Source organism: Streptomyces sp. LX-29, assembly GCF_029541745.1.
Classification (GTDB): domain Bacteria; phylum Actinomycetota; class Actinomycetes; order Streptomycetales; family Streptomycetaceae; genus Streptomyces.
On the sequence record NZ_CP089746.1, the window covers coordinates 4192572 to 4302784 of the forward strand.

The 110213-nt window shown below is 72.8% G+C and carries 107 protein-coding genes, 1 tRNA gene, 1 pseudogene and 1 riboswitch (2 of these 110 cut by a window edge); of the genes and pseudogenes, 59 read left to right on the plus strand and 50 right to left on the minus strand.

Annotated features, from left to right (window positions below):
- The 5 genes from LRS74_RS18065 to LRS74_RS18085 form a co-directional block, all read right to left on the minus strand.
- Positions 1-162 carry the beginning of an RNHCP domain-containing protein gene (locus LRS74_RS18065; protein WP_277741961.1) on the minus strand. Its footprint begins 249 nt before the window's first position, so only the first 162 of its 411 coding nucleotides appear in the window; the start codon lies at positions 160-162; its stop codon lies off the left edge, out of view.
- Positions 162-539, minus strand: coding sequence for an RNHCP domain-containing protein (locus tag LRS74_RS18070; RefSeq protein WP_277741962.1), 378 nt, complete (start codon positions 537-539; stop codon positions 162-164). Before LRS74_RS18070 ends, LRS74_RS18065 begins: the two co-directional genes overlap by 1 nt.
- A 250-nt stretch (positions 540-789) precedes the next feature.
- Positions 790-2037 carry a GNAT family N-acetyltransferase gene (locus LRS74_RS18075; protein WP_277741963.1) on the minus strand — a complete coding sequence of 416 codons (1248 nt, stop codon included), beginning with the start codon at positions 2035-2037 and terminating at the stop codon, positions 790-792.
- Positions 2038-2093: 56 nt separating this feature from the next.
- Positions 2094-3059, minus strand: coding sequence for an asparaginase (locus LRS74_RS18080; RefSeq protein WP_277741964.1), 966 nt, complete (start codon positions 3057-3059; stop codon positions 2094-2096).
- Between the two features lie 104 nt (positions 3060-3163).
- The gene (locus LRS74_RS18085) at positions 3164-3670 is read right to left on the minus strand and encodes a hypothetical protein (RefSeq protein WP_277741965.1); all 507 of its coding nucleotides are present in this window, start codon (positions 3668-3670) and stop codon (positions 3164-3166) included.
- A gap of 142 nt (positions 3671-3812) precedes the next feature.
- Here LRS74_RS18085 and dtd point away from each other — a divergent pair, with 142 nt between their 5' ends.
- Positions 3813-4238: a D-aminoacyl-tRNA deacylase gene (gene dtd / locus LRS74_RS18090; protein WP_277741966.1), complete on the plus strand. Its 426-nt coding sequence runs from the start codon at positions 3813-3815 to the stop codon at positions 4236-4238.
- A gap of 19 nt (positions 4239-4257) precedes the next feature.
- Here the strand turns inward: dtd and LRS74_RS18095 are convergent, their stop codons facing one another.
- The 6 genes from LRS74_RS18095 to LRS74_RS18120 form a co-directional block, all read right to left on the minus strand.
- The gene (locus LRS74_RS18095; RefSeq protein WP_277741967.1) at positions 4258-5223 is read right to left on the minus strand and encodes a glycine cleavage T C-terminal barrel domain-containing protein; all 966 of its coding nucleotides are present in this window, start codon (positions 5221-5223) and stop codon (positions 4258-4260) included.
- 10 nt (positions 5224-5233) lie between these two features.
- Positions 5234-5692 (minus strand): Fur family transcriptional regulator, encoded by a 459-nt coding sequence (locus LRS74_RS18100; protein ID WP_144386933.1) that lies wholly within the window; start codon positions 5690-5692, stop codon positions 5234-5236.
- A 19-nt stretch (positions 5693-5711) separates the two neighbouring features.
- Positions 5712-6752 (minus strand): ABC transporter substrate-binding protein, encoded by a 1041-nt coding sequence (locus tag LRS74_RS18105; RefSeq protein WP_277741968.1) that lies wholly within the window; start codon positions 6750-6752, stop codon positions 5712-5714.
- A gap of 70 nt (positions 6753-6822) precedes the next feature.
- A complete protein-coding gene (locus tag LRS74_RS18110) occupies positions 6823-7596 on the minus strand; it encodes an ABC transporter ATP-binding protein (RefSeq protein WP_277741969.1) in 774 nt (257 codons plus the stop codon).
- Between the two features lie 124 nt (positions 7597-7720).
- Positions 7721-8791: an iron ABC transporter permease gene (locus LRS74_RS18115; protein WP_277741970.1), complete on the minus strand. Its 1071-nt coding sequence runs from the start codon at positions 8789-8791 to the stop codon at positions 7721-7723.
- A gap of 184 nt (positions 8792-8975) precedes the next feature.
- A riboswitch (cobalamin riboswitch) is annotated at positions 8976-9054 on the minus strand.
- 30 nt (positions 9055-9084) lie between these two features.
- On the minus strand, positions 9085-9657 hold the full coding sequence (locus LRS74_RS18120) for an FABP family protein (protein WP_277741971.1): 573 nt from the start codon (positions 9655-9657) through the stop codon (positions 9085-9087).
- 270 nt (positions 9658-9927) lie between these two features.
- Between LRS74_RS18120 and LRS74_RS18125 the strand changes: the two genes are divergently transcribed.
- The gene (locus LRS74_RS18125; RefSeq protein ID WP_277741972.1) at positions 9928-10293 is read left to right on the plus strand and encodes a DsrE family protein; all 366 of its coding nucleotides are present in this window, start codon (positions 9928-9930) and stop codon (positions 10291-10293) included.
- 84 nt (positions 10294-10377) lie between these two features.
- Here LRS74_RS18125 and LRS74_RS18130 read toward each other — a convergent pair.
- The 7 genes and pseudogenes from LRS74_RS18130 to LRS74_RS18160 all read right to left on the minus strand — a co-directional run.
- Positions 10378-10644: pseudogene (locus LRS74_RS18130) on the minus strand (DUF3099 domain-containing protein); the annotation flags it as partial.
- Between the two features lie 35 nt (positions 10645-10679).
- Positions 10680-12392: a D-alanyl-D-alanine carboxypeptidase/D-alanyl-D-alanine-endopeptidase gene (gene dacB / locus LRS74_RS18135; RefSeq protein ID WP_277741973.1), complete on the minus strand. Its 1713-nt coding sequence runs from the start codon at positions 12390-12392 to the stop codon at positions 10680-10682.
- 268 nt (positions 12393-12660) lie between these two features.
- Positions 12661-12948, minus strand: a complete 288-nt coding sequence (locus tag LRS74_RS18140) for a DUF1416 domain-containing protein (RefSeq protein ID WP_144386939.1) — start codon at positions 12946-12948, stop codon at positions 12661-12663.
- Positions 12949-13033: 85 nt separating this feature from the next.
- On the minus strand, positions 13034-13873 hold the full coding sequence (locus LRS74_RS18145; RefSeq protein ID WP_277741974.1) for a sulfurtransferase: 840 nt from the start codon (positions 13871-13873) through the stop codon (positions 13034-13036).
- A gap of 681 nt (positions 13874-14554) precedes the next feature.
- Positions 14555-15367, minus strand: coding sequence for a DUF2993 domain-containing protein (locus LRS74_RS18150; protein ID WP_277741975.1), 813 nt, complete (start codon positions 15365-15367; stop codon positions 14555-14557).
- 46 nt (positions 15368-15413) lie between these two features.
- Positions 15414-16610, minus strand: a complete 1197-nt coding sequence (locus tag LRS74_RS18155) for a hypothetical protein (RefSeq protein ID WP_277741976.1) — start codon at positions 16608-16610, stop codon at positions 15414-15416.
- Between the two features lie 9 nt (positions 16611-16619).
- Entirely contained in the window at positions 16620-16880 is a 261-nt protein-coding gene (locus LRS74_RS18160) for a MoaD/ThiS family protein (RefSeq protein ID WP_277744810.1), read from the minus strand.
- 166 nt (positions 16881-17046) lie between these two features.
- On the opposite strand from LRS74_RS18160, the gene LRS74_RS18165 reads away from it, so the two are divergent.
- Complete coding sequence (locus LRS74_RS18165) at positions 17047-18786, plus strand: ABC transporter ATP-binding protein (RefSeq protein WP_277741977.1); 1740 nt, start codon at positions 17047-17049, stop codon at positions 18784-18786.
- A complete protein-coding gene (locus tag LRS74_RS18170) occupies positions 18783-20762 on the plus strand; it encodes an ABC transporter ATP-binding protein (protein WP_277741978.1) in 1980 nt (659 codons plus the stop codon). Before LRS74_RS18165 ends, LRS74_RS18170 begins: the two co-directional genes overlap by 4 nt.
- Positions 20763-20815: 53 nt before the next feature.
- Here the strand turns inward: LRS74_RS18170 and LRS74_RS18175 are convergent, their stop codons facing one another.
- Both LRS74_RS18175 and LRS74_RS18180 read right to left on the minus strand, forming a co-directional pair.
- Entirely contained in the window at positions 20816-22630 is a 1815-nt protein-coding gene (locus LRS74_RS18175; RefSeq protein ID WP_277741979.1) for a glycoside hydrolase family 15 protein, read from the minus strand.
- A gap of 165 nt (positions 22631-22795) precedes the next feature.
- Positions 22796-23734, minus strand: coding sequence for an alpha/beta fold hydrolase (locus LRS74_RS18180; RefSeq protein WP_277741980.1), 939 nt, complete (start codon positions 23732-23734; stop codon positions 22796-22798).
- Positions 23735-23976: 242 nt separating this feature from the next.
- On the opposite strand from LRS74_RS18180, the gene LRS74_RS18185 reads away from it, so the two are divergent.
- The 5 genes from LRS74_RS18185 to LRS74_RS18205 all read left to right on the plus strand — a co-directional run bounded on the left by LRS74_RS18185 (position 23977) and on the right by LRS74_RS18205 (position 30101).
- Entirely contained in the window at positions 23977-24780 is an 804-nt protein-coding gene (locus LRS74_RS18185) for a response regulator transcription factor (protein WP_277741981.1), read from the plus strand.
- Positions 24781-24803: 23 nt separating this feature from the next.
- Complete coding sequence (locus LRS74_RS18190) at positions 24804-25826, plus strand: LacI family DNA-binding transcriptional regulator (protein WP_277741982.1); 1023 nt, start codon at positions 24804-24806, stop codon at positions 25824-25826.
- Positions 25827-25961: 135 nt separating this feature from the next.
- A complete protein-coding gene (locus LRS74_RS18195) occupies positions 25962-27068 on the plus strand; it encodes a trypsin-like peptidase domain-containing protein (protein ID WP_277741983.1) in 1107 nt (368 codons plus the stop codon).
- Positions 27069-27819: 751 nt separating this feature from the next.
- Positions 27820-28563 (plus strand): response regulator transcription factor, encoded by a 744-nt coding sequence (locus LRS74_RS18200; protein ID WP_277741984.1) that lies wholly within the window; start codon positions 27820-27822, stop codon positions 28561-28563.
- Positions 28560-30101, plus strand: a complete 1542-nt coding sequence (locus LRS74_RS18205) for a HAMP domain-containing sensor histidine kinase (RefSeq protein ID WP_277741985.1) — start codon at positions 28560-28562, stop codon at positions 30099-30101. Before LRS74_RS18200 ends, LRS74_RS18205 begins: the two co-directional genes overlap by 4 nt.
- 87 nt (positions 30102-30188) lie before the next feature.
- On the opposite strand, the gene LRS74_RS18210 is transcribed toward LRS74_RS18205, so the two are convergent.
- Positions 30189-31448 (minus strand): DUF2993 domain-containing protein, encoded by a 1260-nt coding sequence (locus tag LRS74_RS18210; protein WP_277741986.1) that lies wholly within the window; start codon positions 31446-31448, stop codon positions 30189-30191.
- 599 nt (positions 31449-32047) lie between these two features.
- Here LRS74_RS18210 and LRS74_RS18215 point away from each other — a divergent pair.
- Positions 32048-33001 (plus strand): hypothetical protein, encoded by a 954-nt coding sequence (locus tag LRS74_RS18215; protein ID WP_277741987.1) that lies wholly within the window; start codon positions 32048-32050, stop codon positions 32999-33001.
- An 84-nt stretch (positions 33002-33085) separates the two neighbouring features.
- Here the strand turns inward: LRS74_RS18215 and LRS74_RS18220 are convergent, their stop codons facing one another.
- Positions 33086-34918 carry a bifunctional metallophosphatase/5'-nucleotidase gene (locus LRS74_RS18220; protein ID WP_277744811.1) on the minus strand — a complete coding sequence of 611 codons (1833 nt, stop codon included), beginning with the start codon at positions 34916-34918 and terminating at the stop codon, positions 33086-33088.
- 160 nt (positions 34919-35078) lie between these two features.
- On the opposite strand from LRS74_RS18220, the gene mshD reads away from it, so the two are divergent.
- From mshD to LRS74_RS18240, 4 genes are all read left to right on the plus strand, one after another.
- Positions 35079-36035 (plus strand): mycothiol synthase, encoded by a 957-nt coding sequence (gene mshD / locus LRS74_RS18225; RefSeq protein ID WP_277744812.1) that lies wholly within the window; start codon positions 35079-35081, stop codon positions 36033-36035.
- A gap of 410 nt (positions 36036-36445) precedes the next feature.
- Positions 36446-38896, plus strand: coding sequence for an RNA degradosome polyphosphate kinase (locus LRS74_RS18230; RefSeq protein WP_277741988.1), 2451 nt, complete (start codon positions 36446-36448; stop codon positions 38894-38896).
- Positions 38897-38981: 85 nt separating this feature from the next.
- Positions 38982-40652, plus strand: coding sequence for a CHAD domain-containing protein (locus LRS74_RS18235; protein ID WP_347178140.1), 1671 nt, complete (start codon positions 38982-38984; stop codon positions 40650-40652).
- Between the two features lie 165 nt (positions 40653-40817).
- Positions 40818-41261 carry an NUDIX hydrolase gene (locus LRS74_RS18240; RefSeq protein ID WP_277741989.1) on the plus strand — a complete coding sequence of 148 codons (444 nt, stop codon included), beginning with the start codon at positions 40818-40820 and terminating at the stop codon, positions 41259-41261.
- 8 nt (positions 41262-41269) lie between these two features.
- Here the strand turns inward: LRS74_RS18240 and LRS74_RS18245 are convergent, their stop codons facing one another.
- Together LRS74_RS18245 and LRS74_RS18250 are read right to left on the minus strand one after the other, a co-directional pair.
- Positions 41270-41467 carry a type II toxin-antitoxin system VapB family antitoxin gene (locus LRS74_RS18245; RefSeq protein ID WP_277741990.1) on the minus strand — a complete coding sequence of 66 codons (198 nt, stop codon included), beginning with the start codon at positions 41465-41467 and terminating at the stop codon, positions 41270-41272.
- 48 nt (positions 41468-41515) lie between these two features.
- Positions 41516-42541: an aldo/keto reductase gene (locus LRS74_RS18250; RefSeq protein WP_277741991.1), complete on the minus strand. Its 1026-nt coding sequence runs from the start codon at positions 42539-42541 to the stop codon at positions 41516-41518.
- A gap of 142 nt (positions 42542-42683) precedes the next feature.
- On the opposite strand from LRS74_RS18250, the gene LRS74_RS18255 reads away from it, so the two are divergent.
- Positions 42684-43547, plus strand: a complete 864-nt coding sequence (locus LRS74_RS18255; protein ID WP_277741992.1) for a helix-turn-helix domain-containing protein — start codon at positions 42684-42686, stop codon at positions 43545-43547.
- Between the two features lie 284 nt (positions 43548-43831).
- On the opposite strand, the gene LRS74_RS18260 is transcribed toward LRS74_RS18255, so the two are convergent.
- The gene (locus LRS74_RS18260) at positions 43832-44653 is read right to left on the minus strand and encodes a class I SAM-dependent methyltransferase (protein WP_277741993.1); all 822 of its coding nucleotides are present in this window, start codon (positions 44651-44653) and stop codon (positions 43832-43834) included.
- Between the two features lie 112 nt (positions 44654-44765).
- Between LRS74_RS18260 and LRS74_RS18265 the strand changes: the two genes are divergently transcribed.
- Positions 44766-45056 (plus strand): DUF6087 family protein, encoded by a 291-nt coding sequence (locus tag LRS74_RS18265; RefSeq protein ID WP_277741994.1) that lies wholly within the window; start codon positions 44766-44768, stop codon positions 45054-45056.
- Positions 45057-45371: 315 nt separating this feature from the next.
- The gene (locus tag LRS74_RS18270) at positions 45372-45761 is read left to right on the plus strand and encodes a hypothetical protein (protein WP_277741995.1); all 390 of its coding nucleotides are present in this window, start codon (positions 45372-45374) and stop codon (positions 45759-45761) included.
- Between the two features lie 302 nt (positions 45762-46063).
- On the opposite strand, the gene LRS74_RS18275 is transcribed toward LRS74_RS18270, so the two are convergent.
- Positions 46064-46288: a hypothetical protein gene (locus tag LRS74_RS18275; protein WP_277741996.1), complete on the minus strand. Its 225-nt coding sequence runs from the start codon at positions 46286-46288 to the stop codon at positions 46064-46066.
- A gap of 153 nt (positions 46289-46441) precedes the next feature.
- Between LRS74_RS18275 and LRS74_RS18280 the strand changes: the two genes are divergently transcribed.
- Entirely contained in the window at positions 46442-47788 is a 1347-nt protein-coding gene (locus LRS74_RS18280) for a helix-turn-helix domain-containing protein (RefSeq protein ID WP_277744814.1), read from the plus strand.
- Here the strand turns inward: LRS74_RS18280 and LRS74_RS18285 are convergent.
- Complete coding sequence (locus tag LRS74_RS18285) at positions 47777-48493, minus strand: haloacid dehalogenase-like hydrolase (protein WP_277741997.1); 717 nt, start codon at positions 48491-48493, stop codon at positions 47777-47779. The two genes, LRS74_RS18280 and LRS74_RS18285, sit on opposite strands and share 12 nt — an antisense overlap.
- A gap of 218 nt (positions 48494-48711) precedes the next feature.
- Between LRS74_RS18285 and LRS74_RS18290 the strand changes: the two genes are divergently transcribed.
- The 4 genes from LRS74_RS18290 to LRS74_RS18305 all read left to right on the plus strand — a co-directional run bounded on the left by LRS74_RS18290 (position 48712) and on the right by LRS74_RS18305 (position 51277).
- Positions 48712-48924 carry a hypothetical protein gene (locus LRS74_RS18290; protein WP_277741998.1) on the plus strand — a complete coding sequence of 71 codons (213 nt, stop codon included), beginning with the start codon at positions 48712-48714 and terminating at the stop codon, positions 48922-48924.
- A gap of 12 nt (positions 48925-48936) precedes the next feature.
- Complete coding sequence (locus tag LRS74_RS18295) at positions 48937-49515, plus strand: HD domain-containing protein (protein WP_277741999.1); 579 nt, start codon at positions 48937-48939, stop codon at positions 49513-49515.
- 165 nt (positions 49516-49680) lie between these two features.
- Positions 49681-50139 carry a PPC domain-containing DNA-binding protein gene (locus LRS74_RS18300; protein ID WP_277742000.1) on the plus strand — a complete coding sequence of 153 codons (459 nt, stop codon included), beginning with the start codon at positions 49681-49683 and terminating at the stop codon, positions 50137-50139.
- Positions 50140-50464: 325 nt separating this feature from the next.
- Positions 50465-51277 carry a hypothetical protein gene (locus LRS74_RS18305; RefSeq protein ID WP_277742001.1) on the plus strand — a complete coding sequence of 271 codons (813 nt, stop codon included), beginning with the start codon at positions 50465-50467 and terminating at the stop codon, positions 51275-51277.
- Here LRS74_RS18305 and LRS74_RS18310 read toward each other — a convergent pair.
- Positions 51274-52107: an NAD(P)H-binding protein gene (locus LRS74_RS18310; RefSeq protein ID WP_277742002.1), complete on the minus strand. Its 834-nt coding sequence runs from the start codon at positions 52105-52107 to the stop codon at positions 51274-51276. The genes LRS74_RS18305 and LRS74_RS18310 overlap by 4 nt on opposite strands.
- Before the next feature lie 90 nt (positions 52108-52197).
- Between LRS74_RS18310 and LRS74_RS18315 the strand changes: the two genes are divergently transcribed.
- The 3 genes from LRS74_RS18315 to LRS74_RS18325 all read left to right on the plus strand — a co-directional run bounded on the left by LRS74_RS18315 (position 52198) and on the right by LRS74_RS18325 (position 55707).
- Positions 52198-53127, plus strand: coding sequence for an AraC family transcriptional regulator (locus LRS74_RS18315; protein WP_277742003.1), 930 nt, complete (start codon positions 52198-52200; stop codon positions 53125-53127).
- 587 nt (positions 53128-53714) lie between these two features.
- Positions 53715-55127 (plus strand): D-inositol-3-phosphate glycosyltransferase, encoded by a 1413-nt coding sequence (gene mshA / locus LRS74_RS18320; protein ID WP_277742004.1) that lies wholly within the window; start codon positions 53715-53717, stop codon positions 55125-55127.
- A complete protein-coding gene (locus LRS74_RS18325) occupies positions 55120-55707 on the plus strand; it encodes a YbjN domain-containing protein (RefSeq protein ID WP_277742005.1) in 588 nt (195 codons plus the stop codon). Before mshA ends, LRS74_RS18325 begins: the two co-directional genes overlap by 8 nt.
- A 142-nt stretch (positions 55708-55849) precedes the next feature.
- Here the strand turns inward: LRS74_RS18325 and LRS74_RS18330 are convergent, their stop codons facing one another.
- Entirely contained in the window at positions 55850-57169 is a 1320-nt protein-coding gene (locus LRS74_RS18330) for an MFS transporter (protein ID WP_277742006.1), read from the minus strand.
- A 107-nt stretch (positions 57170-57276) separates the two neighbouring features.
- Between LRS74_RS18330 and LRS74_RS18335 the strand changes: the two genes are divergently transcribed.
- Positions 57277-58038: a phosphoglyceromutase gene (locus tag LRS74_RS18335; protein ID WP_277742007.1), complete on the plus strand. Its 762-nt coding sequence runs from the start codon at positions 57277-57279 to the stop codon at positions 58036-58038.
- Positions 58039-58136: 98 nt separating this feature from the next.
- On the opposite strand, the gene LRS74_RS18340 is transcribed toward LRS74_RS18335, so the two are convergent.
- Positions 58137-58532 (minus strand): hypothetical protein, encoded by a 396-nt coding sequence (locus LRS74_RS18340; RefSeq protein ID WP_277742008.1) that lies wholly within the window; start codon positions 58530-58532, stop codon positions 58137-58139.
- Positions 58533-58723: 191 nt separating this feature from the next.
- Between LRS74_RS18340 and LRS74_RS18345 the strand changes: the two genes are divergently transcribed.
- A complete protein-coding gene (locus LRS74_RS18345) occupies positions 58724-59080 on the plus strand; it encodes a carboxymuconolactone decarboxylase family protein (RefSeq protein ID WP_277742009.1) in 357 nt (118 codons plus the stop codon).
- 378 nt (positions 59081-59458) lie between these two features.
- Here the strand turns inward: LRS74_RS18345 and phoU are convergent, their stop codons facing one another.
- Positions 59459-60136 carry a phosphate signaling complex protein PhoU gene (gene phoU, locus LRS74_RS18350; protein WP_144386967.1) on the minus strand — a complete coding sequence of 226 codons (678 nt, stop codon included), beginning with the start codon at positions 60134-60136 and terminating at the stop codon, positions 59459-59461.
- Between the two features lie 299 nt (positions 60137-60435).
- Here phoU and LRS74_RS18355 point away from each other — a divergent pair, with 299 nt between their 5' ends.
- Both LRS74_RS18355 and LRS74_RS18360 read left to right on the plus strand, forming a co-directional pair.
- Positions 60436-61782 (plus strand): ATP-binding protein, encoded by a 1347-nt coding sequence (locus LRS74_RS18355; RefSeq protein WP_277742010.1) that lies wholly within the window; start codon positions 60436-60438, stop codon positions 61780-61782.
- A complete protein-coding gene (locus tag LRS74_RS18360) occupies positions 61779-62459 on the plus strand; it encodes a response regulator transcription factor (RefSeq protein ID WP_144386969.1) in 681 nt (226 codons plus the stop codon). The genes LRS74_RS18355 and LRS74_RS18360 overlap by 4 nt, the downstream gene beginning before the upstream one ends.
- 177 nt (positions 62460-62636) lie before the next feature.
- On the opposite strand, the gene LRS74_RS18365 is transcribed toward LRS74_RS18360, so the two are convergent.
- Entirely contained in the window at positions 62637-63383 is a 747-nt protein-coding gene (locus tag LRS74_RS18365) for a DUF461 domain-containing protein (protein WP_277742011.1), read from the minus strand.
- A gap of 524 nt (positions 63384-63907) precedes the next feature.
- Here LRS74_RS18365 and LRS74_RS18370 point away from each other — a divergent pair.
- From LRS74_RS18370 to LRS74_RS18400, 7 genes are all read left to right on the plus strand, one after another.
- Entirely contained in the window at positions 63908-64390 is a 483-nt protein-coding gene (locus LRS74_RS18370; protein ID WP_009716930.1) for a CarD family transcriptional regulator, read from the plus strand.
- A 365-nt stretch (positions 64391-64755) separates the two neighbouring features.
- A complete protein-coding gene (gene ispD / locus LRS74_RS18375) occupies positions 64756-65532 on the plus strand; it encodes a 2-C-methyl-D-erythritol 4-phosphate cytidylyltransferase (protein WP_277742012.1) in 777 nt (258 codons plus the stop codon).
- Positions 65519-66058 carry a 2-C-methyl-D-erythritol 2,4-cyclodiphosphate synthase gene (gene ispF, locus LRS74_RS18380; protein ID WP_277742013.1) on the plus strand — a complete coding sequence of 180 codons (540 nt, stop codon included), beginning with the start codon at positions 65519-65521 and terminating at the stop codon, positions 66056-66058. The genes ispD and ispF overlap by 14 nt, the downstream gene beginning before the upstream one ends.
- A gap of 296 nt (positions 66059-66354) precedes the next feature.
- Positions 66355-66762, plus strand: coding sequence for a PPOX class F420-dependent oxidoreductase (locus LRS74_RS18385; protein ID WP_277742014.1), 408 nt, complete (start codon positions 66355-66357; stop codon positions 66760-66762).
- Between the two features lie 100 nt (positions 66763-66862).
- Positions 66863-68263 (plus strand): cysteine--tRNA ligase, encoded by a 1401-nt coding sequence (gene cysS, locus LRS74_RS18390; RefSeq protein WP_277742015.1) that lies wholly within the window; start codon positions 66863-66865, stop codon positions 68261-68263.
- Positions 68264-68372: 109 nt separating this feature from the next.
- Positions 68373-69326: a 23S rRNA (guanosine(2251)-2'-O)-methyltransferase RlmB gene (gene rlmB / locus LRS74_RS18395; RefSeq protein ID WP_277742016.1), complete on the plus strand. Its 954-nt coding sequence runs from the start codon at positions 68373-68375 to the stop codon at positions 69324-69326.
- A gap of 1344 nt (positions 69327-70670) precedes the next feature.
- Positions 70671-72341, plus strand: coding sequence for a DoxX family protein (locus tag LRS74_RS18400; protein WP_277742017.1), 1671 nt, complete (start codon positions 70671-70673; stop codon positions 72339-72341).
- A gap of 143 nt (positions 72342-72484) precedes the next feature.
- Here LRS74_RS18400 and LRS74_RS18405 read toward each other — a convergent pair whose 3' ends face one another.
- The 3 genes from LRS74_RS18405 to ugpC all read right to left on the minus strand — a co-directional run bounded on the left by LRS74_RS18405 (position 72485) and on the right by ugpC (position 75222).
- Positions 72485-73249, minus strand: a complete 765-nt coding sequence (locus LRS74_RS18405; protein WP_144386424.1) for a nucleotidyltransferase family protein — start codon at positions 73247-73249, stop codon at positions 72485-72487.
- Positions 73250-73393: 144 nt separating this feature from the next.
- Complete coding sequence (locus LRS74_RS18410) at positions 73394-73810, minus strand: hypothetical protein (protein WP_277742019.1); 417 nt, start codon at positions 73808-73810, stop codon at positions 73394-73396.
- 284 nt (positions 73811-74094) lie between these two features.
- Entirely contained in the window at positions 74095-75222 is a 1128-nt protein-coding gene (ugpC, locus tag LRS74_RS18415) for a sn-glycerol-3-phosphate ABC transporter ATP-binding protein UgpC (RefSeq protein WP_277742020.1), read from the minus strand.
- 182 nt (positions 75223-75404) lie between these two features.
- Here ugpC and LRS74_RS18420 point away from each other — a divergent pair.
- From LRS74_RS18420 to LRS74_RS18455, 8 genes are all read left to right on the plus strand, one after another.
- Positions 75405-75477 (plus strand) — tRNA-Thr (locus LRS74_RS18420).
- A 751-nt stretch (positions 75478-76228) separates the two neighbouring features.
- Positions 76229-77095, plus strand: coding sequence for a hypothetical protein (locus LRS74_RS18425; RefSeq protein ID WP_277742021.1), 867 nt, complete (start codon positions 76229-76231; stop codon positions 77093-77095).
- 40 nt (positions 77096-77135) lie between these two features.
- Positions 77136-78002 (plus strand): LuxR family transcriptional regulator, encoded by an 867-nt coding sequence (locus tag LRS74_RS18430; RefSeq protein WP_277742022.1) that lies wholly within the window; start codon positions 77136-77138, stop codon positions 78000-78002.
- A 190-nt stretch (positions 78003-78192) separates the two neighbouring features.
- Positions 78193-78927, plus strand: coding sequence for an IclR family transcriptional regulator C-terminal domain-containing protein (locus LRS74_RS18435; RefSeq protein WP_277742023.1), 735 nt, complete (start codon positions 78193-78195; stop codon positions 78925-78927).
- Positions 78928-79317: 390 nt separating this feature from the next.
- Positions 79318-80100: a LuxR C-terminal-related transcriptional regulator gene (locus LRS74_RS18440; protein WP_277742024.1), complete on the plus strand. Its 783-nt coding sequence runs from the start codon at positions 79318-79320 to the stop codon at positions 80098-80100.
- Positions 80101-80148: 48 nt separating this feature from the next.
- Positions 80149-81066, plus strand: a complete 918-nt coding sequence (locus tag LRS74_RS18445; RefSeq protein WP_277742025.1) for a LuxR family transcriptional regulator — start codon at positions 80149-80151, stop codon at positions 81064-81066.
- An 89-nt stretch (positions 81067-81155) separates the two neighbouring features.
- The gene (locus LRS74_RS18450) at positions 81156-83399 is read left to right on the plus strand and encodes an MMPL family transporter (protein ID WP_277742026.1); all 2244 of its coding nucleotides are present in this window, start codon (positions 81156-81158) and stop codon (positions 83397-83399) included.
- A gap of 158 nt (positions 83400-83557) precedes the next feature.
- Positions 83558-83809 carry an acyl carrier protein gene (locus tag LRS74_RS18455; protein WP_144386431.1) on the plus strand — a complete coding sequence of 84 codons (252 nt, stop codon included), beginning with the start codon at positions 83558-83560 and terminating at the stop codon, positions 83807-83809.
- Between the two features lie 120 nt (positions 83810-83929).
- Here LRS74_RS18455 and LRS74_RS18460 read toward each other — a convergent pair whose 3' ends face one another.
- The 5 genes from LRS74_RS18460 to LRS74_RS18480 are packed head-to-tail and all read right to left on the minus strand — an operon-like array spanning position 83930 to position 87807.
- Complete coding sequence (locus tag LRS74_RS18460; RefSeq protein ID WP_277742027.1) at positions 83930-84355, minus strand: DUF3995 domain-containing protein; 426 nt, start codon at positions 84353-84355, stop codon at positions 83930-83932.
- Between the two features lie 40 nt (positions 84356-84395).
- Positions 84396-85343, minus strand: coding sequence for a hypothetical protein (locus tag LRS74_RS18465; RefSeq protein ID WP_277742028.1), 948 nt, complete (start codon positions 85341-85343; stop codon positions 84396-84398).
- A gap of 5 nt (positions 85344-85348) precedes the next feature.
- Entirely contained in the window at positions 85349-85594 is a 246-nt protein-coding gene (locus LRS74_RS18470; protein WP_144386433.1) for an acyl carrier protein, read from the minus strand.
- Positions 85595-85600: 6 nt separating this feature from the next.
- Complete coding sequence (locus LRS74_RS18475; RefSeq protein ID WP_277742029.1) at positions 85601-86650, minus strand: beta-ketoacyl synthase N-terminal-like domain-containing protein; 1050 nt, start codon at positions 86648-86650, stop codon at positions 85601-85603.
- Positions 86647-87807, minus strand: coding sequence for a beta-ketoacyl synthase N-terminal-like domain-containing protein (locus LRS74_RS18480; protein ID WP_277742030.1), 1161 nt, complete (start codon positions 87805-87807; stop codon positions 86647-86649). The genes LRS74_RS18475 and LRS74_RS18480 overlap by 4 nt, the downstream gene beginning before the upstream one ends.
- A 338-nt stretch (positions 87808-88145) precedes the next feature.
- Here LRS74_RS18480 and LRS74_RS33630 point away from each other — a divergent pair, with 338 nt between their 5' ends.
- The 6 genes from LRS74_RS33630 to LRS74_RS18515 are packed head-to-tail and all read left to right on the plus strand — an operon-like array spanning position 88146 to position 93822.
- Positions 88146-90512 (plus strand): aminotransferase class I/II-fold pyridoxal phosphate-dependent enzyme, encoded by a 2367-nt coding sequence (locus LRS74_RS33630; RefSeq protein WP_347178141.1) that lies wholly within the window; start codon positions 88146-88148, stop codon positions 90510-90512.
- A complete protein-coding gene (locus LRS74_RS18495; protein ID WP_277742031.1) occupies positions 90505-90843 on the plus strand; it encodes a DsrE family protein in 339 nt (112 codons plus the stop codon). Before LRS74_RS33630 ends, LRS74_RS18495 begins: the two co-directional genes overlap by 8 nt.
- Before the next feature lies 1 nt (position 90844).
- Positions 90845-91249, plus strand: a complete 405-nt coding sequence (locus tag LRS74_RS18500) for a hypothetical protein (RefSeq protein ID WP_144386437.1) — start codon at positions 90845-90847, stop codon at positions 91247-91249.
- Positions 91249-91626, plus strand: a complete 378-nt coding sequence (locus LRS74_RS18505) for a hypothetical protein (protein ID WP_277742032.1) — start codon at positions 91249-91251, stop codon at positions 91624-91626. Before LRS74_RS18500 ends, LRS74_RS18505 begins: the two co-directional genes overlap by 1 nt.
- A gap of 31 nt (positions 91627-91657) precedes the next feature.
- On the plus strand, positions 91658-92848 hold the full coding sequence (locus LRS74_RS18510) for a beta-ketoacyl-[acyl-carrier-protein] synthase family protein (RefSeq protein ID WP_277742033.1): 1191 nt from the start codon (positions 91658-91660) through the stop codon (positions 92846-92848).
- On the plus strand, positions 92845-93822 hold the full coding sequence (locus tag LRS74_RS18515) for a beta-ketoacyl synthase N-terminal-like domain-containing protein (protein ID WP_277742034.1): 978 nt from the start codon (positions 92845-92847) through the stop codon (positions 93820-93822). Before LRS74_RS18510 ends, LRS74_RS18515 begins: the two co-directional genes overlap by 4 nt.
- Positions 93823-93831: 9 nt before the next feature.
- Here the strand turns inward: LRS74_RS18515 and LRS74_RS18520 are convergent, their stop codons facing one another.
- Positions 93832-94281 (minus strand): DUF3515 domain-containing protein, encoded by a 450-nt coding sequence (locus LRS74_RS18520; protein WP_277742035.1) that lies wholly within the window; start codon positions 94279-94281, stop codon positions 93832-93834.
- 342 nt (positions 94282-94623) lie between these two features.
- Here LRS74_RS18520 and LRS74_RS18525 point away from each other — a divergent pair, with 342 nt between their 5' ends.
- Together LRS74_RS18525 and LRS74_RS18530 are read left to right on the plus strand one after the other, a co-directional pair.
- On the plus strand, positions 94624-95109 hold the full coding sequence (locus tag LRS74_RS18525; protein WP_277742036.1) for a hypothetical protein: 486 nt from the start codon (positions 94624-94626) through the stop codon (positions 95107-95109).
- Positions 95110-95420: 311 nt separating this feature from the next.
- Complete coding sequence (locus LRS74_RS18530) at positions 95421-95726, plus strand: cupin domain-containing protein (RefSeq protein WP_277742037.1); 306 nt, start codon at positions 95421-95423, stop codon at positions 95724-95726.
- A 94-nt stretch (positions 95727-95820) separates the two neighbouring features.
- Here LRS74_RS18530 and LRS74_RS18535 read toward each other — a convergent pair whose 3' ends face one another.
- Positions 95821-96540 (minus strand): hypothetical protein, encoded by a 720-nt coding sequence (locus LRS74_RS18535; RefSeq protein ID WP_277742038.1) that lies wholly within the window; start codon positions 96538-96540, stop codon positions 95821-95823.
- Positions 96541-96724: 184 nt separating this feature from the next.
- On the opposite strand from LRS74_RS18535, the gene LRS74_RS18540 reads away from it, so the two are divergent.
- Positions 96725-97828, plus strand: a complete 1104-nt coding sequence (locus tag LRS74_RS18540) for an aminopeptidase P family protein (RefSeq protein WP_277742039.1) — start codon at positions 96725-96727, stop codon at positions 97826-97828.
- A gap of 125 nt (positions 97829-97953) precedes the next feature.
- Here LRS74_RS18540 and LRS74_RS18545 read toward each other — a convergent pair whose 3' ends face one another.
- The 3 genes from LRS74_RS18545 to LRS74_RS18555 all read right to left on the minus strand — a co-directional run bounded on the left by LRS74_RS18545 (position 97954) and on the right by LRS74_RS18555 (position 101289).
- Positions 97954-98952, minus strand: a complete 999-nt coding sequence (locus tag LRS74_RS18545) for a zinc-binding dehydrogenase (RefSeq protein ID WP_277742040.1) — start codon at positions 98950-98952, stop codon at positions 97954-97956.
- 65 nt (positions 98953-99017) lie between these two features.
- Complete coding sequence (locus tag LRS74_RS18550) at positions 99018-99980, minus strand: LLM class flavin-dependent oxidoreductase (RefSeq protein WP_277742041.1); 963 nt, start codon at positions 99978-99980, stop codon at positions 99018-99020.
- Between the two features lie 61 nt (positions 99981-100041).
- On the minus strand, positions 100042-101289 hold the full coding sequence (locus tag LRS74_RS18555; RefSeq protein ID WP_277742042.1) for an FAD-dependent oxidoreductase: 1248 nt from the start codon (positions 101287-101289) through the stop codon (positions 100042-100044).
- A gap of 186 nt (positions 101290-101475) precedes the next feature.
- Between LRS74_RS18555 and LRS74_RS18560 the strand changes: the two genes are divergently transcribed.
- Complete coding sequence (locus tag LRS74_RS18560; protein ID WP_347178198.1) at positions 101476-102135, plus strand: pentapeptide repeat-containing protein; 660 nt, start codon at positions 101476-101478, stop codon at positions 102133-102135.
- 44 nt (positions 102136-102179) lie between these two features.
- On the opposite strand, the gene LRS74_RS18565 is transcribed toward LRS74_RS18560, so the two are convergent.
- On the minus strand, positions 102180-102677 hold the full coding sequence (locus tag LRS74_RS18565; protein WP_144386450.1) for a hypothetical protein: 498 nt from the start codon (positions 102675-102677) through the stop codon (positions 102180-102182).
- 207 nt (positions 102678-102884) lie between these two features.
- Here LRS74_RS18565 and LRS74_RS18570 point away from each other — a divergent pair, with 207 nt between their 5' ends.
- A complete protein-coding gene (locus LRS74_RS18570) occupies positions 102885-103805 on the plus strand; it encodes a zinc-binding dehydrogenase (RefSeq protein ID WP_277742044.1) in 921 nt (306 codons plus the stop codon).
- Between the two features lie 59 nt (positions 103806-103864).
- Here the strand turns inward: LRS74_RS18570 and LRS74_RS18575 are convergent, their stop codons facing one another.
- Together LRS74_RS18575 and LRS74_RS18580 are read right to left on the minus strand one after the other, a co-directional pair.
- The gene (locus tag LRS74_RS18575; RefSeq protein ID WP_277742045.1) at positions 103865-104950 is read right to left on the minus strand and encodes an S-(hydroxymethyl)mycothiol dehydrogenase; all 1086 of its coding nucleotides are present in this window, start codon (positions 104948-104950) and stop codon (positions 103865-103867) included.
- 139 nt (positions 104951-105089) lie between these two features.
- On the minus strand, positions 105090-106721 hold the full coding sequence (locus LRS74_RS18580) for a M4 family metallopeptidase (RefSeq protein WP_277742046.1): 1632 nt from the start codon (positions 106719-106721) through the stop codon (positions 105090-105092).
- Positions 106722-107154: 433 nt separating this feature from the next.
- Between LRS74_RS18580 and LRS74_RS18585 the strand changes: the two genes are divergently transcribed.
- Both LRS74_RS18585 and LRS74_RS18590 read left to right on the plus strand, forming a co-directional pair.
- The gene (locus LRS74_RS18585) at positions 107155-107379 is read left to right on the plus strand and encodes a hypothetical protein (RefSeq protein WP_277742047.1); all 225 of its coding nucleotides are present in this window, start codon (positions 107155-107157) and stop codon (positions 107377-107379) included.
- Positions 107380-107453: 74 nt separating this feature from the next.
- Positions 107454-107708, plus strand: a complete 255-nt coding sequence (locus tag LRS74_RS18590; protein WP_144386455.1) for a hypothetical protein — start codon at positions 107454-107456, stop codon at positions 107706-107708.
- Positions 107709-107778: 70 nt separating this feature from the next.
- On the opposite strand, the gene LRS74_RS18595 is transcribed toward LRS74_RS18590, so the two are convergent.
- Complete coding sequence (locus LRS74_RS18595; RefSeq protein WP_277742048.1) at positions 107779-108354, minus strand: TerD family protein; 576 nt, start codon at positions 108352-108354, stop codon at positions 107779-107781.
- Between the two features lie 195 nt (positions 108355-108549).
- Between LRS74_RS18595 and arfB the strand changes: the two genes are divergently transcribed.
- Entirely contained in the window at positions 108550-108978 is a 429-nt protein-coding gene (gene arfB, locus LRS74_RS18600; protein ID WP_277742049.1) for an alternative ribosome rescue aminoacyl-tRNA hydrolase ArfB, read from the plus strand.
- A gap of 211 nt (positions 108979-109189) precedes the next feature.
- Positions 109190-110062 carry a hypothetical protein gene (locus tag LRS74_RS18605; RefSeq protein WP_277742050.1) on the plus strand — a complete coding sequence of 291 codons (873 nt, stop codon included), beginning with the start codon at positions 109190-109192 and terminating at the stop codon, positions 110060-110062.
- A gap of 124 nt (positions 110063-110186) precedes the next feature.
- Here the strand turns inward: LRS74_RS18605 and LRS74_RS18610 are convergent, their stop codons facing one another.
- Positions 110187-110213, minus strand: partial view of a flavin reductase family protein gene (locus tag LRS74_RS18610; protein WP_277742051.1) — the end only. It continues 510 nt past the right edge of the window; only the last 27 of its 537 coding nucleotides appear in the window; the start codon falls outside the window, past its right edge; the stop codon is at positions 110187-110189.

Here is a 110213-nt window from a genome sequence, read left to right on the forward strand (position 1 = left end):
GCAGTGCGGACAGTGGTTGCGGTGCGCGGTGCCGGGCGCGACGAGCGGCACGTCGAGCCGGCAGCCCACACAGCGGAACGCGTCCCCGCGCTCCCCGCCCGGGCCGTGCAGCACGTCCTTTCGGCGCTGAGGCCGCCGCGGCCGCGGCGTGCGCCGGGGCATCACAGGTCCCCGAAGGCTTCGAGCGGGAACGGCGGTTGGGCCAGCGGCCGCACCGCCATGCGCATCAGGATGAGCTGGTTGTCGTCGCCGGAGACGGGGTTGGACGTCAGCTCCTCGCAGCGCGTGCAGCGGTGGATGATCATCCAGTCGCCGTTGCGCAGCACCGCGATGGAGATCGGTGTCATCCGGGAGCGGCAGTCGGAGGGGCCGCCCTCGACCCGGTCCAGGACGTGCTGGGAGTGCAGACAGCTCGGGCAGTGGTTGCGGCGGCTGCCGTCGGGGGCGAGCGTCGCCACGGTCAGGCCGCAACGGACGCAGGTGAAGGTGTCGGTCCGCAGATGGGAACCGGGCGTGGTCTTCGGGTTGTTTCTGGACACCCGGGGTACTCCTCGCTGAATTCGCAAACAGACGTTTCAGGGCAGGAGTGGCCGAGCGGTCTCGGTGGCGGAATCGTCGATTCAGCGAGGCGCGCTCGGCGCGTGCCGGGTCATAGATCACGTCTCTCTAGGGCGGACACGCCCAGGTTCGCGGAGGGGACGTCCGCACCGTAGCAGCGCGGGCGCGGACGTCACCAACGGGTTTTCGGGGTCGGGTTCCTGCCGTTCGGCGGCTCGGGCGTACGGCGGTTCAGAAGACGTCCGGGCACCACGGCCGGCGCGGGGCGCGCAGCAGCAGGTCGGCCCGCGCGGCCGTGCCGGCCCGCTCCTCGGCCACCCGTCCCAGGGCCGCCAGCCGCACCGCCGACTCGTCGCCCAGCCACAGCGTGCCCAGGTCGGCGATGTCCAGGGCGAGATCGGCGGACCGGGTGGTGGGCACGCAGCTCGCCCCGTCCGGGCCCGCCTCCAGCAGATAGCGGCCGCCGGCCAGCCCCGCCCGGTCGGTCAGCTCCAGCACCAGCGTGTCCGCGCAAGGGTAGCCACGGGCCTCCAGCAGGCGGGGCACGTCCAGCGGTCGCAGCCACAGGAAGTCCGCGTGCGCGACCACCGTGGCCGCCCGCGGGTCCGGCAGCAGCAGCGGCAGCAGGTCGTCGGGGGCGCGCAGCCCGGTCCTGACACGGGTGACCCAGTCGACCGACATCACGTAGTGCCACAGCGCGCGCTCGGCGGCCGGGGAGGCGGCGAGCAACTGCACCACGGTGGCGGTGTCGTGCGGGCGCTTCGCCTCCCAGCGGTCGTCGGAGACGTACGCCAGCAGCCCGTCGACCGAGCCCTCGGGGGAGCGGTAGACGGCGTAGAACGGCTCCTTCCAGCCGCTGTCGGGGTAGCCGAGCTCGCCGGTCTGGATCAGCCACCAGCGCTCCGACCGCTCGATGAAGCCGGGCCGGGTGGCGCGCAGCCGGTCGTGCAGGGCGGGGCCCAGGGTGCGCACCGTCGCGGCGTCGACCAGGTCGATCCGGGCGCCGTCGACGGGGCCGGCGTGCCGCGGGTCCAGGCCGGAGCGGGCCACGTCGATCTCCCACTCGGTGACCCAGGCGGCCGGGCCGAAGCCGAACCGCCCGTAGATCGGGTACTCGGAGGCGATCAGCGAGGCGGCGGCGTCCCCGCGCTCCCGGGCAGCCCGCAGCTCGCGCTCCATCATCCGGCCGAGCAGGCCCCGGCGGCGGTGTGTGGGCGAGACCGTGACATTGCTGATGCCGCTGGTCGGCACGGCCGCCCCGCCGACCGCGGTCAGCTCCAGGGCGAAGCTGCGGAACGTGGCCACGCAGCGGTCGGACTCGCTGTCGAACGCCCCCTGCGTACGGTCGAGATCGATGCCCGGGCGCCGGAACTCCAGCTCCTCCTTGGTGACCTTGGGCGGTTGGAGGAAGCCGATGTGCAACGCGCGTGTCCAGTCGGCGAGATCGGAGTCGCCGATGGTCCGTATGTCGAGGCCCATGTCCTCAACGCTAGGTGCCGTCGGGCCCTGCCCGCATGTGGTTTAGGCGGCCGCCGTCAGAACGCCGCGCGGATCTCGCCCACGCGCTCGCCGCCGCCCAGCAGCGGGGCGTCACCGATGCGGGCGAGGACCGGGGAGGAGACGCCGAGCTGGGCCAGGGCGCGGGCCAGGACGGGGCCCAGGGCGCGGGTCGCGCCGTCGTCGACCTTGAACGCGAGGGCCCGGCCGTCGGGGAGGGCCACGGCCTGGACCGCCTCGGCGCCCATCTTGGCGAGGGTGCCGGGCAGCTCGCGCATCAGCCAGGTGTCGGGGCGGCGGGTGCCGGCGACGTACTCGGGGTGCGCCCGCATCGCGTCGGCCACCCGGCGCTCGGGGGTGCCCGGGTCGGCGAGCACGAAGGAGCGGAAGGCGCGGGCCAGCCCGGTGAGGCTCAGCGCCATCAGCGGGGCGCCGCAGCCGTCGGTGCCCACATGGGTCACCGGCTCGCCGCCGGCCGCCTCCACGACCTCCTGGATCAGCTGCTGCAGCGGGTGGGCGGGGTCGAGGTAGCTCTGCCGCGGCCAGCCGGCCACGGCGCAGGCGGCGAGCATGGCCGCGTGCTTGCCGGAGCAGTTCATGGTCAGCGGGTCCCGGACCCGGCCCGCCGCCAGGTAGCTCTCCGCCTCGACCGGGTCCAGCGGCAGGTCGGGCGGGGTCTGCAGGGCGGTGGCGGGGAGCTCGAACTCGGCCAGCATCTTCTCCACCAGCTCCAGGTGGAACGGTTCTCCGGAGTGGCTCGCGGCGGCCAGCGCCAGCCGCTCCCCGGACAGCTCGAGACCGGCCCGCAGCACCGCGGCCGCCTGCATCGGCTTGTTGGCGGAGCGCGGGAAGACCGGCGCGTCCGGGTCGCCCAGCGCCAGCTCGACGCCGCCGTCGGCCGCCAGCACCACCAGCGACCCGCGGTGGTGGCCCTCGACGAAGCCGGAGCGTACGACCTCGGCGAGGACCGGGCGTATGGCGGTGGCGGTGCTGGAGGAGGTCATCGTCGGCCTTCCGGGGGTGGTGCGCGACCTGCCCCCGGGGCCGCCGAGCGGAGTGGGAGGCCCCGCCCTCCGTGCGGAGCCGCGCGCCGCGCGGGGCCGACGGGTCAGGCGAGCAGGTCGTCTACTTGTGCTTCTCCTTCACGGTACCTGCGCGCGATCTCGGCACTGCAACCGTCCGCCGTGTGCTGGAGCTCCTGGCGCCGCCGCGACACCTGCTGCTCGTAGGTCATCAGCCGCCCCATCGCGCCGTGCAACTCCTCGTCGGTGCGGGCGCGCAGGTCGGAGAGCCCGACCTCGGCGAGCATCGCCTCGGCCAGCCGCCGGTACTCCTCGGTGCGCGGGGTGCCGAGCGTCACATGGCGCGCGGAGGTCCGCTGCCGCGAGGGCTCGTCCGCCAGGATCTCCGGCAGCCGGTCCAGCACCGGCTGCGCCGGGACCGAGGCCACCGAGCGATGGCCCAGCTCCGCGCGGAGGATGTCGATCCGGCCCTGGAGCAGCCGGCGCACATAGCTGAGGTCGGCCTCCTCCCGCTGGGAGCCGCGCCGCAGCTTGCGCAGCTCGGCCAGGTGCAGGCCGTCCAGGCGCTGCTCGTCGTCGGTTGTCGTACTCATGGCTCTCCGTCCCCTCGCCACGCGCCCCGGCCGCGTGGCCCCGTCACGCACTGGCAGCACGCATCGTGCCACTCTGCGTCAGGGGCGCGCATAGGCATGCGCGGAGGCGGTGCCCTGTGGGGCGCAGGGCATGATGGTGCCCATGCGTGCTGTGGTACAGAGAGTGGACGGGGCGAGCGTCGTCGTCGACGGCGAGACGGTCGGCGAGATCGCTGGTCAGGGGCTGTGCGTGCTGGTGGGGGTGACCCACGGGGACACCCGGGAGAAGGCCGCCCAACTGGCCCGCAAACTGTGGACGGTACGCATTCTGGAGGACGAGAAGTCATGCTCGGACATCTCCGCCCCGCTGTTGGTCATCAGCCAGTTCACCCTCTACGGCGACGCCCGTAAGGGCCGGCGCCCCACCTGGAACGCGGCCGCGCCCGGCGAGGTCGCCGAGCCGCTCGTCGACGAGGTGGTGGCCCAGTTGCGGGCCCTGGGAGCGCAGGTGGAGACGGGCCGCTTCGGAGCGTCCATGCGGGTCTCGCTCACGAACAACGGCCCGTTCACCGTGCTGATCGAGGTGTAGTACAGGCGGCGTAGCCGGGCTACGGCTCTACGACGACCTCCTGGGCCGCCGCCGTGGTGTCCACGATCAGCGGGGCGTCCACCGGGACGTTCCGCTTCACCAGCGCCAGCGCGATCGGGCCCAGTTCGTGGTGGCGAGCCGAGGTGGTGACGAAGCCGAGCTGGCGGCCCTCCTCGCCGTCGGCGGCCAGCCGCACCGGCGCGCCGTGCCCCGGCAGCTTCACCTCGCTGCCGTCCAGGTGCAGAAAGACCAGCCGGCGCGGCGGCTTGCCCAGGTTCTGCACCCGCGCGACCGTCTCCTGACCGCGGTAGCAGCCCTTCTGGAGGTGGACGGCCGTGCCGATCCAACCCAGCTCGTGCGGGATGGTGCGGTGGTCGGTCTCCATGCCCAGCCGCGGCCGGTGCGCCTCCACGCGCAGCGCCTCGTACGCCAGCATGCCGGCGGCCGGGCCGTGGGCCGCGGCGAAGGACTCCAGCTCCGCGCGCGGCAGGAAGAGATCGCGGCCGTGGGCGGTCTCGCGCACCACCGCGTCCGGCGGGGCGGTGGCGATGGAGCCGGCCGGCAGGTGCACCACGGCATAGGCGTCGGTGCGGTCGGCGATCTCCACCCGGTAGAAGAACTTCATGCTCTCCAGGTAGGCGATCAGCGCGTCCTGGGTGTCGGGCTCCACATGGGCCCAGGTCGTCTCGCCGTCGTCGACCAGGTAGAGGGCGTGCTCGATGTGGCCGTGCGCGGAGAGGACCAGCGCCTCGGTGGCCTGGCCCGGGGGGAGTTCGCTGACGTGCTGGGTGAGCAGCAGATGCAGCCAGCTCAGCCGGTCGGCACCGGTGACCGTGACCACCCCGCGGTGCGAGAGGTCCACGAAGCCGGTGCCGTCGGCGAGCGCGCGCTGCTCACGGAACAGGTCGCCGTAGTGCGCGGCGACACCTTCGTCGGGGCCCTCGCCGGGGACGGCGCCGGGCAGCGACAGCAAAGGGCTCTTCATGCAGCACAGCCTACGACTTGGCGTCCGGGCCCCGCCCTGGCCGCCGGCCGCTCTTGGCGGCGCAGTCGGCGCACCGGCCGTAGATCGCGAAGTGCTTGAGATCGGTCTCGAAGCCGAAGGTGTCGCGCAGCTGGGAGGCGAACTCCTCGGTCACCGAAAGATCGGCTTCGATCACGTCCGTGCAGTCCCGGCACACCAGGTGGATGTGGTGGTGCCGGTCGGCCAGGTGGTACGTGGGCGCGCCGGGGCCGAGGTGGGCGTGGCTGACCAGCCCCAGTTCCTGGAGCAGCTCCAGGGTGCGGTAGACCGTGGAGATGTTGATCCCGCTGGCGGTGCGGCGCACCTCGGTGAGGATGTCGTCGGGGGTGGCGTGTCCGAGGCGCTCGACGGCCTCCAACACGAGCTGGCGCTGCGGGGTCAGGCGGTATCCGCGCTCCCGCAGATCGGACTTCCAGTCGGTACTCGCCACCCGCCCAGTGTAGGCAGGCTCAGCCCCCGTGTTCGCGGTTCGCCTCCCGCACGCCCTTGAGATAGTCGGCCAGGGTGGCGATGGCGGCCGGGTTGCGGGGGCTCTCCACCAGGTCGACGTAGTCCAGGACGAAGATCCGGTCGTTCCTGACCGCCGACACGTTCCGCAGCGGCGGGTAGCTCTTGAGGAACTTCCTCTTCTGCTCGGCGGTGGTGTCGCCGTAGTCGTTGATCACGATGACCTCGGGGTCCCGCTCGACCACGCTCTCCCAGCCGACCGTGGTCCAGGAGTCCTCGAGGTCCTTCATGACGTGGTCGCCGCCGGCCCTGGTGATGATGTCGTGCGGCCCCGCGTAGCGGCCGGAGGTGAACGGCTTGTCCTCGCCGGCGTCGTACAGGAAGACGGTGGGACGGTCGCCGTCCGCCGGAAGGTCCGCCTGGGCGTCGGCGACCTGCTTCCTGAACTTCGCGATCAGCGCGGTGGCCCGGTCCTCCACATGGAAGATCTTCCCGAGGTTGTCCAGGTCGGTGTAGAGCGCCTCCAGCGGTGACATCACGCCGCGCGCCTTGCCGTCGCCGCCGTTACGGCAGGACTCGGTGAGGACGTAGGAGTCGACGCCGACCTTCTTCAGGGCCGCGGGGGTGAAACCGTTGCCCTCGCCGAAGCCGTAGTTCCAGCCGGCGAAGACCATGTCGGCCCTGGCGTCCAGGACCAGCTCCCGGTTGATCTCCTTGTCGGAGAGCCGCTCGACCTTGTCGTAGCCGCCCTTCCAGGGGATGTCCTCCAGGTCGCCGCGGTCGTCACCCATCACATAGCCGGCCATGTGGTCCTCCAGACCGAGCGCGAACATGATCTCGGTGATGCCGACGTCGTTGGTGACCACCCGCTCGGGGACCCGGTCGTAGGTGACCTTCCTGCCGCAGTTCTCGACGGTGACGGGGCGGTCCTTCGCGGAGTCCTCGGCGGACGGCTTGTCGTCCGCCACGTCGGCGCCGCACCCGGTCACGGCGAGCGCGAGGGCGAGCGTCAGGGCGGCGGGCAGGGCGTGGCGCGGGGTCATGGGGTCCTCGTCTGGGGGCGCGGAGGGGCGGTGGGCACGGGCGGGGTGTGACTCGGCGGGGGCGGGGCGGTCAGCCCGCGGGCAGCCGGTCGAAGAGCAGCTGCACGGCCCCGGACTCCGGGTGCGGCACGCGGTGCGCGCGCACCCCGAAGACCTCGGCGAGCAGCTCGGGCGTGAGCACGTCGTGCGGGGCGCCGGAGGCGACGATCCGGCCGCGCGCGATGACGTACAGCAGGTCGCAGTGGACGGCGGCCAGGTTGAGGTCGTGCAGCGCGGTGAGCACGGTCAGCCGGCTGTCCCGCACCAGCGCCAGCACCTCCAGCTGCTGGGCGATGTCCAGGTGGTTGGTCGGCTCGTCCAGCACCAGCACCCGCGGCTGCTGGGCGAGCGCGCGGGCGATCAGCACCCGCTGCCTCTCGCCGCCGGAGAGGGTGAGGAAGCCGCGGCCGGCCAGGTGGTCGGCGGCGACCCGACGCAGCGCCGCGGCGCACGCCTCCCGGTCGGCGGCGGTGGTCCGGCCGGCGCCGCTCTGGTGCGGCAGCCGGCCCATGGCGACCACCTCGGCCACCGTGAAGTCGAACTCGCTGCTCGACTCCTGCGGCAGCGCGGCCAGCCGCCGGGCGCTCTCCCGGGGGCTCATCGCCCACAGGTCCTCCCCGTCCAGCCGCACCGTCCCGGCGGCCGGCCGCAGCGCCCGGTAGACGCAGCGCAGCAGGGTGGACTTGCCGCTCCCGTTCGGCCCGACCAGTCCCACCAGCTGCCCGCTGCCGGCCCGCAGCGCCACGTCCCGGACCAGCCGCGCTCCGGCGATCTCGACGCCGAGCCCGTCGATGTCGACCTGCATCAGGCACCTCCATGGGGGTGGGGGACGGCGGGGGAGGGCCCCGACCGGGGGGTGGCGGGCGCCGCCCGGCGGAGGACCCCCGGCGCGACGGGCGGGGCGGTGGCGGATGGCGGGGCGAGGCGCATCACGCACCTCCGAAGGTGTAGCCGCGGCGGCGCATCAGCAGCACGAAGCACGGCACGCCCAGTACGGCGGTGATGACCCCGAGCGGGAGTTCGACCGGGGCCAGCAGCACCCGGGAGAGGATGTCGACCCACACCAGCAGCACCGCGCCGAGCAGCGGGGCCACGGCCAGCAGCCGGCGGTGGTCGGCGCCGACGAGCATCCGGGCGATGTGCGGGACCATCAGCCCGACGAACCCGATCGCTCCGCTGACGGCCACCACGGCCCCGGTGACGGCGGCGGTCACCAGGAACAGCTCGGCGCGCAGCCGGCGGCCGTCCACCCCCAGCGCCGCCGCCGTCTCATCGCCCATGGCCAGCGCGTTGAGCCGGCGGGCGGAGTAGCCCAGATGGGCCAGTCCGGCCAGCACGGCGACGGCGGCGATCGGCACCGAGGCCCAACTGGCGCCGCTCAGGCTGCCCATCAGCCACATCAGCGCGGAGCGGGCCGCCTCTCCGCGGTTGGCGGTGAAGACCATGAGGGTGGTGATGGCCGAGAAGCAGTAGTACATGGCGGAGCCGGTGAGCACCAGGCGCAGCGGGGTCAGCCCGTGCGGCGAGCGGGCCACCGCGTACACCAGCGCCATCGCGGCCAGCGCGGAGACGAAGGAGGAGGCGGAGAGCGCCCAGAGGCCGAGCCCCGAGAAGGCCCCGAACAGCAGCACCGCGTTGGCGCCCACGGCGGCCCCGGAGGAGATGCCCAGCACGAACGGGTCGGCGAGCGCGTTGCGGACCATGGCCTGCACGGCCACCCCGATGGCCGCGAGCCCGGCCCCGACCACGGCGGCCAGCACCGCCCGCGGGAAGCGCAGCTCCCAGACGATGGTGTACGCGGCCACCTCGTCCCGCCCGATGGTGGCCCCGGTCAGACCGGCGCGCAGGTAACGCAGCACCTCGGCCCAGGACAGCCCCGCCGCGCCCAGTCCGACGCCGCAGACGAGGGAGATCAGCAGAGCGAGGGAGAGGCCGGCCACGAGGGGCGGTAACGGCAGCCGTCGCGCCGGCGCGCCGTCGTCGGAGCCCTCGCCCGCCACCGGCGCTTCCGTCGATATCGGGCTCGGGCTGGTGCTCGGGGGTGTCACCGTGGTGCCGTCGCTTTCGCCTCGGGCCGCGTCCCGTACGTGCCGAGGAGCGGCCCGGGTGCGCTGTCCTCGCGTACGGCGCGCCGGCGTCGTCCCCTCGCAGTCCACGGCGAGTTGTCAGGAGCAACGCCACCACGGGTGATCGGGCTCGCGGCGCCCACGGGGGGTGCCGCCTACCGTTGCGGGTCAGCGCCGGACTCGGACCGGACTTCCCCCGTGGTGGCGGTGGGTGGATCGGTTGTGCGTCAGCGGAAGAAGGCGATGCCGTCGTCCGGCAGGTCGCCGAGGTTGCGGGCCATCTCCGCGACCTCCTCGGGGGTGACGACCTTCTTCAGGTGCGCCGACATGTACGGCCGCAGCGGCACCTCGGGGGTGGCCTTCTCGCCCACCCACATCAGGTCGCTCTTGACGTAGCCGTACAGCCGCTTGCCGCCGGAGTACGGGCCGGAGGCCGCGGTGCGCGCGACGGCGTCGGTGACCAGGTCGATCTGCGGCTTCTTGTCGGCCAGCTCGCCGTACCAGACCTCGACCACGCCCTGGTCGCGGATCATCACGATCTCGACCTTGCGGTCCTTGTCGATGCGCCAGTACCCGGACTCGGTCTCCAGCGGGCGGACCTTGTTGCCCTCGGCGTCGAGCACCCAGCTGTGCGAGACGTACTCCAGGAAGTCCCGGCCGTCGTGGGTGAAGGTCACCTCCTGGCCGAAGTTGCACTTCTCGGAGCCGGGGAAGTCGGCGACGCCGACGCCCTGCCAGTTGCCGAGGAGGAAGGCGAGGGGTACGAGGTCCGGGTGGAGGTCGGACGGGATCTCGATCATGAACTCAGGCGATCTGTGAGTCGGGGTGGGCGGCGGGCTGCGGCGGGGTCAGCGCTGGCCCTGGTAGAGCTTCTTCCAGGTCAGGCCGACGAAGCCGAGTGTGGCCAAGGCGACCAGGACCATCAGGGCGGTGAAGACTGCCTCAAGCACGAGCGTGCTCCTCGGGGGATGAGGTGTTACGGACCGTGCCCAAGTCTAGTCGGCGCCGGTCTCGCGACACCGTGAGGTGCGCCCCGTCGGCGCGCGCCCCGCGCGCACTACAGTGCGGATATGGCGAAGAAGCTGGTGATCAAGGTGACGGCGGGGGCCGACGCGCCCGAGCGGTGCTCCCAGGCGTTCACGGTGGCGGCGGTCGCCGTGGCCAGTGGCGTCGAGGTCTCGCTCTGGCTGACCGGGGAGTCCTCGTGGTTCGCGCTGCCGGGGCGGGCGGCGGAGTTCGAGCTGCCGCACGCGGCGCCGCTGCCGGAGCTGATCGACGGGATCCTGGCGGGCGGCGGCAGGATCACGCTCTGTACGCAGTGCGCGGCCCGGCGCGGCATCGAGGAGAAGGACCTCATCGAGGGCGCGCGGATCGCCGGGGCGCAGGTCTTCGTCAGCGAGATCATGCCGGACGGGGTGCGGTCGCTCGTCTACTGACGGCGGCCGGCCCGCGGTCGGTCCGCGGTCGTTCCGCGCCGTAGGTTCACGCGGGTGGCCCAGCCGCCGGCTCAGGCAGGTGGCTCAGCGCGGCTCGCGGCGGTCCAGCTCGCGCCACCACTCGTCCGACTGCCGGTCCCCGGTCTCGTCCCACCACCGGTCGTCCGGCCCCCTGCGGTTGGCCACGATCGCGGCCAGCGGCGGGATGACCATGGCCACCACGCACATGCCGACGGCGACCGGGACCGACCACAGCCGTACCACGGCCCAGGCCGTGATGAAGAGCGTCAGACACGCGCCCATCATGAAGAAGTAGGCGCGCCGCCGTCGCGCGTACATGCCTTCAGCGTACGACCGCGAGCGCGTTCTGTAACGCTCCGCGGCGGCTACGTCCCCTGACCGGCGTCCTCCCGGGGCTGACCGGTCTCCTCCTGGGGCTGGCCGGCGTCCTCCTGGAGATAGGCGGCGATCATGGCCAGGTCGTTGGCGATGTCCAGTACACCGGAGATGTCGGCGGTCGGCGTGGCGGCGCCGTTCACCCCCGCGTAGAAGACGTCGTAGTGGCCGTCGCCGGTCTCCAGGTAGCCGGCGATGGTCTCGGCGCCGACCGCCAGCCGGTCGTTCAGCGCGTCGTAGCCGGCGACCGTGCCGGTCTTGGCGAAGACCTTGCCGCGGGCGGGGCAGTCGCGGCAGGAGTCGGCGAGGGTGCCGTCGACGCCGAGGATCGGCAGCGCCTCCCGGAAGCGGGTGGCCTCGTCCGTGCGGAGCCAGTACTCCAGCAACTGCGCCTCGGCCAGCGGGGTGGCCCGGTCCACCGGGTCGCCGCCCCGGCCGTCCAGCAGCTGGATCTGGGTCGGGTCCACGCCCGCCCCTTCCAGGAAGCGGGCCAGCACCGGGAAGCCGGCCATGCAGTCGTGGCTGCCGGTGCTCACCGCCATCAGGCAGATCGCCAGGTTGGCGCCCAGGTTGTGGCTGACCTTGAGGATCAGCTTGGCGTACTCGGCGTACGGCGGCGAGGTGTACGCGGCCACCCGCGGATCGCCCCGGTAGTCGGCGGGCAGCCGGTCGGCCGGGTTGGGGCCGTCCGCGTCCGCCGTCACCGTCACCCCGGCCCGGCCCAACGCCTCGATCAGCGCGGTGCGGCCGAAGGCCGCCGGGTCGGCGATGTCGGAGATCCGCAGCACCGGGTCGGAGTCGGCGGCGATGGTGCCGGAGAGCTGGATCCGGGTGCCGTCGTCGGAGGCGGTCACGGTGATGTTCGTGGGCTCGCCGGCCGCGACCGTACGGACCGAGGAGGTGACCTGGTACGGCGCGACCCGCGGCCGCCAGTCCAGCCGGGCCGGGTCGCCGGGGCTCGCCCCGGGCGTGGTCAGCAGATCGATGACGTTGTCGTTGATGATCAGCGGGGTGGGGACCGGGTCGAACACCGGCTCCCGTTCGAAGAGCCGATCATCGATGATCACATCGCCCTCGACACGGGTGATGCCGGCGTCCCGCACCTGCCGCGCGATCTCGTCGAGGCCCGCCAGCGGGTTCTCCGGGGTGAGCGTGGCGCCGGGGATGTCGTTGGCGTACGTGTGGTCGACGTCGGTGAAGGCGACGGTGCCGTCCGGGCGGGTCCGCCCGCCCATCGTGAGGTCCCCCTGGGCGACCAGGTCCAGGTTCCCCTCCAGGGTGGAGCCGCGCCGGGTGCCGACGGCGTGCACCGGGGTGACGAAGCGGTGGTCGCCGCCGAGGGTGTGCCAGGCCCCGGAGACGCTGAAGAGCTTGGCCGTGGAGCCCGGGAGGAAGAAGCGGTCGGCGAGCTCGGAGTGGAGCACCTCGCCGGTTTCCGGGCGCTTCTGGTAGAGCCCCCAGAGGGCGTGCCGGTACGCGGGCTTCCGCATGATCTCGGTGATCCGCGGGTCGAGGGGGCGCACCGCGGGGACCTCGTCCGAGAGCGGGTCCGCGGTCGCGGTCGCAGTCGCGGCCGGGGTCGGGGTCGGAACCTGGGCCTGGACCTGGGCCGCGGCCTGGGCGACGCCCGGCGTCAGGGCCGTGAACAGCAGGGCGCAGCACGCGGTGAGGAGTCGGCACCGCCGGGACCTGGGTCTTCTCACTGTTGGCACGGTCACCAACGTAAGGAAAAGTGGCCTGGGTCACATGGAGGCGTGCCGATCATATGGCTGACGAGTCGCCTCCTGCCCGGCTCGCCGCCCCGGCGTGCCTTCGGCCCGGTGCGCCCCGTGTGTCGTTCTCCGCCCGCGTGTGCTCCGTCGTGCGGGAACGGCGGCATGTCTGAGCGACGGCATGCCGAGGGCCGCACCCCGCTGCGAGCTGTCCAACCCCAGGGGTGCGGCCCTCGTGTCCGTCGAGCCGGGACCAGGCTCAGACGGCGATCGCGACCTCCGCCAGGCCGCCCTGCTGGGCGACGACGGTGCGGTCCGCCGTGGCGCCCGGGACCAGTGCGCGCACGGTCCAGGTGCCCTCGGCGGCGTAGAAGCGGAACTGTCCGGTCGCGGAGGTGGGGACCTCCGCGGTGAACTCGCCGGTGCTGTCCAGGAGGCGGACGTAGCCGGCCACGGGCTCGCCGTCGCGGGTCACCGATCCCTGGATCGTGGTCTCACCGGGCTTGATGGTCGAGGCGTCGGGGCCGCCGGCCTGTGCTCCACACATGTGACGTTCCTTTGGTTCGCTGTTCTCGCGGGAGAGAGGAGAGGGGGGCGGGGGAGGGGGGGGAGGTGGAGGAGAGGGGGAGCGATCAGGCGTTGGCGCCGAGCTCGATCGGCACGCCGACCAGCGAGCCGTACTCGGTCCAGGAGCCGTCGTAGTTCTTGACGTTGGACTGGCCGAGCAGCTCGTGCAGCACAAACCAGGTGTGCGCGGAGCGCTCGCCGATGCGGCAGTAGGCGATGGTGTCCTTCGACAGGTCGACGCCCTCGCCCTCGTAGAGCGCCTTGAGCTGCTCGTCGGACTTGAAGGTGCCGTCGTCGTTGGCCGACTTGGACCACGGGATGTTGCGGGCGGTGGGCACGTGGCCCGGGCGCTGCGACTGCTCCTGCGGCAGGTGGGCCGGGGCCAGCAGCTTGCCGGAGAACTCGTCGGGGGAGCGCACGTCGACCAGGTTCAGCGAGCCGATCGCGGCGACCACGTCGTCGCGGAAGGCGCGGATCGAGGAGTCCTGGGGCTGGGCCGTGTACGCGGTCGCCGCCCGCTCGGGGACCTCGGCGACCAGGTCGCGGGAGTCCAGCTCCCACTTCTTGCGGCCGCCGTCGAGAAGCCTGACGTCCTGGTGCCCGTAGAGCTTGAAGTACCAATAGGCGTACGCCGCGAACCAGTTGTTGTTGCCGCCGTAGAGGACGACCGTGTCGTCGTTGGCGATGCCCTTGGCGGACAGCAGCTTCTCGAAGCCGGCCTGGTCCACGAAGTCGCGGCGCACCGGGTCCTGGAGGTCCTTCTTCCAGTCGATGCGGATGGCGTTCTTGATGTGGTTCTTGTCGTAGGCCGAGGTGTCCTCGTCGACCTCCACGATGACCGTCTTCGGGTCGTCGATGCGGTCCTGGACCCAGTCGGCGTCCACCAGGACGTCACTGCGGCTCATGTTCTCTCCTCCGGGGCAGTTGCGGCGGTACGGGCGGTACGGTCCCTGCGAGCGGGCCTTGCGGTACGGGCCTTGTGCGGGCCCTGCGGTACGGGGCCTTGTCGGTCCTGCGGTACGGGGCCTTGCGGTACGCGACGGTATGGCGACGGCGACGATTCGGCCGGGCGCCCTGCGCGAGCGATATGCGGGGAGGCCCTGAGCGGGCGAGGGGCGGCGGGTGCGGCTGAAGCGCACGGCCCCGTCAGACGGTGCGACAGAGCATGGCGGCGACGCGGCACAGATCGACTGCCCGCCGCTTCGTGAGATCCGCCTGTCGCTTCATAGGGCCGATCGTAGGGACGGATCGGCGGGCATGTCACCGGTGTGTCAAATGGTGAGATGCGATCGTCCGCTGTGCGGGATGGTTCGTACGGCGCCGTGCGGTGGGCCGGCTGCGCCAGCCTCGGAGGCGTTATCTGTGGTGCCGGGCCGGGGCTCCAGGGCGGAGGTCCGGGACCGCATATGTACGGGCGACGACCCCGTGCCGCGGTGGCACCCCCTCGTTGCCCACACATATGCGACAGCGTCCCGGACTTCTCCGCCCCTGCACCCCCGGCCGCTCCCGCCGGCGCCCGGCCGCGGGAGTGTGTCCGGATTTCGAGACGGGTGTTCGACTGCTGGGCTGTGTCGGGAGATCTGCGTCTAACCGGCCAGGTTGACGTCGTTGCCCGTCACCGTGATGTCCATGCCGTCCGGAGTGATCTTCGCGTCGCTGAGCTGCAGGCCCGCGGGCATGTCGTTGATCGTGCGCTCCCAGTCGGTGCGCTTGCGGACCTTCTCCTCCCAGCCGGGCAGGCTGCTGCCGGGGATCTTGTCGGCCCGCACCCGGATGGTGTTGCCGTCCGCGACGACGATGGTGCCGCGCGCGCTGACGTTCAGGCCCAGCAGGGAGCCGGTGATCTTGACCTGGTTGCGGTCCGCCGCGCTCTTCCCGGCGTAGGAGACCTTGATGCCCGGGCCGGCGGCCGCGGACAGGTCCGCGTAGCTGATGTGCGCCTTGCCGGAGGCGCGGTCCGCGGTGGCGGAGGAGAAGTCGCTGGAGACGCGCACCTGGTGCAGGGTCGCGGACAGCTCGGTCACCTTGACCTGCCGCCCGTCGCTGGTGCTGGAGGTCATGCCGTCCAGGCTCACCTCGACCTCGTCCAGCTCCTTGCCGGCGACCTGGGTGAGGAAGGGGAAGCCCTTGATGGAGACCTCGGGGGTGATGTCCAGACCCTGCTTGGACTTGATCTTCTCGGCGGCCTCGGACTCGGCGAAGTCCACGGCGAGACGGTCGGCGGCCGTGAAGAGGCCGCCGAGGACCACCAGGACGACCGCGGTGATCTTCAGTCCGCGGCCGCGTTTGCGCCGCCGGGGCGGGGCCGGGGGCACCGGCGGCGGGCCGGCCGGGGCCGGTGCCCCGGGCCGGCCGTCCGCCGCATAGGTCATCTCCGCGTCCGCCATGTCGTCCCCCAAGATCTCGATCAGGCCGTTCCGTGGCTGTCGAGCCTAACGGGAACACCTAAGCGATAGCGCGACCGATGAAGTAGACGGCGGGCGCGGCGGCGGCCAGCGGCAGCGCGACACCGGCCGTCATGTGGACGAAGCGCGACGGGTAGTCGTAGGCCGCCACGCGCAGCCCGATCAGCGCGCACACCCCGGCGGCCAGCGCCAGCGCGGCGGCCTCGGTCGCGCCGGTGTCGGTCAGCTGCCCGGCGCCCACACCGGCGCCGGCCGCCGCGAGCAGGGCCACGACGACCGAGACGGCCGTCGGCAGAGGCAGCGCGCGGGCGAGTGCCGCGACGGCCACGGCGGCCGCGCCCACGACGACCGCGTCGGAGGACTCGGCGGCGGTGGCCAGATAGCCGGAGGCCAGCACGGCGAGCGCGGTGGAGACGGTGGTGGTGGTGAGGCTGTACATCCGCTCGTCCGGGGTGCTGCGGTTGCGCAGCTGAAGGATGATCACCAGCAGCAGCCAGACGCCCAGCGTGCCGAGGACGACGGTCGGGGCGTCCTCCTTGCCGGTGGCCAGCAGCCCGGCGTCGGCGGCCAGTCCGCCGGCGAAGGCCAGCGCGATGCCCTGGCGCGCGGGCCACATGCCGTTGAGCCGGAACCAGCCGGCCGCGGTGACCGCCTGGAGCAGCGCCACGACCACGGCGACCGCCGCCCGCGGCAGCGGCGCGGTGGCCGCCAGCAGCCCGGCGAGGGCGGCGGTCAGCAGCGCCGGGGTCATCCCCGGGTCGATGATCTGCGCGCGCCCCTCGGCGCGGGCCCGCTCGGCCGCGGTCATCGGCTTCGGCGCGGCAGCCGGCTCCGGGGCCGGAAGCGGGGGCTCCGGCGCGGCCGTCGGGGCCGGGTGGCCCGGTGTGGCGTACGCGGCGGCGTCGGCGGGCTGCTGCGGGAGGTAGGCGGTGTCCGCTCCCACCGGAGCGGTGTACGGCTCCTGGTAGCCGGCGTGGCCCTGCGCGTCCGGCGGATAGGCGTACGGGTCCTGCTGCCCGTAGGGCGCCTGCGGATGGAGGTACGCCTGCTGCTCGCCGTAGCCGTTCCAGTCGGTGGCGGGCTGCTGTCCGTGCGGGTCGTACCCGGCGTAGGCGTCCTGCTGGCCGTACGACTGCTGGGGCTGCCCGTACGGGTACGGCTGCCCGTAGGCGTCATAGCCCCCGTACGGCTGCCGCTGGTCGTAGGCGTGCTGTGGATCGTGTGGCTGATTGCTCATCGCTCGGGGTCATCCTCCTGCGAACGGCGGGAGCACCTCGACCGTGCCGCCCTCGGCCAATGGGACCGTCGTGTGGTCGCGCGTGCCGACGGGGGACCCGTCGACCAGGAACGAACAGCGCTGGAGCACCCGGGCGAAGTCCGGTCGCTCGCTGTGCGCCCGCCGGGCCGCGTCGAGGGCCTCGGCGAGGGTGCCCGCCGTGTACGGCTCCTCGGCGGTGCCGGCCGCCGCCTTCGCGGCCGCCCAGTAGCGGATCGTGCCGGCGGGCACGGGCGGCCCGGCCGGGTGCCCGGCCCTGTCCCCGGTCGCCATCGCGACCCCCTTTCGCGTCCGTCCGCCCGGCGCGCCGCGGCGGTTAACGCCCTCCATGATGACGGGTGGAACGCCACAGCAAATCCAGGCGCCGGGCCGGTCGCTGTCCGCTTAGGGTTTCGATGTGCTGCTCCGACTCATACGGGCCCATCTCAAGCCCTACATCCGTCCCATCACACTTATCGTCTTTTTACAGCTCGTCGCGACGCTCGCCACGCTGTATCTGCCGACGCTGAACGCGGACATCATCGACGACGGCGTGGTCAAGGGGGATACCGGATACATCCTGCGGCTCGGTGGCGTCATGATCGGCGTGACGCTGGTGCAGGTGGTGTGCTCCATCGGCGGGGTCTACTACGGCGCGCGCACCTCCATGGCGCTCGGCCGTGACATCCGGGCGGCCGTCTTCGACCGGGTGCAGTCCTTCTCCGCCCGCGAACTGGGTCGCTTCGGGGCGCCCTCGTTGATCACCCGCACCACCAACGACGTGCAGCAGGTCCAGATGCTGGTGCTGATGGCGTTCACGCTGATGGTCGCGGCGCCGATCATGTGCGTGGGCGGCATCGCCCTGGCGCTCCAGCAGGACGTGCCGCTCTCCGGGCTGCTGCTGCTGATCGTGCCGGTGCTGGGCCTCATCACCGGGGTCGTCCTGCTCCGGATGCGGCCGCTGTTCCGCGGTGTCCAGTCCCGGATCGACACCGTCAACCGGGTGCTGCGCGAGCAGATCACCGGCATCCGGGTGATCCGCGCCTTCGTGCGGGACGACCACGAGCGCCGGCGCTTCACGGTGGCCAACGAGGGCCTGCTGGACGTCTCGCTGCGGGCCGGCCGGCTGATGGCGCTGATGTTCCCGGCCGTGATGCTGGTGGTGAACCTCTCCAGCGTGGCCGTGGTCTGGTTCGGCGGGCACCGCATCGACGACGGCGAGATGCAGATCGGTGCGCTGACCGCGTTCCTGGCCTATCTGATGCAGATCCTGATGTCCGTGATGATGGCCACCTTCATGTTCATGATGGTGCCCCGCGCGGAGGTGTGCGCGGAACGCGTCCAGGAGGTGCTCACCACCGAGAGCAGCGTGGCACCCCCGCGCGTCCCGGTGACCGTCCCGGCCGCGCGTCGCCGCGGGCTGCTGGAGCTGACCGGGGTGGAGTTCCGCTACCCGGGCGCCGAGGAGCCGGTGCTGCGGGACGTCTCGCTGATCGCCCGGCCGGGTGAGACCACGGCCGTCATCGGCTCCACCGGCAGCGGCAAGTCCACGTTGCTGGGGCTGGTGCCGCGGCTGTTCGACGCCACCGCCGGCCGGGTGCGGGTGGACGGCGTGGACGTCACCGAGCTGGACCCGGTGGTGCTCACCGAGACCGTCGGCCTGGTCCCGCAGAAGCCGTACCTGTTCAGCGGGACGGTCGCCTCGAACCTGCGCTACGGGAACCCCGACGCGACGGACGAGGAGCTGTGGCGGGCGCTGGAGGTGGCCCAGGCGCGGGAGTTCGTCGAGCAACTGCCGGAGGGGCTCGCGGCCCCGATCGCCCAGGGCGGCGGCAATGTCTCCGGCGGTCAGCGGCAGCGGCTGGCGATCGCCCGGGCGCTGGTGCGCCGACCGGCGATCTACCTCTTCGACGACTCCTTCTCGGCGCTCGACTACGCCACCGACGCCCGGCTGCGGCTGGCGCTGGCCGCGGAGACGAGCGAGGCCACGGTCGTCATCGTCGCCCAGCGGGTCTCCACCATCCGCAACGCGGACCGCATCGTGGTGCTGGACGAGGGCCGCGTCGTCGGCACCGGCACCCACCCCGAGTTGATGGAGTCCAACCCCACCTACCGGGAGATCGTGCTCTCCCAGCTCACCGAGCGGGAGGCCGCATGAGCGCGTCGACGACCAAGGGCGGGCAGCCCGGCGGCTCGATCCCGCGCCGGGGGCCCGCGCCGGCCTCCGGCATGGCGCGCTTCATGGGCGGCCAGCCCACGGAGCGCTCGATGGACTTCCGGGGCTCCGGCCGCCGGCTGCTGGCGACCATGCGCCCCGAGCGGGGCATCTCCCTGGTCGCCCTGGCGCTGGGCGTGGTGAGCATCGCGCTGTCGGTCCTCGGCCCGAAGATCCTCGGCCATGCCACCGACCTGATCTTCGCGGGCATCGTCGGTCGCTCGCTGCCCGAGGGGGTCAGCAAGGCGGAGGCGGTGCGGCGGCTGCGGGACAGCGGCGAGGGCACGCTGGCCGACATGGTCGCCTCCATGCCGGTCGTCCCCGGCCAGGGCATCGACTTCGACGCGGTCGGGGTGGTGCTGGGCTGGGTGGTGCTGATCTATCTCGGCGCCTCGGTGTTCGGCCTGGTGCAGGCCCGTATCTACACCGTCGTGGTGCAGCGTGCCGTCTTCCGGCTGCGCGAGCAGGTGGAGGAGAAGCTGTCCCGGCTGCCGCTGTCGTACTTCGACAAGCAGCCGCGCGGCGAGGTGCTCTCGCGGGCGACCAACGACATCGACAACATCCAGCAGACGCTGCAGCAGACGCTCAGCCAGGCCGTCGCCTCGCTGCTGACCATCGTCGGCGTGCTGGCGATGATGTTCTGGATCTCGCCGCTGCTGGCGCTGGTGGCCCTGGTGACGGTGCCGCTGTCGGTGGTGGTCGCGGCCCGCGTCGGCAAGCGGGCGCAGCCCCAGTTCGTGGCGCAGTGGAAGACCACCGGCACGCTCAACGCCCACGTCGAGGAGATGTACACCGGCCACGCGCTGGTGAAGGTCTTCGGGCGCCAGAAGGAGTCGGCCCAGATCTTCCGCGAGCAGAACGAGAAGCTGTACGAGGCCGGCTTCAAGGCCCAGTTCATATCCGGGATCATCCAGCCCGCGATGATGTTCATCGGCAACCTGAACTATGTGCTGGTGGCGGTGGTCGGCGGGCTGCGGGTGGCCAGCGGCTCCCTGTCGATCGGCGACGTCCAGGCGTTCGTCCAGTACTCGCGCCAGTTCAGCCAGCCGCTCACCCAGGTGGCCAGCATGGCCAACCTGATCCAGTCCGGCGTCGCCTCCGCCGAGCGGGTCTTCGAGCTGTTGGACGCCGAGGAGCAGCGCCCGGACGCGGTCGGCGCGCCCCGGCCGGAGCGGGTCACCGGACGCGTCTCGTTCGAGAAGGTCTCCTTCCGCTACCAGCCGGACAAGCCGCTGATCGAGGACCTGTCGCTGGCGGTCCACCCCGGGCAGACGGTCGCCATCGTCGGTCCCACCGGCGCCGGCAAGACCACCCTGGTCAATCTGCTGATGCGGTTCTACGAGGTCAGCGGCGGGCGGATCACCCTGGACGGGGTGGACATCGCCGCCATGTCGCGCGAGGAGCTGCGCTCCCACATCGGGATGGTGCTCCAGGACACCTGGCTGTTCGGCGGCACCATCGCCGAGAACATCGCCTACGGGGCGGAGGGCGCCGGCATGGACGAGATCGTCTGGGCGGCCAAGGCCACGCATGTGGACCGGTTCGTACGGACGCTCCCGGACGGCTACGACACGGTGCTGGACGACGAGGGGGCCAACCTCAGCGTCGGCGAGAAGCAGCTGATCACCATCGCCCGGGCGTTCCTGGCCGAGCCGGCCATCCTCATCCTGGACGAGGCCACCAGCTCGGTCGACACCCGCACCGAGGTGCTGATCCAGCACGCCATGGCCTCGCTGCGCACCGGCCGCACCAGCTTCGTCATCGCCCACCGGCTCTCCACCATCCGCGACGCCGACGTCATCCTCGTGATGGAGTCGGGCCGCATCGTCGAGCAGGGCTCCCACCAGGAGCTGGTCGCCGCGGGCGGGGCGTACGCCCGGCTGTACGAGGCGCAGTTCGCTGAGCCGTTGGCGGAGTGAGCCCGTCGCCGGGGTCCGGGAGCCGTGCCCGGACCCCGGCGGCCGCCCCCCGCTCAGCCCAGCGCGCGGTCGAGGTTGAAGGCCGCGCTGATGAGGGCGAGATGGGTGAACGCCTGGGGGAAGTTGCCCTGCTGTTCGCCGGTGCGGCCGATCTCCTCCGCGTAGAGCCCCAGGTGGTTGGCGTAGGTGAGCATCTTCTCGAAGGCCAGCCGGGCCTCGTCCAGCCGTCCGGCCCGGGTCAGCGCCTCCACGTACCAGAACGAGCAGATGGAGAAGGTGCCCTCCTCGCCGCGCAGGCCGTCCGGGCTGGCCTCCGGGTCGTAGCGGTAGACCAGCGAGTCGGAGACCAGGTCCTTGCCGAGGGTGTCCAGCGTGGAGAGCCACTTGGGGTCGGTGGGGGAGACGAACTTCGCCAGCGGCATCATCAGGACCGAGGCGTCCAGCACCGTGGAGTCGTCCAGGGTCTGGGTGAACGCGCCGCGCTCGGCGGACCAGCCGCGCGCCATGATCTGCCGGTAGATCTCGTCCCGGACCCCGCCCCAGTAGGTCAGATCGGCGGGGAGCCCGCGGTGCCGGGCCATCCGGACGGCGCGCTCGATGGCCACCCAGCACATCAGCCGGGAGTAGAGGAAGTTCTTGCGGCCGCCGCGGGTCTCCCACACCCCCTCGTCGGGCTGGTCCCAGTGTGCGCAGACCCAGTCGACCAGCGCGCTGACGGTGTCCCAGTCGTCGCTGGAGACGGGCTGACCCCACTTGTCGTAGAGGTACAGGGAGTCGATGAGCGCCCCGTAGATGTCCAGTTGGAGCTGGTCGGCGGCGCCGTTGCCGACCCGCACCGGGCGGGAGCCGAGGTGGCCCGCCAGATGGTCCAGGGTGCGCTCGGGGAGGTCGCGGCGGCCGTCGATGCCGTACATGATCTGGAGCGGACCGGTGGAGTCGGCCTCCTCGAAGTGGATCCGCTCGCGGAGGAAGCGCATGAACGCCTCGGCCTCGCGGGTGAAGCCGAGCCGCAGCAGCGCGTAGACGCAGAACGCGGCGTCCCGCACCCAGACGTAGCGGTAGTCCCAGTTCCGCTCGCCGCCGGGCTGCTCGGGCAGGCTGGTGGTGGGCGCCGCCACCATGGCGCCGGTCGGCGCGTAGCTGAGCAGCTTCAGAGTCAGCGCGGAGCGGTGCACCATCTCCCGCCACCGGCCGCGGTAGCGGGACGCCGCCAGCCAGCCGCGCCAGTAGCGCACGGTCGCGTCGAACTGGCGTTGCGCCTCGGTCAGCGCGCACTCCCGGTGGGTGAGGTGGGAGGTGCCGCCGACCCGGTCCAGTGCGAAGACCGCCTGCTCCCCCTCGTGCAGCTTGAACGTGGCCCACACGTCCTGGCCCTGCCGCTCCAGCGGGACGCTCGCGTTCAGGTCCAGGGTCAGCGAGGGGGACTCGAAGAGGGCGTCGTGGTAGCGGGTGCGCACCGTGTGCGGTTCGGCGCCGTAGCCGAACCGCGGCGCGATCCGGGCCTGGAACGGCAGCGACCCGCGGACGCAGAGCACCCGCCGGATCAGCCGGTGCCGGTCGGCCTCCATCGAGTCGTCCATGACCGGCATGAAGTCCTGCACCTCGCCCACCCCGTCCTCCGCGAAGAACCGGGTGATCAGCACATTGGTGTCGGGGAAGTAGAACTGCTTGGTCCGGGTGGGGATGTCCGGCGCCAGCTCGAACCGGCCGCCCCGCTCCGGATCGAGGATCCCGCCGAAGACGCTGGGCGCGTCGAAGCGGGGACAGCAGTACCAGTCGATGGTGCCGTCCGTCGCGACCAGCGCGGCGCTGCGCAGGTCGCCGATGAGGCCGTGGTCCGCGATGGGGAGAGACCGGGCAGAGGTCATGATCCGCCTCCAAGCCGCGTCTGCGCTCATTCCAGGCTAGCGGCGGCGGGGCGGAGCCGCCGGGGCCGATACGGGCGTATGCGGCGGCTCGGGCGTACGTGCCGGCTCGGACATGGGCGGCGGGGCTCGGGCGTGGGTTTGCCGGCTCGGGCGTACCCGGCGGCCTCAGTCGGGGACGGCGGCCGTCCGCACGGCCCATGCCGCGATCCGGTCCAGCAGCGCGGCGTCGGCGGCGGCCTCGGCGTGGCCGAAGCCGGGTTCGAGCCACAGCTCGGCCGCTCCCGGCGCGGCCGCCGCGGCGAGCATGCGGGGGTGGTCGAGCGGGAAGTAGGCGTCGCGGTCGCCGTGCACGATGAGCAGCGGGGTGGGCGCGATGAGGGGGACCGCCGCGACGGGGGACAGCGGCACCGGGTCCCAGCGCCGGGCGGCGACGCGGGTGCCCAGCCCGTACCGCGAGACCAGCCGGCCGGTCGGGCCGGATACCACCCAGTGCAGCCGCCGCATAGGCGCGGTGCCGCGGTAGTACCAGCGGGACGGGGCGCTCACCGCGACCACCGCGTCGGAGTGCGCGTCCGTGCGCCCCTCGTGCTCCGCCCCGTGCCCCAGGTCGCGCGCCGGCCCGGGGGCCGGCCGTGCGCCCCCGGTTCCGTCCCCGTTCCTGTGCAGCGCGGCGTGTCGGAGGACCACCGAGCCGCCCATCGAGAAGCCGACCGTGGCCACCCGCCGGTGGCCCAACTGCCGGGCCCAGCGGACCGCCGCCGCCAGGTCGAGGACCTCCAGATCGCCGATGGTGGAGCGCCCGCCGGACCGGCCGTGCCCCCGGAAGGAGAACGTGATCACGGCCGCACGCTGGCCGAACGTCTCCGCGGCGCGGCGCAGCGCGGGGCGCTCCAGGGCCCCGGTGAAGCCGTGCGCGACGACGATGACCGGCTCGGCGGACGGGTCGCCGGCCGTCCCGGGCGCTGTCGCGCGCGGCGCGTACGCCGCCTCGATCGAGACCCCGTCGGCCGTCAGCAGGGTGACGCGCCGGGGGACGGAGGTGTTCCGCCGAGTGACCGGGGGAACACGGCGGCGTTCCGTTCCGGCCTCTGCTCCAGGTGCCATGTGGGCTATTCTGCTGGGAAGAGGACTCGGGCAACGCAGCCCCCGGGTCCTTTTGTGCTTTCAGGCGCGTTTCGCGCGTTTGAGCGCACGCGTGCTCCAGGGCGCGGAGCGCGACCGTACGAAGCAGTGCCGCATAGCCTCGCAGGGACCGAGGAAGGAACTGACGTGATGGGTGAGCCAGGCGTGCAGGACCGGATGAGCGTGCAGGACCGTGCGACCGCGACCGGGGAGGGTGGCGGCCGATGAGCTCGCTCCTGCTCCTGACCAACGCACTGCAACCCTCCACCGAGGTGCTCCCCGCGCTCGGTCTGCTCCTGCACAGCGTGCGGGTCGCGCCGGCGGAGGGTCCGGCGCTGGTGGACACCCCCGGTGCCGATGTGATCCTCGTCGACGGCCGCCGTGACCTCCCCCAGGTGCGCAGCCTGTGCCAGCTGCTGCGCTCCACCGGCCCCGGCTGCCCGCTGATGCTGGTGGTCACCGAGGGCGGGCTGGCCGCGGTCACCGCCGACTGGGGCATCGACGACGTGCTGCTGGACACCGCGGGCCCGGCCGAGGTCGAGGCCCGGCTGCGGCTGGCCATGGGCCGCCAGCAGATCGGCTCCGACGACTCCCCGATGGAGATCCGCACCGGTGATCTCTCGGTGGACGAGGCGACCTACAGCGCCAAGCTCAAGGGCCGGGTGCTGGACCTCACCTTCAAGGAGTTCGAGCTGCTGAAGTACCTGGCACAGCACCCCGGACGGGTCTTCACCCGCGCCCAGCTGCTCCAGGAGGTCTGGGGCTACGACTACTTCGGAGGCACCCGGACGGTGGACGTGCACGTACGGCGGCTGCGCGCCAAGCTCGGCCCCGAGCACGAGTCGCTGATCGGGACCGTGCGGAACGTCGGCTATCGCTTCGTGATCCCGGAGAAGGCCGAGCGGGTCGCCGAGGAGGCCAAGGCCCAGGCCGCGACGAGGGGCGGCGCGGCCCGGAGCGAGGCGGAGCCGGACCGGTCGGCCGGGCAGGGGACGAGGGCCGCCGTCGGACGAACGGCCAAGCCTTAGCTGGACCCGCGTAGACTGCGCCCGTGGCCAAGGTGACGCGGGACGATGTGGCAAGGCTGGCGGGGACCTCGACCGCTGTCGTCAGCTACGTCATCAACAATGGACCGAGGCCGGTCGCCCCGGCCACGCGGGAGCGTGTGCTCGCCGCGATCAAGGAGCTGGGGTACCGGCCGGACCGGGTGGCGCAGGCGATGGCCAGCCGCCGGACCGACCTCATAGGACTGATCGTCCCCGACGCCCGGCAGCCGTTCTTCGCCGAGATGGCGCACGCCGTGGAACGGGCGGCCGCCGAGCGCGGCAAGATGGTGCTCGTCGGCAACTCCGACTACCTCGACGAGCGCGAGGTGCACTACCTGCGCGCCTTCCTGGGCATGCGGGTCTCCGGGCTGATCCTGATCAGCCAGGGCCCCAGCGAGCACGCCGCCGCCGAGATCGACGCCTGGGACGCGCGCGTGGTGCTGCTGCACCGCCGTCCCGAGGCGATCGAGGACGTCGCGGTGGTCACGGACGACGTGGGCGGCGCCCACCTGGCCACCCGGCACCTGCTGGAGCACGGCCATCCGTACGTCGCCTGCCTCGGCGGTCTGGAGACCACCCCGACCGTCGGCGACCCGGTCACCGACCACGTCGAGGGCTGGCGGAGGGCCATGCGGGAGGCCGGGCAGCCGGTGGACGGACGCCTCTTCGAGGCCCCGTACAACCGCTACGACGCCTACAAGGTCGCGCTGGAGCTGCTCGCCGGCCCGGACCGGCCGCCGGCGATCATCTGCGCCACCGACGACCAGGCGATCGGCGTGCTGCGCGCCGCGCGGGAGCTGCGCCTCGACGTGCCCGGGGATCTGGCCGTCGCCGGCTTCGACGACGTGAAGGAGGCGGCGCTCACCGATCCGCCGCTGACCACGGTCGCCTCCGACCGGGAGGCGATGGCGCGGGCCGCGGTCGACCTGGTGCTGGACGACGGGCTGCGGGTGACCGGCTCGCGGCGGGAGCGGCTGAAGCAGTTCCCGTCCGCCCTGGTGGTGCGGCGCTCCTGCGGCTGTAGCTGACGCCGGCCGGGCGCGGGCCGCGTGGCGGTCCGGCGGCGCGGCACCCCGGAGCCTTATGTCGGGCTTACGGACTTCTGTCCCTGTTCTCAGCGGGCACTCAGAGAATTCTCATGGTCGCTGAGCACAGTCGTCGGCATGACGGACGACAGCATCGGCCGCGGTGGCGGCCACCTACCCGGGGACCCGCAGCGACAGCCGTACGCTCCGCCGGTCCCGCCCGCCACGCCCCCGTACACGCCGTACGCGCCGTATGGTCCGCACGGGCCGCGGGCCCCGCGGCCGGTGACCACGGCCACCGGGGTGACCGTGTGGCCGGGCGGCGGAACCCATGACAGCGCGGCGGACGGCCGCGGCGGTCGGCGCGGCGACCGCCGCCGGCCCGGCCGTCGGTCCGGGTCCCTGATCGCCGCCGTCGCCCTCGTGGCCGCGGCGCTCGGCGGCGGCACGGCGGCGCTGGTCGGCAACGCCACCCACCGTTCCGACGACTCCACGGCCACCCCCGTCGTCAACGCCAACGCGTCCGAGGGCGGCGTCTCGGCGGTCGCCAAGGCGGTCGGGCCGAGCATCGTGGAGATCAGCGCGACCTCGCGCGGCGCCGCCCGGTCCACCGGCTCGGGCGTGGTCATCACCGCCGACGGCGAGATCATCACCAACAACCACGTCATCGCGGGCGCCGACACGGTGACGGTGCGGTTCAGCGACGGCAGCCAGAAGGACGCGCGGGTCGTCGGCACCGACCCCGACAAGGACCTGGCCCTGATCGAGGTCTCGGGCGCCAGCGGCCTCAAGCCCGCGGTGCTCGGCGACTCCGACGCCGTCCAGGTCGGCGACCAGGTGGTGGCCATCGGTTCCCCCGAGGGTCTGACGGGCACCGTGACCAGCGGCATCGTCTCCGCCCTCGACCGGGAGGTCACCGTCTCCAAGGAGCAGGACCGGAGCCAGGGCGGCGGCACCGGCGACGGCTGGCCTTTCGAGTTCGGCGGCGATCGGTACAACGGCGACGTCGGCGAGTCCAAGACCACCTACAAGGCCATCCAGACCGACGCCTCGCTCAACCCCGGCAACTCGGGCGGCGCCCTGATCAACATGAAGGGCCAGATCGTCGGCATCAACTCGGCGATGTACGCGCCCGGCTCCGCGGCGGGCTCCCCCGGCGCCGGCAGCGTCGGCCTCGGCTTCTCCATCCCCGTCAACACGGTCAAGGCCGACCTGGACACCCTGCGGTCCGGCGCTGCCGACTGACCCCCACGGCGGGGCGGGCGGCCTCCGGCCGTGGGACCGGGTGGTGCGTGCCCCCGGCGGTCGGCGGTGGGCCGGCCGGCCAGGTCCGAGCGCGGAGCCTGCGACCCGCGCGGCGGGCTCGGGACGCGGGGCTCACACGGCCTGGGGTCTCCGGCCGGCCGGGTGCGGTGCGTGGCACACGTCTCGGTGGCCGGCGCGCGCGGTGGTCGGGGCTTGCGCCGGTGCGCAGGGGGAGGGTGTCGCGGGCCGGGAGGCGGGAGTGCCCTTGCCAGGGCGAGCACCGGGGTCGGTGGCCGGGCGGAAGGCGTGGCGGCCCGCGAAGGCCCGCACGGCGGGCTGGGACACGGGCGGGTGGGGGGCGAGTCGGTCTGCGGGGGCGGCTTTCGGCCGTCGAGGCGGGTGGTGCGCGCCCCAGGCGGTCGGCGGCGGGCCGGGCGGCGGGCGCGAGCGCGGGGCCTGCGACGCGCGGCGGGCTGGGACGCCGGGTGGGTTGGGTCTGAGCCGGGGCTGGAGCGCGGCGGTGGGGTGTGGGCGTGCGAGGCTGGCTGGGTCTGTACCGAGGGGCCGGGGCCGGGCAGCCACTGGTCCGTGCGCCGGCCCCGGGGGCCAGGTGGCTGCCGGCCGGGGCGGGCCGTCCCCCGCCGTCCCGTAGTCGTCCCCCGCCGCCGTCCCCGGCTTGAAACCCCGCCGCGTCCCCGCGCTTGAACCCCCCGCCCCCGCCCTCGTTTCCCAGGAACTCGAAAGGTGACCGATGAGCCTCGCCGAGCAGGGTGAGCAGCCCGCCCGCATCCTGATCGTCGACGACGAACCCGCGGTCCGCGAGGCGCTGCGGCGCAGTCTGGCGTTCGAGGGCTATCGCGCCGAGACGGCCGTGGACGGGTTGGACGCGCTGGACAAGGTGGCCTCCTTCGAACCCGAGCTGATCGTGCTCGACGTGCTCATGCCCCGCATGGACGGACTCACCGCGGCCCGCAGGCTCCGCGCCTCCGGGGTGACCGTGCCGATCCTGATGCTGACCGCGCGCGACACCGTCGGCGACCGGGTCACCGGCCTGGACGCCGGCGCCGACGACTACCTCGTCAAACCCTTCGAGCTGGACGAACTCCTGGCCCGGCTGCGCGCGCTGCTGCGGCGCAGCTCCTACGCGGCCGCCGCGGCCGTCGCCGACGCCGCGGCCGACCGGCGGCTCTCCTTCGCCGATCTACGGATGGACCCCGCCACCCGCGAGGTGACGCGCGGTGCCCGCCGGGTGGACCTGACCCGCACCGAGTTCATGCTGCTGGAGATGTTCCTGGCGCACCCCCGCCAGGTGCTCACCCGGGAGCAGATCCTCAAGACGGTGTGGGGCTTCGACTTCGAACCCACCTCCAACTCCCTGGACGTGTACGTGATGTACCTGCGCCGCAAGACGGAGTCCGGTGGCGAGCCGCGGCTGGTGCACACGGTGCGCGGGGTCGGCTACGTGCTGCGCTCCGAGGAGGGCGCGACCCCGTGATCCGTCGATCCCGCCGACTCCGCCGGCTCCCGCTGCGCTCGCGGCTGGCGCTGCTGACGGCCGTCGCGGTGGCCGTCGCGGTGGCGGCCTCGGCGCTGGCGTGCTGGGTGGTCACCCGGGACCAGCTGACCGACCAGCTCGACTCCTCGCTGCGCGATGTGCAGGTCGACAGCCTCACGGTGGGGCGGATCCTCAGCACCTGCCCGGGCCCGGGTGAGGAGGACGGCCGGTCCGACCAGCCCGACCAGACGCCGCCGCCCACCCCCGGCTCGTACGCCGTGCAGCTGGTGCTGGCCGACGGCACCCGATGTCCCAACCCCGGCACCTCGCGCCTGGCGGTGGCCGACGAGGACGTGGCGGTGGCCCTGGGGCGGCAGGAGGACGCGTTGCACGACACCCGGGCCGAGGACGGCACGCGGCTGCGCGTGTACACCTACCCGTTCGACCGCGCGGGCGTGGCCGTCTCCGTGGCCCGCCCGCTGACCGAGGTCCGGGACTCCCTCGACACGCTGGCGCTCGTCCTGGCCGTCGTCGCCGGGGTCGGGGTGCTGGGGGCCGCCACGGCCGGACTCGCGGTGGCGCGCGCCGGGCTCAGACCGGTCGACCGGCTGACCGACGCCGTGGAGCACGTGGCCCGTACCGAGGACCTGGCGGTGCGCATCCCGGCGGAGGGCGATGACGAGATCGCCCGGCTGTCGCGGTCCTTCAACGCCATGACGGCCGCGCTGGCCACCTCCCGCGACCGCCAGCAGCAGCTGATCGCGGACGCGGGGCACGAGTTGCGCACCCCGTTGACCTCGCTGCGCACCAACATCGAGCTGCTGGTGCGCAGCGAGGAGACCGGCCGGGCGCTGCCGTCGGAGGACCGCAGGGAGCTGCTGGCCAGCGTCACCGCCCAGATGACCGAGCTGGCCGCGCTCATCGGCGACCTCCAGGAGCTGGCCCGCCCGGACACCGCCCCCGGCAGCGGCCCGCCGCGGGTCGTGGCGGTGCACGAGGTGGCGCGGGCGGCGCTGGCCCGCGCCCGGCTGCGGGTGCGCGGCGGAGCCGGCGTGACCATCGACGCCGCGCTGGACGACCCCTGGTACGTACGGGCCGAACCGGACGCCCTGGAGCGGGTGCTGGTCAACCTGCTGGACAACGCCGTGAAGTTCAGCCCCGAGGGTGGCCTGGTGAAGGTCGCGCTCAAGGACGGTGAGTTCACCGTGCGCGACCACGGTCCCGGGATCCCACCCGATGAACTCCCGCACGTCTTCGAGCGTTTCTGGCGCTCACCCTCCGCCCGCAGCCTCCCCGGTTCCGGGCTCGGCCTGTCCATCGTGGCCCGCGCCGTCCGGGCGGCGGGCGGCGAGATCGCCCTGCTGCCCGCCCCGGGCGGCGGCACCGTGGCCCGGCTGCGCCTTCCGGGCGCGGCGAGCCCGCCGCCGGACGCCGTGCCCGCGCCGCCGGACGGTGAGCGTGACGCGCGCGGCTCACGCGGTGCGGGCGGTGCGGGCGGTGCGCATGGTGCGGACGGCGGCGAGGTGGCCGGAGGTTAGCCCCGCGCGCCGGGGGTCAGCCCGAGGGGCCGGGGCCGCGGGTCCCGGACCGCGGGTCGGGTCTGCGGGTCCGGGTCGCGGGTCGGGTCAGTCCCTGCCGCGTCCCCGGCCGAAGTCCAGGTGGCGGCCGCCGAGCTCGGCCCGGATGCCGTCCCGTTCCACGGTGACATGGCGCAGCCACAGCTCGTCGGCCTGTTCGGGCAGCCGGAAGGAGAGCGCCAGCTGCTTCGACAGCTCCGGCGGCCTGAGTCGGGTCAGGGCGGTGGCCACGTCCGGGTCGATGCCGAGCCGGCGCAGCAGCCAGGGGTGGTCGGCGAGGGTGTCCACCAGGTTGACGCCGGTCAGCCGCTTGACGAAGCGGGGCGAGCCGGTGATCTCGTGCAGCCGGGCGTCGCTGTGCTGTGCCTCCCGCGCGGCGCCGTCCGGCACGCCCAGTCGCCGAGCCAGCGCGGGCACCGACAGCATGGCCTTCGCCTTGGTCGCGTCGCGGCCGATCCGCTCGGCGGCCGGTCGGTGCAGGAACAGCCCGGCGGGCCGGTCGGGCCGGTAGGTGGCGACGCCGGGGAGGTCCAGGCGTACGCCGCTGACGTCGGTGGAGATGCCCCGGGTGCCCTCGCGCCGGATCCGGGCCTCGGCCCGCAGCTGGAACTCCTGCCCCGCCACCGGGAGTTTCCCGGAGGCGCGCACCCGGTCGTGTCCGAGTTCGCTGAACCGCACCTGCGAGGCGCCGAGTTCGCGGTTGAGGTCGTCGAAGGAGAGGAGCACCTCGCCCTTCAGGCTGCCCACGACGGCCCCGTCGATGGCGTCGGGCAGCGAGCCGGTGAGCCGGATGTCGCGAGCGCTGGCCCGCACGGTCGCCAGGGACACCCGGTTCGCCGCGACGTCCGGAACGGCGATGTCCACCTGCTCCAGCCGCTGGTCCAACACCTGGGTGAGGAACGGGAAGCCGCGGATCGTCACCTCCGGCGCGGTGGCCAGCCCCAGCTGCTGCTGGACCCGCTGCGCCGCCTGCCGCTCCGCGTACATCGCGGCACAGCGGTCGGCGAGCACGAGCACCAGCGTGCCGACGGCCAACCCGATGGTCACCTTGAGCAGCAGAGGCAGGGCGCGCAGGGCGGCGCGGATGGTCCGGAAGGGGCGTCGGCGTCGGCGCCGCCTGACCCGCCGGTGGTCCGGCGGCGACCAGGAGTCGTCCTCCTCGTCGTCGGCCTTGAGCCCGAGCCCCAGCGGGTCGTCGGGGTCGTACGGGTCGGCCAACTCGGCGAGTTCGTCGTACGGGTTGCGGGGGCGCTGTTCCGAGTCGAAGGCGTACGACGGTGAAGAAGGTATGCGTGTGGGGGATCGCATCGGTCCATCCCACCACGGGCTCCCGCGCCACACGCAAGCGGAACCGGCGGTACGTGGCGTAGCCCACGCCGGAATCCACGCGGCGCGGGGCGGAGTGCGCACCTCCGGTGTGCGGAGCGTGTGCCTCCTGTGTGCGGGCCTCTCCGGCGGGGTCGAACGGCGTGCCGACACGCGCGCGGGGAGCTCATCCCGCGGCCCCTGGTGCGTTCGGGGCCGGCTCGGGCCGGGCCCCGGAGGGTGGGCCCGGCAGACGGCGCCCGCGCCGGCCGGCGGCGCCCGTCGAGCGTGCCGGGTTCCGTGAGCCGGAGTGCCTGTACGCCGGACGGGCCCCTGCCAGTCGGCTCGGCCACCACCGATCGGCACGGGCAGGTCCCGTCGATGAGGCGGCCCTACCCGGCGGCCGGTCCGGGTGTCCTGGTGCCCCGGCGGGCGGTCCCGGTGTCCCGGTGGCTGGTTCGGGGTGTCCCGGCTGCCCGTCCCCGGGGCCCGGCCGGATGGCCCACCCGCTGTAGGCCGTCGGGCGGAAATCGCCCCCGCCGTGGCGGAGCTCCGCTTCCGGCCTCACGGCCGTGCGGGGTGGCCCCGCTTACCGTCGCGACATGATGATCAGACAGAGGCTGGTCGTCGCGGTCGCGTTCCTCGTGTGTCTGGGCGTCGTCCCGATGGCCGCGCACGCGTATCCCCCGGCCGCGATGGACCACGGCTGGCAGTCCGTGGGGGAGCAGGGCGCCACGCACGGGATCAGCGGGGTCGCGGTGGTCGGGCGCGATGGGGAGGCCACCGAGGCGCTCGTCGTACGGGACAACAGTCAGCCGGGCGAGGGGCGGGTGGCTACGGTGCGGCTGCGGCCCGGCGCCGACCCCGAGGTCCGGGAGCTGCACTGGAAGGGCACGCCCCCGGGCGACCTGGAGGCGCTGGACGCGGTGCCGGGACGGCCGCACCACTACATCGCGCTGGCCGGCGGCGGCACCGGTTACCACCTGCGGGTGGTGCGGGACACCCTCACGGTGCTGGGCTCCTTCACCGTCCCCGGCGCGGAGCGGGGCGACGACGACTACCAGGGCTTCGCGCTCTTCCCGCACGGGGAGCGGCTGGTGGCCGTGTGGGCCGACCGGGGGGACGACACGCGCCCGGCGACGGTGCGCGCCGCCACCTTCGACCCGGGCCGGCTGGCCCTCGGCACCCCCACCGCGGTGGCCTGGCGGGTGCCCCGGCCGGGCGCGGACGTGCGGCATGTCAGCGACCTCAAGGTCTCGCCGTCCGGCGCGCTGATGGTGGTCTCCACGTCGGGCGTCGGCGAGGAGGGGCCGTTCGACTCGGTCGTCTACGACGCCGGACGGCTCTCCGTCGACGGTGCCGGAACCGTCTCGCTGACGATGCGCACGGCCCCCGTGGAGCTCGGCGGCTTCCCCGGACACAAGGTCGAGGCGCTCGGCTGTCTGCCCCGGACCGGGGAGTCGAGCCAGGCCGGACAGCTCGGGCAGGCGCTGTTGGGCGCCGACGACGAGCGGGCCGGCGGGGCGCTGCGGTTCGCCGGGGTCTGTCTGCAGTGAGCGCGGGGAGGACGGCCGGCGGCCGGGCGGCGGCGGCCCGCCGTCGCGGGGCGCCGCCGTCCGGACCGCCGGCCGGTTCGGGTGTTACTCGACGACCGTGATCCGGTCCGCCGCCGGCGGCGCCAGTGGGGACTGGGCGGTGGAGTGGGCGCCCAGGTAGGTGTTGAGGGCTTCCAGGTCGGCCAGGCCGACCACCTTGTTCCCGCCCTCCTTGAAGACCGGGAAGCCGTCGCCGCCGCCCGCGAGGAACTGGTTCATCGCGACGCGGTAGGTCTTGGCCGGGTCGATCGGCTCACCGTTCAGCTTCACCGAGTCGGTCACGATCCGGTCCGCGCCGGACTTCGTCATGTCCAGGGTGTAGGTGAAGCCCTTGGAGACCTGGAGGATCTTCGGGGCCTCCGCGTTGGGGCCGCTGACCTGCTGGCGCAGCGCGGTCAGCAGCTGAGCGCCGGTGAGGTCGATGACGTTCATCATGTTGGCGAAGGGCTGCACGGTGAAGGACTCGCCGTAGGTCACCACGCCGTCGCCCTCCTTCCCCGCCGCCTTGTAGACGAGGTCGGAGCGGATGCCGCCGGGGTTCATCAGGGCGAGCTGGGCGCCGCCCTTGTCGGCCGGGGCGAGCGCCTCCAGCTGGGCGTCGGTGATCAGGTCGCCCAGCGGGGTCTCCAGGGTGGTCGCGCCGCGGCCCGGGATGTCGGCGGAGATGTAGCCCATCGGCCGGCCGGCGATGGGCGCGGCCAGCGCGTTCCAGCGCTCGATGAGCGCGGTCATGTCGGGGGCCTTGGGCTGCTCCCGGTGGACCACGTGGTTGGCCGACTTCACCCGGGTGCGGACGATGTCGCCGGTGCGGCGGTCGTAGGTGAGCGTGGTCTCCGTGTAGAGCTTCCCGAAGGACGCCGCGGAGGTGACGGTGCGCGGGGTGCCGGACGGGTCCGGGATGGTGCACGCGTACGCCTGGTGGGTGTGGCCGGTGACCAGGGCGTCGACCTTCGGCGTCACGTTCTTGGCGATGTCGACGATGGGACCGGAGACGCCGGCGCCGCCGCTCGGGCTGTCGCAGTCGTAGTTGTACGCGCCGGAGGCGGGCATGCCGCCCTCGTGGATGAGCGCGACGATCGACTTCACGCCCTGGCGCTGGAGCACCTTGGCGTACTTGTTGATCGTCTCCACCTCGTCGCGGAACTTCAGGCCCTTGATGCCCTCGGCGGTCACCACGTCCGGGGTGCCCTCCAGCGTGACCCCGATGAAGCCGATCTTCACGCCGTTGCGCTTCCAGACGGTGTACGGCTGGAGGACGGGCTTGCCGGTCTTCTCGGAGACGACGTTGGCGCCGAGGTAGGGGAAGTCGGCGCCGCGGAAGGTCTTGCCCTTCTCGTAGCAGCCCTCCTGGGGGTGGCAGCCACCGTCCCGCATCCGCTTGAGCTCGGCGAGGCCCTCGTCGAACTCGTGGTTGCCGACCGACGTCACGTCCAGGTCGAGCTTGTTGAGCGCCTCGACGGTCGGCTCGTCGTGGAAGAGGCCGGACAGCATCGGGCTGCCGCCGATCATGTCGCCGCCGGCGGCGGTGACGGAGTACGGGTGGCCCTTGCGGGCCTTGCGCAGCGCGGTGGCGAGGTACTCCACGCCGCCCGCCGGGACGGCCTTGGTGGTGCCGTCCGGCAGCTGCTCGGTGACGGTGCCGGAGGAGCCCTGCGGCGGCTCGAGGTTGCCGTGCAGGTCGTTGAAGGACAGCAGCTGCACGTCGACGGTGCGGCCGTGGTGGCGGCCCTCGTGCCCGCCGGGCTCGTGTGACGTGGTGTCGGTCCCCTGCGCGCCCGCGGGTATCGCGGCCGTCAGCACACCGGCCGTGCCCGCGAGCACGGCCACCGCCGCCGTCAACCGGCGCCGCGTCCCGCGCCGTTGTCCCTGAGATCTCATTGCCGGCATGTGGTCCCCTTTTGATGTGCTCTGGTCGAACGGCCGCAGCATACGGTCAACGCGCGTAGCAGGGCAGGGGGGCCGGGGTTACGACCTGGTTGCGCCCTGTCGGCGCGGGCTCCGCCGTAGGCTCGGGGCCATGAATGACGTGGTGAACGAGATGGCCGGGGCGATCGGCGGGCGGCGGATCGACGTCCTCCAGGAGCTGACGCCCGAGCAGGCACAGGTGGTGCTGGACCTCATCGCGGAAGCCGCGCGGACCGACGGACAGCCGGCCGTGTCGGAGCAGGGCCGGATCCAACTGCACGGACGGCGGGCCGGGGTGCGCCATCTGCTGCTGCACGACCGCGAGGGCGAGTTCGTCGGGTACGCGCAGCTGGAGGACACCGACCCGGTGGAGGCCCCCGCGGCCGAGCTGGTCGTCCCCCCGGCCTACCGGGGCCAGGGGCACGGCCGGGCGCTCGGCGTGGCGCTGCTGCACGAGTCCGGCAAGCGACTGCGGGTGTGGGCGCACGGCGGCCACCCGGCCGCCCGCCACCTGGCGCAGGTGCTGGGTCTGTCCCTCTTTCGCGAACTGCGCCAGATGCGCCGGCCGTTGGGCGAGCTGAGCACCCTGGACATCCCCGAGCCGGTCTTCCCGGAGGGCGTGACGGTGCGGACCTTCCGGCCCGGCGAGGACGACGCCGCCTGGCTGGCCGTCAACGCCGCCGCCTTCGCCCACCACCCCGAGCAGGGCTCCCTCGGCCAGCGCGACCTGGACGACCGCAAGGCCCAGCCGTGGTTCGACCCCAAGGGCTTCTTCCTGGCCGAACGGCGCGGCGGCGCCGCGGGCGCCGAAGGCGAGGCGGAGCCCAGCCGGATCGCCGGCTTCCACTGGACCAAGGTGCACGCCGCCGAGCAGCTCGGTGAGGTCTACGTCCTCGGTGTGGCCCCCGGCGCCCAGGGTGGCGGCCTCGGCAAGGCCCTCACCGCCATCGGTCTCCGCCACCTGGCGGCCCAGGGCCTGCCGACCGCGATGCTCTACGTCGACGCCGACAACACCGCGGCCGTCACGGTCTACGAGCGGCTCGGCTTCGTCACCTACGAGGTGGACCTGATGTACCGCACGGAGGCCTGACCTTCCGCGGCCGGCCCGGCCCCGGCTCCGTAGCCGGCCCGGCCCCGCCCGCGGGGCCGGGCCGGGCTGGGCCCGAGGGTGTACCCGTCATACGGGTACCCCGGCGGCGGGTGCCCGCGCGGGGCGACCGGCGGTGCTCCGTGCCCGGCGGCCGACGGAGCGTGGCGGCCGGCGAGGCGAGGTGGGCGCCGGAGCGATGGGCGGTGCGGGGACCTGTGAAGGCATGGTCGCCTGCGGGATGCGCCGCCATTTCCTTCCCGCCATGTCGCCGTTACCGCTGATTCAATCTCGGTTGCGAGCATCACTGAATGCAGCCCGCTGTGCCCAAGCCCCAGCACCGGAGGCTCCGTGTCGCTCCGGTGCCCAGTTCCGACGCGCCCGACCTCCCCCGAGCGCGGAAGAATGAGGACATGAACCAGTCCAGTGGTCAGGCGCACGCTCATTCCCAGCCGCAGCCGGAGTCCAGCTCACAGCAGTCCCGGCCGCGTCCGGAGCCCGGCCAGGGGGCGCCCGCCCCCCGGACGCAGTCCCGCGCGGAGCGCACGTCCTCCGACGCCGAGCGCACCGCCTCCCGCGCGGGCGGCGCGGCCGCTCCCGCCGAGTCGGCTCCGTCGCGCACCGCACCCGCACCGGCCCCCGCGCCCAAGCCGGAGCCCGAGCCGCAGCCGTCGGTCGGCTCGATCGCCGCGCACCGGCCGAACGCGGTCGGCGTCCCGAGCACCCGGGTGCTCGACCCCGAGCTGGACACGGACGCGGACGCGTACGAGGAGGGACACGGCCCGGACCAGGGCGGGGAGCTGCCGGAGGGCCGGTTCCTGGACCGCGAGCGCAGCTGGCTGGCGTTCAACGAGCGGGTCCTGGAGCTGGCGGAGGACCCGAACACCCCGCTGCTGGAGCGCGCCAACTTCCTGGCGATCTTCGCCAGCAACCTGGACGAGTTCTTCATGGTCCGGGTCGCCGGCCTCAAGCGCCGCATCGCCACCGGGGTGGCCACCCGCTCCGCCTCCGGGCTGCAGCCGCGCGAGGTGCTGGACCTGATCTGGACCCGGTCCCGTGAGCTCATGGCGCGGCACGCCGCCTGCTTCCAGCAGGACGTGGTGCCCGAGCTCGTCGACCAGGGCATCCACCTGATCCGCTGGCCGGACCTGACCGAGAAGGAGCAGTCCCGGCTCTTCACCCTCTTCAAGCAGCAGATCTTCCCGGTGCTCACCCCGCTGGCGGTGGACCCGGCGCACCCCTTCCCGTACATCTCGGGGCTCTCGCTCAACCTCGCGGTCGTGGTGCGCAACCCGGTCAGCGGCCATGACCACTTCGCCCGGGTGAAGGTGCCGCCGCTGCTGTCCCGCTTCCTGGAGGCGTCGCCGCAGCGGTACGTCCCGCTGGAGGACGTGATCGCGGCGCACCTGGAGGAGCTGTTCCCGGGGATGGAGGTGCTGGCGCACCACATGTTCCGGGTGACCCGGAACGAGGACCTGGAGGTCGAGGAGGACGACGCCGAGAACCTGCTCCAGGCCCTGGAGAAGGAGCTGCTGCGGCGCCGCTTCGGCCCGCCGGTGCGGCTGGAGGTCGAGGAGTCCATCGACCCGTACGTCCTGGACCTGCTGGTCCGCGAGCTGAAGATCTCCGACGCCGAGGTCTATCCGCTGCCCGGCCCGCTGGACCTCACCGGGCTCTTCGGCATCGCGTCGCTGGACCGGCCGGAGCTCAAGTACCAGAAGTTCGTGGCCGGCACCCATCGCGACCTGGCCGAGGTCGAGTCCGCCTCCGCGCCCGACATCTTCGCCGCGCTGCGCGAGCGGGACGTGCTGCTGCACCACCCGTACGACTCCTTCTCCACCTCGGTGCAGGCGTTCCTGGAGCAGGCCGCGGCCGACCCGGACGTGCTGGCGATCAAGCAGACGCTCTACCGCACCTCCGGCAAGTCGCCGATCGTCGACGCGCTCATCGACGCCGCCGAGGCCGGCAAGCAGGTGCTGGTGCTGGTCGAGATCAAGGCGCGCTTCGACGAGCAGGCCAACATCAAGTGGGCCCGGAAGCTGGAGGAGGCCGGCTGCCACGTCGTCTACGGCCTGGTGGGCCTCAAGACGCACTGCAAGCTGTCGCTGGTGGTCCGCCAGGAGGGCGACACCCTGGTCCGCTACTCGCACGTCGGCACCGGCAACTACCACCCCAAGACGGCCCGGCTCTACGAGGACCTGGGGCTGCTGACCTCCGACCCGCAGGTGGGCGCCGACCTGTCCGACCTGTTCAACCGGCTCAGCGGCTACTCGCGCCGGGAGACCTACCGCCGGCTGCTGGTCGCCCCCCGGTCGCTGCGCGACGGGCTGGTCACGCGGATCCACAAGGAGATCACCCACCACCGCGCGGGGCGGCCCGCCTCCGTCCGTATCAAGGTCAACTCGATGGTCGACGAGGCCGTCATCGACGCCCTCTACCGCGCCGCCCAGGCGGGGGTGCCGGTCGACGTGTGGGTGCGCGGGATCTGCGCGCTGCGACCGGGCGTCGAGGGGCTCTCGGAGAACATACGGGTACGGAGCGTGCTCGGCCGCTTCCTGGAGCACTCGCGGGTCTTCGCCTTCGGGAACGGCGGCGAGCCCGAGGTGTGGCTCGGCAGCGCCGACATGATGCACCGCAACCTGGACCGACGGATCGAGGCGCTGGTGCGGGTCGCCGACCCCGCCCACCGCGCCGCCCTGAACCGGCTGCTGGAGACCGGCATGGCCGACTCCACCGCCTCCTGGCGCCTGGGCCCGGACGGCGAGTGGACGCGGCACGCCATGGACGCCAACGGGCAGCCGCTGCGCAACGTACAAGAGATGCTCATCGACGCCCGGAGGCGCCGGCGTGGTACAGCGACATGACCTGCCGCCGACAGGGGTTACGGGGGGCGGGCCGGACGGCTCCGGCGCCCCGTCGACCGACGTCTTCGGCCTCGGGGGACACGACATGACCGATCGCGCGGCCGGGCTCCCGGCCCCCGCCTCAGCCATGGTCGGGGCGCCGACCGGGGCCGCCCCGCACGGTCCGCGGGGGCCCGCCGCGGCGCGGCCCCCGGAGGCGGGCGCCCCCTCCGCGGGGGAGGTGCTCTCCCGCTATCTGCACGCGCAGGCCGGCGACTTCCTGCGCAGCCTGCGGCTGCACGGCGAGAGCGGCTCCGACGCCGAGGAGGCGGCCGAGGCGGCCCGGCTGCTGCGCCGCTCCGCCCGCCGTATCAGTGGCGCGCTCCTCGTCTACCAGCCGCTGACCGACCAGCCGTGGGCCGACGAACTGCGCGCCGAACTGGCCTGGCTCGCCGGCCTGCTCGCCCGCGAGCACGCCTACGCCGCCCGGCTGAGCCGGTTGCGCGGCGCCCTCCACCGGCTCTCCGGCGCGGTGGGCGCGGACCAGGACGCCGGTGTCGCGGCGCCGGGCGTCAGCGCCGCGCCGGTGGCGCGGGGCGGGGTCACGGCGGAGATCGGCGACGGGGGGAGCGCCGAGCCCGCCCCCGCAGACGGCTCGACGGCCACGGGGCCCGGCGCCCGGCGCGGCGGGACGCGGGCGTCGGTGCCCGGCGCCCGGACCAGCCGTGGCCGCCGCGGCGTCTCGCTGGCGGCCGACGACGGTGAGCCCGACGGACGCGCCGGCGGTACGGGGCGCGGGGGCGGCCGCACGGACCGCGGGGCGGAGGCGGGCGCGGCCGGTCGGGCCGGAGCGCCGGGACTCGGCGGCGATGCCCGGGGAAGCGCGGGCGACCCGACCGGAACGGGGCGCCTGGCCGCGGGCGCCGGCGGCGCGGGGCCGTCCGTGCCCGGCGGCAAAGAGGGGCCCGGCGGCGACGCGACGCGGTCCGCCGGGGCCGGCGGGCGCCACGGGACCGGCCGGGGGGCGGTCGGGGGCCGGGGAACCGGCGGTGCCCTGGGCGGGCCGCGGGAGGAGTCCCGTGGCGGCACGCTCACCGTGGGCGCCGCGCGGGCCGGCGCCCTGCTCGAGCGCCAGCTGACGCTGGCCCGGACCCGCGCGCACACCGCCGCGCTCCAGGCGCTGGGCTCCTCGCGCTTCCACGCCGTCGCCGACGCCGTCGCGCTGCTCGCCTCCGAGGTGCCGCTGGCGCCGGGCGTCGCCGAGCGCCCGGCCGGGCAGGAGCTGCCACCGCTGGCGGAGCTGGCGCACCGGCGGCTGGTGGAGGCGGTCGAGGCGCTGCCGCTGGGCGTGGCCGGACATCCGTACAACGCCGACGCGCTCGCCTACGGCCTCGCCGCGACCGCCGCGGCCGACGCGCCGCCGGCCAGCGAGCGGCAGGACGCGCCCTGGCACCAGGTGCGGCGCCTGGTGCGGCTGCGGCGCTACGCGCTGGAGGTGCTGGACGAGGGGGAGCGGGTGGACCCGGCCGGCCCGGTCGAGGCCGAACCCTCGCTCGCCGTGCGGCTCCTCGCCGCCGCGCAGGCCCTGGACCGGCACCGCGACGCCGCCGAGGCCGCGGCCGCCGCCGCCTCGGCGGCCCGTACCCCGCGGATCGCCCCGGCCACGGCGTATGCGCTGGGGGTGCTCCACGCCGACCAGCGGCAGGACGTCGAGGCGGCGCGGTTCGCCTTCGGCCGGGTGTGGCAGCGGTTGGCGGCGGGGGCGCCCGCCTGGTAACCGGGCGCCGAAGCCCGCCGAAGGGATCCCGGGCAGCGATGGAGGTCCAGGAACCGACGGAGATCCGGGCGTGGTGCAAATCCAGGCGCGATGGAAATCCGGGCACCGGCGGAGATCCGAGCGCCGGTGGAAGTCCAGGTGCCGGTGGAAGGAGACGTGGACGTGATGGCAGGCAGCGAGCCCGCGGCGGTGCCGGACACGGCGGCCGTCCGGCCCGTCTTCGCCGCGGGGTGCGTGCTGTGGCGCCGCGCCGGTGCCGTCGGGCAGATCGAACTCGCCCTGGTGCACCGGCCCAAGTACGACGACTGGTCGTTCCCCAAGGGCAAGCTGAAGCGCGGGGAGGAGGCGCGGCAGGCGGCCGTCCGCGAGGTGCTGGAGGAGACCGGCATGACCTGCGCCCTGGGAGACGAGCTGCCCACCCGCCACTATCTGGCGCAGGGCCGCCCCAAGGAGGTCCGCTACTGGGCGGCGGAGGCCACCGGCGGCTCGTTCGTGCCGAACCGCGAGGTCGACCGGCTGGGGTGGCTGCCCCCGGCGGCCGCGGCCGACCGCCTCACCGCGGACAGCGACCGCGAACTGGTCGCCGCCCTCCTCCGTACGCTGTCCTGAGCGGCCGGTCAGCCCTGTTCCCGCGGGGCGGCCTCGGCCTCCCGCAGGCCCTGGTCGCGGAGCTCGGCGCGGGCCTCGGTGCGGTGGCCGCGGGCGATGTAGTCGCGCACCACCGCCTCGACGGCGTCCTGGGGCGAGCCCACCCCGGCCAGCACCATGACTTCCACCACCAGTTCGGCATCGAGGCTGATGTTGACCTTGGCCATGGGCGCCCCCTTCGTAGGGCCCGCACCCTAGCGGGCGGAGCTGCGCCGTCACCGGCGGCGCAGCGCCGCGTCCTTCAGGGCCGGGGGCAGGTAGTAGCTGTCCGCGCGGTTGAGGTCGATGCCCGGAGGCACGATCGCGTCGATCCGGTCCAACACCCCGTCGTCGAGCACCGCGTCGGCGCCGGCCAGCAGGTCCTCCAGCTGCTCGTAGGTGCGCGGGCCGATGATCACCGAGGTGACGGCCGGGTGGGCGCGGACGAAGGCGGTGGCCAGGTGCGGCAGGGAGAGCCCGGCCTCCTCCGCCACCTGGACCAGCTGCCCCACCGCCTCCAGCTTCCGCGCGTTCTCCGGCAGCGCCGGGTCGAACTTCTGCCGCTCCAGCGCGTGCCGACCGCCCGTCAGATCGATGTCGGACGCCTGCGTGTAGCGGCCCGACAGCCAGCCCGCCGACAGCGGACCCCAGGTCAGCACCCCCATCCCGTACTTCTGCGCGGTCGGTAGCACCGCCGCCTCGGCGCCGCGCGCCAGGATCGAGTAGGGCGGCTGCTCGCTGCGGAAGCGGACGTGGCCGCGCCGCTCGCTGGTCCAGTGCGCCTCGACGATCTGCTCGGCGGGGAAGGTGGAGCAGCCGACCGCCCGCACCTTGCCGGCGCGCACCAGGTCGGTCAGGACGCCGAGCGTCTCGTCGATGTCGGTCGTCGGGTCGGGGCGGTGGATCTGGTAGAGGTCGATGTAGTCCGTGTCCAGCCGGCGCAGGCTGTCCTCGACGGCGCGGGTGATCCAGCGCCGTGAGTTGCCGCTGAGGTTGGGGTCCTCGCCCATCAGGCCGTGCCCCTTGGTCGCCAGCACGATGTCGTCGCGGCGGCCCTTGAGCGCCTTTCCGACGATCTCCTCGGACTCGCCCGCCGAGTACACGTCGGCGGTGTCGATGAGGTTGATGCCACCGTCGATGGCACGGTGGATGATGCGCACCACGTCGTCGTGGTCGTTGTTCGCCCAGGCACCGAACATCATCGTGCCCAGCGCGTATTCGCTGACCGAGATGCCGGTGCCGCCGAGAATCCTGCGCTGCATGGGGGGTGCCTCCGTCGAGCCGTGCGTGTGCTGTCTTTCGGTTACGCGTTCCACCTTCCGCCGCGGGCGCAGCACGTACCAGGCCCGTTTCAACCTGGGTCCGCCAGAACCACCTTGTTGCCGCCCCGTCGATAATGGGCCGATGCGGCATGCCGACGAACCGGAGATCAACACCTTTCTGAAGTCCCGCCGGGCCGCTCTCGACCCGGCCACGCTGGGACTGCCCGCGGGATCGACCCGCCGCCGGGTGCGCGGGCTGCGCCGTGAGGAGGTCGCCCAGCTGGCCGGGATCAGCGTCGACTACTACACCCGCATCGAGCAGGGCCGTGCCCCCGCCATCTCGGACCCGGTCCTGGACGCCATCGCGCGGGCGCTGCGGCTGACCCCCGCCGAGCACACCTATCTGCGCAACGTCGCCCAGCCCCGGCGCCGGCAGGGCGGTGACCAGTGGCCCCCCGCGCGCGTGCGGCCCGAGGTGCGCCAGCTGCTGGACGCCCTCGACGACACCGTGCCCGCCTTCGTCTACGGCCCCGCCCTGGACATCCTCGCCTGGAACCGCCTCGGCGGCCTGGTCTCCTTTGACCTGGCGGCCGTCCCCGAGGCCGACCGCAACGCCGCCCTGCTGACCTTCCTCCACCCGGACGCCAAGGCCCTCCACCCGGACTGGGAGCGACTCGCCGAGGAGATGGTCGCCGCCCTCCGCGCCGAGGCCGGCCGCCGCCCCCAGGGGCGGCTCAGCGAGGTCGCCTGCCGGCTCCTCGACCACAGCCCCGACTTCCGGCGCCACTGGGAGGCCCAGGCCGTCACCGAACGCACCTCGGGCACCAAGCGCGTCCGGCACCCCGTCGTCGGCGAGCTCGACCTGACCTACGAGGTGCTGGCGCTGCCGACCGACGAGGGACAGGTCCTCTGTACGTACACGGCGCGGCGGGGGACGCGCACGGCGGAGGCCCTGCGGGAGCTCGCGGCCCTCCCGACCCTCCCGGCCGTCGCCCCGGCCCAGTAGGCCGCGCGGGTCAGCCCGGCCCGAGGCGAGGGGCGGCCCGCACCCCGGTCCAGTGGGTCGCCCGGCTCAGCCGGACCCGGGGAAGACAGGGCCGGCACCCGGTCCAGCGGGTCGCCCGGGTCAGCCCGGCCCGAGGTGAGGGGTGGCCCGCGCCCCGGTCCGGTGGGTCGCCCGGGTCAGCCGGACCCGGGGGCGACGGGGCCGGCGCCCGGTCCAGCGGGTCGCCCGGGTCAGCCCGGCCCGAGGCGAGGGGGCCGGCGCCCCGGTCCAGTGGGTCGCCCGGCTCAGCCGGACCCGGGGGCGAGGGCCTCCCAGGCCACCGTGACCTCACCTTGCCGCCAGCGTCTGGGCCCGTGCAGGACCGGCCAGCCCAGGTCGTCGCGGAGCACGCGGACGGTGCGGACCCAGCGCTGGCGCGCGCTGAGCGGGGCGTACGGCGCGGCGGCGGCCCAGGCGCGGTCGAAGTCGCGCAGGAAGGAGTGCACGGGCTCGCCGGGGACGTTGCGGTGGATGAGCGCCTTGGGGAGCCGCTCGGCCAGGTCGGAGGGGCGCTCCAGGGAGCCGAGCCGGGTCGCGAACGTGACGCTGAGCGGCCCCGTCGGGGTCAGCGCCACCCACACGTGCCGCCGCCCGATCTCGTCGCAGGTCCCCTCCACCAGCAGCCCGTCCGGCGCCAGCCGATCGCACAGCCGCCGCCACACCGCCGCGACCTCGTCCTCCCCGTACTGCCGCAGCACGTTCGCCGCCCGGATCAGCGCGGGCCGCTCCCCGTGGCCGCCCGGCAGCGGCACCTCGAACCCGCCGTGCGCGAAGACCAGCCCCTCCCGCTCGTACGGCTTGGCGGCCGCCACCCGCGCGGGTTCGATCTCCACCCCGACCACCCGCACGTCCGGCCGGACCGTACGCAGCCGCTCCAGCAGCTCCACGGCGGTCCAGGGCGCCGCCCCGTACCCCAGGTCCACCGCCACCGGCGCCTCCGTCCGCAACAGCGCCGGACCGTGCACGGCGGCGATCCAGCGGTCCATACGCCGCAGCCGGTTCGGGTTGGTGGTGCCGCGGGTCACCGAGCCGACGGGTCGGGCCGGGGCGGGGGGACGGGCGGGCATGTCTATGACTCTAAGCGGTCCCCACGCCCACGGCCCCGCCCCTCTTACGGCCTCGGCCGTGAGGTGGATGAGCTCCGCCCGACCACGATCGCCGCCTGAGACCATCGAGCGCATGGGCAAGCACCGCCGACCCGGACCCCCGAACCAGCCGTCCCGCGCCGTCCCGCGCGTGAACGCCGACGACCCGCTCGCCGCGTACGACAAGCGCCGCCGCCCCCCGCTGGACATCTACCGGCGCCACCGGCCGGCGCACGGCGGCGCCGGCCACCTTCGACCCGACGAGCCGCGCGTGCTGGAGGAGTGGGACGCCTTCACGTACCAGGTCGTCGGCACCGCTCCGAGCCTCGCGGTGGCCCAGGAGTGGGTGAACGAACCGCAGACAGGCGACGACCCGGCTGCGTGATACGCCCTGCGCCTGCCCGCCGGATGGAACCGGCCATTCCCGGCTCAGAATCAGTCGAAGGGAGACGGCGTCAATCACGCCCCACGGCTCTGCGGCTACAACGAATCTTGATCAGTCGCGCTCGGGTCAAGGGGGAACGGAATGCGAACTGCCCGTGCAAGAAGGCTGGCTATCGCGTTCAGTGTTGCGGTAATTGGTGGCCTGTTGGGGGTCCCGGCCTTCGTTCAAGGCGGTTCCGGATCAAGCCGCCTTTCTGCTGCTGAGGTGGATGAGCTGTCCCGTATCGCGGAATCCCATCTACAGGCGCGAGCCAGCATGGTGACAACCAACCCTCCCGCCGTAAGGAGGCCGCTTCTTCCCGCCACCGCATCCATGGCGAAGCACATTGAGGACGAATTCGGCAAACTCGCCGCTAAGGGAAAAATGTACGAGGACGTGAATGGCGGCTACACAAAGGCTGCCGTCGACGTCACCGTCCTGAACTCATCACTGGCTGGGGAGACCGCAACCCTCCAGGTCACCGAAGACACTCGCCTCTACGTGCCGTTTACGACAGAGGAGATCGATGAGGGGGCGCCTGAGTACGAGGAATTCTCGCTCCCTCACACGATGACATTCAAGCGGAGCTCTGAAGGCGTTTGGCTGCTCGCTTCAGACAAGGCTGACACGGGATCCGGGCCGGCGCCCAGTACGCAACTGACCTAACCCGGTCCCGCCCCTCTACGCCCCCGGCTGTGACGATCCGCTTCCCCGCGCGGCACGGTACGCCCGGAGCAGCCCGCGCCCCGTCTGGCACGCGACGTCGCCCTTGCGGCAGGCCGCGCACTCCGTGAGGTGGATGAGCGCCGCCCGCCAGGCCCGGTCGACGCGCCGGTGGCGCGCCGTGGACGACCCCTGCCCAGCGTCGACGTGCCCGCGCTCGTTCTGCGCCCGTACGACCCCGTCGGTCACCGCCCCGACCCGCCGCAGCGCCTCACGGCGGGAGGGCCCGCCCGCCCCCTCGCCCGTCACCACGCGCCCTCACGGCGCGCGATGGCCCGCTGCTCGATCGCCTGGGCGAGCTGGAGGTGGTAGAGCTCGACCTGGTCCGGGGTGAGGATCAGCGCCGAATCGAGCGCACTGCCGTCCGCACAGTGCAGCCGGATCGCGAGCGCGGCCTGCTGGGCACGGCGGTCGTAGATCACGTCCCGTTTCAGGGGGGTGGCGTGGGTGACGGTGAGGGGCAGGCTCACGGCTTCCTCCTGGCGCGCTTGTCGAGGACCCAACTTCTGCCTTTGGGCACCCTCCACCTTGAGGGTGAACTGCCCTGCCGCGTATGAGCGTTTATGACAGGCTCGGTCCACGTGGCCACGACTGAGCCGGGCGGAGACGGTCGGGTGAGTGCGATGACGGGTGATGAGCAAGCGCGCTGCGAGCGCTGTGGCGCCGTGCTGAGCCGGTACAACAGCGCCGGTGTCTGCGCCGGATGCGGTCGCGTGAAGCCGTCTGCGCCGGACGGGTTCTGGGAGCGTCCCGAGATCCGAGACGCCCTCGCCGCCTGGGACATGGGAACGGTCGTACGTGCCTTCCGGCAGTGCACGGGTCTGTCGCAGGCCGCTGTGGCACGTCTCGTCAACATCGATCAGGCCGAGGTCAGCCGACTGGAGCGGGGCCGCAAGCGGCTGCGGGACCGACGGCAGGTGCTCACGTGGACCAGGGCGCTCAACATCCCGGATGGCCGTATCGACGCCTTCCCGGTGACCGGTGGTGGGTCCGTATCGAGCCTTTCGGCGCTGCACCGGGCAGGATTCACGGTCGACGACATGGGGGCCGGACCTGCTACTCCGCGCGCCTGGGATGCAGACGAACGGGTCGATGAACTGCTGATCGACCTTCAGCGGCGGGACAACGCATGTGGGGCCGACGCTCTGCTGGCCGGCGCTGCGCGGAGCCTGCAGGCGGTGGTCCGCCGACTTGATCGCGGCGGTGCGAACGCATCCGAGCCGAACCTCTACTCGGCCGCCGCGCAACTGGCACAGATGGTCGGCTGGCTTTCGCTGGACGCCGGCCGGCCAGCCGATGCCAGGCAGAATCTGAGCTTGGCGCTGTACTGCGCGCACACGGTGGGTGATCTGCGCCTTGCCGGAAGCGTGCTCGGGTACCTGAGCCTCACCTCGCTCTATCACGGCCCACCTGCTGAAGCACTGGCCTTGGCACGTACGGCGCAGGACACCGCTCGCGGAACAGTCGGCGGTCCGGTGGGCGCCATGCTCGCGACGAGACGCGCACGGGCTCACGCCGCGCAGGGAGACGACGCTGAGTGTCGATCCGCGTTGCGAGAGGCCGAGCGGCATGGTGCGGGGCACCCCGAGGCCGCCCCGGCCCCCGCATGGATCGACTATTTCGACGCCGCGGAGCTCAGGGCTCAGCAGGGCACGTGCCTGATGCAGATCGGTGAGCTGGACGAGGCCGAAGTGCATCTCGGCTCGGCCCTGGCGCTCCGGCGGAGACTCGGCTCGGCATACCTCAGAGACCAGGTGAACTACGGCCTGCGGCTCGCTGAGATCGCGCTGTCGAAGGGGGAACTCGACGTGGCGTGCGCACGGGCCCAGGCCGCGTTCTCCGCTCACCGTGAGATCTCCTCCACCCGCATGGCGTCGAAGCTGTCCACCTTCGCTGGCCAGCTCACCCCGTATCGATCCCATGCCGGCGTCAGTGACCTCATCGCGGCGATGAAGGGATCAGCTTCCTGAGTTCACCGGGGTCGCCGCGAGGCGCCCGTCCGTACCCACCACGGCCCTCACGACGGCCGTCGTGTCCACGAGGTCGGGAAGCACGATGTCGGCTCCGGCGGCCGACAGCTTCTCTGCGGTGGTGGTACCGGTCGCCACGGCGATGGCCAGGGCGCCACCGGCCTTCGCCGTGGCGATGTCCAGCACCGTGTCACCGATGATCACCGTGTCGGCGCCAGTGAACCGGCGGCCGAGTCGTGAGCGTGTACGCTCCCAGGCACAGGCCAGAAGGGCGGTGCGCTCGGCCGCGTCGTCGCCGTACCCGCCCGTTTCGAAGTCGATGAGGTCGGCGAGGCCGAAGACGGCCAGTTTCAGCTCGGCCAGGCTGCGCATGTTGCCGGTGAGGACAGACTGGTGAACTCCTTCGTGTCCCGTCAGAGCCGAGAGCGCCTCGACTGCTCCCGGCAGGACGCGCCCCGCAGCGGCCAGGGCGGCTGAGCGTGCGCGCAACTCATCGGCGAGTGTGGCTGTGAACCGCCCGATGATTGCCGGATCCGGGGCGAAGCCGTGCAGCCGCAGCGTCTCGGCCGTGATCGCCAGCTCCGTGCGCCCTGTCATGTCGGCCATCTCGCGCAGGGGCTGCCCCGTCACGCGGGTGAAGGCGGCGGCGTATGCCTGCCGGCTCACCCCGCCGCCGTCGATGAGCGTGTGGTCGATGTCCCACAACACCAGACGGCGATACTCCTGCCCAGGACTCATGGTCTCCGTACTCCTGTCGCGGTGGACATCAACCCGAGGAGTTGCCGAACGGTTCTCCACCTTTCGCGGTGGCTGGCGGATTGTCCAGCGACGGGCGGGTATTCATGGCACGCACAGCCGATCAAGGCCCGACACCGGGGTTCCGAAATCGGTGTCCTGGGCACGACGTGACGAGAGGGGCCGGCATGTCGCAGACCGGGGGTGCCCGGCTGTTCCGGGAGGCATGGGTCGCGGGAGTCCGGAAGCACTTCCCCGGCGAGCCGAAGCCGGGTTATGTCGCCGACTGGGCGGATCTTCCGGGCTGGCAGCAGGAGACGGACGCGGACATCTTCGAGACCATCGAGAACGAGGCCAGCCCAGATGACATGCGATTCGCCTCGCCGACGCATGAGGCGTGAGAGGAGCTGACGGTGGCTGACGACTTGTCCGCGGTGTCGCGATTCCTGCTTGAGGCGGGCACACTCAAACACGCCAGGCGCACGGGCTGGTGGATGGCGGGCGTGCGGGACCCGGAGAGCGTGGCCGAGCACTCGTGGCGTACGTCGCTGATCGCCTCTGTGATCGCCCAGTTGGAGGGAGCCGATCCGGCGCGGGCGGCGCTGCTGGCCGTGTGGCATGACTCCCAGGAGACCAGGACTGGCGATGTCAACCACCTGGGGAAGAAGTACGCCCCCTCGGCTGACCCGGAAACCGTGACGGCTGACCAGACGGCCGGTATGCCTGAACCGCTGGCGGAGGCAGTGCGAGGCGTCGTGGCTGAGTACGAGGCGAAGGAGACGCCCGAGGCTCGGTGCGCGCGCGACGCCGACAAGCTCGAATGCCTGATTCAAGGAATCGAGTACCGGGCGCAGGGCTACGAGAACGCGCAGCGGTGGATCGACAACAGCCGCGCTCGACTCATCACCGAGACAGCGAATCGTCTTGCCGACGAGCTGCTGAACACCGGGACCTTGGACTGGCTCTACGCCGCGATGGGAGAGACTCCGTGAACTGAAAGTGCAACGCCACTGCGTGGCGGGAGATCGGCTACGGGTCTCGCGGGTCGGGGTCCGAAGGGCGGCTACGCGAAGGCTGCCGTCGAAGTCACCGTCATGAGCTCGTCGCTGGCTGGGGAGACTGCAACCCTCCAGCGAAGACGAGAAGGGGAGCAGCGTATGCGCGCTAGGGAACTGACCGTCGGCCGCACCTTCGGAATCACTTTCGACCATGGGGACGACTTCTTCGGCGCGCTCGATGAATTCTGCCGGGAGCACGGGATCTGTCAGGGGTACATCCCGATGTTCATCGGCGCCTTCAGTGAGGCCGAGCTGGTGGGGACCTGTGAAAAGCTCGATCACCCTGAGGCTCCACTCTGGTCCCGCACGCATGTCGAGACCGTCGAGGCCCTGGGGTGCGGCACCTTGGCTCGTGATCCTGAAACCGACAAGGTGCTGCCGCATGTCCATGTCGCTGCTGGCCTCAAGGGCCAGTCGGCGCAAGGCAAGACGAGTCACTTGCTGAGTGCCCGGGTGCAGTTCCTCACGGAGCTGCTCGTTGTCGAGGTCACCGCCCCTGTCATGACCCGGCCTCGCAACCCTCAGATGTACGACGTACCTCTGCTCACGTTCGAATGATGCTGGAAGCTCCTTGGGCGCACCGTCCGGGTCTCGGGGCGCGGGGTTCGGGATCCGAGACGTCTCCGAAGGAATGGCCGGGAGGCTTGACCCACCCACCCTCCCTGCGCCCAACGGCCGCCCCCAGCGGGCCAGATGACTTTTTGTGATCGAGTCGCGACGCAGCGGCGTGGGCGTGTAGCGTGCGGCCCACAAAGCAACGACCCCCAGCGGGTGTTAGCAGCACCTGCCAGGGGTCTGACCTTCAAGATCGTTAGGAGCGATCTCAATGGCTGCTTCAGACTCTAGCGTTCCCGCGCCCCCCTCCGCCCCCTCCTCGCCTCCGATGGCCAGTCCCGGCTTCGGGAAGCGGGCCGTTTCCGGTCAAGGGCCGCGCCGTGCCGACGACTTCGCCGGGCTGCCCGCGCGGGAGGCGGCCATCGCCGCGTACGTCGATCGGCTGCCGGACGGGGCGTGCATCTCGATCAAGGCGCTGGCCGCGCAGCTTCCCTACGGGCAGTGCGCCTTGGGGACCGCGTTGCGGCGGCTGGCCGAGGCCGGGCATCTGCGGCTGTTCCGGGAGCGGACCGAGGGCGGGCGGTGGGTGACCCGTACGCACTTCTCGCGCATCGCCCGAGATGACGCCTGGTGGGCGGCGTACCAGGCCGGGCGGGACACGGACCAGGCTGCGGAGGGCGAGCCGCGCACAGAGGGCGCGGCGCCGCCGCGTCCCGGGTACGCCATGCTCGCCCGGCTCGGAGAGGCCGACCCCCGTCTCGCCCTCTCCGCCGCCGACTGCGCCGCGCTCGAACCGCTCGCCGGGGAGTGGCTCCGTCGCGGGGCGAGCGAGCCGTACGTCGCTTCCGTGCTGACCGCCGGGCTGCCCGAGGCCGTCCACCATCCCCGTCGCTTCCTCCAGGCCCGCCTGACCGCGAAAATGCCACCCGAACGAGTCCTTCCGGCGCCGCGCCCCGCGCCTGTCCTCATGGAGTGCGCCGTCTGCCGCGCGCCCGGCAGTCCGCAGGCGCTCCCCGGCGGGGTGTGCCGCGACTGCCGGGGAGAGGGCGCGGCTCCCGGCGACCGCCGGGGCGTCGACGTACGGGCGTACGCGGACGGGATCCGAACTCGGATGCGCCAGCGGCCACGCGCCGCGCGCTAGGACCAGGCGCCCGCCTTCGCCGCCCGCTCGACATACGCCTCGAAGGTGAGCGGCTCACGGCCGAGCACCTGCCGCACCCCGTCCACCGGCTCCGAGGTGTGCCCCTCGCGGTGGAAGGCGAACAGGGCGCCGAGCGCCTTGACGAAGGGCTCGGGGATGCCGAGGCCGCGCAGGTCCGCGGCGTACTCCTCCGGGGTCAGCTCGACGTAGTCGATGGTGCGGCCCGCCGCGCGGGCGATGGTCTCGGTGGCCTCCCGGAAGGTCAGCCCGCGCGGGCCGGAGAGCTCGTACACCCGACCCGCGTGCCCGTCGCGCGTCAGCACGGTCGCCGCGACCTCCGCGACGTCGTCGACGTCGACGAAGGTCTCCGGAACGTCGCCGATGGGCAGCGCGAGCCGCCCGTCGCGCAGCGGCTGGTGCCAGAGGTCCTCGCTGAAGTTCTGGTTGAAGTTGTTGGGGCGCAGGATGGTCCACTCGGCGCCGGACTCCCGCACCGCCTGCTCCCCGGCGGCCATGCCGCGCCCGAAGTCCTCGCCGACCAGGTCCATGCCGCGCCCGGAGAGCGTCACGAAGCGGCGCACCCCCGCCGCCGCGGCCTGCTTGACGAAGTCGTGCACCGGCTCGGCCTCCTCCGGGGCGATCAGGTAGACCGCCGCGGCCCCGGCCACCGCCGGCTCCCAGGTGGCGGGCTCGGTCCAGTCGAAGCGCACCGCGCTGGAGCGCGAGGCGGCGCGCACCGAGGCGCCCTGCTCGCGCAGCCGCCGTACCAGTCGGCGCCCCGTCTTACCGGTGGCGCCGAGGACCAGGATGTCGTTCGTGTTCGTCGTCATGACAGACAGTCAACCGGCCGCGATCACGCGCGGACATGGCCGCTCGTCCGGGACGCATGCGTGTTCGTACGCGGCGCATAGGGTGAGGTCATGGACCCGTTCGACGATCTGCTGCGCGGTGTGCGCGCCGACGGCGCCGTCTTCGACCGCTCGGTGCTGTCGCCCCCCTGGGCGCTGAGGTTCACCGACGGCGCCTCGCTGACGCTGTGCGTCCCGATGCGCGGCGAGGGCTGGATCGCGGCCGGCCCCGGCGGGCGGCTGGTGCGCCGGCTGCGGCTGGGCGAGGCGGCGATCGTACGCGGCCCGGAGCCCTTCGTCTTCGCGGACGACCCCGACACGGCGGCGCAGCGCGTGCGCGACGTGCGGTGCGCCGGCCCCTGGGCGGCCCGGGGCGACGCGCCCGAAGGCAGCACGGTGCTGCTGGCCGGGGCGTACCACGTGCGCGGCGAGGTGCCGGGACGACTGCTGCGGGTGCTGCCGCCGGTGCTGGTGGTGCCGGACGACCACGACTGCACGGGCATGCGCGACTACCTGGAGGCCCAGCTGTCCGCCGGTCGCCCCGGCCGCCAGATCGTGCTGGACCGATTGCTGGACTGGCTCCTGGTGTGCACGCTCCGCGACTGGTTCGACCGCCCCGAGGCCGCCTCGCCCGGCTGGTACCGCGCGCTCGGCGACGACGTCGTGGGCCCGGTCCTGCGCGCCATGCACGCGGCACCCGAGCGCGCCTGGACGCTCGCCTCCCTGGCGGACGAGGCCCGGGTCTCCCGCACCACCCTGGCCAAGCGCTTCCACGACCTGGTCGGCGAGTCCCCCCTGGCGTACCTCACCGAGTGGCGCATGGCCCGCGCCGCCGACCTCCTCGCCGAGCCCAACGCCACGGTCGCCTCCGTGGCGCGCCGCGTGGGCTACGCCGACGCCTTCGGCTTCAGCACCGCGTTCAAGCGCGTACGCGGGGTCAGCCCCAGCACCCACCGCCGCCGGGTCGCCCCCACCGCCCAGCAGACGGCCCAGTCCGGCTGAACCGGCACCGCGGGATGTCCCCACCCGACCCGCCCACGCACGGCACCCATCCACCCACCGCTGCCTACCCACCCACCGCTACCCCCCGACCCACCGCTTCGACCCACCCACCCACCGCTGCCACCCACCCACCGCTGCCACTCACCCACCGCTGCCCCCCCAGCCCACCGCTCCCACCCACCCACTCACCCACCCCCACCCACCCACCCACCCACCCGACCCGCCCACCCCAGCCGCCCGTCTGTGATCGGGCCCGCGGCCGGGGGACGGCGGGAGCGGCCGGGGGCGCAGGGCACAGGGCCGAAACGTTGTCGCATATTTGTGGGCAAAGAGGGAGTAAGGCGGCGTTACGGGGTCGTCGCCCGTAAATATGCGGTTTCGGCCCTGTGCCCGGCTGCGCCCCCGGCCCGACCCACCCCCTCCCCTCGCCGCCCCCGGGTCACGCTTTGGCAAAGCGGAAATGGGAACGGGTCATTCCGGTGTTGACGCGTTGAGGCGTCGAAGCGCGTCCAAGAGCGAAACCAAGAGCGTCCAAGAGCGCCCAAGAGCAACCAAGAGCCACGTACCCGGCAAGGAGGTATCGCGCGGTGAGCCAGTACATATCGCGGCTCGGCGGCCTGCGGGGCCGCGCGCTCGGAACCGGCCGCGGCAGCGGCTCGGTGCGTGGCGCCGCCGGCCGCGGCGGCACCACCGGGCGCGCCGCCGGTGCCGCCCGTACGCTGCGGCATCTGCGCCGCCCCCGCCGCATCGCCATGCTGAGCGTGCACACCTCGCCCCTCCACCAGCCGGGCACCGGCGACGCGGGCGGGATGAACGTGTACATCGTCGAGCTCGCCAAGCGGCTCGCGGACCTCGGCATCGAGGTGGAGGTCTTCACCCGCGCCACCACCGGAGCGCTCCCGCCCGCCGTGGAGCTGGCGCCCGGGGTCCTGGTCCGCCACATCGACGCGGGCCCGTACGAGGGCCTCGCCAAGGAGGATCTGCCGGCCCAGCTGTGCGCCTTCACGCACGGGGTGATGCAGGCGTGGGCCGGGCACCGGCCCGGCTACTACGACCTGGTGCACTCGCACTACTGGCTCTCCGGCCACGTCGGCTGGCTCGCCGCCGAGCGCTGGGGCGTGCCGCTGGTGCACGCCATGCACACCATGGCCAAGGTCAAGAACGCGGCGCTGGCCGAGGGCGACACCCCGGAGCCCGCCGCGCGGGTCATCGGCGAGACGCAGATCGTCCGGGCCGCGGACCGGCTGATCGCCAACACCGACGGTGAGGCGCGGGAGCTGGAGCGGTTCTACGACGCGGATCCGGCCAAGGTCGCCGTCGTCCATCCGGGGGTGAACCTGGACCGTTTCCGCCCGGCCGACGGCCGGGCCGCCGCCAGGGCCCGGCTCGGGCTGCCGCAGGAGGCGCTGATCCCCCTCTTCGCCGGCCGGATCCAGCCGCTGAAGGGCCCGGACATCCTGCTGCACGCGGTCGCGGAGCTGCTGGAGCGGGAGCCGGCGCTCCGCTCCCGGCTGGTGGTCCCGGTGGTCGGCGGGCCCAGCGGGACGGGGCTGGCCAAGCCGGAGCGGCTGCACAAGCTGGCGGCTCGGCTCGGCGTCGCCGACGTCGTCCGCTTCCGGCCGCCCGTCGGCCAGGACCAGCTCGCGGACTGGTACCGCGCCGCATCGGTGCTGGTCATGCCCTCGTACAGCGAGTCCTTCGGGCTGGTGGCCATCGAGGCGCAGGCCTGCGGCACGCCGGTCGTCGCGGCGGCCGTCGGCGGCCTGCCGGTGGCGGTGCGCCACGGGGTCTCCGGCTTCCTGGTCCACGGACACGACCCGGCCGACTACGCCGCCGCGCTGCACGGCTTCGTCGCCGACGGCGCCCTGTCGGAGCGGATGGGCGCGGCTGCCGCCCAGCACGCTCGCTCCTTCGGCTGGGACACCGCCGCCGCGGCCACGGCGGACGTCTATCAAGCCGCCCTGCAGGAGCGTCGTCGCGTACGCTCGCACCATGGCTGAAAGGGCTGACACGACCGGCAGGGCCGAGACGACCGGCAAGGCTGACACGGCCGACAAGGCGGTGGACAAGGTGGACAGGACCGCGGAGCAGACCGAGGCGCGGCAGGTCATCGAGTCGACGCTCAAGGAGGCCGAGCTGGAGTGGGAGAGCCCCTCCGACGGCTCCTACGTCGTCAAGCTGCCCGGCACCCGCAAGCTGGCCACCACCTGCTCGCTGCGCGTCGGCCGCCACTCCCTCTCCGTCAACGCCTTCGTGGTGCGCCGGCCGGACGAGAACCACGAGGCCGTCCACCGCTGGCTGCTGGAGCGCAACACCCGGCTCTACGGGGTGAGTTACGCCATCGACCAACTGGGTGACGTCTACCTCGTCGGCCGGCTGCCGCTGGCGGCCGTCACCCCCCAGGAACTGGACCGGCTCCTCGGCACGGTGCTGGAGAACGCGGACGGCAGCTTCAACACCCTCCTGGAGATGGGCTTCGCCTCGGCCATCCGCCGCGAGTTCGCCTGGCGCACGGCACGCGGCGAGTCCACCCGCAACCTGGAGGCGTTCACCCGACTGACCCAGGACCCGACGGGCTGACGAGTCGACGGGTCGACGGCCTGACGGGCCGGCGGGCCAGCGGGAGCTCATCCCGTACGGTCCGTCAGCCGAGGGGCGCGGCGACGGGGATGTCCAGCCAGGAGCGCCGCAGGCGTCTCGGCGTCACCGTCATGACCTCCCGTCAGGCGACAGAGCCGGGGGCGTTGGCGTCGGTGCCGGCGTTGGTGTCGGCATCGGCTTCGGCGTCGCCCGTATCCCTGCGGTCTTCGGCCCGCGCCGCCACCGTCTCCTCCCGCTCCGCGAGGTTCCGCATCAGCAGCCAGTACCCCAGCGCCGCCACCGTTCCCAGCACCGCGCAGCCCGCCCACAGCCAGCCGGCGCCGTAGCGGTCGATGACCTGGCCGGCCGCCAGGGGCGCGGCGAGGGCGGCGACGGACCAGGACATGGTGTAGACGCCCTGGTAGCGACCGCGGCCGTGGAGCGGGGAGAGCTTGACGACCAGGCTCATCTGGGTGGGGGAGTTGACGATCTCGGCGAGGGTCCAGACGCAGACGGTGAGGGCGTAGACGCCCAGCGAGCCGGCGAAGGCGGTGAGGCCGAAGCCGTAGCCGGCCAGCAGGGCGGAGAGGACCAGCAGCCGCCGCGGGTCGCGGTGCTCGATGAGCCGGGTGACGGGGATCTGCATGGCGACGATCAGAACGCCGTTGACGGCGGCGACCAGGCCGTAGTCGGCGCTGGAGAAGCCCTCGGCGCCCATGGCGACGGGGAGGCCGACCATCCCCTGCTGGAAGATCAGGGAGATGAGGAAGGAGAGCCCGACCACGCTCATGAAGCGGCCGTCGCGGAGCACCGTGCTCAGCCGGACCTCCGGCTCCGCCGCCGCGCCGTCGGCCCGGGGGGTGTGCTCGGGCCGGGACTCCGGCAGTTTCACGAAGACCACCACGGCGCAGGCGAGGGTGAGCGCGGCCTCGCCGAGGAAGCAGGCGAGGTAGCTGTACTCGGCCAGGAATCCGGCGGCCGCGGCGGAGACGCCGAAGCCCAGGTTGATGGCCCAGTAGTTCAGCGCGAAGGCCCGCACCCGGTCCTTCGGGGGCACGATGTCGGCCAGCATCGCCTGCACGGCGGGGCGCGAGGCGTTGACGGCCGCGCCGACGACGAAGGCCATGGCCGCGATGGCCACCGGGTGCCGCATGAAGCCCAGGGCGGCGACCGAGAGGGCGGTGGCGATCTGCCCGATCAGCATGGTCGGCCGCCGGCCCAGCCGGTCGGCCAGCACCCCGGCGCCGAGCGAGGAGACCACGCCGCCGAGCCCGTGCAGGGCGGCGACCAGGCCCGCGTACGAGGCGGAGTAGCCGCGCTCCACGGTCAGGTAGAGGGCCATGTAGGTGGCGACGAAGGCGCCGAGCCGGTTGACCAGGGTGCTGGTCCACAGCCACCAGAACGCGCGGGGCAGCCCCGAGACGCTCTCTTTCGCCGCCCTCTTCATCGTGGCCAAGGACACGTGCCGCTCCCCCGAGTGTGCCAGCTTGCGTAAGAGCCTAATCGGCCCAGCGCAGCTTACTTCCCCTGGCGGTCGGGGCGCCATGGATTTCCATTAGGCTCGACGACATGGCCGACGCACCGTACAAGCTGATCCTCCTCCGCCACGGCGAGAGCGAGTGGAACGCGAAGAACCTGTTCACCGGCTGGGTGGACGTCAACCTCAACGAGAAGGGCGAGAAGGAGGCGGTCCGCGGCGGTGAGCTGCTGAAGGACGCCGGCCTGCTCCCCGATGTGGTCCACACCTCGCTCCAGAAGCGCGCCATCCGCACCGCGCAGCTGGCGCTGGAGAGCGCCGACCGGCACTGGATCCCGGTGCACCGCTCCTGGCGGCTCAACGAGCGCCACTACGGCGCGCTGCAGGGCAAGGACAAGGCGCAGACCCTCGCCGAGTTCGGCGAGGAGCAGTTCATGCTGTGGCGCCGCTCCTACGACACCCCGCCGCCGCCGCTGGAGGACGGCACCGAGTGGTCGCAGAGCGACGACCCGCGTTACGCGACCATCCCGAGCGAGCTGCGTCCGCGCACCGAGTGCCTCAAGGACGTCGTCACCCGCATGCTGCCGTACTGGTACGACGGCATCCTCCCGGACCTGCTCGCCGGCCGCACCGTGCTGGTCGCCGCCCACGGCAACAGCCTGCGCGCGCTGGTCAAGCACCTGGACGGGATCTCCGACGCCGACATCGCGGGGCTGAACATCCCCACCGGCATCCCGCTCGCCTACGAGCTCGACGCGGACTTCCGCCCGCTCACCCCGGGCGGCACCTACCTCGACCCGGAGGCCGCCAAGGCCGCCATCGAGGCCGTCAAGAACCAGGGCAAGAAGAAGTAAGAACCAGCGATCAAGCCCCCTACCTGCGGATTCTCCGCGAGTAGGGGGCTTGTCCCTGCTCGCGGCCCGCTATGAGGCACCCGTCCTGGTCGCAGCCATCAGCGAGGGGCTGGGAGGGGGTGGTGGCGGGCGCATGGCTCCGCGGGTGACCACGGGACCCAGGAAAGAGCCGCACGCCAAACGGGTCGTCCGAAGGCCCAGTCCTGAAGCACCTTCGCCACGGGTTCCACCGCGAAGACCCCGTGCTCGCGGGGTACCCACGCCTGGAAGTGCCTGTCCGGCCCTCCCTCGCGGTACTCCACCTGATAGCTCAGGTCGTCGTTGAGATACACCTGCATGTAGTGCTGGTCAGCGGGTTCCGCGTGGAGCCGCCTCACGACGACGAACCGACAGCTGAGACTCATGTCGGCCAGCAGGTCGTGGAGCTGTTCCTCGGACGGGTCGTCCCAGGTCGTCCCGTCCGCCTCGATCGCTTGAAGCACTGGTGCCGCCATGCGGTGACTCTACTGACCGATCACGCCCCGAAGAAGTAGCGCGGATTCGCCCTGGTTTCCCTCTTACGGCCCAGCGTGCAGCGGCCTGTGGGGGCCCTTACGGTGAGAGGGCAAGCCGCCGACGCGCTGGGGGGTGTCCCTGCGGATGGCGCGTGTCGGCCTCCGTATGGCACCCGGAAGGCGGTCCCGGCATGGCCACCATGTCAGACACTCCCGTTCTCGACACTCTCGCCGCCATGACGGTCGACTCGGTCGAACGCTGTGGCCTGGACGAGAACACGCTCATCCTCATCCGCATGGCCGCGCTCGCGGCCATGGACGCACCGGCGATCTCCTACCTCGCGCACATCGACCCGGCCATGAAGGCCGATCTGACGGCCGAGCAGCTCCAGGACGTCCTCGTCGCCATCGCCCCCATCGTGGGCACGGCACGGGTCATGTCGGCCGCGACCCATATGACCGAGGCGCTCGGCCTCACCCTGGCCCTGGCGGAGTCCCAGGCCGAGGAGATGGCCAACGCGGGCGCCCAGAGCCGGAACAAGCCCTGAGCCGACCGGGCGGGTCCTGAGCCGGCCCGGCGGGTCCCGAGCCGACCGGGCGCGTGCCGAGACATGGCAGGGCCCCCGACCGGACGTCGGTCGGGGGCCCTCCGTACGTGGTCGTACGGGTCAGGTTCAGCCGCAGGAGCCGCCACAGTTGCAGGGGCCGCCGGACTGGCAGCCGCACTGGCAGCTGGGGCCGCAGTTGCAGCCGCTGTTCTCCACGGGAGGTGCTATGCGCGAGACGGGGCTGGAGGAGTTCGCCATGGGTGTACCTCCTGGAATGGGGTCAATCCTGAGAGCTATTCCACTCCTGTCGGTAAGGGCGCATCAAGGGCGCGTAGCGGCATTCGGCCGCATCTTCTCCCGGTGCGGCCGGAAAGCGGCTCAGGCCCCGTCGACCGGCTCGGCCGGAACGATCTCGTCCGCGTGCTCGCCGGTGACCAGGTAGACCACGCGCTTGGCGACCGACACCGCGTGGTCGGCGAAGCGCTCGTAGTAGCGGCCCAGCAGGGTCACGTCCACGGCGGTCTCGATGCCGTGCTTCCAGCGGTCGTCCATCAGGTGCTGGAAGAGCGTGCGGTGCAGCAGGTCCATCGCGTCGTCGTCGTGCTCCAGCTGGAGCGCCAGGTCGACGTCCTTGGTGATGATCACCTCGGCCGCCTTGGCCATCAGCCGCTGGGCGAGCTGACCCATCTCCAGGATGGTGGCGTGCAGGTCGCGCGGGACCGCGGTGTCCGGGAAGCGCAACCGGGCCAGCTTGGCCACGTGCTGGGCCAGGTCGCCGGAGCGCTCCAGGTCGGCGCTCATCCGCAGGCTGGTGACCACGATCCGCAGATCGGTGGCGACCGGCTGCTGGCGGGCGAGCAGGGCTATCGCGCGGGCCTCCAGGTCGCGCTGGAGGTCGTCGACCTTCTCGTCGGCGGCGATGACGCTCTCGGCGAGCTTCAGGTCCGCGTCGAGCATCGACGTCGTGGCGCGGCCGATGGCCGACCCGACGAGCCGGGCCATCTCGACCAGGCCCTCGCCGATCGAATCGAGCTCCTCGTGGTAGGCGTCCCGCATCACTGACCTTCTCTCGTCTCTCTGCCCGACTGTCATGCCGGTTCCACCATGCCTACGGTCCGGCTGAAACGCGTCGGGTTTCGGCATGTTGTATGAACGCACCCAGACCCCTCGGTGAACTCTGGGGAACAAACATTTTCGAACGGCGGATGCCCGCCCCGCCCGGCGAGCACCGGCCGGCCGGGCGGCGCGGGCGGAATGAACCGGCACTGACTCCCGGGTGAACTCTCGGAAACGTCTCCCGGGGGGAGCCCCTCGACGGCTAGGGGACGGTCCCGCGGCACGCATAACCTGGATGCATGAACGTGGACGCGGCCGTCGCCGCACTGGCAGCGATCGCCGGTCTGTGCACCGGCGTGATCGCCATGCTGGCGTTCCGCTGGAGTGAGCGCGACCAGGCCAAGCCCACGCGGTCCTCCCTGCACACCGACGCCGTGCTGCCGCCGGGCGTGGACACCGTGCTCTCGGTGCTGCGCTCCTCGGCCGTGGTGCTCGACGAGGCGGACGCCGTCGTCAAGGCCAGCTCCGCCGCGTACGCCCTCGGACTGGTGCGCGGCGGCAAGCTCGCCGTCGAGCCCATGATGCAGATGGCGCGCGACACCCGGCGGGACGGGGAGATACGCCAGATCGAGCTGGACCTGCCCCGGCGCGGCACGGGCCGCGGCGACGCGCTGGCCGTTTCCGCCAGAGTCGCCCCGCTCGGTTCCCGGCTGGTGCTGCTGCTGGTGGAGGACCTCACCGAGGCCCGCCGCATCGAGGCCGTACGACGCGACTTCGTGGCCAATGTCAGCCACGAGCTCAAGACCCCGGTCGGCGCGCTCTCGCTGCTCTCCGAGGCCGTGATGGACGCCTCCGACGACCCCGAGGCGGTCACCCGCTTCGCCGGGCGGATGCAGATCGAGGCGACCCGGCTCACCAACCTGGTCCAGGAGCTCATCGACCTCTCCCGGGTGCAGAACGACGACCCGCTGGAGGACGCCGAGCCGGTGCGGGTGGACGAGCTGGTCACCGAGGCCATCGACCGCTGCCGCCACCAGGCGGGCACCAAGCAGATCACCATGGCCACCTCGTTGGTGGTGCCCGGAGGGGCCTCGGGTGAGGACGGACGGGCGAGCGGCTCCGTCGACCTCCATGTGTGGGGGAACCGCGGGCAGCTCGCGGCGGCGCTGGGCAACCTCGTCGAGAACGCCGTGAACTACAGCCCCGCCCGCACCCGGGTCGGGATCGCCGCCCGGCGGGTGGTGGCCCCCGGTGGGGATCTGATCGAGATAGCGGTGACCGACCAGGGCATCGGCATCTCCGAGAAGGACCGTGAGCGGGTCTTCGAGCGCTTCTACCGCGTCGATCCGGCCCGCTCGCGACAGACCGGCGGGACCGGCCTCGGCCTCGCCATCGTCAAGCACGTGGCCGCCTCGCACGGCGGGGAGGTCACGGTGTGGAGCGCCGAAGGCCAGGGCTCCACCTTCACCCTGCGCCTGCCGGAGGCAGGCAGCGTCCGGGATCGGGCCGCGGCCAAGGCGGAGCGCGAGCGCAGCCGCCTCGGTCACCCCCTGATCGGCCCCGAGGACCTCGAAGGCGAGGACCCGGACCGGGCGTACGAGACCTTCACCAACGATCCGCTTTCAGCCCCGGAGGTCCTTCCGTGACCCGAGTGCTCGTCGTCGAGGACGAAGAGTCGTTCAGCGATGCGTTGTCGTACATGCTCCGCAAGGAGGGATTCGAGGTCGCCATCGCGACAACGGGGCCCGAGGGGCTGGATGAGTTCGAGCGCAACGGCGCCGATCTGGTGCTGCTCGACCTCATGCTGCCCGGGTTGCCGGGGACCGAGGTGTGCCGCCAGCTCCGCGGCCGCTCCAACGTCCCGGTGATCATGGTGACCGCCAAGGACAGCGAGATCGACAAGGTCGTCGGGCTGGAGATAGGAGCCGACGACTACGTGACCAAGCCCTTCTCGTCGCGCGAGCTGGTGGCCCGCATCCGGGCCGTGCTGCGCCGCCGTGGCGAGCCGGAGGAGGTCGCCCCGGCCGCCCTGGAGGCGGGCCCGGTGCGGATGGACGTGGACCGGCACGTGGTGACGGTCGGCGGCGGCAAGGTCGACCTCCCGCTGAAGGAGTTCGACCTCCTGGAGATGCTGCTGCGCAACGCGGGGCGCGTGCTGACCCGCATGCAGCTGATCGACCGCGTCTGGGGCGCCGACTACGTGGGCGACACCAAGACCCTCGACGTCCACGTCAAGCGGCTGCGCGCCAAGATCGAGCCGGACCCGGGCGCCCCGCGGTACCTGGTGACGGTGCGCGGTCTGGGCTACAAGTTCGAGCCGTAGAACGCGCCGCGGGCGCGAGGTGTAGAGCGCCGTAGGCCCGGTCCTCCACCGGGCTGAGCGGCGCCTACGACGCGTGAGGGCGGCCCCGGGGCTTCCGGGGCCGCCCTCACGCGTGTTCGCCGCTACGCCCGCGCGTACGCCCCTGTCGTAGGCGTCCGCGCGGGCGGGGCGGGTGGATCAGTGACCGGCGTGGGCGCCGTTCGGGTCGGGCTCGCCCGGGGCGACCGCGCCGCCGGGGGTGGTGGCCGCGCCGCCCGGCGTGTTCGTCTCGGTGCCGGGCTTCGGGTTCTTCGGGTTCTCGGGGCCGGCCGGGGTGCCGGTGGGAGAGCCGGTCGGGGTGCCCGCCGGAGGGGTCTCACCGGTCGGGGTGCCCGGCTTGGTCGGGGTCTGCGGCTTGGGGGCGGTCGGCGGCTCCGCCGGGCCCCACTTGTCGAAGTAGCTGGTGGCCGGCACCACGAAGGCGTCCAGCGAGACCTTGCCGGTGTCGCTGAAGTCGAAGGTCACGGTCTGCGCGTCGCCGTCCTTGACCGCCTCGCGGCCACTGGGGATCACCGCGGAGGCGTTGCCCTTGCCGCCGAGCGTCAGCGAGCCGTTGGCCGGCACGACGAGCTTGCCCGAGCCCTTGGCCGGGGTGAGCTTGACCGGCTCGCCCGCGCCCTTGACGGCGATGCCCTCCAGGGTCTGGTCGCGCTGGCCGTTGTTGAAGATCTTGACCGAGATCACGGCCGGGCCGCGGTCCTTGAGGTCGGGCTGGGTGATCAGCGTCGCGTTCTGGAGCTTGATGCCGCCCACCGACGTCGCGGCGTTGTCCGGCTTGATCTCCAGCGTCTGTGCGTCGTTCCCGGCCGCGCAGGCGGAGAGCGGGGCGATCGAGAGCACGAGGGCGGTGGCGGCGAGGGCGCCGCGTCGAAGGTCGCTGCTCACGGCGGCGGCATCTCCTAGGACGAGGTAAAGGTTGGATCAGCGGGCTTAGGTTACCGAGCCGCCCTCCCCGGGCCGCACCCGACCCGCCCCCCGACGATCAGTAGCGGGTCGGAATATCGTCCCGGCGTCCGGAAGGCGGATTATCCGTAAGGAATGCGTGGAGTACGCCGGGAGGCACCGACCGTGAATTGATCACCTTCTTGATCATCTGTGGCGTGATCAATTCGCGAATCACCGCGTTCCGACGGACGGGGATCGAACGGAGTAGCGCGAGAGGCGCCCGCGGACTCCGGCAAAACGGGACGTACAGCCACTCGCGTGGCGGTCTCGGGCGGTGTAACGTGCGCCTTTCAGTGTGCCCGGACAGTGGCTCCGACCTGCGAATACCCGCTTCCGCGACCCCCTCGCAGCACGTTCCGGCTGTTGTTGTCAAGCCCCGAGATATGCCCTGACCTGCGAAAACGCCATTCAGAACAGCCTGTTCCCGTGTTACCCTGGATAGCCACGGAAGGGGTACCTGTCACATGACGTTCAAGGTTGGCGACACCGTGGTCTATCCCCATCACGGGGCCGCGCTGATCGAGGCCATCGAAACTCGCCAGATCAAAGGCGTGGACAAGACCTACTTGGTGCTGAAGGTCGCACAGGGCGACCTCACGGTTCGTGTGCCGGCGGACAATGCGGAGTTCGTCGGTGTGCGTGATGTGGTCGGCCAGGACGGGCTGGACCGGGTCTTCGAGGTGCTGCGCGCACCGTACGCGGAAGAGCCCACGAACTGGTCCCGTCGCTACAAGGCGAACCTCGAGAAGCTCGCCTCCGGTGACGTGATCAAGGTCGCCGAGGTCGTGCGCGACCTGTGGCGTCGTGAGCGCGAGCGCGGTCTCTCCGCTGGTGAGAAGCGCATGCTCGCCAAGGCCCGGCAGATCCTGGTCAGTGAGCTCGCCCTCGCTGAGAGCACGAACGAGGACAAGGCAGAGGCCCTGCTCGACGAGGTCCTCGCGTCCTGACGTACGAATGCCGCGGTGCCCGGAAGACGTGACGCGGGCTTGGTGCACGAAGATCACCAAGCCTTGTCCGCCGTCGCCGGGCGCTGCGGCATCTGTGCATTCCCTGGCGCCCCGGCCGACCGGGCCGATCGACGCCCCTAGCGACTCCGATCCGCTGATCCGCCGAACCTGATCTGCAACGGGTCCCCGAGCCGCGATCTCCAGACGCCGAGCCGGTGCTCTGCGCGGGGGTCACGGAACTGGGTGTGCCGGGCCCGGGCAGCTGGCTCGACCGGTGTCACGGAAGGGTCCGATCGGGGCATCGCGCCCGGCACGCTGTGGCCATACCCATTTCGGCCGAGGAAGCAAACCTGAACGCCAACGCATTGTCCGCCTCCGAGGGCCCGCAGGGCCCCGGGCGGCCCTCCCGCACCGCCGCGGTCATCCCCGCGGCCGGCCGAGGCGTGCGCCTCGGCCCCGGCGCCCCCAAGGCGCTGCGTACGCTGCGCGGCATTCCGATGCTGGTCCACGCCGTCCGGGCGATGGCCGGCTCCCGCGCCGTCTCCCTGGTCGTCGTCGTGGCGCCGCCGGACGGCGCGGCCGAGGTGCGCCACCTGCTGGACGAGTACCCGCTGCCGCGTGACACCGAGGTGCTCGTGGTGCCCGGCGGCGGCACCCGCCAGGAGTCGGTCCGGCTGGGCCTGGCCGCGCTTCCCGACGACGTCACCACCGTGCTGGTCCACGACGCCGCCCGCCCGCTGGTGCCGGTGGACACCGTGGACGCCGTCGTCGCGGCGGTCCGGGACGGAGCGCCCGCCGTGGTACCGGCGCTGCCGCTCGCCGACACCGTCAAGCAGGTCGAGCCGCGCACCGGCGAGCGGGCCGGCGAGCCCGAGCCGGTGGTGGCCACCCCCGAGCGCGCCCTGCTGCGCGCCGTGCAGACCCCGCAGGGCTTCGACCGGGCCACGCTGGCGGAGGCCCACGCGAAGGTCGCCGTGGCCGGCGAGGGCGCGACGGACGACGCGGGCATGGTGGAGCGGCTCGGCGTCGAGGTCGTGGTGGTGCCCGGCCACGAGGAGGCGTTCAAGGTGACGCGCCCGCTGGATCTGGTGCTGGCCGAGGCCGTGCTGGCCCGGAGGAGGGTGACCGATGGCTTCGCCTGAGCCGCCGCGGACGTCGGCCGAGGGCCGGTCCCCGTCCGCGCCGCCGCTGCCGCTGACCGGCATCGGCACCGATGTGCACGCCTTCGAGCGCGGCCGCGAGCTGTGGTGCGCGGGCCTGCTCTGGGAGGGCCCGGGGAACGACGAGTGGGGCCTGGCCGGGCACTCCGACGGCGACGTCGCCGCCCACGCCGCCTGTGACGCGCTCTTCTCCGCCGCCGGCGTCGGCGACCTCGGTGCCCACTTCGGCACCGACCGCCCCGAGTGGGCCGGCGCCTCCGGTGTCACCCTGCTCACCGAGGCCGCCCGGATCGTGCGCGCGGCCGGCTTCGAGATCGGCAACGTCGCGATCCAGGTGATCGGCGTACGACCGAAGGTCGGCAAGCGGCGGGACGAGGCGCAGCGGGTGCTCTCCGAGGCGGTGGGCGCGCGGGTGTCGGTCTCCGGCACCACGACCGACGGCCTGGGCCTGACCGGGCGCGGCGAGGGCCTGGCGGCGATCGCCACGGCGCTGGTCTACCCGGTGTAGCCCCCGTCCCGGGCCGCGGGGCCGCGGGCGCTGCGGCGCCGAGCGAGCGGCCCGGGGAGCCCGTCCCCCGGCGCGGCCCACGGTCAGCGGTGGCCGGCGAGGCCCGGCGAGGCACGGTGGAGCCCGGTGAGGTCCGGCGTCGGCGAGGGTCTCGGGCCGGCCGGCGCTGGTCTTCCCGGCGTAACTCCGTGGTCCTACGGGTGGAAGCGGGACCGGGTGTCGCTCCGGCGGCGGCCCGGCGCGGAACGGCTATCCGTACGCGGCCCATCCGGGCCCCTCACGGAAGGACTCCGCCGGTGCCGGTCACACTCCCCGACGCGGTCAAGGACATGCTGGACTCCCCGGTCTTCGTCACACTGGTGACGCTCAACCCCGACGGCAGCCCGCAGGCGTCGCCGACCTGGGTCAAGCGCGACGGGGACGAGGTGCTCATCTCCACCACGCTCGGCCGCCGCAAGGAGAAGAACCTGCGCCGCGACCCCCGGGTGTCGGTGGTGGTGCAGCCGAGCGACTCCCCCTACACCTACGCGGAGCTGCGCGGCGAGGCGCGGCTGGACAGCGAGGGGGCGCAGGAGCTCATCGACGAACTGTCGCTGAAGTACACCGGCAAGCGGTACGCGGACTTCAACCCGGCCTCGGCGCAGGACGCGCCGCGCGTCATCGTCCGCGTCCAGCCGGCGCACATCGCGGGCATGGGGCTCTGACCGGCCCACGGGCGGGGCGATTCCGGACTTCTGTCACGCTTCGGTGACCCTGCGGCCGAATGGTCGCGGGGCACTGCCGCGTTCCGACTACCCTTGACGCGTGACTATTCGCCTGTACGACACCAGCGCCCGGCAGATCCGTGACTTCACCCCGCTCACGCCGGGCTGCGTCTCGATCTACCTGTGTGGCGCGACCGTGCAGGCCGCCCCGCACATCGGACACATCCGGTCGGGGCTGAACTTCGACATCATGCGTCGCTGGTTCGCGTACCGCGGCTATGACGTGACGTTCGTCCGCAACGTCACCGACATCGACGACAAGATCATCGTCAAGTCCCTGGAGCAGGGCCGCCCGTGGTGGGCGATCGGTTACGACAACGAGCGCGCGTTCAACTCGGCGTACGACGCGCTGGGCTGCCTGCCGCCGACGTACGAGCCCCGGGCGACCGGCCATGTGCCGGAGATGATCGAGATGATGCGCGGGCTGATCGACCGCGGTCACGCCTACGCCGCCGAGGGCAACGTCTACTTCGACGTGCGCTCGTACGAGGGTTATCTGAGCCTGTCCAACCAGGAGCTGGACAACCTCCAGGCGGCCAGCGACGCGGCCGACGGCGGCAAGCGCGACCCGCGCGACTTCGCGCTCTGGAAGGCCGTCAAGCCCGGCGAGCCCAGCTGGGAGACCCCGTGGGGCCGCGGCCGTCCGGGCTGGCACCTGGAGTGCTCGGCGATGGCGCACAAGTACCTGGGCCGCGCCTTCGACGTCCACGCGGGCGGGGTGGACCTGATCTTCCCGCACCACGAGAACGAGATCGCCCAGGCCAAGGCGTTCGGCGACGACTTCGCCGCCTACTGGACGCACAACGCCTGGGTCACCATGAGCGGCGAGAAGATGAGCAAGTCGCTCGGCAACTCGGTGCTGGTGTCGGAGATGGTCAAGCAGTGGCGCCCCATCGTGCTGCGCTACTACCTGGGCACCCCGCACTACCGCTCGATGATCGAGTACAGCGAGGAGTCGCTGCGCGAGGCCGAGGCCGGCTTCGCGCGCATCGAGGGCTTCGTGCAGCGGGTCACCGAGCTTGCGGGCAAGGTCGTCGACCCGGCCGCCGAGGTGCCGCCGGCCTTCGCCGAGGCGATGGACGACGACCTGGGCGTGCCGCAGGCGCTGGCGATCGTGCACACCACCGTCCGCCAGGGCAACTCCGCCCTCACCGCGGACGACAAGGAGTCGGCGGTGGCGCGGCTGGCCGAGGTCCGGGCGATGCTCGGGGTGCTGGGCCTGGACCCGCTGGACGAGCAGTGGGCCGGCGGCGGCGAGCGCGGCGAGGACCTGCACGGCGTGGTCGACTCGCTGGTCCGGATGGTGCTGGACCAGCGGCAGGCGGCCCGCGCCCGCAAGGACTACGCGACGGCCGACGCCATCCGCGACCAGCTCCAGCAGTCCGGGCTGGTCATCGAGGACACTCCGGCGGGTCCGCGCTGGGAGCTCGGCAGCCGCTGAGCCAGGGGTCCGCGCATACGCGCTGACCTCGCATGTTGTGCCGCCTGGGAGACCGGGCGGCACACTGATGACTGAGTTAGTACATACGTTTGTAGGAAACGGGTGACCCATGGCCGGCAACAGCCAGCGCAGGAACCGCCGCACCAGCAACAAGAAGGGCGCGACGGTCGGCAGCGGCGGCCAGCGACGCCGTGGCCTTGAGGGCAAGGGCCCGACCCCGCCCGCCGAGATGCGCAAGGGGCACGCCAAGCAGCGCGCCGCCAACGCCCGCGCCAAGGCGGCGAACCGCCGTCCGGCCCCGCGTCGCGGTGGCCCCAAGGGCACCAACGAACTGGTGGTCGGCCGTAACCCGGTCGTGGAGGCGCTGCGCGAGGGCGTCCCGGCGAACGTGCTCTACGTGCAGCAGTTCATCGACAACGACGAGCGGGTGCGCGAGGCGCTGCAGCTGGCGAACGAGCGCGGCGGCATCAACCTCATGGAGGCGCCGCGCGGTGAGCTCGACCGGATGACCAACGGGCTCAACCACCAGGGCCTGGTGCTCCAGGTCCCGCCGTACGACTACGCGCACCCCGAGGACCTCGTCGACGCGGCCGCCGCGGAGGGCGAGGCCCCGCTGATCGTCGCCCTCGACGGCGTCACCGACCCGCGCAACCTGGGCGCCGTGGTCCGCTCCGTCTCCGCCTTCGGCGGGCACGGCGTGGTCGTCCCCGAGCGGCGCGCCGCCGGCATGACGGCCGGCGCCTGGAAGACCTCGGCGGGCACCGCCGCCCGTACGCCGGTGGCGCGCGCCACCAACCTGACGCGCGCCCTTGAGTCTTACCAGAAGGCCGGGCTCACGGTCGTCGGCCTCGCCGCGGACGGCGATGTCGAGCTGCACGAGCTGGAGGTCCTCGACGGCCCCGTCGTCATCGTCGTCGGCAGCGAGGGCAAGGGCCTGTCGCGGCTCGTCGGCGAGACCTGCGATCTGCGCGTGCGGATTCCGATGCCGGGCGGCGCGGAGTCGCTGAACGCCGGTGTGGCGGCGGGCGTCGTCCTGTACGAGGCCGCACGCCGCCGCGCGTAGCCTCGCGCCGGCGGGCGTGACCCCTACGGGTGTGCCCCGTCGCGCCCTGCGGGGCGGTGCCTCGCGCCGACGGGGGTGACCTTGCGGGGCGCGCCCCGTGGCGCGGTGCCTCGCGCCGGCGGGCGTAGCCTCGCGCCGGCGGGCGTGACCTCTCGGGGTGTGCCCCCGTGGCGTCGTCCTGCGGGGCGGTGCCTCTTGGCTCGCGTCACGGAGGTGCGTGTTCCGCCGCGCCGGTTCGTGACGCGCGCCCCCGTACGCGGTTTTTTCCCGCCCACCCGCCCCTGCTGGGCTGGGTGCCGCAGCCCGTGCTGTCGCGAGCGCCTGCGGAGCTGGCTGGCGCCGACCCGCGCGGCTGGTGGCAGGCGAGGCCGGCTTTTCCCACCCACCCGCCCCTGCCCGTGCTGTCGCGAGCGCCTGCGGAGCCGGCTGGCGCCGACCCGCGCGCTGCCCTGTGTGCCCCTTGGTGGTGGGGTGGGGTGTCTGGGGCGGGCCCCTGCCCGTGCTGTTGGGAGCGCCTGCGGAGCCGGCTGCGCCGACCCACCTGGCTGGTGGCGGGCGACGTTGTCGTACGCCCGTTGGGGATGGGGTGGGGTGTCCGGGGAGGTGCTCCCGGCCCGTGCTCGTGCGGCCGTCTGTGGGGCCGATTGGGCGTCCTGTGTGGATCGTCGGTGGCGGGGTGGGGTGTTCCTGGCCGGGTGCCCCGGCCCGTGCTGCCGCTAGCGCCTCTGGAGCCGGCCGACGGCGACTGGCGTCGCTGGTGCGGGCGAGTTCGCTGGTGTGCCCGTTGGCGATGGGCGGGGTGTCCGGAGAGGGCGGGGCCCACGAATCCGCGTCCGTCGGCTGCCTGCGGAGCCGGTTGAGGCCGACCCGCGAGCGGGCGAGGCCGTCGTACGCCTGTTGGGGGTGGGGTGGGGTGTCCGGGAGGTGCTCCCGGGCCGTGCTCGTGCGGCCGTCTGTGGGGCCGGTTGGGGGCGTCCCGTGTCCGTTCCGGGGGCCTGCCCGTGTCCGTCGCCAGCGCCAGCGCCAGCGTTAGCCCCGTCGCCGGCGTCAGCGCCTGCGGGGCTCGGCTTACGCCGTTCCGCGGCCCAGGCCGCTGGTCGGGTTCGGCTGGGCGGCCGCGTCGCTGACGCGGTGGCCCAGGCTGTGCCCGCGCCAGCCACCGGGGCGGTCTTCGCCGAGCCGGTGCTCGCGTACGCGTCCCGAGGTGGGGGCGGGGCCCCGCGGTCGGCAGCGTGTCGCGGCCGCGGACTCGCCGGTGGGAGGCAGGGGGTGATCTTGACTTGACGGGTCTCGGACACTTGGTGGCGGTCAAGGGAGTGTCTTAAACGCGGGTCACTCGGTTAGATGAGCGTGGACACCAGAACACCCCGCACGCCTTCGGGGGGACGCTCATCGGGATTTGATGACGAGCCGCAGCTGATCATGGCAAAGGTGCCATGTGATCCGGCACAGGTCATCGTCAATCACGCGAGCTTCCGGGTGCGGCTCGCCGAGCCGCCGGGCGGGAGCCGGTTGGCGGAGGACACGGTCCGGCTGGACTCGGTGCCGGCGGCGCCCCGGCGGCGGCCGGTGGTGTGGACCGGGCGGACCGGGCCGGGCGGCGACCCGGCCGCGGCCCAGCTCCTCCAGGCCGTACGGCACGCGGGCGGCATCCGCGGCGTGGACGCCGAGGACGTGGGGGCGGCCACCCAGGTGCTGCCGCGGGTGCGGCTCGACGACCCGCCCACCGGGGTCATCGGGCCGCGCAGCCCGCGGGCCGAGGCCGATGCCACCGCGCAGCTGCCGCTGGCCCGCAGCGCGCCGGGGGAGTACCCGCGGCGCGCGTACGGCGAGGGGCCGGGCGGTGTGGGCGCCGAGGCCCACCTGGGTGCCGACGACGAGGAGCCGCGGCGGTCGCGGCGGTCGGGCGACACCGTGCGGCACGCGTACTACCCCGGCCGGCGGATGAACCTGGGCGTCGTGCTGCTGCCCATGCGCATCTTCCTGGGCCTCATCTCGATCTACGCGGGCATGGGCAAGCTCTCCGACCCCGTCTACTTCGACGGCGGCGAGCGCGGCTCGATGGTCACCTGGCTGCAGTCCCTGCACCCCTGGCCGGTGGCCTCCCCGCTGCGTGACCTCGCCCTCGCGCACCCGGTCGGCGCCGGGCTGACCGTGGCGTTCCTCCAGGTCGTGGTCGGCGTGCTCACCGTCTTCGGGCTCTGGCAGCGGGTCGCCGCCGCGATCGGCGCGCTGCTGTCCGCCGCGTTGATCGTGACCGTCAGCTGGCGCACCGTCCCCGTCTACGACGCTCCCGACATCATCTACCTCGCTGCCTGGAGCCCGTTGATCATCGCGGGTGCCCCGGTGTACTCCATGGACGCCCGGCTCGCCGGCGAGGCATGGCGGCGGCTCGGGCCGCGTGTCGAGGTGTGGCAGCTGCGCCGTCGGGTGCTGCGCCGGGGCACCGTCATGGTCTCCGTCATCGCCGGGCTGACCCTGCTCTTCGGCTCGATGCTGGGTGGCGCCGTGCGCACCTCCGACATGGTGAACGCGCCCGGCCCCAGCGACCCCCCGACCAACGACCTGCCCGGCTCGCCGCTGCCCCGCAAGTCCGACGGCGGCACTCCGCGCGACACCCAGGGGCCGGCCGGGTCGACCGGCGCCCCGTCGACCCGCCAGCGCACCCCGGCCCCCTCGGCCTCGGTCCCGTCGTCCTCCGCGCCGGGCGCGGTGCGCGAGTCGGGCACCATCGGCTCCGGGAACGCCACCGTCGGCGGTCAGCCGAGCCAGACCCAGGGCGCGCAGGGTGCGCAGACCGCGCCGCAGGCCCCGCAGCCGCAGGAGCAGCAGCCCGCCGCCCCGGAGACCACCTCCGCCGGCCCCTCCTCCACCGGCGGCACCGGTGGTGCCGGCGACACCGGCCCCGCCGCCACCGGCGGTGGCAGCGCCCCGGGCGCGGGCGGCGGCGGTGGCGGCGGCTCCACCTCCGGCGGCGGCTCCAGCGGCGGCGCGCTGGGCGGGCTGCTCGGCTAGGCGACCCACGGTCCCGGGCCTGCCACCGGCGCCCGGGACCCGCACCGGGTGCCCGAAGGGCCCGTACGACGCTCTCGCGCGTCGTACGGGCCCTTCGTCGTGGCGTCGTGGCGTCGGGTCGCCGTGGGGTGCCTGTCGCCCGGTCAGCTCCGGGCCGCGGCCAGCTCCCGGGCGGCCTCCGTCAGGTCCTTCGCCGTGTCGATGGCCCGCCAGTAGGCGCCGTGCGGCAGCGGGAAGCCGGCCAGCCGGCGTTCGCGGGCCAGCCGCGGGAAGGTGGTCCGCTCATGGTCGCCGTGGTCGGGGAGGAGCGCGGTGAACTCGGCGGAGAAGACGTAGACGCCCGCGTTGATCAGGTAGGGGGACGGCGGTGCCTCGATGAAGTCGAGGACGTGGCCGAACTCGTCGGTCTCCACCGCGCCCCAGGGAATCCGCGGGCGGGCGAGCGCGAGGGTGGCCAGCGCGTCGCGCTCGCGGTGGAAGTCCGCCATGTCGCGCAGGGAGAAGCGGGTCCAGATGTCGCCGTTGGTGGCGTACCAGGGCTGGTCGGAGTGGGGGAGCGAGGCGGCGGCGTACTTCAGTCCGCCGCCGCGGCCGAGCGGCTCGGGCTCGACGACCGTGGTGACCCGCAGCGGGAGGTCCGCCGCGTCGAGCCAGTTCCGCAGCACGTCGGCGAGGTGGCCGCAGGAGATGACCGCGTCGGTGACGCCCTCGGCCGCCAGCCACTCCAGCTGGTGGCCGATGATCGGGGTCCCGGTGCCCGGGATCTCCACCATCGGCTTCGGCCGGTCGTCGGTGTACGGGCGCAGCCGCGATCCCTGGCCACCGGCCAGGATGACGGCCTGTGTGGGGCGTATCGGCTGCGACCGCCCCGCGGCCGACAGGGTGGAACTGTGGGCATCACCATTCATGGACGGCACCCTATGCGGTGCCGGGGGCGGTCCTGCGCAGGGGAGAAGGAGCGGTGGGCGGGAAGCCCTCGGAGGGGCTTCCGAGCGGGGGTGGCCCACCGGGCGCGGGAGGGGCGGCGAGCGCCCCGAGACGGACCGCGCGGCTCAGCGGTGGGCCTGGGCGACTCCCGAGGCGAAGGAGACGTCGCAGACGGGCCGGGCGTAGGACTGGGCGCGGCTGGCGCTGCGGTACTTCTCCACGGCCGCCCGGCCCAGCGCACGGGCGATCGAGGCGCAGTGCTCGGCGATCGAGGGCCGGCGCTCGCTCTCCGCCTGCAGATGGGTGAGGGCCGTGCCGGGATCGGTCTCCTGGAGCTCGGCCAGCAGCCGGTCGCGCAGCTCCTCGTGCGGGGCGAGCCGCTCCTGCGGGGACGCCTTGTCGGAGGAGGCGGCGAGGACGCGTGAGTCGGTGCTGTGCGTGGCCCAGGGGACGCGGGTGACCGCGAGCGTCCCGGAGAGCACCAGGACGACGGGGAGGACGAGGGCGAGTGTTCTGCCGATGCGGCGGGCTGCGGTGTTCACGGAGGTCTTCCTCGCGGATCGGGGTGGGCGTGAGCGGTACGCCCGCGATCGTAGCGAGGAGTGATGATTTGGCGACATTTAGTCACCCCGTCGAGTGACGGAGTGGCGGCCGAGGCCCGACGTGATGTTGACGTACGGGGCTCGAAAAGGGCCTTCTGCTGGGCTATTTGTCGACAACGGCCGATGGCGCCACCTCGTCCACGAGGCGGCGCCATCGGCTCCGTATGGGCCCCCGGCCCGTTCCGCACGGGCCTGGGGGGCCGGGCCGCGCCGGGCGCGGTGGGTCAGTCGGTCAGGCGCTCGCCGGAGGAGGTGCAGAAGACGTGGGTCTCACCCGGACGCGGGACCACGTGCACCACCGAGCCCTTGGCCGGGACCTGGCGGCCGTTGACCCGGACCACCAGGTCCTTGACCGCGCCGCCGACCTCGGCGGTGCCGTAGACATAGCCGTCGGCGCCGAGCTCCTCGACGACGTTGACGGTCACGGCGAGCCCGGCCGGGGCGTCCTTGGAGACCGACGTGCCCGCGTCGCCGCCCTGCTCGACCACGTCGAAGTGCTCGGGGCGGATGCCGACGGTGACCGTGCGGTCGCCCTTGTCGGCCGCGGCGCCCAGCGCCTCCCGGGAGACCGGCACGACGCTGTTGCCGAACTTCACCCCACCGTCGGTGATCGGCACCTCGACCAGGTTCATGGCGGGGGAGCCGATGAAGCCGGCCACGAAGAGGTTGGCGGGGCGGTCGTACATGTTGCGCGGGGAGTCGATCTGCTGGAGCAGCCCGTCCTTGAGCACGGCCACCCGGTCGCCCATGGTCATCGCCTCGACCTGGTCGTGGGTGACGTAGACGGTGGTGATCCCCAGGCGGCGCTGGAGGCCGGCGATCTGGGTACGGGTCTGCACGCGCAGCTTGGCGTCCAGGTTGGACAGCGGCTCGTCCATGAGGAAGACCTGCGGTTCGCGGACGATGGCACGGCCCATCGCCACGCGCTGGCGCTGGCCGCCGGAGAGCGCCTTGGGCTTGCGGTCCAGGTACTCGGTGAGGTCCAGGATGCGCGCCGCGTCCTCGACCTTCTGCCGGATCTCGGTCTTGTTCACACCGGCGATCTTGAGCGCGAAGCCCATGTTCTGGGCCACGGTCATGTGCGGGTAGAGCGCGTAGTTCTGGAACACCATGGCGATGTCCCGGTCCTTCGGCGGCAGGTGCGTGACGTCGCGGTCGCCGATGCGGATGGCGCCCCCGTTGACGTCCTCCAGGCCCGCGAGCATGCGCAGCGAGGTGGACTTGCCGCAGCCCGAGGGGCCGACGAGGACCAGGAACTCGCCGTCTTCGATGGCGATCTCGAGCTGGTCGACGGCGGGCTTGTCGCTCCCCGGGTAGATCCGGGTCGCCTTGTCGTACGTGACCGTAGCCATGGGTGTATGGGTCCCTTCACCGGCAGGAACGTGCCGGACGATCCGAGTAAAGGTAGATGTGGTGTCCACCGGGTGGACATGCGGTGACGCTACCTGCCGTCGCGCGCCCTGTCAGCAGTGATGCGCAATCGCAATTTCCGGCCGGGGCATCACGCGGTCGTGGGTACACTGCTTTGAGTCTTGCCGCCTTAGCTCAGCTGGTAGAGCACCGCTCTTGTAAAGCGAAGGTCGTCGGTTCGAACCCGACAGGCGGCTCTGGATCGGAGAACCGCAGCTCGCCCCACCCGGTGACCTGCGGTTTTTCATGTCCTTACGTCCTGCGGGGAGCGGCCGGGGGGCGGGTGGCCCTGCGGGCGGCCCGCCGGGCGCGGGGCGGCCGCCGGTGTCGCGCGGCAGCCCGCCGGGGCGCCGCGACGGGCGTGACCGGGGGCGTGACGGGGGCGTCGGGGCGGCTTCGGCGCCCGGCGTCGGGACGGGCTCCGAGGCGGGCGCCTGGACGGGTGGTGGCGGCCGTCGGGACGGGCGGCGGGACAGGCTCGACCGGAGACGGCGCGGCCGGCCCGGCAGGGTGTCGGAACGTTGTCGTCCGCGGGGCTTCCGGTATCCATCCTCTGGAACGGGGACGGTCGGGGCCGCCACGTCGGGCGGTGGGCGGGGTGGAAACCCCCGGATACGGGTGATCGTAAAGCTGTCAACAAGCGGCCACGGATGAAGGTGTCGATCGCCGAACGTCGCCGTTCCAAGCCCTTCGCCTGCGGAGCGTGTTCGCTTCGTGAAGGTTGCCGACCGGGACTGCAGCTTGATGACAATCCGCGCACCCCCGGTGCCCCGATGAGCAGATCCATCGGGGGCGCGTGGGTGTTTTGCCCAAGCTTTACGGACTGGGTTTCGTTGACTGGCTCCCAACCGGCCAACTAGCCTCGCGCCACCAGAGCTTGGGAAGGCTTTCCTGACACAGCGCGATCGGTTCGGTGGAAATGCCTCCCGCGCATGGCATGGGGGAGTCATGTCTGAACAAGCGAATGTCAGCAATGTCAGCAAGGTTACTCATGCGGATGCGAGCGCCCGAGGCCGCTCGACCGTGCCCACCGACACCACCGGCGACGTCATCGAGGGCCTGGCCGCCAGCGGCGCGGACGGCTTAGAGGAGGCGTTGCTGCGGGTGCGCGGACTGATCGAGGCGGCGGTGGACCTGCACCGCCGCAACACTGTCCCGGCCACCCCGCTGGTGCCCGTCAGCGACGCCGCCGCCGTTCACGACGCGCTGGCCCAACTGGTCGAGCAGGCCAGGCACCGGCTGAGCATCACCATGCCGGGCGGGGTCGAGCGGGCCCGGCCGATCATGCCGCTGCTGCCGCGGATCAGCGCCATCGCCCGCAGCGGCATCCCGGTGCGGATCCTGGCGCACCCGCGGGTGCTGGGGCCGCTGGGCATCCTCTCGGCGGTGCGGCGCGGCAACGCCGGATACGAGGTGCGGGTCCTCGACATCGACCTCCAGGGCACCGTGGTCGCCGACGGCAAGGTGGCCTTCGGGCGCTCGGGGCCGCAGGACGAGTGCGTCCAGGCGTCGGTCATCCTCGACCCGATGGCGGTCCGCACCCTGGATCTGCTGTTCGCCGCGAACTGGGGCAGCGCCCGCCCGCTCGCCGAGCACCTGCGGCTCGCGGAGCGGCTGCACACCGACTCCGCACGGCTGATCCTGGGGCGGCTGCGGGCCGGGCGCACCGATGACGCGGCGGCCCGGGAGATCCAGGTCTCGCTGCGCACCTATCGCCGCCATGTCGCGGCGATCATGCGGGACGTCGGCGCCAACTCCCGCTTCCAGGCGGGGGTTCGGGCCGTGGAGCTCGGCCTGCTCGCGGAAAGTGACTGAGTGAGCTGACCGGCCCGACTGATGTCACGAGGTGAGTAGGGTGAGCAACGCCGCACCGTCCGGAGCGAGCGCCGAGCGTGGCCGGCTCCACCGCGCCATGGACCGTCGGACGGCCGCGGCCGCCGACGACCGGCAGATCGAGGACGACATCGCGCAGGAACTCATGGCCGTCCGAGAGCTCATCGAGACGACCGTCGTCAAGCACCGTGTCCGGCAGTCCCGTTCGCACTGGGTCTCCGCCGTCGACACCCATGACGAGGAGATGGTGGCCGCCGGCGACCAGCTCATCGGCACGGCGCGCAGGTCCATCGACGTGGTGTACGCGGTGGCCGACCCCTCGCACTCGCGGGTCGTGCGGACCGTGCTCACCCGCTGGCTGACCACCGGCCCGAGGAACGTGCGCACCCGGATGCTGTGCAACCGGTCCACCGTCGACCGGCCGCTGATCCGCGCCTACGCGGAGGCCGGCCGCCCGCTGGAGGTGCGGGTGGCCCGGGTGCCGATGCTCTCCGCGCTGATGGTGGACGGCCGTGAGTCCCTGGTCTGCGCCGATGTGCCCGGCGGCAGCGAGGCGTCCTCGATCCGCGACAGCGGGGTCATCGAGACGATCGCGGTGCTGTTCGAGGGGCTGTGGCGCAGCGCCGTGGTGGTCACGGACGAGATCGACTTCGGTGACCGGGCGCGCACCAAGATGGTGCGGCAGATCCTGGAGTGGCTGCGGCTCGGCGTCACCGACGAGGTGGCGGCGCGCGAGCTGGCGGTGTCGGTGCGCACCTACCGGCGCTGCGTCGCCGAGATCATGACACTGCTGGAGGCGAACTCCCGGTTCCAGGCCGGGGTGCGCGCCGCGGAGCTGGGGCTGCTGCCGCCGTCGAACGCGGCGGAGCCGCCGAGCAGACGCGGCTGACCCGCTGATGTGAAGGTCGACTCTCCACGCCCTGGCAGCTTCCTGTAGCGGTCGTATCCGGCTGCCCGGCACCGGGGTTAGATAGGGGCCCGCGGGACACCTTGATCCACGTGGCCGGTGAGTTGACGGGGGAGAGAGGGAGCGGCCGAGCCCGTATCCCGAATGGCTTACCGGACGAGGAGGCATCATCGTGACGACAGTGATTTCCGAGCAGACGCTGAGCGGAGTCGGCGTCCTCGACAAGGCGTCGCTCTTACTGGGGGTTCTGGAGAAGGGGCCGGCGTCGTTGTCGCGGCTCGTCTCCGACACCGGGCTGAAGCGCCCCACCGTGCACCGGCTGGTGTTGGCGCTGGAGCGGCTGCGGCTGCTGGCGCGCGACGCGCAGGGGCGGTTCATCCTCGGCCCGCGGCTGGGTGTGATGGCGGTCCAGGCGTGCCAGGACCGTCTGGTGACGGTGGCCGAGCCGGTGCTGTCGGAGCTGCGGGACCGCACCGGGGCCAACGCCCGGCTCTATCGCCGCCACGGCAATGTGCGGGTGTGCGTCGCCGAGGCCCAGGCGTACGGCAGTCCGGCCGGCCACGACCGGGCGGCGGTCGGCGCCGCGTTCCCGATGAGCGCCGGCCCCGCCTCCCAGGTGCTGCTCGCCTGGGAGCGCCCGGACGAGCTCAACGCGGGCCTGCGCGGCGCGCAGTTCACCGCGGCGGTGCTGTCCGGGGTGCGGCGCCAGGGGTGGGCGCAGAGCATCGGCGGGCGGGAGCACCCGGGCGCCGCGGTGGCCGCTCCGGTGCGTGATCCGGGGGGCCGGGTGGTGGCCGCGGTGTCGATCTCCGGGCCGACCACCCGGCTGACCACGGCGCCGGGACGGCGATACGGCGGCGCGGTGGTGGACGCGGCGATCCGTATCGCCGGCGGATTCGTCCCGTAGCGGGCTGGGGCGACGGCTGTTGCAGAACTGTCGAATTTCCCCGGGGAATGCCGAATTCCGGCGTGGAATTAGGAATTCCATGCCGGATGGCGATGTCGGGTTCCAGAAAACGGGCTGAGGCACCGCGGCGGGGGCCGGCTTCCGTAACGACTGTGTCACTCTTGTCACCGCGGGCCGGGGCGGGAGGCTTTGCGATCCCTTGGGCCGTGACTATCCGTCGTTGACTGGACAAGAACCAGCGAACTAATCTCAACGCGGCACGTTTAGCCGACCGTGCACTGATTTGCGGATGGCCGGCCCTGGCGCCGTCGTTTCAATTTTAAAGTGAAACGAAATCCGCGGCCTCGGCAGGGCGAGAACACATTCGCTGAGGGCTCCTGGGGGAAAACCATGATCGATCTGTCGCTGCCGTCGCGCCCTGCCGAATCCATCCCGGACACACCCGACACCCTCGAACGCGTGCTGCTCCAGGCCCGCGCACTGATCGAGTCCACGGTGACGGCGCGACGCAGCGCGCCCGGCTCCCGCGCCCTGTTCGAGATACGCCCGGAGGGCCAGGCGGTCGTGGACACCACCACACGGCTCATCGGCCGGGCCCGGCACAGCGTCTCCATCGCCCTGCCCGGCGGCTGTGAGCTCCAGGTGCGGGCGGTGGGGGCCGCCATCTCCGCGCTGGGCGCGGCCGGTCGGCGCGGGGTGACGGTCCGGCTGCTGTGCTCGCCGCGGATGATCGGCAGCGCGCTGGTGCGCGACGCCTCCGCGGCCGGCTGCGAGGTCCGGGTGGTCACCGGCGAGCTCCAGGAGTCCGTGATCGCCGACGGTCGGGTGGCGATGGTGCGCTCCGGGCCCGAGCGCACCGGGCGGAGCGCCGCGATCCTGGAGAACCCGGCCGCGGTGCGGGCGCTGGACCTGCTGTTCGCCAGCACCTGGGCCGGCGCGGTCCCGCTCGCCGCGGGGGCGGTGCTCAACGAGCGGCTGCGGCTGGAGACGGTGCGCAAGGTCCTCCAGTGGCTGTGCTCGGGCCAGACCGACGAGGTGGCCGCCCGGGAGCTCTCGGTCTCGCTGCGCACCTACCGCCGCCATGTCGCGGAGATCATGCGGGCGCTGGGCGCCACCTCCCGTTTCCAGGCCGGGGTGCGGGCCGTGGAACTCGGACTGGTGGAACGCGGCTGACCGGACGCGGTGTCGACGGCGAAGAGCACGTTCACGGGGGTGAGTGGGATGGACGAGGCATACGACGGGCGCGAGGCGTTCGGTGCCTATGGGTCACACGAGACGGACGGGGCGCTCGACGCACAGGGCACCCACGACGAGCTGGAGCGTTCGCTGCTGGAGGTCTGCGCCCTGATCGAGCAGACCGTCGACAAGCACCGGGATCGGCGCGCCCAGCCGGCCCTGGTGTACGAGGTGTCGGCCGGCAGCGCCGACCACGCCGCGCTCGCCCGCGAGCTGATCGCCGGCGCGACCGAGAGCGTGGAGGCGGTGCTCGCCGGGGAGCCGGGGCGCCGCTGGGCCACCCACGGCAGCCTGCACGAGCTGACGGTGGCCGGCCTGGTCGAGGCGGCCACCCGGGTGCTGTGCACCCGCGCCACCTTCGACCCGGAGCTGCTGCGGCGGCTGCCGGCGTGGAAGGGGCGACCCGCGGTGCGGGTCAGCGGGATGCCGACCCTGGAGGTGCTGATCGTCGACGAGCGGGCGGCGCTGGTCTGCGTCGACTCCGGTTCCGGCGGCGCCGCCTCCCTGATCCACGCGCCCTCGGTGATCCGCGGACTGCACACCCTCTTCGAGCGGGTGTGGCGGACGGCCATGGAGCCGACCGGGCCGGTCGGACTGAACGACGGCGCCCGCACCCGGCTCAACCGGCGCATCCTGGAGCAGTTACGGGCCGGGGTGACCGACGAGGTGGCGGCGCGCGAGCTGGCGGTGTCGGTGCGCACCTACCGTCGCTACGTGGCGGAGCTGATGGCCCGGCTGGGCGCCACCTCCCGCTTCCAGGCGGGGGTGTTGGCCGCCGAGTACGGCCTGCTGCCGGCCCCCACGGCCTTCCCCGCCCCGGCCTCCGCCCCGGCCTCCGCGCCGACATCTGCCCCGGCTTCCGGTCCTGTTCCTGTCGACCGCCGCCCGTCCGCTGGCAGTTAGCTGACGGGTTCCTTTACCTCGCCCGGATTCCACCCCTCCGGCGGAGCAGGGTAACGGAGGGAAGGAAGGAACCACGGACGGAGTAAAGGGTGTTTGCTTGGCTGGGGCAGTTTGTGGTGCGGGCACGCCGGGCGATTCTCGTCGCCGGGTTGGTGCTCATCGCAGCCGTCGGCATGTGGGGAATGGGCGTCTCGGAAACCGGCGTCCTGAGCCAGGGCGGTCTCGAAGACAAGAGCAGCGAATCCTATCGGGCCATGGAGCGGATGAAGTCCGAGGTGGGCCGGCAGGATTCCGACGTACTGGTGCTGTATTCACAACCCGGCACCTCCGTCGATAATCCAGAATTCAAACAGTCGGTGACCGCGGCGCTGGAGAAGACGCGGAGCAGCCCGGAGGTCGAGCACGTCGAGTCGTACTACGACGCCGGACTGCCGCCCTCGACGCGGGAGGCGCTGGTCTCCGATGACCACGAGGCCACCTACGCGGTGGTGCGGCTCAAGGGCGCCGACGACGACCAGCGCATGACCTCGTACCTGGACCTGAAGGACGCCGAGGGCGGCAACCCGCTGGTGGTGCCGGGGGACGAGATCACCACCCAGCTGGGCGGCCTGCGGCCGATGCTGGACGACGTCAACAGCGGGATCACCGACGGGCTGACCATCATCGAGGTGGTCACGGTCCCGGTGCTGTTCCTGCTGCTGCTGTTCGTCTTCCGCAGCGTGGTCGCGGCGCTGGTGCCGGTGGTCGTCGCGGTCATCGCGCTGGTCTTCGGCATGGCCGCGATCAGGGCGTTGAACGAGGCCACCACCATCTCGGTCTTCTCGCTGAACGTGCTGATGTTCATGGCGCTCGGCCTGGCGGTGGACTACGGCCTCTTCATGGTCAGCCGGTTCCGTGAGGAGTTGGCCGCGGGCCGGGAGGTGGGACCCGCGGTCGTGCGCACCATGCGCACCGCCGGGCGGACCGTCCTGGTCTCCGGCGTCACCGTCACCCTCGCCCTGACCGGCCTGCTGGTCTTCCCGCAGGCGTATGTGCGCTCCATGGCCTGGGGCGGGCTGGTCGGCGCCTTCTTCGCGATGGTCGCCTCGCTCACCGTGCTGCCCGCCTTCCTCGCCGTCATCGGGCGGAAGGTGGACGCGCTGCGGGTGCCGCTGCCGCGCCGCCGCCGTGAGCCGGAGGGGGCGCCGGAGACCGGCGGCTGGGGCGCGGTGGCGCGCTTCGTGATGCGGCGCCCGGCGGTCGTCACCGTGCTCACCGTGGGCGGTCTGCTGGTGCTCGCGGTGCCGGTGTCCGGGGTGACCTTCGGCACCAGCGACGAGCGCACGCTGGCGAAGGACGCGCCCAGCCGGGTGGTGGCCGACCGGCTGGACGACGAGTTCGCCTTCGACGCCCGCAAGTCGCTGTATGTGCTGGTCTCCGGTGTCGAGGGCGGCGAGCGCCAGGCGCGCTCCGCGGCGCAGGAGCTGGCCGGTCGGATCCGGTCGGTCGAGGGCGTGGACGCCCCGACCGTGGGCGTCGTGGGCGCCCGGGCGGAGGGCGGCACCGGTTCTGCCGTGGTCGTCGCCAACCACCAGGGGGAGTGGACCTCCGGGCAGGCGCGGGACGTGGTCGGCGACATCCGCGGGCTCAAGGCGCCGGACGGCGCCGAGGTGCTGGTGGGCGGCATGGCCGCCGATCTGAAGGACCAGCGCTCCGCGCTCGCCTCGCACCTGCCGCTGATGGCCGCCGTCATCATCGTGATCACGATGCTCTTCATGTTCCTGGCGTTCGGCTCGCTGCTGGTGCCGCTGATGTCGGTGGTGCTCAACATCGTCTCCATCGCGGCCGCGTTCGGTCCGATCGTGCTGATCTTCCAGGACGGGCATCTCTCCGGGCTGCTGGACTTCACCTCCTCCGGCTTCGTCACCGGCATGGAACCGGTGATGATGCTGGCCTTCGCCTTCGGTCTGTCCATGGACTACTCGGTGTTCCTGATGTCCCGCATCCGCGAGGAGTGGGACACCACGGGCGACGCCGAGCAGGCGGTGGTGGCCGGGGTGCAGCGCACCGGCGGGATCATCACCTCCGCGGCCGTGCTGCTCGCGGTGACCATCGGCTCCTTCGCCCTGGTCGAGGTGCGCGACATGAAGTTCATCGCGGTCGGGATGTTCATCATCATCCTGCTCGACGCCACCGTGGTGCGACTGCTGCTGGTGCCCGCCGTCCTCAAGCTGCTGGGTCCGGCCGCCTGGTGGGCGCCGAAGCCGCTGCGCCGCTTCTACGCCTCGTACGGCATCAAGGAGACCGACGGCGAACCGGCGGAAGCGGCGCCGGCTTTGAGTGGCCGACACTGAGGTAATCGCGCTGTCAGCCCCTTGCTGACAAAGCCGAATAGGGCTTTGTCAGCTTGCTGCAGCACTTCTTGCGACGTCCGCCCGGGCATCGATAGAAAAGACTCGGGCGGACGTTCCGCGTATTCCCTGAGCAGATAATTCCGAAAGAGGGCCCAGGCATGTCCCAAGAGCGTGAGACGCGCATCCAGACCATCAAGGAGATTGTCTGCGACATCCTTGAGATCGAAGAGGACGAGGTCACCCAGGACAGCCTCTTCAAGGAGGACCACGACGCGGACTCGCTGCGCGCCATCGAGATCCTGGCCGCGCTGGAGAAGGAGTTCAGCGTCGTCATCGACCAGTCCGAGCTGCCGCGCATGGTGAACCTCAAGGGCGTGTACGAGGTCGTGGCGGAGTCCGCCGGCTGGTGAGCCCGACAACGGATGAGCCCGCCGTCGCGGTGACGCGACGGCGGGCTCATCCGTTGCCCGGTTCCGTTGTCGGATACGGTCGTTGGCGGCGACCGGGGGTCAAGCGGGATCGAACGGCGCTCAGTTGGAGAGCGCCACCACACCCACCAGCAGCCCCAGGGCGATGCACAACGGCGAGTAGACGGCCGAGTTGAGCCGGCTGAACTCCTCGGCGGAGCCGCTGTTCATGGCGTAGCCGCCGAGCCCACGGCCCAGCAGCGCCACGGCCAGGCCGTAGATCGCGACGGTGCGCATCCAGCTCGGGCCCAGCTGCGGAACCGTGTCGTTGACCATCAGCGGCACGACCGCGGCGACGATGATGATCAGGCCCATCACGGCGGAGAGCGCGGCGGGGAAGGGCCAGGCCCCGTCCTTCGCGCCGAAGACGGACTTGACGAATATCTCGGTGCTTTCAAAGGGCCACGGCGAGAACGCCCAGACCACATGCAGAAGGCCGATCGCCAGCAGGGCGATTGCCGCGATCCAAGCGGCCGCAGTGGTGATCATCACCATCCCTTTCGGTAAAATGTGCATGGTCGGCTCGATGCTACGGGGTGGCGGCCATCTCGGGCCGTATCAGGGTGGCTTGACGGCGTGCCAGCACCATCTGGCCTGCGGTGATCACCAATTTGCCACGTACACGAGTTGAACCTTCAAAGAATTGGGTGTCATTGAGGGTTCGGGTCAGCCGCACCGTGTGTTCCAGGAGATCCCCCGGATAGACCGGTTCGCCGAACGAGACGTCGCCGTAGCTGCCGAGCATCAGCACCTCGGAGGCCAGGACGTCGGTGTTGGCGGCGTCGGCGGTGGCCAGCATCGCCGCGGCCTGGTTGAGCGACTCCATCAGCAGGCCGATCGGGTACGCGTACGCCTCCGCGGCGGTCGGCTCCGGGCGCTGCCAGCGGTACCACGGCTCGCCGTAGGTCACCGCCTTCACGGCCGTGACGTGCTCGCCGGGCACGAAGTCCAGCACCTGGTCGATCAGCAGCATCTGCTGGCGGTGCGGGATGCGCTGGATGATGTCCGGGACGAGCATCCGGTCTCCGGTCCCGGAGGCCGGCGCCGCGACGGCGGGGAACGGCTCCACGGGCGCGGCGGCCGGGGCGTAGCGCAGTCGCACCCGTGCCACCGCCGCCCGCGGGCCGGACAGGACGCCCCGGACCAGCCAGCCGTCGCCCTTCGGCGTCCAGGTGAGTTCGACGGTCAGTAGATCGCCGGGGTAGGCCGGGCTGAGGAAGCGCGCGGACTCCACGGCGGCGAGCCGGAGCGGCCCGCTGCCCTCGGGCGGGGCGGCGGCCGCGGCCCGGTGTGCCGACTCCACGAGGAAGACCCCGGCGAAGATCGGGAAGCCGGGGTAGTGGCCGTCGAAGACGGGCTCCTGGGCGTCCAGGGCGAGTTCGGCGGTGGTGATGTGGTGAGCGTCGGGGCCGGACCGGCCGGTCCGCACCACGGTGAGCGGGGTGCGGACCGAACGGCAGAACGGGGTCGAGCCCATCCGGCTCAGGCGGCTTTCCGGGTGAGCAGCTCGTAGGTCTGCCCGAAGTTCGTGATCTGCTTGAACTCCTCTTCGTTGATCTTGATGCCGAAGGTCTTCTCCAGCTGCACCATGATCTCCAGACCCATCAGCGAGTCGACGCCGAGATCCTCGATGTAGTTCGCCTCGTCGGTGACCTCCTCGACCTCGACGTCGAGCGCGTCGGCCACGAGCTCGCGGAGTGCTTCCTTCTCGATAACGGCAGTCGACATGTCTGGTCAGCTTCCTTCCGTGGGTGAATCCATGGGTGACAGGGGAATGTGGGGCGCCGGGCGGACCCGGGCGACCGCGACGGTGCCCGCCCGGCCGGCGGTGATGATCAGCCGTGGTTCCGCGGCGCCGAGCGCGTCGGCGACCTGACGTACGGGGCCCAGGCACCCGGAACCGGCCGTGACCGGCTCCGCGCGCCCCTCGCAGGCCCGCGCCAGCGCGTCGGCCACCGGCGAGCCGTCGGTGATCAGCCGGACGCCGTCGGCGGGCAGCCGCGGCAGGTCGAGCCCGGCCAGCGCGGCGGCGAGCAGCCGGCGGGCGTGCTCGGGTCCGTCCTCGGCGGCGGCCGCCGCCGGCGGCAGACAGAAGACCCGCGCCGTGACGGTGCCGAGGCTCCGGCCGCCGCGCGCCGCGACGGCGGACGCCGGCTCGAAGACCAGCGCCACGGCCCCGTCCTCGGGCGTCCCGTCGAGCGCGAGCGCCTTGTCGTCGGCCGGCGGCGGCTCCTCGGCGGCGCCCGCCAGCAGCCAGTCCGCGCGGCCGAAGCGCAGGGCGCGCAGCCCGGCGTGGACCGCCTCCAGGCCGCCGGTGCCCGGGGTGTGCACGCCCAGGCTGAAGCCCTTGAGGGCGTGCTCGATCGCCAGCCGGCCGGCGATGAGGTTCGGCGAGAAGTAGGGCGCGGCGGCGGGCGAGATCAGATGGGCCTCGCCGCCGGTGGTGGCGGCGTCGACCTCGGTGTGGATCCGGGCCGCCCCGTGGTTGCTGCCGACCGCGACCGCGCGCCGCTCCTCCGGCGTGCTCTCCAACCCGCCCCCGGCCGCCGCCAGGGCCCGCCGGGTCGCGGAGAGCAGGTACTGACAGGCCGCCGGCAGCTTCTTGTACCCCCGCCCCAACTCGGCCCGCTGGTCGAACCACCCGTCGGCGCCCGGCGCCGGGGGAAGGGTGGTGCCGATGGCGGTGACCACGAGGTCCCGGGCGGAGGCGGCGATGGTGGGGACGGCTGGGCCGGCGGTGGTGCCGGCGCTCGCCCGGGGCGTCGTGTCGTGGAGGCCGGTCATGCCGCCACCCCCTGGAGGGCCAGCGAGATGTTGTTGCCGCCGAAGGCGTAGGAGTTGACCAGGGCCACCCCGCCGTCCAGCGGTGTGATGCCGGTGGGGAGGTGGACCGGGCACTCCGGGTCCGGCTCCCGCAGGGGCGGGTTGGGCGGGATCTCGCCGTGGTGGAAGGCGAGCGCGGCGAGGATGGTGCCCATCACGCCGGCGCCGCCCGCCAGGTGCCCGATGATCGCCTTCAGGTTGTGCAGCGGGATCTCGGCCAGCCGGTCGCCGAAGGCGTCCGCCATGGCGGCGGCCTCGGTGGAGTCGTTGAGCGTGGTGCCGGTGGCGTGCGGCACGATGAACGAGACGTCCTCCGGCCCCGCCCCGGCCTGCGTCAGGGCGTCCCGCATGGCCCGCTTGATCTGGGTGCCCGACGGATCGGGGGCGGTGGGGTGGGCGGCGTCGCAGCTCCAGCCGGAGCCCGCCAGCCGGGCGTAGGCACGGGCGCCGCGCGCCGCGGCGTGCGCGGCCGACTCCAGCACCACCGCACCCGCGCCCTCGCCCAGGACCACGCCCTGCCGCCCCTTGTCGAAGGGGCGGGGCCGCTCCGGGCCGAGGGCGCCCATCCGGTTGAAGGCCGCGATGGTCACCCGCGAGTACGCCTCCACGCCGCCCGCGATCACCACGTCCGCCTCGCCGGCCTCGATCATCTCGGCGCCCATGGCGATCGCGTAGCCGCTGCCGGAGCAGGCGTTGCTCAGGCTCACCGCCCCGGCGCAGGGTCCGATCCGGGCGGCCAGGGCCGAGGCCATCGAGAACGGCGGCGAGCCACCCGTCACGGCCGGCGCCTCGCCGGCCCTGGCGAGCTCGGTCTGCCGCGCGTCTCCGACGCTGGAACCCATCAGCACGGCCACCCGGTACGGGTCCACCTCGCCGACGCGGCCGTCGGCGGCCGCCTCCTCCCCGGCGGCGACGGTGAACTCGGAGGCCGGCCCGCCCGCGTGGACGGCGGACCGGCCCGGCACCATGTAGTACAGCGGGAGCGGCACCTCGGCCCGCTCGTCCGGCACCCGGTCCGGCTCCGCGGTGCGGGCCGCCATGACGCCGTTCCAGAAAGCGTCGACGCCCGTGCCGAGCCGGCAGACGGCACCGAGGCCGGTGATGACGATCTCGCTCACCGCGTGAAATCTCCCTGCTTGCTGGGGCTTTCCCGGACTTTCTTCGGGCTTTCCTGGGGCCTTAACGTCCTTGCGTCATATCCCGACCTCGACCGACCTCGACCGGCCCCGACTGAAAAGGCCGCGAATTGAAGCTAGCGGTCGTCCAATGGCCCCGACAACGCCTTGGCAACAACGTGCAGTTGCTCGCGGAAGGCGCGGACGGCCGCCGGGCAGGAACCTGTCAGGAGACCGCTTAAAACCGCGTTACCCCCGGTCGGCCCGGCTAAGTTTCCGACACAGTAAACGTCCGGGCGGACCGCCGGGACGAGCCGGCGGAGAGGAACGGTAGAGGAGATATGTCGCTCTCGGAATGGGGTTTCGGGGACTTCGCGCAGACGCTGCGTGAACTCGGCTTCAGCCGCCCTCCGGCCTCCGACATCATGCCCGGCGCGGTCCATGGCAACGGCTCGTATGTCACGAATTTCGCGCCGGTCAACTTTCTCAATCTGCAGCGCCGCGCCGATGTCATGGAGCGCATGGTGGCGGCGACCCAGCAGTACGGCCTGGCCAGCGGCGGCTCCCGTACGCTGCAGGGCGTCTCGCTGCACCACCTGGCGATGGAAGAGACCATCTCCCGCTATCTCGGCAAAGAGGCGTCGATCAGCTTCGGCACCGGCGTGCTGGCCAACATCGGCTTCATCCACGCGATGTCCGGCCGTCAGGTCTTCAGCCGCGGCCTGGTGCTGGACAACAGCGACACCGTCTTCGTCTTCGACCGCGACGCGCACTGGTCGCTGTGGAAGGCCGCGGAGGGGCTGAAGTACGGCGAGCGGCTCTTCTCCTTCAAGCACAACCGGGTCGACGAGCTGGAGAAGGTCCTCCAGGGCCTCCAGGGCAAGCGGGTCGTGGTGGTCTTCGAGTCGGTCTACTCGATCGACGGCACCGTCGCCCCGATGCACGAGATCGTCGACGTCTGCGAGAAGTACGGCGCGCTGTCCTTCTGTGACGACGCCAACGGCTTCCTGGTCTACGGCCCGTCCCACCGCCGCTTCTACGACGAGTACCAGGGCCTGCTGCGGTCCACCTTCATCATGGTCTCGATGAAGAAGGCGGTGGGCGTGGAGGGCGGCCTGATCGCCGGCCCGCGGGACGCGATCGAGGGCTTCGAGGTGCTCACCGGCACGGCGACCTTCACCGCCGGCATGTCCGCCCCGGCCGCCGCCGCCACCGACTACATCACCCAGCTGCTCGCCTACAACGAGCCGGGGATCGTCGACAACTACCTGGCCAAGGTGGAGGACTTCCGGCGCCGGCTGTTCGCCGCCGAGCTGCCGGTCACCGAGACCGAGACCTGTTTCACCTCGATCCAGGTCGGTGACGAGCACAAGGCCTTCGCCGTCCACCACGACTTCCTGGAGCGCGGCTTCCGGGTGCCGGTCTACTGCTACCCGGCCACCAAGCGCAACGAGGCCGTCCTGCGCATCATCCTCAACGACGCTCACACCGACGAGCAGACCACCGAGTTCATCAAGGTGGCCAGCGAACTTCGGGACAAGTACGGTTTCGACGGGCCCAAGAAGCGTCCGAACCGGAACGCGAGCCCCCTGCAGAAGACGGTCACCCACGTGCTGAACGAGCCCAGCCAGGTCGAGGTCCGCCCGCGCTACGAGGGCAACAACATCAACACCTGGATCGGCTTCAAGCACGTCAACTACATGGTGGAGGAGGCCGTGCTGGGGCACTTCCGCGCCGCCGGGCTCTCCTCGCGCACCCTCTTCGAGGAGTACGGTCTCGGGCTGGACATCGCCCGCCTCGACACCCGCATCCTCAACGCCTTCCACCTGGACGAGTCGGCCGTCGCCACCGTCACCCCGGTCGGCAAGGGCCAGGAGCTGACCTTCCGCGTCACCCTCTCGAAGAGCACCACGAGCGCCGAGGGCACCGAGGCTGCCGACGGCGCCGATGGGGCCGAGGCGGGCGGCAAGGGCACCAAGGACGTCACCGCGCAGGTCAAGGTGGTGCTGCGGCGGGAGAAGTACGTCGACGCGACCAACGCCGTGCCGCGCGAGCTCTCCCGGTTCGCGGTCAACAAGATCGCCCACGCCCAGCCGGAGCGCGACGCCGAGGTCACCCCGTCCCAGGACTGGGGCATCACCGCCACCCACCGCACCGACCCGCTGCTCAAGGAGCTCACCGAGGGCCGCAACGCGATCGGCTGGCGCTGGCGCATCCCCTACCCGTACTGCCACAACAACGAGCGGCTCCAGATGTCCGGCTACCTGCGGCTGATGGAGGAGGCCAAGGACCGGTTCGTCGCCGACCGCGGCATCTCCATCAAGACGCTGCTGGACGAGCGCAAGTGGATCCCCGTGGTGCCGCGCTCCCGGATCGAGTTCCTGGACGAGGCGCTGATGGAGGAGGAGCTGTACATCGTCTACTCCGTCGAGGACGTCTTCAAGGACTTCACGTACACCTCGCGGATGGACTGCTACGTGGTCCGCGACGGCAAGCTCGTGCCCACCGCCACCGGCACCATCGTGCACGGCTACGCCGAGATCGCCGACCGCAAGAACTGGTCGCTGGTCAGCTTCGACGACCGGGTGCTGGCCGCCCTGAACGGGACGGTGGCCGAGGAGGGCACCGCCGCCGAGGAGGAGCCGGCGGCCGCCGAGGCGGAGTCCGACCCGGGTGTGACGATGCACCTCTCGCTGCGCGGTGCGTGACCTCGTGCCGGGGTATCTGCTGATCGAGTCCAACGGACCCGCGTCCGGTCCGGGCGGCGCGCGCTTCTTCACCGATGCGCTGGCGCTCGCCCGGGCCGGGCACCCGGTACGGCTGGTGCTCATCCAGGAGGGGATCGGCGCGGCCGTGCCGGAGGCGGCGCCCGAGCTGGCGTCGCTGCTGGACGCCGGCGGCGAGCTGTGGGTGGACCGGTTCTCCGTCCTGCAACGCGGACTGACCCCGGACGACGTGGCCAAGCGGGCACGACTGGTGGAGATGGACGAGGTGGCGGCGGCGCTGCTCGCCCCCGACGTACAGGTGGTGTGGCACTGAGATGGCCGGTGCACCCAAGACCGATGTGATGCTCGTGGTGATGGGCCCGCCGCACTCGGGGGAGCTCACCACCTCGGTGCTGCGGCTCACCCACGCGCTGCTGGCCCAGGGCGCCACCGTGCAGGTGTGGGCGTGCGGCTACAGCACCATGCTGAGCCAGCAGGCGATGGGCGAGACCAAGCCGATCAACCTGCTGGACCGGCACGCCGAGTACCCGACCACCGTGGCGCTGATCCGCTCCCTGCACGAGGCGTTCCCCGGCCGGCTGTGGTGGTTCGGCTGCCGCGCGTGCAGCGAGCACCGCGGCGCCACCGGACACATCCCGGAGGTCGTGATGCGGGCCCCGTCCACCTTCGGCAAGCACGTCGCCGCGGCCACCAAGACCGTTTTCATGGGGGTGGCGTGATGCCGTCGCTGGCGATCGTGGAGCGCGCCTACCGGGGCGCCCTGGAGGTCTCCTACTTCGACGCGCTCTTCCTGGGCATCGAGATCCATCGACAGCTCGGCCTGGACGTGCTGCTCCGCGGCGAGGCCGTCGGCTACGCGGTGCGGGCCGACCCGCCGCCTCCGCTGACGGTCGGAACCACGGTCGTGGAGGCGTACGACGCGCCCCGCGAGGACCTGCTGCGCCTGCGCGACCTGGGGGTGGGGATCTGGGTCGAGGAGCCCGACCTGACGGCCATGGGGCTCGGCCCGGAGCGGCTGGCGGAAGGGGTGCGGTGCGTGGCGGCCGGGGAGTTCGCGGCGCGCTGGCCCAGTTACGACCGGGTCTTCTTCCTGTAGGGCCCGAATTCTCTAGATCCCGGAGGTACCGGTGACCGAGGTTGTCATAACCGGTCTGGGGGCGGTGTGCCACCTGGGCGGGGGCGTCGAGAGCTTCTATCGTGCGCTGCTCGATCCCGAGCGGGCCGCGCCCGACACGACGACCGACCCCCTGGCGCACGTACCCGTGCCGAACTTCTACTTCACCCCGGAGGGGGCGGTGCCGGCCGAGCCGGCCGTCGTGGACGGGCTGCCGGTCGGGCACGCCACCCGCACCGCGCTGACGGTCGCCCGCGAGGCGGTGGCCGACGCGGGCCTGGCGGGCGCCCTGGACGCGCACGGCACCGCCGTCCTCATGGGCAGCAGCGTCGCCGACGCGTATGTCGTCGAGGACTGGCGGGCCCACGGCTCCTTCCCCGAGGAGGACCGCTGGACGCCGGTCTTCTCCACCGCGTCGGTGGTCGCCCAGCTGCTCGGGGTCAACGGGTTGGCCACCGGCGTCAGCAACGCCTGCTCGGGCAGCGGCTATTCGATGGCCATCGGCGCCGACATGATCCGTGCCGGCGAGGCCGACGTGGTGGTCGCCGGGGGCTTCGAGACCTACTCGCGGGTGGCGCTGGCCGCCTTCAACCAGGTCGGCGCCCTGGACCCGGTCAGCTGCCGCCCGTTCGACGTGGGGCGGGGCGGGACGGTGCTCAGCGAGGGCGCGGGCGCGGTGGTGCTGGAGCGTGCCGACCGGGCCCGGGCGCGCGGTGCGCGGATCTACGCCACGCTGGCCGGCTCCGGCTGGAGCTGTGACGCCTTCCACGCCACCGGGCTGGACCCGGAGGGCGCCCAGATCGTCCGCGCGATGCGGGACGCGCTGGAGGAGGCGGAGGCCAAGCCGGACGACGTCTCGTTCATCGTCCCGCACGCCACCGGCACCAAGCTGAACGACGTCACCGAGTCGCGGGCCATGGAGCAGGTCTTCGGTCCCCGGACCGCGGAGATCCCGCTCTACAGCCTCAAGGCGCTGACCGGCCACACCGGGGGCGCCTCCGGGGGCCTCGGCGTGGTGGCCGCGGCGCTCTTCCTGCACCACGGCTCGATGGCGCCCAACCTCCCGGTCGCCGAGCAGGACCCGGAGTGCCGGGTGCACGTGCCCACGGAGCCGACGCCGCTGTCGGGCCGGCTCGGGATGGTGAACGCGTACGCGTTCGGAGGGAACAACATGTCTCTGGTGCTACAGGGGGAACCCCGATGACGACGGCGACGACGGCGACGGCGACGACGACCGCGACGGCGGTGGTCACGGGCATCGGGATCGTCACCCGGGAGACGCTGGACCCGGCGGGGGAGAAGGAGGGCGACGCCTGGTTCACCGCCCGCGCGGTCCTGGGGCGGGGCTACAAGTACCTGCCGCGCTCCAGCCAGTACCTGATCGCCGCGACGCGCCGGGCGCTGGCGGACGCGGGCACCGACTTCGACGCCATCCCGGACTCCGAGCGGGCCATCACCGTGGGCACCAACAACGGCACCTCGGCGATGCAGGGGGAGTTCGACCGCACGGTGATCGAGCACCGCTCGGACGTGCTCAGCCCGCCGTCGGTGCCGTACTTCTCGGTCAACCTGGTCGGCAGCCGGGTCGCGATGGAGCACCAGCTCAAGGGCTTCAGCCTGGGCGTCCACAGCCCACGCGTCGCGGGCCTGGAGGCGCTCCAGCACGGTCAGCGCGCCCTCGCCGCGCGGCGCGCCCGCTGGCTGCTCACCGGCGCCGCCGAGTCGCCGCTCTCGCCGGACGAGCCGGGGGTGGCGAGCGGCGAGGACGGCGCGGTCGCCCTGGTGGTGGAGCCCGCCGCCGACGCCGCCGAGCGCGGCGCCACCGGCTACGGCCGGGTGCGCGTGCGCAGCTTCCTGCTGCCGCGCGCGCAGGCCGCCCGCGCGGACGGCCTGGACCTCGCCCGCCGCCCCGTGGAGGCCGCCCTCGCCGGGCTGGGCCTGGGTCTGCGGGACCGGCGCCGCCATCCGGTGCGGCTGGTGGCCGAGGACTGCGTGGTCGCCGACCGGGTGTCCCGGCTGCTGGGCCCATCCGTCACCCGCGTCCCGGCGGCCTCCGGCTGCCTCGGCCCCGTCCTGGAGGTCGCCGACCTGTTGACGAGCGGGGCGGGGGAGCACCTGGTGGTGAGCGTCGCGGAGCAGGGGAACGTGTCGATCGCGTACGTGGCGCCGGCCCGCTAGCGGGCCCGGTCAGATGCAGGTGCGGCCCTGGCGGATCCGGGAGACCGCCCGACTCAGATCCACCAGGGACTCCCCAGGGTTCGGGCCGGCGTCGGAGAGGACGACCTCGACGGCCGGGTCCCTTCCGTAGCTGATGAGCACCTGGGAGCCGTCCTTGGACTTCGCCTCCTCCAGGACCCAGTCGACCCCGTCCACCTGGAAGCAGGGGTCGACCGTCGGCTTCGGCGGCTCCATGCCGCACCGCAGCACCACCGTCTCGTCGCCCCACACGGCCACTCCCGGCGGCAGGTCGGCGTCGGAGCGGGACTCCCCGAGGAGTTCGTCGGGGTAGTCCTCGGCGATGCGCTCACAGAGCGGATGGTCCCCGCGCGGGGCGCCCTCCACGTCGGAATCGGACGACCGCGTCGCGTAGACCACCAGCCCGGCGGCGGCGACGATCGCGAGGACGGAGGCGCCCATGGCCAGGCGCACCCCGCGGGGGGATGCCGGCGGCGACGGGGACGCGGACGGCGGCTCGGGATCCGTTCCGTCCCGCGCCGTGAGATCGCTCTGTTCCTGCGTCAATGGCGCCGAACCTCCCCCGTGTTGGCGACCGTGGTCACCGCTGCACCACGGTCGATCATATGGCCGACGCGTGCCTCGACCTCGTCCGGGTCGGCGTCGGGAAGGCGGGGCGAACCGGCCGGCGAGGCCGCCGTCCCGGGCGTCGGAGTCGAGGGCTAGGCTGGCGAAACGCCAGACAGGGGGCATCAGCTCCCGGGTCTCCGGCTGCCTTTGTCGTCGAGACGATGGAGCGGACCGATGAGCGTCCCCATGCCCCGGGTGGCCGCGTTCGCCGCGGCGGCGTCGTTCGTTCCGTGGGGGGTGGGGGCGTCGCTGTGCGCCGCCGTCACCCCCGTGGGAGTCACCCCCTACGAGGGCCAGACCGCCGCGGAGGCGCGGCGGGAGGCATGGGCGTCCTACGCCGCCGAATGGTTCTCCCCGGAGGCGCTGCTCCTCCCGGTGCTGACCTTCCTCGCCCTCGTCGCCCTGCAGTACGTCGGCTGGCGCGCCAACCGCTGGCTGATCGCGGCGAAGAACGTCCTCGGATACGCGGGCGTCCTGGCGTTGGTGACCCTGGTGCAGGGCATCGCCGCGGGCGACGAGCGGCCGGAGGACTGGGTCTTCTTCATGCTCACCCTGGCGCTGCTCACGCTCCAACTGCCGGCGTGCTACCTGGTGTCGGCGGCGATGGCGAAGCCGTTCGAGACGGCGGCGCACGGGGGCGTCGCACGGGGGCGCGTGTAAGCGCTCCGCCGGGAAGTCCGCGACGGGCCGCCGATCGTCCAAGGGCCCGTCGTGGCCGGTCGCGCCCACGCGGCGGCAGCCGCACAGCTCACGCAGCCCCGCGCCCCTTCAGGGCGCTGCGGAACCACGGCCGACGTCACCGGAGCCGTTTGGGTCGGCGCCCGGCCGTCAGGGTCGGGGGAGATCCTTTACCGAACGGTCAGCCCATCGCCCGCGCCGCTCGCCTAGGTTCGATGACACCGAACGAGACCCGAGAGCGGGCCGGTGAGCCCGCGTGCGCCCGCCGTCCCGCGGAGGAGGCGTGTGCCGTCATGAGCCCGATCGACCTGAGGACCACCGCGGCGGAGCTGCCGGGGAGCTGGCGCTCGACGATCCTGGGGGAGGTGGGCGGCGCCTCGCTGAAGGTGCTGCGGATGGACGCGATGCCGGTGGAGGAGGAGAGCCACCCGACGCCCGAGGCGCTGCTCGTCCTCGACGGACGGCTCGAACTCGACGTCGCCGGGCGGCCGGTGTCCGTGGGGCCGGGGGAGCTGTACGTGGTCCCGGCGGGGACACCGCACGCGGTCCGCCCCGGCAGCCGGGGCACGCTGGTGATCGTCGAGCACGCGGAGGGCTGAGACGGGACGCCTGGGGCGAGGCGGGGCGAGGCGAGGCAGGGCGGGGCGGGCCGGGGCGGGCCGGGGCCCGGGCGGGGCGGGGCCGCCGGGCCGGCTACTCCGTGACGGAGGCGCTCTCCACCACCGCGTCGACGCGCTCCCGCCGCTCCGGGGCGTCGCCGGAGAGGCCGAGCAGGAAGGCCGAGCGGTGGTCGTCGACCGAGACCAGCGTCATCCGCAGGTGGAGCTGGTGGCCCTCGCCGTCGTCGACCCGGAGCGCCACCGTGTGGGCGGGCCGGTCGCTCACGGTCGTGGCCCGGGACTCCTCCAGGGTGGAGCGGCCGTCCGGGCAGAAGAACTCCGCGTTCGACCGGGCCGCCATGCGCGTCTGCCGCTCCAGGGCGGACTCCGGGATGGCGCCGGCCCGACCGGCGAGGACCGTGCTGCCCCCGATGCCGTCGTCCGTCCCGCCGGGCTCGCCCTCGGCGCCCGCGGGGTCCTTGACGCCCACGGCCGAGGTGAAGGCGTCGATCAGGTCCTTGCCGGACTGTTCCTTCCAGCCCTCCGGTATGGCGTACGAGATCCCGGCGGCCCGGTCCGTCACCCGCGGCCGCCCGGCCAGCGCCGAGTCGTCCTCGGCACGCGTCAGCCACCAGGCGCCGGCGGTCCCGCCCGCCACGACGAGAAGTACCGCCGCGATCACGCCGACCACGGCCGCGCGGCGCCGGCGCGGCGGCGCGGGCGGCGGCGGGGGCAGCGGTGGCAGGGACGGGTGGCCGAAGTGTCCGGTCTGGGGCGGGTGCGGCGGCGGGCCGACGAGGGGAGGCGTCGTCATGGCCCCAGCCTCCCGGTGTCGCCCGGCCCCGACCTGAGCGTTCGTACTCACTCCCGTACTCAGTTCCCCCGAGTGGCGCAGCGATCGTGACAGTCCGCGTCCGGGCGGATGCGGAACGCGCCGGGGGTAAACGGAGTGATGTCTTCCTGTCGCGGGCGTGGCGCCCCCGCGCGATGCTGGCCGCATGACCCTCGTCGACTACTCCGTTCGCATGGAACGCGCGCTCCGCGCGGCCGCCGAAGCCGGCCTGGCCGGGCTCATCGTGATGCCCGGCCCCGACCTGGCGCACCTGTGCGGCTATGCCCCCACCGCGGTCACCGAGCGGCTCACCGCGCTGCTGCTGACCCCGGACCGCAAGGCCCGGTTGCTGGTGCCGGTGCTGGAGCGCCCCGAAGCGGAGGCCGGGGTCGGCGGCGCGCCCGTGGACGTCACCGGCTGGATGGACGGCAACGACCCGTACGAGGACATCGCCGAGCTGCTCCCCGCCGAGGGCCGGTTCGCCATCTCCGACAGCGCCTGGGCGATGCACCTGCTGGGCCTCCAGCGCAAGCTGCCGGGCACCTCGTACTCCGCGTTCAGCGAGGTGCTGCCGATGCTGCGGGCGGTCAAGGACGGTTACGAGGTGGACCGCCTGGCCGCCGCGGGCGCGGCCGCCGACGCCACCTTCGAGCGGATCGTCGAGATGCGGTTCTCCGGTCGGCGTGAGCGGGAGGTCGCCGACGACCTGGCCGCCCTGCTGCTGGAACACGGCCACAGCCAGGTCGACTTCACCATCGTCGGCTCCGGCCCGAACGGGGCCAACCCGCACCACGACTCCGGCGACCGGATCATCGAGGACGGCGACATGGTCGTGCTCGACTTCGGCGGCCTGAAGGACGGGTACGGCTCGGACACCACCCGTACCGTCCACGTCGGCGAGCCGACCCCGGAGGAGCGGAAGATCCACGAGGTGGTCCGCGAGGCCCAGCAGGCCGCGTTCGAGGCGGTGCGGCCGGGGGCGGCCTGCCAGGACATCGACCGCGTGGCCCGCAAGGTCATCGGCGAGGCCGGCTACGGCGAGTACTTCATCCACCGCACCGGCCACGGCATCGGCGTCACCACGCACGAGCCGCCGTACATGGTCGAGGGCGAACACCTGCCGCTGGTCCCCGGCATGTGCTTCTCCATCGAGCCGGGCATCTACCTGCCGGGCCGCTTCGGGGTGCGCATCGAGGACATCGTGGTCTGCACGGAGACGGGGGCGCGGCGGCTGAACAACACGGCGCGGGAGCTTCGGATCGTGTCCTAGGCCTGGCGGACGGCGATCGTCCATCTCGCCGAGCGCGCCGACTGCCGCGCATCCGATCGGGATGCGCGGCGGGGCGGAGGCTGCCGCGGGCACACCGCGCGGCGCGCGGCGGCGGGTGAGCGGTCCTACGGGACCAGCACCACCTTGCCGATCGTGCCGCGGGTCTCCAGGGCCGTGTGGGCCTTGGCGGCCTCGGCCAGCGGGAAGCGGTGGACCAGGGGCACGAGGCGGCCGGAGGCGGCCTCGGCCATGGACGTCTCCTCCAGTTCGCGGAGGGCGCCGGGCCGGCTGATGAACTCGCGCCACTCCGGGGTCTCCAGGACGGAGAGGGAGGTGACGCCGAGCTCGGCGAGCTCCTCCTCGGTGAGCTTCAGCGGGCCGCCGCCGGACCAGCCGTAGACGAGGTGGCGGCCGCCGGGGGCGAGGAGCCCCACCGCGTCGCGGGCCACGTCACCGCCGACGGCGTCGAAGAGGGCGGTGGCCGCGCGCTCGCGGCCGCCGAGGGCGGCGCGCACCTGGGCGGTCCAGTCGTCGGCGGTGTAGTCGACGGCGACGTCGGCGCCGAGCTCGCGCACCCGGGCGACCTTCTCCGGGCCGCCGGCGAGGCCGATGACGGTGGCGCCCACGTTCTTGGCGTGCTGGACGAGCAGCGAGCCGATGCCGCCGGCGGCCGCGGTGACGATCGCGACGTCGTCTGCGGTGAGGTCGGAGAAGCGCAGCACGGCCATGGTGGTGCGGCCGGTGCCGATCATGGCGATGGCGTGGTCCTCGCGCAGGCCGTCGGGGAGCTCGTGGAGCTTCTCCACGGCGACGACGGCCTTCTCCGCGTATCCGCCGGGCGCCAGGCCCAGATGGGCGACGACGCGGCGGCCCAGCCACCGCTGGTCGACGCCCTCGCCGAGCGCGTCGACGGTACCGGCGACCTCCCGGCCGGGGATGGTGGGCAGCTCCGGCGGTGCGGGGTAGGGACCCAGCTCGCCCTGCCGCAGCGCGGTGTCGAGCACATGCACGCCGGCGGCGGCGACGGCGATGCGGACCTGGCCGGCGGCGGGCTCGGGGTCGGCGACCCGCTCGTAGGCGAGGTTCTCGGCCGGGCCGAAGGCGTGGAGGCGGATGGCGTGCATGGTGTTCTCCAGGGTGGTGTCGTCGGGGGAAGGGCGAGAGGGGTGCTGACGGGGGCGCCGCGGGCTCAGAGCAGCGCCGCCGCCTCCGCCAGGAGCTCGTACTGCTGGCGCCAGTTCTCGGCGGGCGTGCTGAGCACGATCCGGGCGGCGCCCGCCTCGGCGTACGCGGCCAACTGCTCGGCGGCCTGCGCCGGTTCGCCGCCGATCATCACGGCTCCGGCCTGGTCGGCCGGGACCCCGTAGGTCTCGGAGACCAGCTTGGTCACCTGCTCGCGGGGCCGGGTGGCGGGGCCCAGGCCGAAGGGCAGGGCCACCGAGACGCCGGGCGGCTGCGCGCGGCCGACCCCGGCGGCGAGCTCGGCCAGCACCTCACGACCGGTGGCGAGTTGGCGCGGCGGGGCGAGGGACGGGAACCACTGGGCGCCGTACTGGACGGCGCGGCGCAGCGCGGCCGCCGAGGTGCCGCCGATGAGCAGCGGCGGGGCGTCGACCTTGGGAGTGAGGGTGAGCTCCGGCGTGCCGGGGTGGTCGGCGAGGCGTACCGGGTCGCCGGAGAGCAGCTCGGGCAGCAGGTCGAGCGCGCGGTCGAAGAGCCGGTCCCGGTCCTCGTAGGCGAGGCCGGCGGCCTGCCAGGCGGTGGTGTCGCGCACCCCGCCGCGCCAGCGGGCGCGGGGGCCGGTGCCGCCGGAGCCGACCCCGAGCAGTACCCGGCCCCCGGAGAAGTGCTGGAGGGTGGCGAGACGCTGGGCGGTCTGGACGACGGGGTGCAGCGGCAGGTGCAGCACGCCGAAGCCGATTCCGATGCGCTCGGTGACGGCGGCGGCCGTGGCCAGCGTCAGCCCGGACTCGACCATCGTGGTGCGGCCGACGAGGTGGTCGCCGGTCCATACGTGGGCGAATCCGAGCTCCTCGGCCCGCCGCGCGGCGGCCTTGATCTCGGCCGCCGTGCCGCCGGGCTCGGGCCCCACCGAGGGGAGGAACACGCCGATCTCTGGCTTGCCTGCTGGTGTCTTCGCCGTCTGCCTCATGTCCCCAAGCCTCCAACTTCAACTTGGGTTGAGGTCAAGTGATCTCCGGGTGTGACGGCGCTCACCTGGGGGTCCGCTCGCCCGGGGCGCGCTCGCTCGACGCCCGGTCACTCAACGCCCGGTCACTCAACGCCCGGTCGCTCAACGCGTGGTCGGCGAGGACGCGTTCGCCCAGGGCGCCCGCGACCGCCTCCAGGGCGCTGGTGAACGACACCTCCGAGAGCACGCCCGGAGCCGCCACCTGATCGCCCGCCAGATAGACCCCGTCGCCGCGGTCCACCGCCGGCCGGTCCCGCCAGGTGTGGCCGGGCAGGTCCACCGCGCCGGTGCGGCCGCCCGCCAGCGCCTCCCGACGGTACGTCACCCGCTCGCGCCAGCCCGGGAAGCCCAGGTCCAGCAGGCGTTCGGCGCGCGCGACACCGGCCTCCCGCCCGGTGCCGGGCGCGACGGGCAGCTGGGCCTGGACCAGCTGCTCCCCGGCCGGGGCCAGCGTCGGGTCCTGGGCGGTGAAGCGCTCGATCCAGCCGGGCGCGTCCAGGTCGGAGACGACGAAGGCGTCGCCGCGCCGGGTGCGCAGCCCGAGGTCGAGCAGCGCGCAGCGGCCGCTCTCCCAGCTCAGCGAGGGGTCGCCGAGCAGTCCGCGGGCCGCGTCCAGCGAGGTCGCGACGATCACCGGGCCGTGGCCGGGCGGCAGGGCGTCCAGGGAGCCGACCCGGGCCCCGGTCTCGATCCGGACGCCGAGCGCGCGGGCGTGGTCGGCCATCCGTCCGATCATCGTCCCCCAGCCGCCGCGGACGTACGTCGCCTCCGGCGGCAGCGAGGTGACGCGCCGCAGCCGCTCCTGCACGAAGGCCGCCGACAGTCGCCCCGGGTCGTGGTGGAAGAGCGCGACGGCCATGAAGTGGGCCGCGGCCCGCGCCCCGGCCTCGCCGACCTGCCCGGCCGCCCAGCTCGCGAAGTCGGCGTCGACGGGTGCCTCCTTGTGGCGCGCCAGTCGCAGCAGGGCGAGCGGCGGTACGCGGTGCAGCCGCCCGGCGCGGTGGAAGCGGAACCGGGCCGCTTCGCGCGGCGGGACGGCCGCGAGCTCGCCGAGCAGGCCGCGCCGCTTCAGCCACGACCAGTGCGGGCCGCGGTTGTACAGCGCGTGCGGGCCCTCGTTGGTGCGGTACGGGCCGTCGGCGGTGCGGGCCCGGCCGCCGAGGGCGCGGTGCGCCTCGTACAGGGTCACCCGGGCCCCCGCCTCCGCGCCGCCGATGGCCGCGACGAGCCCGGCGAAGCCGCCGCCGACGACGGTGATGTGCTGCTGCATGGACGTTTCCCTCCCACGGTGGGGTCGATCGCTTCGCCGGTACGACGGACGGGGCGGCCGCGGGCGTGACATCGGGGCGTTGTCAGTGGCGTAGGTCACGATGGGGGCATGGCGAGCGACGGCAGGGGCAGGGGCGGCGGCAAGGGCGGGGGCGGCGTCGGCAGGGGTGGCGGCGGCGGGAAGGCGGTGCGGGCGGCACGGCGGGCGGAGGTCGTGCTGCCGCCGCTGCGGCCGTACGACGGCGGGGCGGCCTGGGAGCGGGAAGGGGACTACGACGGGCTGGAGTTCGCGGACACGGACTTCGGCGGCCAGGACGCGCGCGGCGCGCGCTTCCTCGACTGCGCGCTGCGGCGCTGCGCCCTGGACGAGGCGGTGCTCAGCCGGGCCCGCCTCATCGACTCCGTGCTCACGGAGGTGCGCGGGGTCGGCACCGACCTGTCCGAGGCGCGGCTGCGCGAGGTGGAGGTGCGCGACGCGCGGCTGGGCGGGGTCCAGTTGCACGGCGCGGAGCTGGAGCGGGTGGTGTTCCGCGGCGGCAAGATCGACTATCTGAACCTGCGGCAGGCCCGGCTGACCGACGTCGTCTTCGAGGGCTGCGTCCTGGTCGAGCCGGACTTCGCCGGCGCCCGGCTGGAGCGCGTCGCCTTCGTGGACGCCACGCTGACGCGGGCCGACTTCAGCGGCGCGGCGATGACCGACGTGGACCTGCGGGCGGCGGCCGGGCTCGACATCGCGCGTGGCGTCGACGGGCTCGCGGGAGCGGCGATCAGCCCGGGGCAACTGCTGGATCTGGCCCCGGTGTTCGCGGTCCGGATGGGGGTGCGGGTGGTGGCGCCGGGGGACTGAGGGGCGGGGCGGTGAAGGGCTCCCGGGTGGCTCCCGGGTGGCTCCTAGGTGCGGGGGAAGCGCGCCTGGAGCTCCCAGATCGCGGGGTTGTCGCCCAGGCCCTCGTGCATGTCGACCAGGTCGGCGATCAGGTCGTGCAGGAAGTCACGCGCCTCGCGGCGCAGGGCGGCGTGGTTGAAGGTCAGCGGGGGCTCCTCGACCGGCACCCAGTCGGCGGTGACGTCGACCCACCCGAAGCGGCGCTCGAACAGCATCCGGTCCGTCGACTCGGTGAAGTCCAGCTCCGCGTGTTGGCGCCGCGCGGAGCGGCTGCCCTGCGGGTCGCGGTCGAGCAGCTCGACGATGTCGCACAGCGCCCACGCGAAGTCGAGCACGGGCACCCATCCCCAGGCTGTGGACAGCTCGCGGTCGGTCTCGGTGTCGGCGAGGTAGACGTCGCCGCAGAACAGGTCGTGGCGCAGGGCGTGCACATCCGCCCTGCGGTAGTCGGTCTGCGGGGGGTCGGGGAAGCGCCGGGAGAGGGAGTAGCCGAGGTCGATCACGGGATCGATGGTGTCACGCCACCGGCCCGCCCGCCGCCACGGGCCGTTCGTCGCCACGGGCCGCCCGCCGCTACGGGCCGTTCGCCGCCACGGCCGGGGGCGGGTCGTTTCGGTGGGCCCGGGGGAAGAGGGAATAGGACCTCGGAAACGGAGGTTGCCTCCGGGTGTGGGCCGGTCGGCCCGCCGATGACGAGGAGTGGAGAGAGCATGCGGGCTTTGATCTACGACCCCGAGGCGCCCCAGGGGCTGCGGATTGACGAGGTCCCGGACCCGGTGCCGGGGGAGGGGCAGGCCCTGGTCGAGGTGCGGGCCATCTCGTTCAACTACGGGGATCTGAAGTACCGGCCCGAGCTGATCGAGCCGGGCGCCGTCTCCGGCTGGGACGCCGCGGGCGTCGTCGTGCGCGCCGCCGCCGACGGCTCGGGGCCGGCCGTGGGCACCCGCGTGGTGACCTTCGGCTGGAACAACGCATGGGCCGAGCTGCGCGCGGTGGACACCGCCGAGCTGGCCGTGGTGCCCGACTCCGTCGACCTGGGCGCCGCCAGCGCCCTCCCGGTCGCCGGCGTCACTGCCCTCCAGGCGCTGCGCAAGCTCGGCCCGGTGGTCGGCCGCCGGGTGCTGATCACCGGCGCCTCCGGCGGTGTCGGGCGTTTCGCCGTGCAGCTCGCCGCCCGCTCGGGTGCCGAGGTGGTCGCGGTGGTCGGCAGCCCCGAGCGGGCCGAGGGCCTGGCCGAGCTCGGCGCGCACGAGGTCCTCATCGGCGACCTCGAGAAGATCTCCGCCCCGGTCCACGGCGTCCTGGACAACGTCGGCGGCCCGCTGCTCGCCGAGGCCATGTTCAACCTCGCGCCGGGCGGCATCGTCCAGTGGATCGGCTACGCCTCCCAGCAGCCGCTCCAGATCGGCGCGAAGCTCCGCGAGACCCGCCGATGGCGCCTGGAGACCTTCTTCGTGGACACCCCGATCGGCGCCGACCTCCAGTACCTCGTCGACCTCCTCGCCCGCGGCGAGCTCGACCCGCAGATCGGCTGGCGCGGCCCCTGGGACCGCGCCCCCGAGGCCGCCGAGGCCCTCTTCGGCCGCCGCGTCCAGGGCAAGGCGGTGCTGGACCTGCCGCCTCGTGGGTGACGACGAGAGCCGGTGAAAGGGGGCGGGGCGGGGAGCACTCCCCGCCCCGCCCGACCGGCCTACAGCAGCACCACGGACCGCAGCACCTCGCCGCGCTCCATCCGGGCGAACGACTCCTCGACCTCGTCCAGCGTGATCGTCTCGCTGACGAACGCGTCGAGAGCGAGCCGCCCCTGGAGGTAGAGGTCGATCAGCATCGGGAAGTCGCGGGAGGGCAGGCAGTCGCCGTACCAGGACGACTTGAGCGCACCGCCGCGCCCGAAGACGTCCAGCAGCGGCAGCTCCAGCTTCATCTCCGGGGTCGGCACCCCGACGAGCACCACGGTGCCGGCCAGATCACGGGCGTAGAACGCCTGCTGGTAGGTCTCGGGGCGGCCGACGGCCTCGATGACGACGTCCGCGCCGTGTCCGCCGGTGAGCTCGCGGACCCGCTCCACCACGTCCTCGGAGCGGCCGTTGACGGTGTGGGTGGCGCCGAGCGAGCGGGCCAGCTCCAGCTTCCGGTCGTCCAGGTCCACAGCGATGATCTTCGCCGCGCCGGCCAGTCGGGCGCCGGCGATCGCGGCGCAGCCCACGCCACCGCAGCCGATCACGGCCACCGAGTCGCCACGGCCCACCCCGCCGGTGTTGATCGCGGCGCCGAGTCCGGCCATCACCCCGCAGCCCAGCAGCCCGGCGGCGGCGGGCGCGGCGGCCGGGTCCACCTTGGTGCACTGCCCGGCCGCGACCAGGGTCTTCTCGGCGAAGGCGCCGATGCCCAGGGCGGGCGAGAGCGGGGTGCCGTCGGCCAGCGTCATCGGCTGGGCGGCGTTGTGGGTGTTGAAGCAGTACCAGGGGCGGCCGCGCAGACAGGCGCGACACTGGCCGCACACCGCACGCCAGTTGAGGATGACGAAGTCACCGGGGGCCACCTCGGTGACGCCCTCGCCGACCGACTCCACGACGCCCGCCGCCTCATGGCCGAGCAGGAACGGGAACTCGTCGTTGATGCCGCCCTCGCGGTAGTGCAGGTCCGTGTGGCAGACACCGCACGCCTGTACCCGGACCACCGCCTCGCCCGGACCCGGGTCCGGGATGACGATCGTCTCCACCCTGACCTGCTCGCCCTTGCCCAGGGCCACCACTCCGCGCACGTGTTGAGTCATGTGATCAGCCTAGGCGGGGGTGGCGCGGGGCGGCACGAGCGAAACGGGCCGCACCCGGGGGTGGAGGGTGCGGCCCGCTGCGCGGTGGGGGCTCGCGAGGGGAGGCACTACCCCGCGGCCGCCTCGGAGGATCCGGCGATCACTTCACGTTGATGGCGGTCCAGGTCGCCGCCACCGCCTTGTACTCGGCGCTGCTGGAGCCGTACAGGTCGGCCGCCGCCTTCAGGGTGCCGGTGCGGGCCGCCTTGTAGTTGGTGGTCGAGGTGAAGTACGTGGTCAGCGCCTTGTACCAGATCTTGGTGGCCTTGTCCCGGCCGATGCCGGTGATCCGGGAGCCGTCGTAGGTCGGGCTGTTGTAGCTGACGCCGTTGATGGTCTTGGCGCCGCTGCCCTCGCTCAGCAGGTAGTAGAAGTGGTTGGCCGGGCCGGAGGAGTAGTGCACGTCGACGCCGCCCAGACCGCTGTACCAGTAGTCCTTGGACGCGCCGTCCTTGCTCGGCTTGTCCTGGTAGCGCAGCGGGGTGCCGTCGCCGTTGATGTCGATCTTCTCGCCGATGAGGTAGTCACCGGGGTCGGAGGAGTTGTCGGAGTGGAACTCCGTGGCGGTGGCGAAGATGTCCGAGGTCGCCTCGTTCAGGCCGCCCGACTCACCGCTGTAGCGCAGGCCCGCGGTGTTGGAGGTGACGCCGTGGGTGAGCTCGTGCGCGGCCACGTCCAGCGAGGTGAGCGGGTTGGCGTTGCCGTCGCCGTCGCCGTAGGTCATGCAGAAGCAGCTGTCGTCCCAGAACGCGTTGACGTAGTTCTGGCCGTAGTGGACCCGGCTGTAGGCGGCCTTGCCGTCGTTCTTGATGCCGTTGCGGCCCAGCACGGTCTTGTAGAAGTCCCAGGTGGCCGCGTGGCCGTAGGCCGCGTCCACGGCCGCGTTCTGCCGGCCGCCGCCCCACACGTCGTCGGCGTCGGTGAACAGGCTGCCGGTGCCCGAGGTGCGCTGGTTGAGGTCGTACGTCTTGTGACCGCCGCGCGCGCCGTCGGTGAGGTTGTAGGTCGAGCCGCTCTTGGTGGTGGTCAGCGGCACGGTGCCGTTGTAGTCGCCGGTGCCGGTGCCGGTCTCGATCCGCTCGTCGCTGAAGATCTTCTTGCCGGTGGCGGCGTCGGTGATGACGTGCAGTCGGCTCGGCGTGCCGTCGTGCTGCAGGCCGGTGACCACGGTCTCCCAGGCCAGCACGGGCTTGCCGCCGGCCGCCCAGATCACCTTGCGCGGGGCCTCCTTGGCGTCGGCCTTGCCGGTCTTCCCGGCCGCGGCCTTGAGCGCGGTCTTCTCGGCGCTGGCGGCCGGGACCTTGGCGTCGGTGCCGGACACGGCTATGCGGGCGGTCGTCGCCTTGGTCACGCTGCGGGCGCCGCTCTTCTTCTCGTGCACCACGAGGTCGCCGCCGAGGACCGGGAGTCCGGCGTAGGTGCGCTCGTAGCGGGTGTGGACGGTGCCGTCCGCGTCCTTGACGACGTCACGGACGACCAGCTTCTCCTTGGCCCCGAGCCCCAGGGACTCGGCCTCGGCACCCACCCGGGTCTGCGCCGCCTTGATGGCGGAGGCCCGCTGGTCGGCCGTCAGCAGCAGCGCACTGGCACCCGCGGCGCGGTCCGCACCCGCGTCACGGTCGGGCTGCGCGTTGGCGACGCTCTGGACGCCGACGACCACCATGGCCGCGGAGGCGACGAGGGCGGCGGCGCGGAGGGCGTTCTTGCGAGGGGAGGAAGCGGAAAGTCTCACTCGATCTCCTTGCACGGGGCCGCGAGAGGGCGGCCATGTGGGGGCGGACAGCCCTGGGTGAGGCCGTCCGATGGTGCAGGTGATGCCGATGTGTTCACCGATGCAGCGGCGAACGTCCAGAGACTGACATCGATCGAAGTGATCTGACAGGTTCGTAACAAGAATTTGACTTTTGGCTGTCCGTTACCGGTCGTTACGTGTCCGCTATATGGTGAACAGGCCCTGAAGCGTGGGGACTTATGAAGCGTCAGTTCCGCTTGTGGCGCCGCTGTGCGAGGTCGATCCGGGGCGGTGACGCCGGGTCGGCGGCCGCGCGGTCGCATGTACCGGCGGCGGGGGGAGCGGCCGAAAAGGGTCCCGGCAAATGCCCGCAACCGCTGAGGAACGGTACAGTCCGGCCATATGCCCCAGTAGACCTCTGTGGAGGCACGACGTGGCCGAGCACGGCAACGGTTCCCCGGGACGCCGCGGTGAGTGGACCGACCACCGCTACGCCGACCTGGTCAGGGAGGTACGCCAGCATGCCGTGGCCGCCGCGCGGCACGCCGGCGGCCGCTCCTGCCCGGTCTGCGCCGGACTCGGGGCGGTGGTGATACAGCGCGCGGGCAAGCCCTTCAGTCTGCCCTGTATCGCCTGTTCCGTTCCGCGGGCGTCCTAGGAGCGACCCCTATCCGGGTGATTCGGATGGGATGCGGGAGGACTCCTGAGGCGGCTCGCGTACCCTGCGCCGCGATGACCGAATTCGTAGACGAAGCCCGCTCCCGCACCGCGCGCCTGCTTCGGATGGCCGCAACCGAGGACGGCCGCACGCGGGCGCGGATCATCGAGTACGCGGACACCACCCCCGAGCCGCCGCTGATGGGGCGCGACGGGATCCGCACCACCGGCTGCCCCCGCTGCCGCCGCACCATGTGGTGGCAGCGCGACGCCGGCGGGCCGCTCTGGGTGTGCGCGTCCTGCGGGCACGTACAGGACCCGGGGCCGTGAGAACGAGCGAGGGCCGCCCCTCGGAAGGGGCGGCCCTCGGTCATGGCCGGGACGCGGCGCGGGTCGTCCGTCAGACGTTGACGCCGAAGTCCTTGGCGATGCCCGCGAGGCCCGAGGCGTAGCCCTGGCCGACCGCGCGGAACTTCCACTCGGCACCGTGGCGGTACAGCTCGCCGAAGACCATGGCGGTCTCGGTGGCGGCGTCCTCGCTCAGGTCGTAGCGGGCGATCTCGGCGCCGCCGGCCTGGTTGAGGATGCGGATGTAGGCGTTGCGCACCTGGCCGAAGTTCTGGCTGCGCGACTCGGCGTCGTAGATGGAGACCGGGAAGACGATCTTCTCGATCTCGACCGGGAGGCCCGCCAGGTTGACGGTGATCTGCTCGTCGTCGCCCTCGCCCTGGCCGGTGAGGTTGTCACCGGTGTGCACGATGGTCTGGTCCGGCGTGGACTTGTTGTTGAAGAAGATGAAGTGCTGGTCGGAGTGGACCCGGCCGCCCGCGTTGACCGCGATGGCGCTCGCGTCGAGGTCGAAGTCGGTGCCGGTGGTGGTGCGGACGTCCCAGCCGAGGCCGACGGTGACGGCGGTCAGGCCCGGTGCCTCCTTGGTGAGGGAGACGTTGCCGCCCTTGGACAGGCTTACAGCCATGGGGAGTCCCTTTCATGGTCGAGTCGTCGGGCTTCGTACTCCGGACGAAGCTACCGTCACCCTGCTCAACGCGAACGAGGGACCACGAGGTTCCAGCTCTCTTTACTTTCTTTGCCGAATCCTGATGCCGGCCGCCCACGGGGGCCGAGCGGAATTGGGGTGACGGGGTCCGCGGGGCGCGGGATCATAGGTGTCATGTCCGGGCCCTACGTCATCCGTGGCTCGGTCTCCCTGCCGGAGGCCGAGCTCATGTGGCGTTTCTCGCGCTCCTCCGGGCCCGGCGGCCAGCACGTCAACACCAGCGACAGCCAGGTGGAGCTCCGCTTCGACCTCGCGGCGACCGAGGCGCTCCCGGAGGTGTGGAAGCGGCGTGCCCTGGAGCGACTCGCCGGCCGGCTGGTCGACGGCGTGGTGTCCGTACGGGCGTCCGAGCACCGCTCCCAGTGGCGCAACCGGGAGACGGCGCTGGTCCGGCTGGCCTCGCTGCTGGCGGAGGCGACCGCCCCGCCGCCCAAGCCGCGCCGCCCCACCCGCGTCCCGCGGGGCATCAACGAGCGACGGCTCCGGGAGAAGAAACAGCGCGCCGAGACGAAGCGCGGCCGTAGCGGTCGCGACTGGGGCTGAGCGACCCGTTCGCCCGCGCCCCCGCTCGGGGGCCGGCGGCGCGTCCGGGGGCACGGCCCGCTCGGCGGGGCGCCCGCTCCCGCTCGGCCTCGTTCCGTTGCTGCATTCCGGTGTGTTTTGCCGCCGTGTCGGCTTGGTGTGCCCGCCTCGCTACTGATTGTCCGTTAAGTGGAGATAACGGAAATTAATCCGATCTCAGTGAGGTGGCGTCATGCTCCATTCCATTCCTCGGGGACTCGCTGCCGCGAGCATCGCGGTGGCGATCGCAGCGGGCCCGATGACCGGTGCGGCCTTCGCGGCGTCCGCTCCCGCCGCCGCGCCGTCCGTCGCGGCCCACGACTGCGACTCCAGCTCCAGCAAGTCCGAGAAGAAGGACAGCAAGAAGCGCACGGGCGACAACTGCGACAACGGGAACAACAACAACCACGACTACAACAACAACCACCACTACAACAACAACGGCCACAACGGGCGCGACGACGACCGTGAGTACAACCACTACCACCACTACTTCCACCACTACGACAAGGGTCGCCACGACAACGGCCACCGTGGCTTCGACTGGAAGGACGTCATCAAGTACGCGCTGATCGGCCACCACGGGGGCGGCTTCGGCGGCCACGGGCACAAGGGTGGTTACGGCGGCTTCGGCCACAACGGCGGCTGCGGCGACAACGGCTACGGCGGCTTCGGCCACCACGGCGGCAACGGCGGCCACAACGGTGGTCACGGCGGCTACGGCGGCTACGGCCACAACGGCGGCGGCAACGGCGGCCACAACGGCGGCCACAACGGCGGCTACGGTGGCAACGGTGGTTACGGCGGCAACGGTGGCTACGGCGACAAGAGCGGCTACCGCCACGGCGACGGCAACCACGATGACAACGGCAACGGCAACCACTACAACGGCAACAACCACAACGGCAACCACCACAACGGCAACGACCACAACGGCGGCCGCGGGGACTACGGCGGCTTCGGCGGTCACCGGGGCGACTACGGTCACCACGACGACGACAACGGCGGCTGCGAGTTCAGCATCACCAAGAACGCCCTCGGCGGTCTGTTCGCCGTGAACTTCTAGTCCGCGTCATCTGGTCGGCATCACCCCCCGGATCGTCCGGTCGTCGGACGGTCCGGGGGTGTTCCCCCTCCGGCCGTCGCCGGCCGGCCGACGCCCGGCCCGTCGGCTCCGGCCGTCGCCGGGATCAGTCCAGGGTGCGGTAGCGCCCGCG

What these genes read in the sequence shown, in the direction of transcription:
- LRS74_RS18575 (WP_277742045.1), bottom strand. Translation starts at nt 104,950, where the DNA reads ATGACTCAACACGTGCGCGGAGTGGTGGCCCTGGGCAAGGGCGAGCAG.
- LRS74_RS18195 (WP_277741983.1), top strand. Translation starts at nt 25,962, where the DNA reads ATGACGGACGACAGCATCGGCCGCGGTGGCGGCCACCTACCCGGGGAC.
- LRS74_RS18110 (WP_277741969.1), bottom strand. Translation starts at nt 7,596, where the DNA reads ATGCAGGTCGACATCGACGGGCTCGGCGTCGAGATCGCCGGAGCGCGG.
- LRS74_RS18370 (WP_009716930.1), top strand. Translation starts at nt 63,908, where the DNA reads ATGACGTTCAAGGTTGGCGACACCGTGGTCTATCCCCATCACGGGGCC.
- LRS74_RS18470 (WP_144386433.1), bottom strand. Translation starts at nt 85,594, where the DNA reads ATGTCGACTGCCGTTATCGAGAAGGAAGCACTCCGCGAGCTCGTGGCC.
- LRS74_RS18080 (WP_277741964.1), bottom strand. Translation starts at nt 3,059, where the DNA reads ATGACCTCCTCCAGCACCGCCACCGCCATACGCCCGGTCCTCGCCGAG.
- LRS74_RS18545 (WP_277742040.1), bottom strand. Translation starts at nt 98,952, where the DNA reads ATGCACGCCATCCGCCTCCACGCCTTCGGCCCGGCCGAGAACCTCGCC.
- dtd (WP_277741966.1), top strand. Translation starts at nt 3,813, where the DNA reads ATGCGTGCTGTGGTACAGAGAGTGGACGGGGCGAGCGTCGTCGTCGAC.
- LRS74_RS18120 (WP_277741971.1), bottom strand. Translation starts at nt 9,657, where the DNA reads ATGATCGAGATCCCGTCCGACCTCCACCCGGACCTCGTACCCCTCGCC.
- LRS74_RS18345 (WP_277742009.1), top strand. Translation starts at nt 58,724, where the DNA reads ATGGCCACCATGTCAGACACTCCCGTTCTCGACACTCTCGCCGCCATG.
- LRS74_RS18460 (WP_277742027.1), bottom strand. Translation starts at nt 84,355, where the DNA reads ATGATCACCACTGCGGCCGCTTGGATCGCGGCAATCGCCCTGCTGGCG.
- LRS74_RS18570 (WP_277742044.1), top strand. Translation starts at nt 102,885, where the DNA reads ATGCGGGCTTTGATCTACGACCCCGAGGCGCCCCAGGGGCTGCGGATT.
- phoU (WP_144386967.1), bottom strand. Translation starts at nt 60,136, where the DNA reads ATGCGGGACGCCTACCACGAGGAGCTCGATTCGATCGGCGAGGGCCTG.
- LRS74_RS18250 (WP_277741991.1), bottom strand. Translation starts at nt 42,541, where the DNA reads ATGCAGCGCAGGATTCTCGGCGGCACCGGCATCTCGGTCAGCGAATAC.
- LRS74_RS33630 (WP_347178141.1), top strand. Translation starts at nt 88,146, where the DNA reads ATGTCGCTCTCGGAATGGGGTTTCGGGGACTTCGCGCAGACGCTGCGT.
- LRS74_RS18455 (WP_144386431.1), top strand. Translation starts at nt 83,558, where the DNA reads ATGTCCCAAGAGCGTGAGACGCGCATCCAGACCATCAAGGAGATTGTC.
- LRS74_RS18105 (WP_277741968.1), bottom strand. Translation starts at nt 6,752, where the DNA reads ATGACCCCGCGCCACGCCCTGCCCGCCGCCCTGACGCTCGCCCTCGCG.
- LRS74_RS18555 (WP_277742042.1), bottom strand. Translation starts at nt 101,289, where the DNA reads ATGCAGCAGCACATCACCGTCGTCGGCGGCGGCTTCGCCGGGCTCGTC.
- LRS74_RS18605 (WP_277742050.1), top strand. Translation starts at nt 109,190, where the DNA reads ATGCTCCATTCCATTCCTCGGGGACTCGCTGCCGCGAGCATCGCGGTG.
- LRS74_RS18445 (WP_277742025.1), top strand. Translation starts at nt 80,149, where the DNA reads ATGGACGAGGCATACGACGGGCGCGAGGCGTTCGGTGCCTATGGGTCA.
- LRS74_RS18095 (WP_277741967.1), bottom strand. Translation starts at nt 5,223, where the DNA reads ATGAAGAGCCCTTTGCTGTCGCTGCCCGGCGCCGTCCCCGGCGAGGGC.
- LRS74_RS18355 (WP_277742010.1), top strand. Translation starts at nt 60,436, where the DNA reads ATGAACGTGGACGCGGCCGTCGCCGCACTGGCAGCGATCGCCGGTCTG.
- LRS74_RS18170 (WP_277741978.1), top strand. Translation starts at nt 18,783, where the DNA reads ATGAGCGCGTCGACGACCAAGGGCGGGCAGCCCGGCGGCTCGATCCCG.
- ispF (WP_277742013.1), top strand. Translation starts at nt 65,519, where the DNA reads ATGGCTTCGCCTGAGCCGCCGCGGACGTCGGCCGAGGGCCGGTCCCCG.
- LRS74_RS18235 (WP_347178140.1), top strand. Translation starts at nt 38,982, where the DNA reads ATGACCGATCGCGCGGCCGGGCTCCCGGCCCCCGCCTCAGCCATGGTC.
- LRS74_RS18335 (WP_277742007.1), top strand. Translation starts at nt 57,277, where the DNA reads ATGGCCGACGCACCGTACAAGCTGATCCTCCTCCGCCACGGCGAGAGC.
- LRS74_RS18245 (WP_277741990.1), bottom strand. Translation starts at nt 41,467, where the DNA reads ATGGCCAAGGTCAACATCAGCCTCGATGCCGAACTGGTGGTGGAAGTC.
- LRS74_RS18220 (WP_277744811.1), bottom strand. Translation starts at nt 34,918, where the DNA reads ATGAGATCTCAGGGACAACGGCGCGGGACGCGGCGCCGGTTGACGGCG.
- LRS74_RS18405 (WP_144386424.1), bottom strand. Translation starts at nt 73,249, where the DNA reads ATGAATGGTGATGCCCACAGTTCCACCCTGTCGGCCGCGGGGCGGTCG.
- mshD (WP_277744812.1), top strand. Translation starts at nt 35,079, where the DNA reads ATGGCCGGGGCGATCGGCGGGCGGCGGATCGACGTCCTCCAGGAGCTG.
- LRS74_RS18520 (WP_277742035.1), bottom strand. Translation starts at nt 94,281, where the DNA reads ATGGGCGCCTCCGTCCTCGCGATCGTCGCCGCCGCCGGGCTGGTGGTC.
- LRS74_RS18180 (WP_277741980.1), bottom strand. Translation starts at nt 23,734, where the DNA reads ATGGCACCTGGAGCAGAGGCCGGAACGGAACGCCGCCGTGTTCCCCCG.
- arfB (WP_277742049.1), top strand. Translation starts at nt 108,550, where the DNA reads ATGTCCGGGCCCTACGTCATCCGTGGCTCGGTCTCCCTGCCGGAGGCC.
- LRS74_RS18500 (WP_144386437.1), top strand. Translation starts at nt 90,845, where the DNA reads ATGGCCGGTGCACCCAAGACCGATGTGATGCTCGTGGTGATGGGCCCG.
- LRS74_RS18155 (WP_277741976.1), bottom strand. Translation starts at nt 16,610, where the DNA reads ATGAGCAATCAGCCACACGATCCACAGCACGCCTACGACCAGCGGCAG.
- LRS74_RS18215 (WP_277741987.1), top strand. Translation starts at nt 32,048, where the DNA reads ATGATGATCAGACAGAGGCTGGTCGTCGCGGTCGCGTTCCTCGTGTGT.
- LRS74_RS18595 (WP_277742048.1), bottom strand. Translation starts at nt 108,354, where the DNA reads ATGGCTGTAAGCCTGTCCAAGGGCGGCAACGTCTCCCTCACCAAGGAG.
- LRS74_RS18300 (WP_277742000.1), top strand. Translation starts at nt 49,681, where the DNA reads ATGCGCGCTAGGGAACTGACCGTCGGCCGCACCTTCGGAATCACTTTC.
- LRS74_RS18530 (WP_277742037.1), top strand. Translation starts at nt 95,421, where the DNA reads ATGAGCCCGATCGACCTGAGGACCACCGCGGCGGAGCTGCCGGGGAGC.
- LRS74_RS18240 (WP_277741989.1), top strand. Translation starts at nt 40,818, where the DNA reads ATGGCAGGCAGCGAGCCCGCGGCGGTGCCGGACACGGCGGCCGTCCGG.
- LRS74_RS18475 (WP_277742029.1), bottom strand. Translation starts at nt 86,650, where the DNA reads ATGACCGGCCTCCACGACACGACGCCCCGGGCGAGCGCCGGCACCACC.
- LRS74_RS18535 (WP_277742038.1), bottom strand. Translation starts at nt 96,540, where the DNA reads ATGACGACGCCTCCCCTCGTCGGCCCGCCGCCGCACCCGCCCCAGACC.
- LRS74_RS18075 (WP_277741963.1), bottom strand. Translation starts at nt 2,037, where the DNA reads ATGGGCCTCGACATACGGACCATCGGCGACTCCGATCTCGCCGACTGG.
- LRS74_RS18210 (WP_277741986.1), bottom strand. Translation starts at nt 31,448, where the DNA reads ATGCGATCCCCCACACGCATACCTTCTTCACCGTCGTACGCCTTCGAC.
- LRS74_RS18085 (WP_277741965.1), bottom strand. Translation starts at nt 3,670, where the DNA reads ATGAGTACGACAACCGACGACGAGCAGCGCCTGGACGGCCTGCACCTG.
- LRS74_RS18550 (WP_277742041.1), bottom strand. Translation starts at nt 99,980, where the DNA reads ATGAGGCAGACGGCGAAGACACCAGCAGGCAAGCCAGAGATCGGCGTG.
- LRS74_RS18290 (WP_277741998.1), top strand. Translation starts at nt 48,712, where the DNA reads ATGTCGCAGACCGGGGGTGCCCGGCTGTTCCGGGAGGCATGGGTCGCG.
- LRS74_RS18305 (WP_277742001.1), top strand. Translation starts at nt 50,465, where the DNA reads ATGGCCAGTCCCGGCTTCGGGAAGCGGGCCGTTTCCGGTCAAGGGCCG.
- LRS74_RS18280 (WP_277744814.1), top strand. Translation starts at nt 46,442, where the DNA reads ATGACGGGTGATGAGCAAGCGCGCTGCGAGCGCTGTGGCGCCGTGCTG.
- LRS74_RS18270 (WP_277741995.1), top strand. Translation starts at nt 45,372, where the DNA reads ATGGTGACAACCAACCCTCCCGCCGTAAGGAGGCCGCTTCTTCCCGCC.
- LRS74_RS18590 (WP_144386455.1), top strand. Translation starts at nt 107,454, where the DNA reads ATGACCGAATTCGTAGACGAAGCCCGCTCCCGCACCGCGCGCCTGCTT.
- LRS74_RS18310 (WP_277742002.1), bottom strand. Translation starts at nt 52,107, where the DNA reads ATGACGACGAACACGAACGACATCCTGGTCCTCGGCGCCACCGGTAAG.
- LRS74_RS18200 (WP_277741984.1), top strand. Translation starts at nt 27,820, where the DNA reads ATGAGCCTCGCCGAGCAGGGTGAGCAGCCCGCCCGCATCCTGATCGTC.
- LRS74_RS18265 (WP_277741994.1), top strand. Translation starts at nt 44,766, where the DNA reads ATGGGCAAGCACCGCCGACCCGGACCCCCGAACCAGCCGTCCCGCGCC.
- LRS74_RS18440 (WP_277742024.1), top strand. Translation starts at nt 79,318, where the DNA reads ATGATCGATCTGTCGCTGCCGTCGCGCCCTGCCGAATCCATCCCGGAC.
- LRS74_RS18255 (WP_277741992.1), top strand. Translation starts at nt 42,684, where the DNA reads ATGCGGCATGCCGACGAACCGGAGATCAACACCTTTCTGAAGTCCCGC.
- LRS74_RS18230 (WP_277741988.1), top strand. Translation starts at nt 36,446, where the DNA reads ATGAACCAGTCCAGTGGTCAGGCGCACGCTCATTCCCAGCCGCAGCCG.
- LRS74_RS18540 (WP_277742039.1), top strand. Translation starts at nt 96,725, where the DNA reads ATGACCCTCGTCGACTACTCCGTTCGCATGGAACGCGCGCTCCGCGCG.
- LRS74_RS18505 (WP_277742032.1), top strand. Translation starts at nt 91,249, where the DNA reads ATGCCGTCGCTGGCGATCGTGGAGCGCGCCTACCGGGGCGCCCTGGAG.
- LRS74_RS18315 (WP_277742003.1), top strand. Translation starts at nt 52,198, where the DNA reads ATGGACCCGTTCGACGATCTGCTGCGCGGTGTGCGCGCCGACGGCGCC.
- LRS74_RS18260 (WP_277741993.1), bottom strand. Translation starts at nt 44,653, where the DNA reads ATGCCCGCCCGTCCCCCCGCCCCGGCCCGACCCGTCGGCTCGGTGACC.
- LRS74_RS18340 (WP_277742008.1), bottom strand. Translation starts at nt 58,532, where the DNA reads ATGGCGGCACCAGTGCTTCAAGCGATCGAGGCGGACGGGACGACCTGG.
- ugpC (WP_277742020.1), bottom strand. Translation starts at nt 75,222, where the DNA reads ATGGCTACGGTCACGTACGACAAGGCGACCCGGATCTACCCGGGGAGC.
- LRS74_RS18175 (WP_277741979.1), bottom strand. Translation starts at nt 22,630, where the DNA reads ATGACCTCTGCCCGGTCTCTCCCCATCGCGGACCACGGCCTCATCGGC.
- LRS74_RS18425 (WP_277742021.1), top strand. Translation starts at nt 76,229, where the DNA reads ATGTCTGAACAAGCGAATGTCAGCAATGTCAGCAAGGTTACTCATGCG.
- LRS74_RS18525 (WP_277742036.1), top strand. Translation starts at nt 94,624, where the DNA reads ATGAGCGTCCCCATGCCCCGGGTGGCCGCGTTCGCCGCGGCGGCGTCG.
- rlmB (WP_277742016.1), top strand. Translation starts at nt 68,373, where the DNA reads ATGGCCGGCAACAGCCAGCGCAGGAACCGCCGCACCAGCAACAAGAAG.
- LRS74_RS18145 (WP_277741974.1), bottom strand. Translation starts at nt 13,873, where the DNA reads ATGAGCCGCAGTGACGTCCTGGTGGACGCCGACTGGGTCCAGGACCGC.
- LRS74_RS18125 (WP_277741972.1), top strand. Translation starts at nt 9,928, where the DNA reads ATGGCGAAGAAGCTGGTGATCAAGGTGACGGCGGGGGCCGACGCGCCC.
- LRS74_RS18140 (WP_144386939.1), bottom strand. Translation starts at nt 12,948, where the DNA reads ATGTGTGGAGCACAGGCCGGCGGCCCCGACGCCTCGACCATCAAGCCC.
- LRS74_RS18400 (WP_277742017.1), top strand. Translation starts at nt 70,671, where the DNA reads ATGAGCGTGGACACCAGAACACCCCGCACGCCTTCGGGGGGACGCTCA.
- LRS74_RS18515 (WP_277742034.1), top strand. Translation starts at nt 92,845, where the DNA reads ATGACGACGGCGACGACGGCGACGGCGACGACGACCGCGACGGCGGTG.
- LRS74_RS18185 (WP_277741981.1), top strand. Translation starts at nt 23,977, where the DNA reads ATGAGCTCGCTCCTGCTCCTGACCAACGCACTGCAACCCTCCACCGAG.
- LRS74_RS18325 (WP_277742005.1), top strand. Translation starts at nt 55,120, where the DNA reads ATGGCTGAAAGGGCTGACACGACCGGCAGGGCCGAGACGACCGGCAAG.
- LRS74_RS18465 (WP_277742028.1), bottom strand. Translation starts at nt 85,343, where the DNA reads ATGGGCTCGACCCCGTTCTGCCGTTCGGTCCGCACCCCGCTCACCGTG.